Source organism: Paenibacillus sp. FSL M7-0896, assembly GCF_037975415.1.
GTDB lineage: Bacteria > Bacillota > Bacilli > Paenibacillales > Paenibacillaceae > Paenibacillus_AQ > Paenibacillus_AQ silagei.
In genome coordinates this window covers 519,042-634,384 of sequence record NZ_CP150250.1, presented here as the reverse complement: position 1 = coordinate 634,384, position 115,343 = coordinate 519,042, and the positions used below count along the sequence as shown (strand labels likewise).

The window sequence follows — 115,343 nt, the reverse complement described above, 5'->3', positions numbered from 1 at the left end:
ATCAGTGAAGTAATAATGGCGCACCCTGAGAGATACGGATGCTACGCATCCGATTGCGAAGTTGTGCTATCGAAGCTTATGCTCCAACGAACTCGTTCGAATCTGACGGACACTTAGATAATTCAATGAAGCAATATATGGCGCGCCCTGAGAGATTCGAACTCCCGGCCTTTTGATTCGTAGTCAAACGCTCTATCCAGCTGAGCTAAGGGCGCAAAATCTATATGGAGCGGACGACGGGAATCGAACCCGCGACCCTCGCCTTGGCAAGGCGATGCTCTACCGCTGAGCCACGTCCGCAAAAACATGGTGCGCGTGAAGGGACTTGAACCCCCACGTCGTGAAACGCCAGATCCTAAGTCTGGTGCGTCTGCCATTCCGCCACACGCGCACACGTTACAAGAAAATGGTGAGCCATGAAGGACTCGAACCTTCGACACCCTGATTAAAAGTCAGGTGCTCTACCAACTGAGCTAATGGCTCTCATAAGAGAAACAATCCAAAAAAGATGGCTGGGGATATAGGAATCGAACCTATGAATGACGGAGTCAAAGTCCGTTGCCTTACCGCTTGGCTAATCCCCAATATTATAATTAGCAAAATACTACGGAATCGGATGGATACTCTATACTTCGAGATATAGGATGCTCAATCCCTCATGTCTTAATACCAATTAAAATGGCGGAACAGGGCGGGATACTCTTCACTCCGTTACGAGATTGCGAAGTATTCCTTTCGATGCCTATGCTTCAACGAACCCAGGGAATTCTCATCCCTTAAGCCATTAAAAATGGCGGAACCGACGGGATTCGAACCCGCGATCTCCTGCGTGACAGGCAGGCATGTTAGGCCAACTACACCACGGTTCCAAATTGGTTGCGGGGGCAGGATTTGAACCTGCGGCCTTCGGGTTATGAGCCCGACGAGCTACCGGGCTGCTCCACCCCGCGTCATTGAATATTATCTATTCGGTTAAGATAGATGGTGGAGGCTGAGGGGTTCGAACCCCCGACCCTCTGCTTGTAAGGCAGATGCTCTCCCAGCTGAGCTAAGCCTCCATGTATCAGTTCCAAAAAAATGGTGACTCGTATGGGATTCGAACCCATGTTACCTCCGTGAAAGGGAGGTGTCTTAACCCCTTGACCAACGAGCCATGCTGTGTAAAAAGTATTGCTACGGAGAGAGAGGGATTCGAACCCTCGAGACGCTTGTGGCGCCTACACGATTTCCAATCGTGCTCCTTCGGCCAAACTCGGACACCTCTCCATATGGCTCCCCGAACAGGACTCGAACCTGTGACAACTCGATTAACAGTCGAGTGCTCTACCAACTGAGCTATCAGGGAATATGTAACCAATCAGGGCAAAAAAAATACCACAATGTGTGTGGATGGTCCGCTTGGCGGCGTCCTACTCTCCCAGGACCCTTCGGTCCAAGTACCATCGGCGCTGGAGGGCTTAACGGTCGTGTTCGGGATGGGTACGTGTGGAACCCCTCCGCTATCGCCACCAAACGGGCATTTACAGCGTAAATGCTTCAGGAATTTGATTCCTGAAAACTGAATCCGAAACGAATCTGCGTTTGCCCTTCTTACGGGGCCCCCGGAAAGTATTCGGAATCCGCTTCGTCAGCTTCATCTTCACTTTTTGGGGTAACTTTTGGATAAGCCCTCGACCGATTAGTATTGGTCAGCTCCATGCATTGCTGCACTTCCACCTCCAACCTATCTACCTCGTCGTCTTCAAGGGGTCTTACATACTGGGAAATCTCATCTTGAGGGGGGCTTCACGCTTAGATGCTTTCAGCGCTTATCCCGTCCGTACGTAGCTACTCAGCCATGCTCCTGGCGGAACAACTGATGCACCAGCGGTACGTCCATCCCGGTCCTCTCGTACTAAGGACAGCTCCTCTCAAATTTCCTGCGCCCACGACAGATAGGGACCGAACTGTCTCACGACGTTCTGAACCCAGCTCGCGTACCGCTTTAATGGGCGAACAGCCCAACCCTTGGGACCTACTTCAGCCCCAGGATGCGATGAGCCGACATCGAGGTGCCAAACCTCCCCGTCGATGTGGACTCTTGGGGGAGATAAGCCTGTTATCCCCAGGGTAGCTTTTATCCGTTGAGCGATGGCCCTTCCATGCGGTACCACCGGATCACTAAGTCCGACTTTCGTCCCTGCTCGACTTGTAGGTCTCGCAGTCAAGCTCCCTTATGCCTTTGCACTCTGCGAATGATTTCCAACCATTCTGAGGGAACCTTTGAACGCCTCCGTTACTCTTTAGGAGGCGACCGCCCCAGTCAAACTGCCCGCCTGACACGGTCCCCGTACCCGATAAGGGCACTAGGTTAGAACCTAGATACGATCAGGGTGGTATCCCAACGGCGCCTCCGCAGAAGCTTGCGCTCCTGCCTCCACGGCTCCCACCTATCCTGTACAGATCGTACCCAAATTCAATATCAAGCTGCAGTAAAGCTCCATGGGGTCTTTCCGTCTTGTCGCGGGTAACCTGCATCTTCACAGGTATTAAAATTTCACCGGATCTCTCGTTGAGACAGCGCCCAAGTCGTTACGCCATTCGTGCGGGTCAGAATTTACCTGACAAGGAATTTCGCTACCTTAGGACCGTTATAGTTACGGCCGCCGTTTACTGGGGCTTCGGTTCACAGCTTCGGATTGCTCCTAACCGCTCCCCTTAACCTTCCAGCACCGGGCAGGCGTCAGCCCGTATACTTCGCCTTACGGCTTCGCACAGACCTGTGTTTTTGCTAAACAGTCGCTTGGGCCTTTTCACTGCGGCCCCCTCGGGCTATTCACCCTACCGAGGCACCCCTTCTCCCGAAGTTACGGGGTCATTTTGCCGAGTTCCTTAACGAGAGTTCTTCCGCGCGCCTTAGAATTCTCTTCTCGCCTACCTGTGTCGGTTTGCGGTACGGGCACCTTCTCCTGGCTAGAGGCTTTTCTTGGCAGTGTGAGATCATGACCTTCGCTACTATAATTTTCGCTCCCCATCACAGCCCAGCCTTAACGATGTGCGGATTTGCCTGCACACCAGCCTCACTGCTTAGACGGACATCCATCAGTCCGCGTCACTACCCTCCTGCGTCACCCCATCGCTCATAGCGGATTACGGTGGTACAGTAATTTCAAACTGTTGTCCTTCGACTACGCCTGTCGGCCTCGCCTTAGGTCCCGACTTACCCTGAGCGGACGAGCCTTCCTCAGGAAACCTTGGGCTTTCGGCGGATCAGATTCTCACTGATCTTTTCGTTACTCATACCGGCATTCTCACTTGTGTAGTGTCCAGCGCTCCTTACGGTACACCTTCAACCCCTACACAACGCTCCCCTACCCCAGATGCAGAGCATCTAGCCATAGCTTCGGTGGTGTGTTTAGCCCCGTTACATTTTCGGCGCAGAGTCACTCGACCAGTGAGCTATTACGCACTCTTTCAATGGTGGCTGCTTCTAAGCCAACATCCTGGTTGTCTGTGCAACTCCACATCCTTTCCCACTTAACACACACTTGGGGACCTTAGCTGATGGTCTGGGCTGTTTCCCTTTTGACAATGGATCTTAGCACTCACTGTCTGACTCCCGGCAAGAAGTAAATGGCATTCGGAGTTTGACTGAGCTTGGTAACCCTTGCGGGCCCCGCACCCAATCAGTGCTCTACCTCCACCACTCCATTCACCGAGGCTAGCCCTAAAGCTATTTCGGGGAGAACCAGCTATCTCCGAGTTCGATTGGAATTTCTCCGCTACCCCCACCTCATCCCCGCATTTTTCAACATGCGTGGGTTCGGGCCTCCAGTGCGTGTTACCGCACCTTCACCCTGGACAGGGGTAGATCACACGGTTTCGGGTCTACGTCCACATACTTAAGTCGCCCTATTCAGACTCGCTTTCGCTGCGGCTCCGGCTTCTCACCTTAACCTTGCATGTTAAACGTAACTCGCCGGTTCATTCTACAAAAGGCACGCCATCACCCATAAAGAGGGCTCTGACTTTTTGTAAGCACACGGTTTCAGGTTCTATTTCACTCCCCTTCCGGGGTGCTTTTCACCTTTCCCTCACGGTACTGTTTCACTATCGGTCGCCAGGTAGTATTTAGCCTTAGCAGATGGTCCTGCTGGATTCATACGGGGTTTCACGTGCCCCGCACTACTCGGGATCCGTCTCGGAGAGAACACAGTTTAGGCTACAGGGCTTTTACCTCTATCGCGGGCCTTTCCAGACCTCTTCGCCTACTGAATTCCTTTGTAACTCCATGTGAGACGTCCCACAACCCCAAGAGGCAAGCCCCTTGGTTTAGGCTGTTCCGCGTTCGCTCGCCGCTACTGACGGAATCACTATTGTTTTCTCTTCCTCAGGGTACTTAGATGTTTCAGTTCCCCTGGTCTGCCTCTGCATTTCCTATGTATTCAGAAATGAGTAACTGCGAATTACCACAGCTGGGTTTCCCCATTCGGACACCCCCGGATCAAAGCTTGCTTACAGCTCCCCGAGGCAGTTTCGTTGTTCGCCACGTCCTTCGTCGGCTCCTGGCGCCTAGGCATCCTCCGTGTGCTCTTAGTAGCTTAACCAATGCGTTTCCCCTAAGGAAAATCGCTAGTATCGCCATTAATATGAAACTTGTTTACACAAGTTCAGCTTAAAGGAATGTTCTAAAACGCAAATTCGTTTCGGTATCCAGTTTTCAAGGATCAAGTTTCTTACTTGAGAGCTTAAACTCTCAAAACTGACCAACGAGTGAGTATTCGAACCCAAGGGTTCTATTGTGGAAGCGAAGCTTCCGATTTGAATGTCTTCATTGCAGAAGACGATTCTCCATAGAAAGGAGGTGATCCAGCCGCACCTTCCGATACGGCTACCTTGTTACGACTTCACCCCAATCATCTACCCCACCTTCGGCGGCTGGCTCCCTTGCGGGTTACCCCACCGACTTCGGGTGTTGTAAACTCTCGTGGTGTGACGGGCGGTGTGTACAAGACCCGGGAACGTATTCACCGCGGCATGCTGATCCGCGATTACTAGCAATTCCGACTTCATGCAGGCGAGTTGCAGCCTGCAATCCGAACTGAGACCGGCTTTGCTGGGATTGGCTCCACCTCGCGGCTTCGCTTCCCGTTGTACCGGCCATTGTAGTACGTGTGTAGCCCAGGTCATAAGGGGCATGATGATTTGACGTCATCCCCACCTTCCTCCGGTTTGTCACCGGCAGTCACTCTAGAGTGCCCAGCTCAACCTGCTGGCAACTAAAGTCAAGGGTTGCGCTCGTTGCGGGACTTAACCCAACATCTCACGACACGAGCTGACGACAACCATGCACCACCTGTCTCAACTTTCCCCGAAGGGCACCTGATGCATCTCTGCTTCGTTAGTTGGATGTCAAGACCTGGTAAGGTTCTTCGCGTTGCTTCGAATTAAACCACATACTCCACTGCTTGTGCGGGTCCCCGTCAATTCCTTTGAGTTTCAGTCTTGCGACCGTACTCCCCAGGCGGAGTGCTTACTGTGTTAACTTCGGCACCAAGGGTATCGAAACCCCTAACACCTAGCACTCATCGTTTACGGCGTGGACTACCAGGGTATCTAATCCTGTTTGCTCCCCACGCTTTCGCGCCTCAGCGTCAGTTACAGCCCAGAAAGTCGCCTTCGCCACTGGTGTTCCTCCACATATCTACGCATTTCACCGCTACACGTGGAATTCCACTTTCCTCTTCTGTACTCAAGTCACCCAGTTTCCAGTGCGACCTCAGGTTGAGCCCAAGGTTTAAACACCAGACTTAAATAACCGCCTGCGCGCGCTTTACGCCCAATAATTCCGGACAACGCTTGCCCCCTACGTATTACCGCGGCTGCTGGCACGTAGTTAGCCGGGGCTTTCTTCTCAGGTACCGTCACTCCGGTAGCAGTTACTCTACCGGACGTTCTTCCCTGGCAACAGAGCTTTACGATCCGAAAACCTTCATCACTCACGCGGCATTGCTCCGTCAGGCTTGCGCCCATTGCGGAAGATTCCCTACTGCTGCCTCCCGTAGGAGTCTGGGCCGTGTCTCAGTCCCAGTGTGGCCGTTCACCCTCTCAGGTCGGCTACGCATCGTCGCCTTGGTGGGCCGTTACCCCACCAACTAGCTAATGCGCCGCAGGCCCATCCCCAAGCAGCAGATTGCTCCGCCTTTCATTCTTCTCTCAGGAGAAAAAAGAAATTATCCGGTATTAGCTACCGTTTCCGGTAGTTATCCCAGGCTTGAGGGCAGGTTGCCTACGTGTTACTCACCCGTCCGCCGCTAAGTCTGAAAGGAAGCAAGCTTCCTTTCAAACTCCGCTCGACTTGCATGTATTAGGCATGCCGCCAGCGTTCGTCCTGAGCCAGGATCAAACTCTCCAAATTGGTATTTAGAAAGAGCGATTGCTCATTTTGAAACATCTGACGAGAATTTACATTCTCATTTTTGGATCTCGCCGAAGCGATCTCCGATACTCACTCGTTGTTCAGTTTTCAAAGATCAAGCTCGTTGTTAGCGACGATGTTGTCGTCACCAGCAACTCTTATAATATATCACATCCAGCCGATCAATGCAAGCTCTTTTTTTCAACTTCTTTTCGAGCCAGGACTTGATGTTTCGCGGCCAGAAATAGAATATATCACGTATAGAGATTCATTGCAAGCATTTTTTCAACCATAAGTTTAGAATGATATGCACCGCAAATGGACAGAATAACCGAATATCTAAACGTATGCTTGGAAGCCTCAAGCCTACATCATCTAACCTTCTAGGGGGATTGTTATGGACACTCATGAATTCGTGGAGAAGTTCCAGGAGAATCAGCGTAAAGCGCTAAAGAACAGAAAACGCAGTAAAGGAACTCCTGGAGCAAGACTGGCCAATAAACAGCATAGCTCTAACAAATAACAGTGACAAAACAAAGCAGGGATGTCTGCGCGGCCAGTTACGGCTCTGCGGACATCCCTTTTGCATTCTATTCTATAGAAGCAGTAGTAATTATTTGCTTAGTTTCGTTACGCCTACAGCCACTTTCTCGATTTGTGCTTTGCTAAGAGCTTTGTCAGCGGAGCTGATGGTTACAAAACGGTCTGCGAGCTTGAAGGTCAGCATTGGCGTATCCGAAGGAGTGTACCATTTCGCTTCTGTTCCATTGGAGAGCTTCACTGTAGTGCTGTCGTAACCATCGGAATAGTCACGCGGCGAGACATTTACACGCATTTTATTAAACAGGAAGCTTACGCCGTCATCGCCGCCCGCAACCTTCTGGAAGGCATCTCCGCTGACCATCTGTGTCGGGGCATAGGCTGTCTCAAAACCTTGGAAGTTCGCAAACGCCTTAGCAATCTGCTCCTTCTGCGCTGCACTGTACTGTACCGCCGTCAGCTTCACAGATGAACCATTATCAGGCGCTGTGGCCCCTGTTCCAGTCCCAAGGATAACTTCATTCGTGGAGGCATTGAATGTCACCGGCACCTTCAGTGCATCTGCCATCGCCCGGACCGGAAGATACGTCGTATCCTTATAAGTGATTGGCGCCATCGTTTTGCCGTTGTTATCGACTGGGGTATAGGCCGCTCCGTTCACTTTGAACCCGATTCCGTGATTAAGATAAGCGCTGATCTTCTGCATATTCGTTCCTGCGTAGACCCCTGCTGAACCTGTAACGGCCATTCCGAATACCATCGTTGCTATGATCATTTTTTTGCTTTTCATTGAATATCGTCTCCCTTAGTTGTGATGTTGTTGTGTGTGTTCCTTGCTATAGACTTATTAAACCATTAACTTGTTTCTAACTTGTATCCGGATTGTAAAGAAGTAATTCAAATGCTCACCCCATACACCTCTGTGTACAAAACATCTCTGAAATGGAGGAACTCCTTCATCGTCACCGGCTCCGGGTAGGTCATAATGCGCAGCGGAAGATCGGCTTGCCCCGTACGCAACGGCGGCTGCATATAGTCATAGGGATTCAGGTAAAAGCCCAGCCGCTCATAGAATCCGATTCTTCTCTGCTCCAGCTCCCCGTCCGGCGGCTCTACCTCAAGCAGCACCGGCTTGTCCGAACGCATAAGGTAGCTGCTCATCAGCTTGCGGCCGATCCCTCCGCTCCGGCGCTGGGGATTCACGGCAATATGCTCGATGAACCGCAGTTCGGGTAATTCCCATGCCGCCAGAAAAGCCAGTATCTGCCCCTCCGTATCCTTGCTGGTATACAGATGATAATTCGGCTGATCCAGCAAAGCCTGCTGCCCGCTGCGGGTTCTAAGCTCACTTACTGGAAAAGAGGCTTCCATGATAGCGAATATTTCATTGAATTCTGCTTCACTAATACTTCCTTCATTAATAAATGTCTCATCGATTACTGTATTCTCGTCCATTGCAATGGCCTGCTTTCTGCCGCTTCGCTGCGTGAAGGGCTCTAATGTATGGTTCCCTTATCCGGTTAAAAATACCTTCAGGGATTCTGTACGCATCAAGATGCTTCAAAATAAAGACTGTCACAGAACATTCTCCGCTTCCCTATGAGCCGATTAGCATCTGGTACTAGGAGAACGTGCTATACTGTAGTCAACAGATACATCATCACACTTATATAGGAGAGGTTCATTTGGATAATCAACGTTGGATCGCACCTGAATTCTACAATCTCACTTCGGAAATGGAGCAGCATCCTGAAGATAAGCTTGCAATTAAATGGTTACATGAAAATGGAAGCCTGGAGCAAATCACCTATGGTGCGCTCATGGCTCAGGCTAACCATCTCGCCGGCGGACTGGCCGGTCTCGGACTTACGCAAGGCGACCGGGTCCTGGTCATGGTCCCCCGCCGCATCATCGCCTATGCGATATATCTGGCCTGCCTGAAGCTGGGACTGGCTGTTATTCCTTCGTCTGAAATGCTGCGGGCGAAGGATCTCTCGTACCGGCTGCGCCATTCCGAAGCGCGGGCTGTTATTGTCTGGTCTGAGGTTACCGGAGAAGTGAACAAAATCTCCGACGATCTGCCCGCACTGGACTATCGCTTGTCCGTCTCCAGCGGTGAGGCTGAGGCTGAAGAAGGCTGGATTGACCTGGAAGGTCTAATGGAAGGACAAGCTGATTCTTACCCTACGGTTGCCAGCCGCCGCGATGATATCGCCATTCTGGCCTATACCTCCGGAACCACCGGCAATCCCAAAGCAGTAGTTCACACGCATGGCTGGGGATATGCCCATCTGCGGATCACTTCCTCCCTCTGGTTCGATATCCGTGAATCAGATACGGTCTGGGCTACAGCCGCACCGGGCTGGCAGAAGTGGATCTGGAGTCCATTCCTGACGGTACTCGGCAACGGGGCCACTGGCTTCGTCTATAACGGAGCCTTCCATCCGGAGCGCTACCTGCAGCTGCTGCAAGACGAGAAGATTCAGGTATTATGCTGCACTCCGACTGAATACCGCCTGATGGCGAAGACTGAGGGCCTGGCAGAATACGATCTGTCCAATCTGCGCTGCGCCGTATCCGCCGGTGAACCGTTGAATCAGGAAGTGATTCATACATTCCAGCAACACTTCAATATTACAATCCGTGACGGCTACGGACAAACAGAGAGCACACTCATCATCGCGGCACTGAAGGATGAACCGATCCGGGTTGGCTCCATGGGCAAATCGATTGCTCCCGGCATTGTCGAGGTGATCGACGAGAACGGACATCTGCTGCCGGCCGGAGTGGTCGGTGATATCGCCGTACATCTGAGCATGCCTGCATTGTTCCAGAACTACTATAAAGATCCCGAGCGCAAAGCGAACTGCTCACATGGAGAGTATTTCGTAACCGGCGACCGGGCGCGCAAGGATGAGGACGGCTATTTCTGGTTCGAGGGGCGCGGCGATGACATCATCATCAGCTCGGGCTACACGATCGGACCCTTTGAGGTCGAAGAGGCGCTAATGAAGCATACCCTCGTTAAGGAATGTGCCGTGGTCGCAAGCCCGGATGAGATACGCGGGTCGGTCGTTAAGGCTTTTATCGTACTCAAGGACGGCCATGCCGGAACACCGGAGCTGACCAAAGAGCTGCAAGCCCATGTCAAGGAGCAGACCGCTCCCTACAAGTATCCGCGCAAAATCGAATACATTACCGATCTGCCGAAGACCACTTCCGGGAAGATCCGCAGAATCGAGCTGCGTGAGCAGGAGAAGAAGGCTAACCAGTAGCAGCAGCTCTTCAGTCAAGGGAGTACTGCAAGCAGGTAGCTCTCCCCACCAGCTTAGAACCTTAAAATCCCCGTTCCTACAGTGATGCAGGACGGGGATTTTTGTGTTTTTGGACGCCTAAGCATGCAGTGCGTACCTTACTCGGACCAATATTCCGCCTCCGGGTTGAGCGCTGTGCCTACTTCGCCTTCTTTTACCAGATCGCAGTCCAGGTAGCCTTCCTCATCCAGAAAGTAGACCTCCTGCTTATAGAATTCGCACAGCGTCTCCAGGAACTTCTCCGGCGAATCGTACATTACCACCAAATCGCCGTAGTCGTGCAGCAGATCGCAGATCCGCTCCACCCCTTCTTCAGAGCGGTAATAGCAGATATAATCACTTCCATAGTTGGTCAGCAGCGGCAACACGGTTCCACCGCCGGTATATCCCTTCTCCTGCAGAATCCCTGACAGTATCTTCACTTCATGGCCGTATTCCCCGATATGAATCAGCCGGTAGCCCGGAATGAACTCCAGCAGACTGGGATCTTCCTCGGCGCCGCCTGTTCCAAGAACCGTATCATAGACCGCCCGCAGAAGCGCAGGAACTTCGGGTGTAAACTCTAATATCGCCTCACTGCCCCCTGCCGGAGCCTTCCCCAGACTGGCGGCGTACCCGGGACGCAGCTGCGTGGACAGCTTAAGGAATTCCTGAAATGTAACCGTAAGCATGTAATCATCCTTTCTCACAAAAATATAGCGGAGCGATAAGGAACGCCCCTATCTCTCCGCTTGGTGCTGCCATGCTAATTAACTATGTTATTTGAGATTGGTTACTTGGCAGCCGAAGCCCACATCTTCTCCAGCCACTGATCGAAATCCGCGCCCTTCTCGCCTTCATAGGCATCGTAGATATCAACCCGCATCTTCTTCAGCTTCTCTTTGAACTCTTCGTAAGAATGGTCCTTGGGCAGACTCTTCTTAATGCGCAGAATAATCTTGGATACCCCTTTGAACAGTTCAGCTTTGTTCTTCGATGGAACCTTGACCTCTTCGCCAAAAGCCACCAGCTTGTTATATGCAGCTTCTTGCACGGTATATACAGGATCGCTGATCATCAGGCGATTAAGGATATCGATAATTTGTTTGTGGTTGTAGCGGCCCAGCTCTTCTACCGCTTCAAGACGCGCTCTCCAGTCTGCGGAACGGCCGGCGGCTCTCTTCAGTTCGTCATAGTTCTCTGGCAGCTCTTGGATTACTTCTTCATTATTCAAGCGTTACAATCCCCTTCTTGGTTAAATCTGATATATAGAACGTTACCTAGTGCAATTCTACCGTACTGCGCTGCTTGATTTCAATCTTTTGTCCAAACATTCATGGAAAAAGACTTGGAATCACGGATTTTGACTAACGGTAGCCGTATGCGTATAGTATGTACCAAATCATCCGCCAGTAGATAAAGGAGGCCCACTATAGATGAAGGCCATTGCCTTAGAAGTGTCCGACTCGTCCGGGAGCTTAAAAGAAATAGATATTCCCCTGCCTGTTCCGGGTGAGCATGAGGTGCTGATTAAGATGTATGCGACCTCGGTTCATCCGGCAGATTGCAGAATACTGGATGAAACACGGATTGCCGGCGGGAAACACCCTGCTGTCTGTCCGTTCATTCCAGGCGTTGTTGTAGCCGGAATCATTGCGGACACCGGCGCAGCGGTGAGCCGCTTCAAGCCTGGCGACGAGGTATTCGGTCTGAAGCCTGCTGCCGAGAGCGGAGGTTACGCGGAATACACGTGTGCCAAGGAGGATCAGCTTGCACTTAAGCCCCCGGGCTTATCCTTCGCAGCAGCCGGGGTGTTACCCGCTGCCGGGCTTGCCGCCTGGCAGGCGCTGGCTGCCGCCAAGGTCTCCAGCCGGGACCGCATGCTGGTTCAGGACGGTACTGGCGGAATCGGCAGCTTCGCGGTACAGCTGGCCAAGCTCCGGGGCGCTACGGTGATTACTACCATCAGCGGCGGTGATGAGCTGGATGTTGCCTGGGGCCTCGGGGCCGATCAGGCGATTCACAGCGGCGGACAGGATTTTGCCGCGATTCTGGGCCAGAGCATCGATGTGGTGATTGATACCGCAGGAGGCAGTGTGCTAAACAGAAGCTTCGCAGTACTGGCTCCGGGCGGAAGGCTGATCTCCACTGCTGAACAGCCTGATCCGGCCTTGGCAGCACAGCAGGGAGTTACAGCAGCTTATCTGACTCCTGCTGCCAATTCCTACCAGCTGAGCGAGCTGGCCCGGCTGACGGCAGGGCGGAGGCTGGAGCCGCTGATCGGCGGTGCTTTTCCGCTTAGTGAAGAAGGGCTGCGCACTGCCCATGCGCTTAGCGCAAGCGGAAAGGCGCGGGGTGTTATTGCTATTGTAATCAAAGAATAGAGGGATAAAAGAGGAACATCCGGAGCATTAGCTGTAGCCGTGCGAGCGCATCTGACTATACTGTGCGCAACCTCATTTCCGTCGGCCACAGCATATGATAATTTCCTCATAGAAGCTGCACAACGAATAATCTCGAATCAGGTAAGGGGCTGATTGACATTACAATGATCATTGTATTCACAGTACTGTTGCTTGCTGCAATCATAGTAAGTGTCAGGATCTTGCGAATCCGCCGCCAGTTGCAGGACCAGACGATTATTGTCTCGGACCGTCTTGCCAACTTCTATGGCCGCTCTACACTGGGTCAGGGACAAATCCGGGGTAATGGCTGGCTTGTTCTGTTGAAGGACGATCTGATATGGGAAATGTATCTGCCCGCCAGAAGCCTGATCCTCCCGCTGAAATCTATCCTAAGTGTTGATACAGCCACTGCACATCTCGGCAAAACCGGGAAGGCCGGTCAGCCACTGTTAAGAATTACATACACAGACGGAGAACAGGAGGAATGCGCCGCTTGGAAAGTAGATCAAACTCAGCAGTGGGTTAGTTCGATCAACGAGAGACGCAAGCAGGTTCATTGAAGCACAAGCGGAGAACATCCGGCTCGAGAAAGGTGTACAGACAGTTCAGATTCTCTCAATTGAATTGAAAGTTATGTACCAGCACGACCAGCAGCACAGCCACCAGGATACCGGGCAGCAGGTTGGCTACCTTGATCTTGGTGATCCCGAGCAGGTTCAGCCCGATGCCGATAATCATCACCCCGCCTGTAGCGGTCATCTCTGCAATACAGTCGCTCAGCAGCACATCAGGCACAAACCGGGTAATCTGCGTAGCCAGTAAAGCGATGGCCCCTTGATACAGAACTACAGGAATGGCCGAGAACATCACTCCGATGCCCAGCGTAGAAGTCAGAATCATGGCAATGAAGCCATCCATAATGGATTTGGCGTAGAGGATCTCATGGTTGCCTTTGATGCCGCTGTCCAGTGCTCCTAGAATAGCCATGGCTCCTACAACAAACACCAGGCTTGCCGTGACAAAGCCCAGCGAGATACTTCCCCGGCCGCCCGCACCTACTCTGCGCTCCAGCCAATCGCCCGCACGGGTGAATTTGTCTTCAATGTTGATCCACTCCCCGGCTACAGCGCCGATCACCAGACTTAGGATGACGATGAGGAAATTCCCGCTTTTCAGACCCATCTGCACCCCCAGCAGCATTAGCGCCAGTCCAATCGCTTGCATCACAGTGTTCTTCATACTCTCCGGTATCCGCTCCAGCAGCTTGCCCAGCAGAGTTCCGGCAATTATTGCTATTCCATTCACGATTGCTCCGAGCAGTACCATTCCTCAGCAACTCTCCCGTCGATTCTTTTCTCTCTTAATCTGCATTATAAGGGCAGCCGTCCCTGTGGAGTCAAGATGATTCTCTACTGGCAGGAATGATAAGTTCCGTGACGCACCTGGCGAAAAATTGACAAATTTCGGTTATCGATGGTACGCTCACTAATATCGTTCTTTTATATAGAACAAATCCGGTGCGGATCTGTTCACAACTCAGATAAGGAGCGTCCCTATGACTGACCGGAAGATTCTTGATCAGGCAAGCTTAACCAAGGAAGTACACCTTATTCTTGCACTACTGAATTCCGGAAGTCCAGATGAGACGGCGCGGAAGCATCCGCAGTTGTTCACAGAGGTGAACTGGGACTTATTCGTGGAGCTGAACCGTCAGCACAGGGTGTATCCCTACCTATATTCCAGGCTGAGCAAGATGGAGGAGCAGGTGATCCCTTCTGACGTTCTGGAGCAGCTGAAGTGGCAATACCGCAGGAATACGGTACAGATGCTCCACCTTAGCGGCGAAATGAGCAATATCGCAGGTCAGCTGGCCGAGCTGAATATCCGCTGTCTGTTCCTCAAAGGGCCGGTGCTTGGGCAGGAGCTGTACGGAGACCTGTCGCAGCGCACCTCCCGGGATCTCGACTTTCTGGTGCCGATGGAACAGCTGGAGGATGCCGAAACCTTGCTGATCCGGCTGGGCTATGAGAAGGAAGACAAGTTCGAGAGCCTGCTTGGCGACTGGAAATGGCGGGAGCATCATTCAACGTTCGTGCATCCTGTCAGCAACGTCAACCTGGAGCTGCACTGGCGGTTAGGACCGGGGCCCGCCAAAGAGCCTGCGTTCGACGAGCTCTGGCGTCATTCGCGGACCAGCAGCACCTTCGGCCAGAATGTCCGCTATCTGGGGCCGGAGGATCTGTTCATGTTCCTGGCTGTACACGGTGCCAGACATGCCTGGTCCCGGCTGAGATGGCTGCAGGACATCAAGATGCTGCTAATGGGACAGCAGCCGCCCGATTCCGCTAAGCTAGTCCGCTTACTACAACACTATGATCACAACGCCATAGGAGGACAGACGCTGATTCTGGCCAGAGAGCTGCTGGAGACGCCGGTTGACCCGGCGCTGTCCCCGCTGATGGACAACCCCAAGGCCCGCAGGCTGGCACAGGACATTCTGTTCTATCTTCCGCGCATCGTGAATTTGAATACCCCTCCGCTCGAGCCGGAGGTGGAGCAGCATTTCAACCGGTACCTTCCAAGCATCCTATCCACCCGAAGCCGGATGCTCCGCTCCGCCAGCTTCCTCTATCCCTATGCAGCGGATGCCAAGACCCTGCCACTGCCGAAGCCGCTGCATTTCTTGTATTTCCCGCTGCGGCCTTTGCTGTGGAGCTGGCGGAAGGTGACGGGTTCGGAGAAGGAGAATTAGCGGAGGCCCACCAATGCATATAGAAAGGCACGTGCTGCTAGTTAATTGCAGCACGTGCCTTTTTACGGTTTCGGAGCCGGGTGGCGGTCAGCCAATGTAATCGGTTTTTCGATTACATTCGGGCTACAACCTCTGCGCCCATCCAATGTAATCGGTTTTTCGATTACATTCAGGCCACAACCTCTGCGCTCGCCCAATGGAATCGGTTTTTCGATTACATTCGGGCCACAACCTCTGCGCTCGCCCAATGGAATCGGTTTTTCGATTACATTCGGGCTACAACCTCTGCGCTCGCCCAATGTAATCGGTTTTTCGATTACATTCGCGCCACAACCCCTGCGCTCGCCCATTGTAATCGGTTTTTCGATTACATTCGCGCCACAACCTCTGCGCTCGCCCAATGTAATCGGTTTTTCGATTACATTCGCGCCACAACCTCTGCGCTCGCCCAATGTAATCGGTTTTTCGATTACATTTGGACCACACACCCACGCAGCACCGAATTGTGTTCGGTTTTTCGCCTACATTCGGGCTACAACCTCTGCGCCCATCCAATGTAATCGGTTTTTCGATTACATTCGGGCTACAACCTCTGCGCCCATCCAATGGAATCGGTTTTTCGATTACATTTGGACCACACTCCCACTCAGCACCGAATGTGTTCGGTTTTTCGCCTACATTCGCGTTTAAGGTATACCCTTACCCTGCCTCTTCCTGGCCCTTCAGCAATCGGCTGAACATGCCGCCCTTCTCCGAAGCCAGGCCGCTGTAGACACCCTGCTGGATGACCCGGCCCTGGTCGATGACCAGAATCTGATCGGCTCCACGGATCGTGGACAGGCGGTGGGCGATGACGATGACCGTTACGGAAGCCTTGATCCGCTCCAGCGCCTCTTGAATCCGCTGCTCGTTCTCGGTGTCGAGCGCACTAGTCGCCTCATCGAGTACCAGTATCGACGGCTTGCGGATAATGGCGCGCGCCAGCACCAGGCGCTGCCGCTCCCCGCCCGACAGGCGGACACCCCGGTCGCCGAGCAGTGTATCCAGTCCGTCCGGCAGCTTGCGGACGAAGTCCGCCGAGGAGGCGAACTCCAGCGCCTCCCACAGCTCCGCTTCCTCCGCATCCGGCTTGATCATCATTAGATTATCGCGGATGGTCGCGTTATACAGGAACGGATCCTGTGCCACATATCCGATGGACCTCCGGTAGGACAGCAGCCGCTCCCCTCTGACCGGCTGACCGTCGGCTAGAATCTCCCCGTTCTCCGGCTGCATCAGTCCCATGAGCAGATCGACGAGCGTGCTTTTGCCGGCGCCTGAACGTCCGACAATCGCCGTCATCTGCCGGGCGGGAATCCGCACATTGACGTTCTGGAGCGAATATTGCGGCTCGTCCGCATGATAACGGAAATCGACATTCCGGGCCTCCAGACCGTGCTCCAGCGTCATAGGCAGCACCCGTTCTCCGCCTTGATCCGCTTCATGCTCGACAGCAGCCAGACATTCTTTCTGCAGCGATTGCAGTTGTTTGAAGGATGGCACTACCGAGGCCAGCTGCTCCAGCAGCGACTGTAGCGTCGAGAAGGTCGGCCACAGCCGGGTGAAGACGAGAATGACCAGCAGCAGATTCGGCCCCTCCACTTGCATGAACCGGAAGGACACGAAGATAAACACAGCAATCAGCAGCGTGGAGGACAGCTTATACAGGAGCTGGGAGTTGGAACGCAGGCGCGTGTAGTCCAGTTGCTCCTGCTTAACCTCGCCAGTGAAGGCATGCAGCCATTCGAGACGGGACTGCTCCAGATTATTGCTTTTGATATCCTTAATTCCGTTCAACTGGTCGGTAATGCCGCCTAGATACGTCTTGCCCAGCTCTGTGCTGCGGCTACCCAGCCTCTTCGCCTTACGGATGAACCGCCGGGAGAAGATGGACAGCAGCGCCGCACAGACGAGAACCGCCAGTGTCATCTTGGGGGACAGCCAGAAGGCAAAGGCAATCTGCACCAGGGTGAACAACAGCGAAGTCAGGAACTGCAGGAAGCCGCTGATACCCGCCAGGACTCTGGCCAGCTCGGTGGTCATCATATTAATCAGATCAGAGGTGCGTTTTCTCAGAAAAAAAGACCACTGCGCCCGCAGCAATGCGCTATAGACCTCAACCCGCAGCTGCCTGCCATAGGTCTGCTGAATCTCGACATTGCGGATCGCCACGAATCTTGCGATCAGATTCTGGCAGAGCACAATCAGAACATAACTGCCCAGCACCAGCAGCAGCGCTGTGGACTGCGGCAGCTCACTGATGAATCCGAGCATGGGAAGATGATAGCCAGCCGTCGCGCCGCCCAGCTGAATGCCGGCCATGCCGAGCATGGGAACCAACAGCAGAATGGCAGAGCTCTCCAGCAGACCACTGATCACCATGCCAAACAGATTAAGATACAGCTTCACGCCCGACAACCGCTGAAGCTGCCGGACGTAGTAGATTATGGCTTGCATGGACCCACCTCGATTACTCGGCTTATAACACCTTCGCGAACTTCTCCACCACCACGAAGCCCTGCATCGCATCATCCCCGGAGACATAATGGGCTCCGCTGCGCAGCCAGGCGTGGGCAATCATTTGTCCCTGCTTATCGCGGGCGACCCCCATGTAGAGGGTGCTCTCAATGCCCCGCTTCTCCAGCATCTTCAGGGCGGCTACCGCCCGGACCATACAGGTGCTTTTCCAGGGAGTATAACGGCTCATCACCCGGATTGCCTTGGTAATCTGCTGGATGCGGCGAAGATCGGAAGGCTTGGATACTGCGGGACTCTCCAGGGATTTCACCCCAAGCTGAGGGGCTGTCCTCGCAAAGGGGAACAACAGCTGGATTCGGACCAGCATCAGCCGCCATAATGTCTCGGGAAGCAGCGCAAGCAACGCCTTGTCATGCACCAGCAGAAGACGGAGCCTCCGGAGGGTCATCATGGGCCGCTAACGATGGAGACCAGATCCTCATTCAGCAGATTCTGTACAAAATCAATCACATCCTGCTGTGCCACCTCTGCTGGCACCTCAAAGATCTCCTGCATCTTCCCGGCAATCTGCCGAATCGATACCGGTGAAGCCAGCGCTTCCCAGATCTCACCGCCAACTTCGCCGAGGTTGTAGTATTTGCCGTTCTTCACATTCAGCATGACCTTCTCGCCGTCCATATCACTTGCGATATTGCCTTCCCGTTGAACCAGTACCGAATCCGGCGACAGCACTTCTGTAGTATTCATATTCATAGGTTCATCTCCTTCACCTTGGGCATAATCGTCTCCATAATCATTTCCGTCTGCTGCGGTGCACTGAAGCCCTGCTCAGGGCGGGTCAGCCGGTACATCGGCAGCCGGTTCACGAACGAGGCCAGCAGCCCGAAGTGCCATTCTCTGACACCCATAGGGTCGACCAGCGCTTTTTGATAGGTATGATTGTATAAGGTATGAAGCCGGTCCAAGCCGCTTATCGCCTCTACGGCCACCGGCCCGTCCTGCACCACAGACAGTTCAAATATGCCGGCCAGCGGCAGCGGCTCACTCTGGAACCGGTCATGCACCGGTACGGCGAACTTGGTCTCCCGCTGAAACAGCGGACGGTACGCAGACGAATTCATTCCCAAATAGTCCAGGCTCTGCTGCCACAGCTTCTGCTGCGGATAACCTGGAACAGCTAATGGATGTCCATTATGCACCAACACGGGAATAACGTCGTCACTGACCAGGAGATGTCCCTGATCCATCAGATAGGAGGCAAGCGTGGATTTACCCGCACCTGAACGCCCCACCAGCGCATAAGCCTTATTGTCCAGCACAAGCGAGCTGCCGTGCAGGGCCAGTATGCCTTTTTGCATCAATACTACACCCATACAGCTGCCCAGAATGAACAAACGGATGCTATCCGGATCTGCGCCTGCTGCCGGAGAGACTGTAATCGTACTGCCGTTCTGTATAGAAAAAATAGCGGTGCCCTTCACCATGAACATCACTTCATGCTCCGCGATGCCCAGATTCGGCGTAATCTTCGGTATTGCTTCCCATCGCTCAAGCAGACGGCCTTCAATTACCGACAGGCTCCCTATCCTTCCGGGCTGATCCGTACGGGGAAGTTCTGGTAGCGCGAACTCACTGAGGATTTGCAGGCCAAAAGCCTTATAACCGGGGCATTGCACTGTGCCAGCCATACTGCTCACTCCATCTCAGTCAATTTCACCCGTTGTCTTGCGGATGACAAGTGGAAACGCTACTTCGGATAAAGGGATAGCCCTGATCCCCCTCCAGCAAGCTAAGAGGGATTAGGGCTGAGCGGTAATGCAGGAAGACTAGGAGTGACTAACGATTTCATCTGGATCGGCTTGGAACGCATCGGCAATGGATACCCCCGGGCCAGCCATCGTCATTTTCACATCCAACACTTCCAATGCAGGCTTGCTGTATTCCTTTTTCATCTTGTCACCCCCTTTCAAGAAACGTCCTTCAGGAGAGCCGCTTCAAAAAGCGGTAAAACACCAGTCCTCGTGTAAGAAGGCGGAAATCCGTGTTAAAGATTAATAATGGTTCGGGCTCACTACCCAGCCGGTCCAAGCATCCGGCGAGCCCGGGACGATTCAGATAAGACGAAGTACGGGGGTCTTGCAGCATCTCTCTCAGCTCCTGCTGAAACCTCTGCCACTCGGGCAGCATACGCGTAATGCCGTCCGCCCCCTGGATGCCGCGCCGGGTCTGGTTAAGCCTGACCTTATCCGGCAGCCGCCCTTCCATCGCCCGGCGGATGAGCGAGCGGTCCATTCCGTTCTGGACGTATTGCTCCTCAGGCACCGACATACAGAAGTTGATGACACGCAGGTCATTCGTTGCATCCCGGTCCCATACCCTGTACTTCAGCGACAGCTTGGTAGCCGCCGTTCCGTTCACATTCCAGACATGTGGCTGGCGGAAATGCTCTCTGCGGATATTGTACACGGTCTGGGAAGCAGGCGACTGGTCCAGCTCCTTCAGCCGCTCCTGCACCCCAGTCCGCCGGGCAAATTCAGGATGGATCAGCTCCGGCGGAGCCTCCTGCTTCCCGGCCATCAGCTGGCCCAGAGCGGGAAATACCTTGCGCCCCGCTATTTTCAGCATTCTTTTGCGGCTTACTCCCATCGAATGGCTGTACAGCTTATTCTCCCGGTAAAAGCGGAACCAGCGGAATTCACGCAGCAGCTTCGCCTGGTAATCCAGCGCCGGTCCCCAGGAGATACTCCAGTTGCCCCGCTGTCCGCTGAGCAGCACTCCGGCATTCTTCAGTCCGGCTTGTTCATATATGCCCCTCAGCCAATAGGAATTCTCTATGAATTTGTAGGGCATCTCCATAATATCGAGCCATTCGTCGATTTCGCCATAAGAGCTGCGGTCAGGAAAGTTGTAAAAGCTAGGCTCAATGTTCCCGACATAGTCGATGGTCTCCTGAATATATGGACGCTCATCGGTCACCCGCTGGCCCAGCTTGAACCCTGTAAAATGATCCAAAGGATACGAGCTGAAGGTGTGGAGCGGCTTGCCGGTACGGCGAAGCTCCTCCGCCGCAAAGCTCACCACCGCCCCTGAATCCAGCCCGCCGCTTAAGTTCGCACCAGCTTCAAGGTGGGTACGCAGCCGGTCCCGGACGGCCCGCCCGAACACCTCACGGAACGCTTCCTCATACTCGCCATTGCTGCGCAGCCGGAGTGGAGACGGCGTCTGGAAGGTGTAATACCTGGAGAAGGTAATCCCCTGCGGGCTGACTGTCATCGAATGCGCCGGGGGCAGCTGCTCCACACCCTGATAGACCGTGGAGAACATATCCGCGACATCCATCCGGCCCTGGCCCGCCAGATATTCCGAGATCCAGCCTTCATGCAGCGCGTGTTCTCCATCCATTAGCGTGAGCAAAGGATGAATCACGGTGCAGAAGGAGAACTGTCTGCCAGAGCGTTGGAAGTACAGCGTCCGGCTCCCCGAGAAATCCCTCGCTCCAAACAGCGTCTTCCTGCCGGCATCCCAGATCATGAAGGCAAAATCTCCGACCAGATGCACCGGAGCCTGATCCCCCCATTTCTCATAGGCCAGAAGAATCAGCAGGCTGTCCGGCATCGACTCCTGATCCTCCCGGACAACCTGAAGTTGTCCAAAGAGCTCGCTGCGGTTATCAATGATGGCATCCGCTACGATCGCCAGCTTCCGCTGCGGATCATAATAGGGAAGCACCTCGCCCCGGGACTGCGGGGTAATCCACTGTGCGTGGCACCCGAGGAACAGCCCCTCCGTATTCCAGCCCCGGGCATCATCCGCCGGATAACGCTGCAGCTCCTGCATCAGGCGCGGGCCGAGCTCCGGGTCCAGCGGCCCATGCTGCATAGAATAGATCCCGGCGATTGCACTCATGGGTTACCTCCAGCTGTCTATAATTTCGCTACCGTTTCAGTACTAGGTTCATTACAACAGGTTCTTAATAGTGAACACTTCTTATTACCTAAGATAACGTTCTTGCCATTAAATGTGAATAGTACCAGAGAGTACTTTTAGGTATCCTTTAGCGTATTGACTTTAGTTAAAATCTATGGTATTAAAACCCTGAAATATGACCTATGGTATATAATGGCTTATACTGAAAGTAACTGATTCACCAAATACTCTCTATAGGAGCTAGATTTTATGAACAATTATTCAATAGACCCCATCCTGATTCCCGTACCGGAGAGCTTCGAAAGCAGCCGCCTGCAAATCCGTGCAGCACGCTGGGGGGACGGCCCTGCTGTAAACGAAGCCGTTCGGCAAAGTGCCGCTGAATTAAGCCCTTGGATGCCCTGGGCCCAGCGTATCCCTTCTGTAGATGAATCGGAGGTGTCCATCCGGAAATCACGGCTGCAGTTCCTGGAACGCAGCGATATCCGGCTGCTGCTCTTCCATAAGAAGACAGGGCAGCTTATCGGGAGCAGCGGCCTGCACCGGATCGACTGGCAGGTGCGTAAATTTGAAATCGGATATTGGGTACACACCTCGTTCGCCGGTCAAGGTTACATCACGGAAGCGGTGAATGCCATTGCAGATTTCGCCATACAGGAGCTACAAGCTAACCGGCTGGAGATCCGCTGCGATTCCCGCAATACGCAGAGCGCACGCGTAGCCGAACGTACTGGCTTTACGTTGGAAGGTATTCTGCGCAATGACAAGACCGATGTACAGGGGAGCTTGAGAGACACAATGGTCTACTCAAAGGTTCGCGGGGTTGAATATTAAGGGGGATTTAGTATAGTTGGGGTTAAACTTTTACCAATACACCTAAGGAGAAACTACCTATGAATACTCTTCAATTTGTCTACAATTATAAAGATCATGAGCCGCTGCGGAACAGCTTTTTGGAGCTGGCAAAAGACACGTTCGAGCTGGAGCTGGAGCGCTGGTATGAGGAGGGCTGCTGGACGGATAAGTATGTCCCTTATTCTTATGCGGAGAGAGACCGGATCGTGGCGAATGTCTCGGTGAATCTCATAGAGCTAATTATTAATGGAGTGAAGTCCCCTGCTGTGCAGATCGGGACGGTGATGACTCATCCTGACTATAGAGGACGCGGCCTGTCTGCACGGTTGATGGACAAGGTACTGGAGGAGTATGGGCAAGCGTGTGAATTCATGTATCTTTTTGCCAATGAGTCAGTCTTGGAGTTCTATCCTAAGTTCGGCTTCCACCCGGTGGAAGAGCAGATCTTCTCCATGGCCTGCCCCGGGGGCACTGCCGGATCTGCGCCAATCCGCAAGTTGGATCTAGCCGACCCGCGTGATCTGAGCCTGGTCTCTTCTCTCGGAGCGCAGCGGGTGCCGGTATCTGAGCGTTTTGGCATCAGCGGCGCCCATGGCCTGCTAATGTTCTACTGCCTGAACGTGTTCAGCGATCAGCTCTACTACCTGGAGGACGAGAATCTCATTGCCATCTGCCAGCAGGAGAATGGGCAGCTTGAGCTCTTCGATCTGATTAGCACACAGCCCGTCTCCTGCCGCGACATCGCCCTGAAGCTTGCGGACAGCGATACGGAGACGATCGTCTTCCACTTCACCCCGGATGAACCCGGCCTGGAGCTGTCAGGCAGCAGACATTCAGAGGGCCTATTCGTCCGGACTCAGGGCGGGCAGCATTATCCTGCGAACGTCAAGCATCCGGCTACTTCCATCGCCTAGTGAAGCATCAGATTGCAATATGTGAGAACAGCTTAACTAAGTCGCTTGTTGAAGGTTTGCCATGCCCCGATGAAGGTACAAGTGGTATGCTTAATTGCAATCCGTACAACTAAATCGTCTGATGTGCCGCCATATCTCCGTTTAGCTGTATTTCGTACAACTAAAATGCCCTCTGCACCGGGTTCTCACCCATTCAGGCGGATTTAGTTGTACAGACTACATTTAAGAGAGGAATTCTTTCTTTTCCACTGTTTTTAAGTGTACAGAATACAACTATCACCGAATGTTCGCTTCGGCGAAAGAACGATAGTCCATACATTACCGCATCTTTAGAATGAATTCATTTCTTTCGATAGGTCACATAGGTCACAGCGTCATGAACTGCCCCTGCCGGGCCAGGTACGCTTCCTTCTCCTTATAGTCCGGCATGATACTGCCCAGGCGCCGCCAGAAGGAACGGTCATGATTCATATGCAGCAGATGACACAGCTCATGAATGATGACATAGTCAATCACTTCAGGCGGCGCCATGGCCAGGCGGTAATTGAACGTCAGCTTGCCGTCAAAGCTGCAGCTCCCCCACTTGGTCCGCGACTCCACAATCTCCATACTCTTCGGCTTCACTCTGAGCTGCGTCTGGTAGGGCTTGATGCGCTCTGCGATGATTTTCTTCAGACTGGCCGTATAGAATTTCTTCAGCGCAAGCTTCAGCTCCTCCGCATCCGCCTGCCGGTCCCCAATCAGCTCATGCAGCGCATATTCCTTCCCCAAGTACAAGAAGGCTTCTTCGTCGCCCTCATAAGCCTTAACCCTCGGCACCTGCCGGGCTGCCGCATTGCTGCGCAGCTTCTCCAGAATCTTCGGGCCTAGACTTGCTACCGCACCGAGGATCGCCTCTTCACTCGTTCCCTTGGGCGCCTTAACGGTAATGAGGTCCGAGCCGTCCACCATTACGGATAGCTTCTTGCGCTTGGCATACTGGACATGTAACGTAACCATCTGATCTTCTAGTTGAATCTGCATAGCCACCATCGTTTCTGTAATTTCTATTACACACTAATATACCGGATAACCGGATACAAACACCGCCAGATACAGCAGCCCCCCCGCAATAAATAGCGTAGTGAGCAGGATATCTTTCCACTTCTTATCCTCCGTCAACAGCACAGCCGCGAACGCCAGCGGAAACGCAACAGCGAAATAACGCGGAGCAGACAGCAGCCAAGTCGGGGCCACTACATAGACGAAATAGGCGATCACGTACGCCATGTAGGCGGGATTAAGCTTCTTCGTACTGCGGAGCATCATGAAGAGAACCAGGAAGATCGCGCACAAATTCGGCAGCCACAGCCCTAAGAACGACCGGTAATCGGCATCCTTGAAGGTATTCACCGCATATTCCATCTGATATCTCGCAGTATCGAAAAAGAAGTAGAACCGCTGCGACCAGTGCTCCCGCTGATAAATACTGAACTGGAACGCGTTGCCCGTCACATTGTAATTAATGTAGAGATAAGCCAGCAGACCGAACGAGACACTCACCAGGGAGAGAACAGCCAAGATCAGCTTATTCGTAAAAGCCTTCCGGTCCATTGACCTGTAGCCAGCGGCCAGCTCCCGGGCAAATTCCACGGCAATCGGCACGGCCAGCAGAATCCCCGGGGAACGGGTGAATCCGGCCAGCGCTGCACAGAGGCAGCCCAGCAGCCATCGCTTTTTGCGCACAAAATACAGTGCCATCAGGGAGAGCAGCAGGAACAGCGCCTCTGTCATGGGAAGGAAGAAAAAGAAGGCCGACGGGAAGATGAAGATGTACTTCACTACCCGCAGGGCATTCCTGCGCCCCATATCCAGCCGGGCCAGTTCATAAGCGAACAACGCCGCTGCAAGCGTGCAGAGATTGGCTACGGCAAATCCTGCAGCCATATAATTGCCTGTGAAGAACTGCGCCAGCTTGATCATAACGGGAAAGAACGGCAGAAATACAATATGAAATCTGGGATCTCCTTCCGTCACATACCACCGTTCGGCAATGCCCAGGTAAGACATCGCATCAATTCCGCGGATATGCCACATCTCAATGAAGCGGGAGAACAGGCTGCCGGAGCCTCCCTCCCGAAGCACCCAGAATACATAAGCCGCAAGGATTAGCAGCACCCGGCTAGCGATCACCCACAGCACAATCTTCCACCAGATCCGCTGCCGTTCCTCCGGGGAGTCGTCCGTATTCACCGTCCGCAGTGCGCTTGGGCTATTGATGTACCCGGTTATAGCGGGGATGGCCCGCAGGCCCGTCCAGATAAACAGGGCCAGACAGAGCAGGGAAGCCAAGGCCCCCGCCAGGGTCCAGGTATGTACCGACACTGCCCATACCCAGACAGCTATTATCATAACAAGGATAAAGAGTGCTGAAATTGCTGTATTGACCTTTTTCACCATAGCCTCCGGTTCCGCAAGCTTTGCGGTATTGATTAGTCTTTTTCTCATTTTCTTATAGAAATGCCTGTAGCACAATGATTAGTTTAGCACGATATGACAAGCGAAAAGGAACACCGCGTAAGATTCAGCAGTGTCCCTCTTCGGTACAGCACAGGTTAATCCTTAATCAGGATTTCGGAAGCAACGGGAAATGACAGGCTACCGGACGGCCCGGCAGGACCTCTTCCAGCAGCGGCTCCACTAAGCGGCATTTGTCCTGGACGAACGGGCAGCGGGTATGGAACCGGCAGCCGGAGGGCGGATTGGCCGGGGAGGGCACATCCCCCTCCAGCATAATCCGTTCCTGCTTGCGCCTTGGCGTCGGCTTGGGAATGGCCGAGAGCAGGGCGGCAGTATACGGATGCAGCGGGGCTGCGAACAACTCCTCTGTCTCTCCCACCTCCACCAGCTTGCCCAGATACATGACCCCAACGCGGTCAGAGATATGCCGGACTACATTAAGACCATGCGCAATGAACAGGAAGGTTAGCCCCAGCTCCTTCTGCAGCTTCATCAGCAGGTTAATGACCTGGGATTGCACTGACACATCAAGTGCGGACACGGCCTCATCAGCCACAATAAACTGCGGATTCAGTGCAATCGCTCGGGCGATGCCAATGCGCTGGCGTTGTCCGCCGGAGAATTCATGCGGGTAGCGGTTCCGGCGGCTGGCATCCAGACCCACCAGCTCCATCAGCTCGACCACCCGGGCATCGATCTCCTTGCCGGACATCTTCCAGTGAATGCGCAGCGGCTCGCCGATAATATCCTTGACGAGAAAGCGCGGATTGAGCGACCCGAACGGGTCCTGGAAAATAATCTGCATCTCTTCCCGCAGCTTCCGCATATCACGCGAACCCAGCGAATGGATATCCTGGCCCTTGAATAGCACCTGCCCCCCAGTTGCACTTTGCAGCCGGAGCAGTACCCGTCCGAAGGTGGATTTGCCGCAGCCGGATTCCCCGACCAGCCCGAATGTCTCGCCTTGGCGGATCGCCAGATTAACTCCATCTACCGCCTTCACCTGCCCGACGGTGCGGTTAAGCAGACCCTTGGTAATTGGAAAATACTTCTTAATATCCTTAACCTCCAACAGCACTTCCGAGGAAGCCACTACCTTACGGTCCGGCTTGGCTAATGTCTTATTCATCATGCGCGCTTCGCCTCCCTGCTGGTATCCGCTGAAACCGGCTGATCCTTGAACAGCCAGCAGGCGGACCGGTGATCATCAGAGATCATGAAATCCGGCGGCTCCTGGCTCCGGCAGATCTCCATCGCATGCGGACAGCGCGGGTGGAAGCGGCAGCCCGCAGGCAGCTGTCCTATCGGCGGAATCGTTCCGCTGATCGTATAGAGCTCGCCTCCCCGTCCGCCTTCAAATCCCGGAATCGACTGAAGCAGCCCTATCGTATACGGATGGCTGGGATGGTCGAAGATCTCTTCCACACCGCCCTCTTCCACGATAGCGCCCGCGTACATGACAGCAATGCGGTCCGCCATCTCGGCGGCAACCCCCATGTCGTGGGTAATCAGCAGGATGGACATGCCAAGCTCCGACTGAAGCTTGCGCAGCAGATCCAGAATCTGCGCTTGAACGGTAACATCCAGCGCAGTGGTCGGCTCATCGGCAATCAGAAGCTCGGGGTTGCAGGCCAGCGCAATCGCAATGACTACGCGCTGGCACATCCCGCCGGACAGCTCATGCGGGTATTGCTTCGCACGAATCTCCGGTGCGGGTATCCCCACTAATCGAATCAGATCAACCGCCAGCTTCAGCGCTTCTGCATCCTTCTTATTCTGATGCAGCCGCAGACTCTCAGCAATCTGCTCGCCTATGGTGAAGACCGGGTTGAGCGAAGACATCGGGTCCTGGAAGATCATAGCGATCTGGTTACCGCGGATTTCCCGCATCTCCTCCTGGCTCTTCGCCCCCAGATCCTGTCCATGGAAGTCAATCTGTCCATCCAGGATCATACCGCCCGCATAATCGATCAGGCGCATGATCGCCAGCGAGGTGACACTTTTGCCGCTGCCGGATTCGCCTACAATACAGACTGTCTGACCTTTATTCACCGTAAGGGAGATGCCGTCGGTTGCTTTGAGCAGTCCCTTCTCTGTCGCAAAGCCGGCGGTTAGTTTCCGGATTTCGAGTAGTTTTTGCGCCATTGTTCCAGCCTCCTCCGGGATTTGGTCACTTGCTGTCTGGGATCAAGGGCATCCCGGATGCCGTCGCCGATAAAGTTAACCGCCAGCACCACCATCAGGATGCAAAAGCCCGGATACACCGCCTGCATCGGATCAATCAGCATGAACTCCTGGGCGTTACTGAGCATCAGCCCCCAGCTCGTAGCCGGAGCCTGGATACCAAGACCCAGATAGGACAATGCGGATTCACTGAGAATCGCGCCGCCGACCATCAATGTGGCATTAACAATGATCGGGAAGCTCGCATTGCGGAGCAGATGCCGGAAGATGATTCCCCAGCTGGATACGCCGATGGCTTTGGCCGCCTCCACATACTGCATTTCCCGCAGCTGCAGGAAGGTTCCCCGGACCAGCCGGGCAATACTCATCCAGCTCGTGAACGCCAGAATCAGGATCATGAATTTAATCTGTGTTCCGAACAGCGCCATTACCAGGATATTTAGGAACAGAGACGGTACAGAGTTCATGACGTCAACAATCCGCATGAATACCGTATCCACGAATCCGCCGAAGTAACCCGAAATGGCTCCGACTATCGAGCCGACCAGCACGGATACAAAAGCAACAGAGAAACCAATAAGCAGCGAAATCCGCGCACTATACAGCAGTCTGCTTAGAATATCGCGGCCCAGCTCGTCGGTGCCGAGGGGATGCCCCTCCGCTCCCGGCTTCAGGTTGGCGAACATCAGATCAATCTTCTCCGGCCCATAGGAAGTCAGAAACGGTGCGAAGATCGCCAGCAGGACAAAGATAAGCAGGACGGCCAACCCGCCCATGGCAAAAGGATTGCGTGAAAACTTCTTCCACAGCACTCTCCACGGGCCGGGAGGTCTGTCCATATCCACCACCGGAATTTCCGGGTCGGTCCCGCCCGGCATCGGACTCATATCCGGCGTTCCCAGCGGCTTGGAGACCTTCCCTTTGATAAGCTCTGTATTATCTGCACTCATGCTGCCTTCCCCCCTTGCTTGCCGAGCTTCACCCGGGGATCAACTACGACATACAGTATATCTGCCAGCAGATTGCCAATGACGACCATCACAGCCGTGACGATAGTCACAGCCATCAGTGCCGAATATTCGCGTGCAGTGGCCATCTCTACGAACCAACGGCCCATTCCCGGCCAGTTGAATACATTCTCTGTTAGTGCGGCCCCTCCTACCAGGATCGGAAGATCAAGGCCTAGTATCGTAATAATTGGAATTAGTGCATTGCGCAGGGCATGGCGGAAGACGACCTTCCGTTCCTTGACGCCTTTGGCCCGTGCCGTCCGGATATAATCCTGATCCAGCACCTCCAGCATACTGGCCCGCGCATACTTCATATAAGAAGCCAGGAACCCAAGTGCCAGTACCGTTACCGGCAGCACCAGATGCATGAATAAATCAGCGATACTGTCTTCCTTGCCTCTTGTATGCATATCCGACAATGGGAACCAGTCCAGCTTGAGCGACAGCCACTGCTGCAATAGAATCCCGAACCAGAAGGTCGGCATGGCGAAGCCCAGATAAGAAATGAACGAAGCCGTCTGATCCGATAAACCATAGACTTTGGTACTATTGTAGATTCCCCAGGGGATTGCGATCAGCAGGGATACCAGCCAAGCCGCACCCATCAAGATTATGGTATTGCCGATACGCGGCCAGAGCAGGTCCGAGATCGCAATATGGTTCTTGAAGGTATACCCCAGATCCCCTTGCAGCAGGTCGCCGATCCAGTGGATGTACTGGATATGAATCGGCTGATCCAGACCCAGATTCTTGGCTTGCTGCTCGAAGATTTCGGGAGTCAAGCCCGGGGCCAGCATCACTTGTGTGGGTCCGCCCGGAGCCGCATGGATGAGAAGAAAGGTTAGTATGGTAATCAGAAAGATGACCAGTACCGATTGAAGCACTCTACGTATCAGGTATTCTGTCATTGGCTATCCTCCTAGAGATGGTAAGGCGATAGATTACGGAGGCCCCCCATTTATACAAAAGGGGGAGGTGAAAGAGAATTCTCTTTCACCTCCCGCAAGTCTATTCAGTTAGTCGGTACGTTACTCGGTTACCCACCATTTGATAGCGTGGAAGAACTGTCCGTAGCCCAGTGACGGCTCAGGAGCATCCTCCTCTGCCCAGTGCACTCTAGGTCCTGTTCCGATCGCCTGACCATACTGATACAGGAATACATAAGGAAGGTCGGTTGAAATTTCCTTACCTACTTCTTTGTAGATTTCTTTGCGCTTAGCCTGATCTACCGTAGAATATCCGTCTACCCACAGCTTATCCAGCTTCTCATTCTTATACCAGCCGCTGTTCTGTCCGGCAGGCGGGAAGTACTTGGAGGAGAAGATGCTCTCTGCATCCGGGTCTGGTGTATTCAGGGACCATGCCAGCAGCAGTGCCTGGAATTTACCCGGTGTAACGTTTTGGTCGATCCAGGCAGCGAAGTCAATCGCCTTCGGCTTCACTTCAATGCCGACATCCTTCAGGTTCTGCTGAATAACCGAGGCAACCTGCTCACGGCGGCTGTTGCCGGCATTATATTGAAGCTCGAAGGAGAACCGGTGTCCGTCTTTGGTAAGAATTCCATCCTTGCCGGCAACCCATCCGTCTTCAGCCAGGAGCTTCTTGGCCGTTTCGGCATTGTAATCATAGTTCACAGCGGCATCGCCCGGATCAGCCCAAGTGTCCGGCAGGAACGGAGCATTCATCAGGGCGCCTATGCCCTTCAGGATATTATCCACCATTCCCTGACGGTTCAGTGCATGGGCAATCGCCTGTCTGGTCTTCTGTCCGGCGAACAGACCGTAGTTATCCGGGAAGTTCTTGCCGTCGAAGTTGAACATTACATATTCATATTGCGCGCCCGGTTTCTGGATGATATCAATCTTGCCGTCAGCCTTAACTGCTTCAACCTGGGTTACAGGAATCGCGCTGATATGGTCAGTGTCACCCTTCATAATTGCCTGAACCTCAGTGTTCTGGTCAGCATAGATCTTATAGATCACCTGAGCGATATGAGGCTTCACAGTTCCCCAGTAGTTCGGATCAGCATCCATGGTATGACTCTCGCCTTGCTTCCAGGCTGTCCATTTCCAGGGTCCGCTTGTAACGGTCTTGGCCGGATCAGTACCATAGGGGTTCTTCTGCATTTCGGTCGGCTTCACATCCTTCAGGACATGGGCTGGAACAATCTCCTGGACCAGCGCATACAGGAACGGCGCATAGACTTGGGACATTGTGATCTTGACGGTGTGGTCATCCACCTTCTCAACGCTTTTCACCTTGTCAAAGGCACTGATCAGCGGAGAGCCTGTCTCTTTATTCTTGGCCGTTTCAATGGTATAGATTACATCATCTGCAACGACGGGCTGACCATCACTCCATTTGGCGGTATCCTTCAGCTTCACAGTATAGGTCAAACCATCTTCAGAGATCTCCGGCAGCGCGGCAGCCAGCGACCAATCCTCTGCCTGTACATTGCCTTCACGGTCGAGATTGTACAGCTTGGCGAAGACGAACTGGGCCACATCACCAGACGCGGTGTCATTAACTAAGAGCGGATTAATATTAACAATATCGGAGAATGAGCTTGTAACTAGTGTTCCGCCGTCAACCGGCGCGTCAGCTGCAGGTGCTTCCGTAGCATCAGGCGCCGCACTCTCTGCCGGTGCTGTAGTGGCTGCAGGCGCATTTGTTGAAGAACCCGCAGTGTTATTCGTACTGCAACCTGTAAATAGAACCCCTACCAACGATAAGACTAGTAAACCTGACCACCATTTTCTCTTTTTCGCCATTCCTTTACTCCTCCTTAGTTAAGTGCTTGTACCTGCTCTTCAAAACTTCTCGGGAGACTGGGATGCTCCGGATCGTTATCCGTCTAAGACCACTAATGACCGCCTACGCATTACATGTGACATAACATCACACCTAATATATATTGTAGAAATGCGTTGAATAGACCGCGGGTCAATTAAGGTCAGGGATAACATTCCCGGCGGGAAGCCTCACAACTTCCCTCATAAATTATGGTTTATATTACATGTGAATATATCTTACGTCAATATATTTATTTACCGCTGTACAATCTTACTTTTTTGCTCCCGAAACATTTACTTCCAATGTATCTTGAAATAACTGTAAAAATACCTTTTACCCATCATTATAATGAGTTTAATCGGGTTAGTTTTAATGACACTTTCTTATCATTTTCGCGATTTTACGACACTGTTCGTCATATTTTCGTATGTTTCAGCGCTAATTCCCCAGCCATCGGTTCCTTTTCAGGCACAAAAAAGAAGAATAACGGCTCCGGGCTCCCTCTGCCCTCGGCTCATTATCCTTCCTTGTATGCTGATGCTTTTTTTATTTTTTTGACAAAATCGTGACTGAACTACTCTACCGACTTCAGCGCTTCAATCATATGAATCCGCTTGAGCTTGATGTGCATGAAAGCCATTACGATGCCTGAGAATAGTATGGTCAGCAAGGCTGCATAAATGTAGCTCTGCCACTTGATGAGCGGAGCGAACATGGTGGCATCCAGCTCGGCAGTCGACAGGACGAACCGGTGCAGGATCACCCCCAGAGCACTGCCGGACAGGATGCCGAGCAGGGTCAACAGAATATTTTCCCGGTAAATATACAGAGTGACTTCCTTATCATAGAAGCCGAGCACCTTAATCGTAGACAATTCGCGGACCCGCTCAGACACATTGATATTAGTCAGGTTGTACAGGACCACGAAGGCCAGCGCGGCAGCAGAGACAATCAGCACCACAATGACGATATCCATACTGTCCATAGTTTCCTCGAAGGCCTCTCCCACACCGCTGGAAAAGCTGACCAAGGCCACCTGCCCATTCGCAGTCAGCTTCTCCCCGAAGGCGCTCTCCCACCCTTTGTCCTTGCCGCTGTAGTTCAATAATTGAGTATTATAGACCGGCTCCTTGCCGAACACCTCCGTGTAGTACGCCGGGGTCATGTATACATAATGCAGCACATAGTTCTCGGTGACCGCCGCTACCTTGATCTGGAATGGCTCATTGTTGCTGTCCAGAAGCGTCAACGTACCCCCGGGGGCAACATCATACAGCTTAGCCAGCTTCTCTGTAATGACCGCGCCCTCGTCACTCAGTACACGCGGCTTACCGGTTCTGCGGTCCTTAAGATTAACGAAAGACGCCAGTGCGGTTGTATCTGAGGGAACAAAGATCCGCACTTCCTGGTCGTTCACGCCTTTGGCCCGGGCGGTCATAGCCTCCTGCAGCACATTCAGCGTGCCTGTCACCGCAGTCTCCTGTTCAATCAGCTTCTTATAGGAAGCCTGATCTGCGGCGGCTGCATTATCATGCAGGGCTACCAGTGCACTGTATTTCATAATCCCGCCGAACTGCCGCTCGGCGATGCTGCCGATGGAATCCTTCAGTCCAAAGCCGGTCAGGATCAGCGCGGTACAGCCTGCCACCCCGATAACAGTCATGAACATCCGCTGCTTGTAGCGGAACAGATTGCGGGCTGTCACCTTTTGCACGAAGCTGAGCCGGGTCCACAGGAACTTGAAGCGCTCCAGTAGAATCCGCTGCCCGCTCTTGGGTGCCTTGGGCCGCATCAGCACAGACGCGTTGCTCCGCAGCTCCACCCGTGAAGCGACCATGGCCGTCATCGTTGTACAGATTAGCGCCACGACTATAGAAATAACGGCGTAAGAAGGGTAGAAGCTCTTGATCACATCCGGCAGGTTATAGAGAGAACTGTAAGCATTATAGATCAGGTCCGGGAAGAACGTGAAGCCGACCACCAGACTCGCGATGGATGCCGCTAGGCTGGCAAGTGTTCCGTACACCAGAAACTTGGTCATAATGTCCATAGCACCGTATCCGAGTGCCTTCAACGTCCCAATCTGGAGCCGCTGCTCCTCCACCATGCGGGTCATCGTGGTTAAGCTGACAAGCGCTGCAATCAGGAAAAAGAATACCGGGAAAGCCGACGCAATCGCGGACAGACGGTCCGCATTATCCTTGTATTCGGCGTATCCCGGGTTCATTGTGCGATCGGCCACATATACTTTAGGCAGCTCCGGCTGGCTCTGCGCCGCTGTCTGCTGTTGTTGCTGCGAGGCATCCGCTGCCTGCTGGCCCGCAGCCAGCTTGGCGGCCGCTTCCGCCTTCAGCTCCTCCAGACGCTGCGCCGGGTAATCCTTGAGCGCTTGCTCTGTCTCTGTGAGGTGGCGCTCAACCAACGTGTCATAGGCCGGAGTATAGGCCCTCTCCGCAGCCGTATCCTTGAAGCTGAGATAGGCCTCCGTATACACCGGGAGTGTGAAATCCCCTTCCGGGATGACGGCGAACGCATCGGCAGTCCCTTTGCCGATCCGGCTCGTTCCACGGTTCGCGGTCTCAATATATTGTGGGCTCTGCGCGAAGCCTACTACAGTATAGGTCTTGGTCCGGAAGCTCTGTTCAGGCGTCTCCCCGGCCTCGCCGCCGAAGATAATAGAATCGCCAAGCTTGAATTTCTCCTGTTCGCGCAGGTGTTCATCCAGTACAATCTCTCCAGAGGCTGCCGGGAGATGCCCGGCGGTGAGCTTGTAGCCGTTCAGTTCATTATTGTCCGCATACGAATAGACCTTGGCAATCAGCCCGCTGTCGCCAAGAAAGACATCGGAGCTGTATACAGGCTGAACTGTCTGCACCCCGGGTATCCCCCGAAGCTTCTCGATCCCTTGCTCTGACAGGCCGTAAGTGGACTGGACCCGCAGATCCATCAGCCGCAGATCCTTATAATACGTCGCTGCGGTGTCCAGCATATCCGGCCCGGCCGACTTGATCCCGGAGAAGAAGCTGACCCCCAGCATAATAATTGCAAAGATCGAGAGGAACCTCGCCTTGGTGCGGCCGATCTCCCGAAAAACATCCTTCCATAATGCCCGTTTCTTCATCATTCCCGGCTCCTTACCATTCGATATCTTCCACGGATACCGGCGCTGGATTCTTCACCATTTTCCGTACCTTGGCGTTGTTGATCTCAATGACCCGGTCGGCCATTGGAGCAATCGCTAGGTTATGCGTAATTACAATCACCGTAGTGCCGGTGTCGCGGCAGGTATCCTGCAGCAGCTTAAGCACCTGCTTGCCGGTATTGTAATCGAGCGCACCGGTCGGCTCATCACAGAGCAGCAGCTTCGGCTGCTTCGCCAGCGCTCTGGCGATAGCCACGCGCTGCTGCTCCCCGCCCGAGAGCTGGGCCGGGAAGTTATTCAGCCGCGCGCCAAGGCCCACATCCTCCAGCACCTTCCGGGCATCGAGGGCCCGGGGCGAGATCTGCGAAGCCAGCTCGACATTCTCCAGAGTGGTCAGATTAGGGACCAGATTATAGAACTGAAACACGAAACCCACGTCATTACGGCGGTAGCCGGTCAATTCCTTGGCGCTATAACGTGCGATGTCAGTACCGTCCACAATGACCTGGCCTTCGTCGGCGGAATCCATCCCGCCCAGTATGTTAAGCACCGTTGATTTTCCCGCCCCGCTGGGCCCTACAATTACAGCAAATTCACCCTTCTCGATCTCGAACTCAATGCCGTCGTTGGCAACAATCAGGGTCTCCCCCATCTTATAGCGCTTATATTCGCCCTTCACCGTTACGAATGCCATGCCGTCTCCTCCTGTCTTCTCCACAAACCGCTAATGCACCAGAACTGGCAGATACGATTTCAATTCCATGACTCAAGTGTAGCACATGAACCCCCTATGATGGCAAAAGTGGGGTCACAGCAAAAAACCTCCTGACGGAGGTTCCTGCTCAAGTGTGTTGTTACTCATTCTTATTTATGGGGTCGGCATTCCGCCGTTGGCATTCAGGGTCTCACCGCTGACATAGCTTGATTCCTGGCTGGCCAGGAACACATAGGCCGGAGCCATCTCAGCCGGTTGGCCGGGGCGTCCCAGCGGGGTCTTAGCTCCGAAGTCCTTCAGGACTTCCTCCGGCTGTCCCCCGCTGATCTGAAGCGGAGTCCATACCGGTCCAGGGGCAACCACGTTCACCCGGATTCCCTTAGGGGCCACCTGCTGGGCAAAAGCTTTGCTGAAGGTATTAATGGCACTCTTCGTGGTGGCATAGTCCAGCAGAATCTCTGAAGGCTCGTAGGCCTGAATCGATGAGGTATTAATAATTGTACTACCAGGCTTCATATGCTTCACCGCTGCCTTGCAGAGCCAGAACAGCGAGTAGACATTCGTCTTGAAGGTAGCATCGAACTGTTCTGTAGTCAGGTCGGCGATGTCCTTCACGAACTGCTGCTTACCGGCAATGTTAGCCAGGATATCAATCCCGCCCAGCTCTTCTACGGCCTTGGCAATCAGCTGCTCGCAGTACTTCTCGTCCTTCAGATCGCCCGGCAGGGCCACCGCCTTGCGTCCGGCTTCCTCGATGAGCTTAACGACTTCCTTCGCATCAGCTTCTTCCTCCGGCAGATAGGCCAGCACCACATCGGCGCCTTCACGGGCATAAGCAATCGCTACCGCCCGCCCGATTCCGCTGTCCGCTCCCGTAATGACGGCCTTCCGTCCGGTGAGCTTCCCGCTGCCCTTGTAGGTGCCCGCTCCGTCATCGGGACGCGGGTGCATTTTCGTCTCTAAGCCCGGACTGGGTTGCTGCTGCTCGAATTCAGGCGTAGCCTTTTCATATTGCTGCACAGGATCTTGAATCTTATATTGATTACTCATGATAATATTCCTCCTCTGTTCGCTTCTGATTGTGTAGGCTTCTGACTCTTTCTATGTAACCAGCTTCCCTTTTTCTTAAACGAATTATGTATGAGCGCTGTAACAAAACAATAGCCCCCTGCCAAAGAGCAAGGGGCCATAACTATAACATCAACGAATTAGAACTCTTCGTACACGGCCGGGTCCTGGTCCCACAGCGGTCCGGTGGACGGGAGCTCAGAAATCACCTTCATCTCAGCCTCCGACAGCTCGAAGCCGAAAATCTCCAGATTCTCCCGCTGATGCTCTTCCGACGCCGATCTTGGAATCGGAACCGCTCCCAGCTGCACATGCCAGCGTAGAACAATCTGTGAGACCGATTTGTCATGGGCTGTGGCGATCGCAATCAGCTGTTCATTCTTCAGCAGCTCCGTGCCGCGTCCTAGCGGACTCCAGGATTCTGTGACGATTCCGTGCTGCTCATGATATGCGCGCTGCTCCGCCTGTTGATAGAAGGGATGCAGTTCAATCTGGTTCATAGCCGGTACCACCCCCGTTTCCTTGATCAGGCGGTCCAGATGCTCCGGCAGGAAGTTGCTGACGCCGATCGAACGGATCAGCCCTTTGGCCCGCGCATCGATCAGTGCCTGCCACGCCTCCACATACAGGTTCACCTTGGGGTTCGGCCAGTGAATCAGATACAGGTCATAATAATCCAGTCCTGCACGGTACAGCGATTCTTGAACAGTCTCGACCGCTTCATCATACTTGTGATGGCGTCCGGGCAGCTTGGATGTAATGAACAGCTGGTCTCTGGGTACCCCGCTCTGCCGTACCGCTTCCCCGACAACGCCTTCATTCTCATAGTTGAATGCCGAATCAATCAGACGATACCCCAAATCCAGGGCAGTCCTCAGATTCTGCATGCCCTTTGTACCTTTGATCCAGGCCGTTCCGTAGCCAATCGCAGGCACCTTCATTCCATCGTTCAGCAGTACTTCCGGAATATGATTCGTCATGTTCATGCGCCTCCTGTATTTAAATAGTAACAGCCCCAGCCGGAATCTTAACCAGCACCTGATACTGCTTACCCGGTTTCAGTTCCTTCAGAACACCATCTTCCACAAGCTGTCCGTCCAGATATACCTCGATTGCCGCTACGCCGGACTCACGCTTCATCTCAATCTGCAGCTCAGCGCCTCTGAAGCTGCGCTTCACGGTGGCCTCCTGCCAGCCGGAAGGAAGCTGCGGCTTCACCTGCAGCCCTTCCCGGTTCCCTTGCAGCCCGAACAATCCGTCAATCAGACAGCGGTACACCCACGGAACGGTTCCGGTATTGAACAGATGGCTGGAGCGTCCGGCAGTCTGCGGGAATTGCTTATACGCGCCCCGGTAATAATTAGGAATGAACACCGGGAGCTGGCCCCGCCGGATGATATCCTCGATATCGGGCCCGGGGAGCATTTTACGCAGCAGACGGTACGCGTGGTCCTGCTCACCCACCGCATACAAGCCATAGATATAGAAGGCTGCGGCATGGTTATAGACTGCGCCGTTCTCGGCTGTCCCCGGATGCTTCTGGGTGACCCGGCCCACATCCTCGCGCATGGCGGTATAGGACGGGGCGAGCTTTTCCACTCCATACGGGGTCTCCAGCTGTTCATGGACCGACTTCATCAGCTTCGCCCGCTTCTCCTCATCGGCCGCACCGCTGAGCAGCGCCCAGCCCTGGGGATTAATGAAGATCCGGCCTTCCTTGTCGCTGCTGATTCCGAACACTACATTGTCATCAGTAATTCCCCGCGCATACCACTCGCCATCCCAGAAGTATTGATTGACGAGCGCATTGGTCTCCTTCGCCGCATGACGGAAGGTCTTGGCGATATCCGTACGGCCGCTCCGCTCACAAATATCCGCCCAGACCATACACGCATACGCGGTAGCGATGGTCAGCCAGCCGGACACGCCTTGCCCCCGGTACCCTACCATATTCATCGGGTCGCACCAGTCCCCCTGATTGATATAGTTCAGGCCGCGCTCATCCCGCTCATGCAGCAGCCACTGCACCGCCCGGTCGATATGCTCATGCACAGGTCCTGTCTCCAGGCCGCCCGCATACGATACTTCCTCATCCAGAATGCTGTAATCATCGGTCTCATCCAGATAGGTACTGAGGCAAATCGGCAGCCAGACACAATGGTCTGTATGCGGAACCTGATTGATATATTTCAGTTCAGCCGCTTCATGCAAAATAATGCCGTCCGGCATCGCTCCGCTGGCCTCCTGCTGGCTTAAGGCCGTCAGGAACGCTTCTCTTGCCGTCTGCGGCTTAAGATAGCTCATCCCCATATTATCCTGCAGATAATTCCGGGTCTGCGGGTCGGTCGTCAGGCGGTTGGTCTGCCCGTGATAGTACATCTGCCGGGGCAGCCAGTGGTTGACCAGATTGTCGAGGTCCGCATCCGGGGTGGAGATCTCAATGCTCCCTCTGCCTTCCGCAATGTACTGCGCATATTCCCGCTCGGCGCGCACGAATCCGTCCTCGCCTGCCGCATCGGTATCCAGGAACAGCTTCCGGCGGATCTCCGCGATTCTCTGCTCACTCCGGGCCGGGCCGAAGACGAAGCGGTATTCACGTTCTTCCCCCGCAGCCAGATCCAGACTGTATTGCAAAGCGGCGACCGGGGTCTCATAACGGGCTTCGCCTTGCGCCAGCCGTTCGCTCTTAAGCGCGGACGGCGAGCCGATTCCGCCTTCGCCCTCGAAGGCTTCCTGATTCACTTCCCAGGAGGCCGGGGCATGGTCGGCCAGCAGGAAGGTTTTGTCCTTCAGATGCTTGATTTTGGCGTAATCCTGATATTTCTGATAAGGTGTGACCGCTGTAGCCACGATTCCCTGCAAGGCTTCCTTATACTCGCCGGATTGATTCATCCATGACATGTAGCCGATGGTGAAGTAGGGATAGATGCTGATCCTCCGCCGCGCCGCAGACAGATTGGTCACCTTCACCCGCCACAGCTCCATCGGGTCATCCTTTGGCAGGCTTAGCGTCATCTCTATCGCGATTCCGTTCTTCTCGATGGTCCATACAATATTATGTTTACCCACCGCAAAAGTGTAATGATCCGGAGGGGTGCGGACAGGCTCATAAGGGGCAGAGAACAGCTCTCCGTTCTCCTCATCCTTGACATAGACGAAGCGGCCGGGGTGATGGGCATAATAAGGCTGCTCCGGCTGCATGAACGTCTTGGCCTCCAGATTCGGCGCATAGGAGTACTTGGCCGGCTCCGGCTGCATGAACTGGGCTACCGCATAGCCCCGGCAGTTCATATGAATCATCATCTGTTCATTCCACAGAAACCCCGAAGCTTTGGGGAGAACGGTGGGACTGGACAGCTCAAAGTATTCGTTATCTTCAGATGCTCTTATCATTCTCTTGCCTCTCTTTCCGGAATAAATATCCATCATTCTAGTAATCTTTATTCAAGAATACGCTCTCATAGGTTTGGGGGCAAGTCTGCGGGAAGAGATTCAATTTCATCGTTTTGGTTTTTATAGTAGAATAAACCCAAATAACTACCACTAGATGAGAGGTGCATCATATGAAGCAATCATACATAGCCAGGCTTGAATTATTCGTAACTAACGCCCAGCAGATCAAACAGGAATTCCCTTGGCAAAATGCCTCCGTGAACCGGCTGGCCGCCTTGCTCTACGCCGTGGAAGACAAGATGGCCAATGTGGAAGCGATCCGCCTGTACCATGAGATGGTCAAGGATAACACCCGGGGCTTCTCGTCCTTCCGGGGAACCTCAGCCATCTGTATTGCTGCGCTGCTCTCCCTGTCTCCCCAGCCGCAGCAGCAGCTTGCAAATACGCTGGCTGTATATGATTTGCTCAAGGAACGCAAATTCCGGGCCTCCGACTACCTGGTCATTGCCGCCTATCAGATCGCTGCCCATACTCCGTACGATCAATATGCCGCAGCCTTAGACCGCACACAAGCCTTCTATGAAGGAATGCGGTCCAAGCACCGTTTCCTGACCGGACGGGATGACTACATCTTCGCTGCCATGCTTGGACTCTCCGATATCCCTGTAGAGCAAGGGCTGGAGCAGCTGGAACAGCTCTATGTTACGCTGAAGCCCGAGTTCTTCTCCGGCAACAGTGTTCAGGCGCTGACACAGGTACTGGTGCTGGGCGGCGGGGATCTTGCAAGCCGGGTGCTTAGCCTGCGTGAAGCGTTCCGGGCACGGGATATCCGGATGGATAAAGAGTATACTCTCTCGTCCCTTGGCATCCTGTCCCTGATCCCCTACGAGCAGCAGCAGCTGGTAAGCGATGTCTCGGATACCTATGAGTTCCTGCGCCCGCAGAAGGGCTTCGGCGGCTGGTCGATCAACAAGCAGGAGCTGCTCCTGCTGTCTGCCGCACTCGTCTCCTATCAATATGTCGATGATGTCAGAAACGGCATCATTGAATCCACGCTGTCTACCAGCCTGACCAACATCATCATTGCCCAGCAGACAGCGATTGCTGTAGCTGCGGCCTCTGCTGCGGCGGCGGCAGCTTCGTCTTAGGAATTGACATACAAAAGGCTTCCGGAGCGTAGTTTGCTTCGGAAGCCTTTTTGATTGTAACTCTAAGCAGGGTCGTCACTGCGGTGAACATTTGGACTTACGGCCGCTGTTGTCTCCAAATTTCTTGATTTAGACCGCTGTTTGCGGTAGAAATCCGGAGACAAAGGCGGACGCTACCGCTCCTACAGTTCCAAATTTCCCCTCCGCTTCTTTTTGCTTTTTGTTAATTTGATTAGTTCAGAATTCCCAGCCCTACACTTCCTCCCCATCCCCGGGCACCCGGCGTTTACCAATTCCAAACGCATAGTACCCCGCCACAACAATAGCCAGGAACGACGCGCCGACGATCAGCGACAGATGGGTATCCGGGTTGAACCACATGCCGATGATGACCAGCGACAGGAAGATAATGATAATATAGTTACTGACCGGGAAAAAGCGGGACTTGAACGGATGGGCGGCCATCTCGCCCGCCCACCGCTCTCTGAATCTGAACTGGCTGAGGGCCAAGGCGAACCACGGAATCATTCCCGGAAGCACGCTGGCGCTGTAAATATAGAGAAACAGCTTGGAGTCCGGCATCAGATAGTTGAACAGCACGCCGACCAGCAGCAGGGAGATCGTTGTAATAATACTGTTGCGGGGCACTCCGCTGGCCGAGACTCTGCCGAAGAACTTCGGAGCCTGTCCGTTCTGGGCAAGGGTGTATAGCATTCTACCCGCACTGTAGATCCCGCTGTTGCAGCCCGACATGGCCGCTGTCAGCACCACGAAGTTGATAATGCCTGCCGCAGCGACAATCCCTACCTTGGCGAAGGTCAACACAAACGGACTGCCGATCTCGCCGATCTCATTCCACGGATAAATGGTCACAATGATGAAGATGGCCCCCACGTAGAAAATCAGAATGCGCCAGATGATATTCTTGATCGCTTTTCGCAGCGTATGCTTCGGATTCTCCGCTTCCCCTGCCGTAATCCCCACCAGCTCAATCCCCTGATAGGCGGCTGTAACAATGCAGAGCGCGAACAGGAAGCCCTTCAGTCCTCCGGCAAAAAAACCGCCATGGCTATACAGATTGGACAGTCCGAGCGGCTGCCCGCCATTCCCGAGACCGAAGAAAATCACCCCGGTGCCAATCACCAGCATGACCACAATGGCAACCACCTTGATCATCGCAAACCAGAATTCAAACTCCCCGTATAGCTTCACCGCCGCCAGATTGGCTGCTGCAATGATGCCCACACCAATTAGCGCCGGAATCCACTGCGGGATATCCGGGAACCAGTACCCGACATAGATTCCAATTGCCGTAACCTCGGCCATGCCGACCGTCACCCATAGGAACCAATAGCTCCAAGCGGTCAGGAAGCCGGCCAGCGGGCTGATATATTTGTGGGCAAAGGTGGCGAACGAACCAGTCACCGGCTCCACCACCAGCATCTCCCCCATAATCCGCATCACAAAAAACATAATGATGCCTGCCAACAGATACGCAAGCAGCACGGAAGGCCCCGCCCACTTAATCGTGCTTGCCGAGCCCATGAATAATCCCACGCCAATCGTGCCGCCCAGTGCGATCAGCTCGATATGCCGTGGCTTAAGTCCTCTGGTTAACTGTTTGGATTCCAACGAAATGCTCCCCCTCATATGTACACCTGTACACCTCACATGTACTCAACGCAATCTATCTTAATATGTAAGCATCATTGTATGCTGTGACATACATTAACGCAATGCAGAATTACTCCATTACAAAGTTCAAGCTTTTGTAAAAAGAAATTAAGCGTATCCCTATACATTTTGGTTCATAGTGTTATAATCACTTTGTTTATCACAAGACAACAGGAAACAGGTGATCAGATGTTTGAAATCAAATGGCTGTGGCAGAACCTGGAGGGCAACCGGGCGCGGTATATCGTGGCGCTCTGCCTCTCGGTCGTGGGCTCAAGTCTTACGATTGTGAACCCCTACATCAGCCAGCGCATTGTCGATACGTTCATTGCCGGTGACCACGCAGGAGCGAATCTTGCTACAGGACGCGGGCTGCTCATTGCGCTTTGCCTGGGCATGATCGGCTTCTCCCTGCTACGTACAGGGCTGGCATACTTCACGACCATGCAGTACGAAATTTCTTCACAGAATATGATGTACAATATCCGGATTTATCTGTACAACAAGATTCAGGGCCAGGACCGGGAATATTATGACCGCAACCGCACCGGGGACCTGATGACCAAAATGACGGGGGATCTGGATATGGTCCGCCACTCAATGGCCTGGATTTTCAAGACGATTATTGAATCGCTCACGATTTTCCTGGCAGCCGTCATTTATTTTCTCACGATTGATGTGAAGCTGACGCTGTGGATGCTGATCCTGTCACCGCCGATTTTTGTGGTGGCCTTTATCTTCGCCAAGAAAGTGCGCCCGATGTACATCGACCTGCGCGAGCGGCTGTCCCAGCTCAATACGACGACACAGGAGAATATCTCAGGGAACCGTGTGGTGAAGGCTTTTGCCCGTGAGGAGTTCGAGATTGCCAAGTTCACGGAGAAGAATGTCAACTACGCGGTGGCGAATAAAAAAGCAGCCCTCGTCTGGCTTGACTACTTCCCTTATCTGGAGACCTTCGCTCAAGGCTTCAACGTGGTGCTGATGCTGGCCGGCGGTTACTACGTGATGGAGGGGCGGATTACCTTCGGTGAGTTCACGGCGTTCTCCTCGCTGATCTGGGCCGTCTCGAACCCCATGCGCAATATCGGAATTATTATTAATGATATTCAGCGTTTCTTTGCCAGCTTATCCAAAATCGTCGATATCTATTACGCCCGTCCGGCAATTGCCAATGACCATAACCCGGTGGAGCGCCGCCGCTATGAGGGACGGATTGAATTCGACCATGTCCGGTTTAAATATGATAACGCTACCGTGCTTGATGATGTGAGCTTCACGATAGCCCCCGGCGAGACCATTGCGATCATGGGAGCCACCGGCTCCGGCAAAACCTCCCTCATCAATCTCATTCCACGCTTCTATGATGTGGCGGGCGGGCGAGTGCTGGTAGACGGCAGAGATGTCCGGGAGCTGGAGCTGGATGAGCTGCGGGGGAATATCGGGATGGCTACGCAGGATGTCCTGCTGTTCTCCGATACCATTGACGGCAACATCGCTTACGGCGATCCCGATCTGCCTGAGGAGGATGCGAAGGCTTACGCGGCTCTTGCCGCTGCCCATGATTTCATTGTCAAAATGCCTGAAGGCTACGATACCGTAGTGGGGGAACGCGGTGTCGGATTGTCCGGGGGTCAAAAGCAACGTATTGCGCTGGCCCGCGCCTTGGCGGTCCAACGTCCGATTCTGATCCTGGATGATACGACCTCTGCGGTCGATCTGGAGACGGAGGAGCATATTCAGCGCAGCCTGCGTGAGCTGGAGTATCCCTGCACGAAGATCATCATTGCGCAGCGGGTATCCACTACCGCCCAGGCTGACCGCATTCTGATTCTGGAGGGCGGGCGTTTGATTGAGGAAGGAACCCATGCCGAGCTGCTGGCGAAGCGGGGGTATTACTATGATGTATTCATGCTTCAGAACGAGGGTATTGGAAGGCAGGTGACCGAAAGTGGCCAGAAATAAATTCGATGTTGATGAGAATCTGGAATCGCCGTTCAATATCAAGCATTTCCGGCGGGCCATGGTCTATATCAGACGCAAGAAGAAGCCGATGCTTATCGCGTTCGCGCTTAGCGCATTGTCGGCGGCGATTGCCCTGTCGGCTCCGCTGATCATGCAGCATGTCGTGGATGTGACGATTCCGGCCAAAGACATGGGAGCGCTGGCGGGCTGGTCCCTGCTGATGCTGGCAACCATCGTGGTCAGTGTCATTCTGGCTACGATCCGCTCGCGAATTATGACGAGCGTCGGACAGGATATTATCTTCGATATCCGCACCGACCTGTTCAAGCATCTACAGGAGCTGCCGTTCAAATATTATGACGACCGGCCGCAGGGTAAAATCCTGATCCGGGTCGTGAACTACGTCAACGGGGTCTCCGATGTGTTGTCGAACGGAATTATCAACTTCATCCTGGAAATCGTGAACCTGATCTTCATCGCGGTGTTCATGTTCGCCGTGGATGTGCGGCTCTCGTTCATCATTCTGGCCGGACTGCCGGTATTCCTCGGCGTCATGCTGCTGATCAAGACCCGGCAGCGCCGGGCCTGGCAGGCGGTATCGAACAAAAGCTCCAACCTGAATGCCTATCTGCAGGAGAGCATCAGCGGCATCGGCGTCACCCAGATGTTCTCGCGGGAGACGCGCAATGAAGGTATCTTCACCCGTCTGGCCAGTAACTTCCGCACGGCCTGGATGAAGGCGCTGCGTTACAACATTCTGATTCCGTTCAGTGTCGATAACCTGTCTACCATTGTCACGGCTATGATCTTCCTGGTCGGCCTGCTGACTCTGGACCCGCAGAACATGACGCTAGGCGTCATTCTCGCCATGAGCAGCTACGCGGCCCGCTTCTGGCAGCCGATCTTGAATCTGTCGAACCTGTACAATAACTTCATCAATGCCGTAGCTTACCTGGAGCGGATCTTCGAGACGCTGGATGAGCCGGTAACGGTCAGCGATATCCCCGGTGCGAAGGCGCTCCCGCCGGTTCAGGGCCGGGTGACGTTCGATGATGTCACCTTCGCCTACGATCCGGGCCTGAATATCCTGGAGAACATCTCCTTCGATGTCGCAGCGGGAGAGAGCGTGGCTCTGGTCGGTCCGACCGGTGCGGGCAAGACCACCGTCGTCAACCTGATCTCGCGCTTCTATAACCTGACTGGCGGACGCATTCTGATCGACGGGCAGGATATCTCGCAGATCACGCTGAAATCGCTGCGCAGCCAGATGGGGATCATGCTGCAGGACAGCTTCATTTTCTCGGGAACTATTCTGGATAATATCCGCTACGGCAGACCGGATGCGACCGAGGAAGAGGTTATCGCTGCCGCGAAGGCAGTCTGCGCGGACGACTTCATCCGCGAATTCGATCAGGGCTACCAGACCGAGGTGAACGAACGCGGCTCCAAGCTCTCCCAAGGGCAGCGGCAGCTGATCTCGTTCGCCAGAACGCTGCTGGCCAACCCGCGGATTCTCATCCTGGATGAGGCCACCTCCTCCATCGATGCACAGACCGAGCGTCTGCTCCAGAAGGGGCTGAACGAGCTATTGAAGGGACGCACCTCGTTCATCATTGCGCACCGCCTGTCTACGGTGAAGAACTGCGACCGGATCATGTATGTCTCGAACAAGGGCATTGCCGAGAGCGGCTCGCATGACGATCTGATCGCCCGCCGCGGCCTGTACCACCGGCTGTATACGGCGCAGAAGATGGAAGCTTGATGTGCAGTGCAGGATAAGGATATATAGATTGTACTTGTAATTTTCCGTTTTGGGATTGCCGTGACTCCAGAGAATGTTTGGCCCTCCGGCCGCTGTTGTCCCCAGATTTCTTGAATCAATTTGAACCGCTCTTAGCGGTAGAAATCCGGTGACAGCTGATGCTTACGATGCGAGCTTTCCTGCGGAAAGCTTTCAGGCGGACGCTGACGCTCCTACAGTTCCAAAATTCTCCTCCGCCACTTTTCCCTGTCTGTTTATTTTAAGTTCAATTTTTATACACTCAAATAAGAAATCGCCAAAAACCGCAGCAAGGGTTCGTCCCTGTCTGCGGTTTTTGGCGTGCTTGGATGAACCATACAGCACATATTCAGTGAAGGATATGTCCGCATGCATGATCCGTTACCACCTAAGTCTGCTGGTTGCTGGCTTCATCAATTTGTGCAATTAAGCAGCACTCCTGCTGCGATCCATGCGGACTGGAGAGCCGCTATTCCTGTAAATTGCACCATTTTGCGGGCTAAGCGGACTCACATGCACTTAACTAGTCGCTCTTGCCGCATTTCCATCACCAACTGGCCTTATAGCGGCCTCTCAGTCCGCGGGCGAGTGGTAAAGCTGTCTTTTTCAAAAGATAAGAATTTATATGCTTCGCGCTATCATTATCCTTATCTTTCTCGCTGAAACGGTACCGTCCTTATAAAGGACGGCAATGCCGTTTCCACTTGCAAAATAAGGGCCTCATGGTCCGGTTGTAGAACCTTCATATACTCTTCCCTAAGCATGCTGTAGATCTCCAGATCAACAACACCCTTGCCGGACCAGAGGGCTGCTTGCCGCAGCATCCCTTCCTTGACATATCCGTTCTTCAGCAATACCTTCTTGGACGGCTCATTATTCAGCATCACTTCCGCTTGAATTCTGTTCACCTGAGCCTGCTGGAACAGGAATGCTGTCAGCAGCTCAACGGCTTTGGAGGCGAGGCCCTTCCCCCAGTGGGCTTCCGCGAGGAAGTAGCCAATGGTGACCATATTGACCCTCTGATTGAAGTCACAGGCTTCAATAATCCCGAGCAGGTGCGTATCGTCTGCTGGGGCGAAGATGCCCCACTTGATCCGCGATCTTTTGCCATAATCCCGTTCATAATGACCGATCATGCTCTTGACTGTAGTCTTATTGTGCTTGGGGATAATCCCGCAATATTCGAACACATGGTCATTGCTGTAAATCTCGAACAGCCCGTCCAGATGCTCCTCCTCAATCTTGCCCAGTACCAGCTCCTCTGACCTTAAGACAGGGAACTGGTCAAACACTATCTCCATCTTCACCCGGGGCACTCCCTTCTCTGATCCTTAAGCGCTTGGCCTAATGGGGACGTACAAATCAACCATGCACTTGCCCTGCGGGTCCTGCGCAGGATCATTCAGACAGAATTCCAGACATGGCCGGTCATCGGCTTCATAGCCGCTGCGAGGTAACCATACGCTGAACATAGTATCGTACGCAAGGACAAATCTATCTACCGTATCATAGTAGGAATACACCGCATACAGCCCGCCGGATAGAGTCTTGTATTCTACCTCCTTCCGGGGGGCTTCCCGTTCGAATCCCTCCGGGAGTGTAACACAAGCATCATAGCGGCAGGCAGACTCTTCCGTAAGTTCCCCGTCGTCCAGTGAGATTCCGATGAACTGCTGATTCGCCGGATGGAACCCTTGCTGAGCTGCCCAGCGGCTTAGCTTGTCCCATGTGTGATATGTGTCCAGATACCTTCCAATATGCCGGACATAAGCGACCTCAACTTCTGCAATTTCTCTAAGTTCTACCATACTGTCCCATGCCCTCCTTAACAGCGGATTACCTTCTGCTACATTGTAATCTGCCAGGGCGGCCGGCTCTGCCTGCTTATTGCTGAGGACTGATGGGAAATTGCTATGTTTCTGCCCGCTATTCCTGACACTGCTGGGCGTACAGCCGAAATGCCGTTTGAAATGAACGCCCAGCGCAGATACGGATTCGAACCCGCAATTCCCCGAGATTTCCAGAATGGTCAGGTTCGTCTCAGTCAGCAGCGCCCACGCCCGCTCAATGCGCTTCCTGGTTACGAAGGCCATGGGCGTCATGCCCGTGAAGGCTGTAAATATTCTGGTGAAATGATATTTGGAGAAATGGGAGACCTCCGCCAGCTGATCCAGCCGCAGCGGCTGGCTGCTGTGATTTTCTATGTAGGCAATAACCTGCTTGATCCTCTCCCCATACTGCTCCTTCATCGCTGAATCCTCCGTCTCCTTCGTGTTACAATACTGTACAAATATAAATGGATGAGGCGATAGTCAATGGTTACCACTCTCTACTTCGTACGACATGCCCACTCTACTTATTCTACCGATGAATTGAATAGACCTTTATCTGAGAAGGGGCGGGCAGACGCCTGGAGAGTTACCCGACTACTCCTCCATGAGAATATTAATATTCTAATCTCAAGTCCCTATCAACGGGCTATACAGACCATTCAGGGACTGGAGAAACCGCTTAAGACTAAGATTGTAATCGAAGATGATTTTAAAGAAAGAGTGTTGTCTGCAGAACCTGTAACCGACTTCGGGCAGGCAATGACCAAGGTATGGGAGGACTTTTCCTTCGCTTGGCCGGGAGGAGAATCCAATCGGGTTGCCCAGAATAGGGGCGTACAAGCACTCTATAAAGTTTTGCAGCAATATAAAGGAAATTCGATCGCTATCGGAACGCACGGTAATATGATGGTCCTGATCATGAATGCTCTGGATAAGCGTTATGATTATAGCTTCTGGAAGCAGTTAGAAATGCCCGACATCTATAAGCTAAGCTTCCGTGAGGACAAGCTTGTGGGCGTGCAACGTATTTGGCGCTAGTAAGGTGCGAAGGTAGCGTGCATAAATGCACTCTGTACAACTAAATCGTCTGATTTACAACCAAATATCCGTTTAGCTGCATTTCGTACAATTAAATTTTCATCTGTACCGGGATTCTCACCATTGGGGCAGATTTAGTTGTACAGACTACAGTTAGAAGAGGAAAAGTCTCCTTTTCACGCTTTTTAATTGTATAAAATACAGCTATCACTGAAAATCGGCTTCAATGTTACTCTTAGTTTCTAAATGCGCGGGTAAACTGGACAGACTGTTGTCACAACCCTGTGGTATAACCAGAGGAAAGGAGTGATTGTTATGGCAAGCTATGAATACTCGTCCCGTCAGGAGCTGATAGACACGATCCATAATCTGTACCTGCTCTTGGATGCCGAGTATGATGGAATTAACAATACATATAAGGATACGCGAATTTCCGAGGTGGACAAAACCCCAGCCGAGATCATCGCTTATCAGCTGGGTTGGCTGGAGTTGGTGCGGAGCTGGGAGAAGGATGAGCTGGCGGAACGAACAGTCCAGATGCCCGCTGCGGATTACAAGTGGAATCAGCTCGGCGGGTTGTATCAGTCCTTCTACAGTAAATATGCAGAGTATTCTTTGTCTGAGCTGCGTGAGCTCTTCCGGCAAGCCGAGCAGAAGTGGCTGGACTGGATTGGAACATTAACAGAGGAGGAGCTGTTCATCCAAGGCGCGCGTAAGTGGACCGGGACCAAGGAGAACTGGCCGATGGCCCGGTGGATTCACATTAATTCGGCGGCCCCGTTCAAGACCTTTCGGGGAAAGATCCGGAAGTGGAAAAAGCATTGTCCTGAAGGACTGGCAGAGTGACATAGTGCCAGAGTGGCAGTATGCCAAAGGGGTACAGCAGCTTAGCGTCCACTGCTTCGCAATCATTGCGTGCTGTCTGCCCTCCCGTCTGGCCCTGGCATCCCCCTTCTGACAGGGCCTTCCCGGTTCATTCCCCTGCTGCCCTCCTTGAAGTTGGTGCCGCCGCCGTTCATGCCGGGGAACCCGCCGGGCCGGGAATTGAAGTCTGCACTGGTAATATTCTGAGCCGTGACTGCTTCGCAGGAAGTGAGCAGCAGCGAACAGCTAAGCATACTAATCATTAAGGTGATGTAATATTTCTTAGTCCGCATGATTAGACCTCCTTGTCCCGGTCAGTAATACATATAAGTCTTGAACACCCAAGTAGGATAAGACAAGCAACAGCGGATACACAGGGTACAGATACCGGGACTTAATCTCCCAGAGCAGGTAGAACCCGATGAAGCCAAGAATCACCAGAAGGAGCGGGGTCTCCGCGAAGCGCTTAGCCCGCAGTCCCCGGATTAACCGGATCAGAATGAAGACGTACATCAGGAAATTCTGGACATATAAGGTCCACAGCAAGCCACTCCGATAGGCGGAATCGCCTTGAAACAACCTGCTTGCAGCTGTGGAATAGCTGTAATGGCCCATCACCATGCCGCCCCTTCCTCCGCCGGAGGAGGCTGCTTCATTTCCGATCCCGTAGCGTTCCATCTGATACGTCCCTTCCGTCCAGGTCCAGATCAGCTTTTTATAATACATTTCTGCAAGCCCGGTTAAGGTCGCACCGGAGAGCTTGCTGCAGATAGACGCCTTGAACAGTTCGACACTCTCCGCCTTATTATAGCCGGCTTCCTGTTGGTAGATATTATAGCTCTCCCGGTCATCCCAGAACCCGAGCGTCTCCAGATTAATCCCCATATTCAGCCACATGTACACTGGAGCAGAATTGCTGGACGGCGATTCGTCCACAATGCCTGTTGCCTGAAGCGCCGTATTCTGAATCCAGGCAGGAAGAACCCACAGCAGCAGCGTTACTCCAAGGGCGGCAATGAACTTCTTCGCGCCAATCGCCCGCAGGTTGAGGAGCAGACTGAGAACAATGGCAATCAGGAAGATCATACCTATACTGCGGAAGTAGTTGCCGAGTGTCAGCAGTACTGCCGCGAACAGCATATCCTTCATGGATCTTCTGCGGATGAACCTGACTCCGAAGTAGAGCGCGCTGGTGAGCAGAGCTGTGGCAATTCCATCATTATAGATGAAGTTGCTCATGAACAAAGCCGGAACATAGGTCGCAGCCACAATCAGAAGGCCATAGTTTTTTTTGCGGGCTTGAGGGCTAAGCTCTTGGCAGAGCAGATAGATAACCAGCGTGGTGACGAGCGAGAAGAGAATATTGAAGCTTTTGATCACCAGGTAATTGTCTGGGAACAGAAGCAGCAGCGTCTTCAGATACAGCACGATGGAGAAGTTAAAAGGGAACATGTACAGGTATCCCCCTGACTGAAAGGAGGAATAGTCCTTGTCATAGAGCATAGCCCAGGCCAGGGACAGCACCGTCTGTGAATCATCTGTAGGCATGCGGGTGAACAGGAAAATAATCACGAGCTGCAGGATACCCGACAACAGCAGAACGGCTGGAATAACTTTGGCCCGGCTATACCCTTCAAGCTTCTGGGAGAGTCTGTACAGTACGAAGCCCAGTCCCAGAACAACTGCAATCCATAGCAGGAACACAAGCGGCTGCTGCCCTTCCAGCACCGCCCGGTCACCATACACGGAATAATTATATTTCGCCCGGAACAAGAAGGATGAAGCGATGAACAGCCCAATGAACAAGGCAAGGATGAACGTTACGATTTGCTGGATTCTTTGTACCATGATACCCTCCTGATCGGCAGCGTCCGGCGAGTCTTTCGCATGTGCCTTAATCCATATACGGAGTATACATAGTGAATCTGAATGTAAGTTGAAAGGATGCTGCCTGAGCATAAAAAAGCCTCCGTGTCCTCTCCAGCCGCCGCATCCATAGATGCGCTCATGCCGGAAAAGCTTCCCGAAGGCTTGCTGCTTAAACTATTCTGTTCCTGTTGAATACGTACGGGTGAATCACTTGCCAGCTACAGCCCGAACCACACGAAAACCCTGGTCATTTCCCCGGCTGCTCGGCTCGAATTTGCCGCGGAAGGATACCTCTGTGTTGTTCACCCCGCCGATCCAGCCGCCGCCCTTCACCAGCCGGACCGAGCCGCTCTTGCTATTCGGATCAGATTCTCCATACCAGTTCCAGCACCATTCCCTTACATTCCCTGACATATCGTACAGTCCCAGCTCATTGGGCTGCTTGAGGCCCGTATTCCTCGGCTGGCTATGGTTGTTCTCAATCGCAGGCCAGTTCCAGTCTCCGGTCAGGAATTGATCGCCGGAATTCCTCCAGTACCAGGCAACCTCCTCCGGATTGCTGCTTCCGCTATACGGGCTGCTTGTGCTCATCTGGCCTCCGCCTGCTGCATATTCCCACTCGGCTTCTGTCGGCAGACGGTAACCGTCCGCCCCTTCATTCACCGTTACAGTCCATTTCATGAAATCCCGGTCACTTGTATTATTCGGATCGACCGTGTTCTTGTCTATATTATAATAGGGGGCCAGGCCTTCCTTCACACTCCGCTCATTGCAGTACTCCACGGCATCATACCAGGTTACGCTCTCTACCGGCAGCTTATCTCCTTTGAACTGCGAGGGGTTATTCTTCATCACTTCCAGCCATTCTTGCTGGGTGACCTCATATTTTCCGATGTAGAAGTCCGGGAGGGTCATCTCTGTCCCGTAATAATTGGATTTCGTATCCTTAAAAGTACCGCCTTCCACCCGCACTAAACGCTCATCAGCGGCAGGCTTCTCCTGCGAGCAGGCACTGGCTATAACCGCGATTGCCATGCACAGAATCAGAATCATTAATGGTTTTCTCATGAATACCTCTCCTTTGAGCAGATGGGCAAGGTACAGGACCTAAGCGTAGTTCGGTGCGCGAAAATGATAAGGCCGGCAGCTTGTCCACCCGGCCGGCCTTAGCCTGTCAACGATTAGCTGAGCTTACGGCGCTGCCGGAACAGCAAGTGCCGGTCAGCTTGTCCATTACCACACGGTTACGTTGGAGGAGCCGCTGCTCTGGTATCCTTCGGTAGCCAGTACCTGGTAAGACCAGCTGCTTCCCAGATTCATGCCTTTGCTCTTCCAGGCATTCACGTGGTTGTTGAACGTGATCTGAACATTGCTGCCGATCGGTCTTTTGGATTGTCTTACACTCCAGTACTGCGGGAATGTGGCATTCCCGTCAATCGAAGGAGCATCGTAACGCATTGTGGTGTAGATATCGTAGGTACCCCCGTCACTGTTCACAGTGCCTTTGAACTGGCCGGTAGGTCTGTAAGTTCCCCAGTTGTCTACCACGTAATATTCAATAAGGGCATTCCGGGTCCATCCGTATAAGGTCAGGTAGCCGTTGCCGGAAGGCGAGAAGACTCCCGCGTTATAATTCACCACCCGGTTCGGGGAACCATAGGTCCAGCCTTTACCTACAACAAAGTTCCCGGTATTGTACCAGTTCACACTGTAATTCCCGCCACTTCCGTTCACCGCATTCACGGTTCCTCCGCCATCAGTCCAGTTCTGCCAATAATCTGTTGCGCCTGCAGTCGCTGCGAACGCACTGAAGCTCAGTGCCGCTGTCATTAATACCGTCAGAAGTTTCTTTTTCATTGTAAATTAATACCTCCCGATTATAATGGTGTTTGCTTGCAGCTTGCTTCTCTCCGTAGAATATAACTTATCCTGATGGTTATCCCATATATTTACTTGTCCTCCTTTCGAGATGATTATATCTAGTAAGCGTTTACATTTCTCTCTGCAAACTAAAGATTAACCCCCAATTTTTATTGATATTATGAAGTTATTGGGTCTAATCGACGGGATCTTTGCTCTCGCGGGAAGCAAGTGGCGGAAATTCGGGAAATTTCGGCAGCGGCGGACTAACATTGGCTCATTCAGCCTACTTTTGCTGAAATCAGGTGCACTAATGCTCTTCATTTGCTCATTCAGCCCACTTTTGCCGAAATCAGGTGTACTAATGCCCTTCATTGGCTCATCCGGCCTACTTTTTCCAAAATCAGGTGCACTAATGCTCTTCATTGGCTCATCCACCCCACTTATGCTGAAATCAGGTGTACTAATGCTCTTCGTAACCTGAGAGTGGGCCTTTCAGTTCATCCTCCGGCCCACCAAAGGGATGGGTCCCTTTCTTCCACCTCGTCCCGCCTTCATATCCGCCCAACGCCAAAAAGCCGCCCCGGAACGGGACAGCTCTGACTGTTCAGCTATACTCACCTGTCACTATTCATCCATAGGGTAATCTATTCACCGTTGATCTTCACCCATTATCTATCTTTCCTCTAGCCCATCTTAATGACCGCCTTAACCACATCCTCCTTATTGTTGATCACGTAATCGAACGCTTGCTGCGTCTCCTCGAAGCCAAATTCGTGGGTGACGATGCCCTTGACGTCAATCTTGCCGTCCGCGATGGCTCCGATGGCCGCCGGATAGAGGTTGCGGTACCGGAAGACCGACTTGATGTCGGCTTCCTTGAACATAATCTGCATGAAGTCGAAGTCGATGATATCCTTGGCGGCGAGGCCGACGAGGACGATGGTTCCGCCTCTTTTGACCAGATAAGGGGTCTGCTTCACCGTATGCTCGCTGCCTGCCGTCTCGATGACCTTATCCACGCCCGCGCCGTCGGTCCAGGCCGCAATGACCTCCAGTACATCCTCCTGTCTGGCGTTAATCACCCGCGTAGCCCCTAGCCTCAGCGCCGCCTCCAACCGCTTCTCAATGATGTCCACCACTACAATCTCCGTAGCCCCGTATGCCTTGCTGGCCAGCAAAGTGACCAGCCCGATGCAGCCCGCTCCCAGAATCACCACACGGTCCCCCAGCTTAACGCCGCCCTGTGCCGCAGCATGGAGTCCCACCGCCAGCGGTTCCACCAGCGCCCCCTCCTTCGAAGACACATTATCCGGCAGCTTGAAGGCCATGTTCTCCGGAAAAGCCATATAATCCATCAGACAGCCATGATACGGCGGCGTAGCCAGGAACTGTACATCCGGACACAAATTATACTTGCCGCTCTTGCAGAACTCACATTGTCCGCAGGTCACACCAGGCTCCAGGGCCACCCGGTCCCCCACCTTCAGATGCTTCACGCCAGGGCCCAGCTCCACCACTTCCCCAGCACACTCATGCCCGAGAATGAAATCCCCGTCTACCACGAAGTCGCCGATCCGGCCATACTCCAGGTAATGCACATCCGAGCCGCAGATGCCGACAACCTCCAGCTTCACAATGACCTCGCCCGCTTGGGCTACAGGCATGCCGATTTCCTTCATTGCCATTTGCTTCAGATCTGTCATATAACAAGCTCTGTTCTTCATCTGTTTCTCCTCCTCAGGGACATTAGGTACTCTTAGTATAATAATATACTTTTATAAAACTATTTAAATAAGATTATAATCAGATTTAAAGTGAAGTCAACAAAAACTCCCCCAGAGAAGGACAGTGCCGCGATTGCAGCAACGTCCCTCTTCTGGAGGAGCGGGGAAAGCAGATATTGTATTTGGATAAAATCAACCCGGATCTAGATGCTGTCGATAAACTCCGTCACCAGCTCCAGAGCAGCGCCCACAGCGGTGGCTTCAAGCTTATATTTACAGACCCGCAGGTAGGAGCCGTCCTGTTCGAAGGTGTTCTTACTCGCTGCTAACGCCTGAAGATCATCGATGTATTCCTCCATGTAAGCCCCGGCATAGCCGCCGAGAATCACATCGCAATCGTACAGCATCCGCAGGTTATTCACTGTAATGACCAGATAGCCCACATACTCCTGCCAGATGGCCTGCTGCTCCTTCTGGCCTTCTCCCAAGAGCCTGAAGAATTCCACAATACTGCCCCCGGTGCTGTCCGAGAGGATTCTCGCGGAGCAGTAGGCATCGACGCAGCCCTTCTGCCCGCAGTAGCAGGTCCGGCCTCCAGGCAGAATTGTCATATGCCCGAACTCCCCGCTGCGGTGGTTCTGGCCTGCATAGATCTGATTACCTACTATAATGGCACCGCCCACGCTATTGTTAAGGGACAGATAGACCACATTGTGTATGTCCTGCTCTCCCCACAGTTCAGTGAGTCCCGCCGCATTCGCATCATTGCTCAGGACGCAGGGATAAGGGATGTATTCGGCGAACCGCCGGACACTGCCTCCCTTGAAATCTATGACTGTAGCATAGCTCACTGTCTGGCGGTCCCCGGATAGAATCGCGGGCAGCGCAATGCCTACACCGAGAATCTGGCTGCGGTCCAGCTGACAAGCCTCTATGAAATCCTCCACCAGCTTGCCTACTCCCCGGAAGTAAGTCTCCTCATTCGCAAATGGATAATGATTCCTGACATTCTTAATGATCCTGCCGCTCAAGTCAATGACGACAATTCCCACATGATTCAGGGTAACATCCAATCCGACAGCATAACCCGCCACCCTGTTGCAGGCCAACGACTTGGCCTTACGGCCTCCGGTGGATTCATACAGCCCGGTCTCCTCAATCAGCCCGCGTTCCTGCAGCTCCTTGAGATTCTGTGTCACGGTGGGAAGACTTAGACCTAGCGCCTGCGCAATCTCCTGAATGGAAGTGGATTCACGGTGATACAGGTACCGGTAAATGGCGTTCCGGTTCATCTTTTTAACTTCCATACTGTTCAAGCGATGTGTCGCCATTCGAATCCCCCTCACTTTTACAAATGTACTTTATAATTTTATACATATAATATGCAATCACACCCGTTATAGCAATCATTAGCCGCTTTAATTGTGAATAATTTCACGTAAGTGGTTTTATTGTATCAAGAATTAGAAGTCTCGTCATTAATCTTTTGGGACATCTCGATTCTTATTTATTCTTAATGCTACCGGATTCTACGAACATTTAGGCTTCCGTGTCTACGCCCGCTCCGAACAGGATGAGCAAGGCAAGCCTTGGCCCATCCTGCATATGCGGTTATAGCATGAACAGCCGGGATTCCCCCGCCGTCCAAATATTCAGCGCCTGTGTGCGGACTGCCGCATGGCTGCAATTCCTGTACTCCCGCAGACGCTCTGACGTTTCCGGGCTCCAGCGCAGCGCGCTTCCCGCTGCTTCCAGCAAGGACAGTCCGAGATACGGAGCTTCATAAGACGGCTCTGCCCGCAGCACATCCACAATCTCAAGCAGTGTCTCCGGTGTCCAGTATCCGGCGCTGTTCTCCAGGCTGACGGCAAGCCCGCGGTACAACTCGCTCAAGAGCTGCGGCTGACGGGTTACCTCCTGCGCGATCCGCTTCACATACACGGACGCTTCCTCAACGTTACTCCAATCAATCACGGCAATATATAATTTCAGAATCAGGCCCAGCAGAGTCTCATCGGCAGCCAGAATATCGATCATCTCCAGATACAAGGGGCTAAGCTGCACCCTTGTACTCTTGGGCAGACCTGTAAGCTGGTTGATGAGCACCTGCAAGCGTTGCCGGTGGGGCAGATCTCTGTCTGCCGCTGCATTCCATTCCTGTGTCATGGGCGTTGACGCCAGCTGCCGGCAGATCCCGGCCACAACCGCATTCACTTTGCCATCCCGGGCGGCTTCAATCAGTGTCATCATCGCGAACTCCCAGCTGGAGCTGTCCTTCAGACCCGCAACCGCCTGAGCCGCAGCCGCCGCAACGGTACCTTCATAACCGCTTGTCCACCACTTCATGGAACTATAAGCCTGGCTGCTGACGGATACATCCGGGTGATCGGCAATGGCTATGATTAAGTCCAGATAGCGCGGTCTGTAGGCAAGCGGAAGTGCATCGGGCTGTCGGGACAACAAGCTCACTGCGATATCACGCTCTGGAGAAGCCGCGATGGCGCGCAGCACCTCCCAGCTCCGTTCATCGTCCAGCAGCCCTCTGGCAGCATGCCCTACAGCAATCACCACATCCTTATGCACAGCAGGCTTCGCGAATTCATTCAACAGCAGCGAAAGACTGTCCTCACTTCTATAAGCACCAAGCAGGCGGATGGCTTCCTTGCGGACGGTGATCTTCAGCTTCTCCCGGCTCAGCAGCGCCTTCAGAGCCTGAGACAGCTGCTGCGGACTGACCCGGCGGATGCACCTTGGGATGGAGTACATCGCTACACGGGCCCGATCACCATCCAGATGCTCCAGCAGCACAGGCAGGGATTTCTCCGGCTCCTCCAGCAGAGACAAGGCATGAAGCGCTGCCTCCGCTACCGCCACCTCTTTGTCCTGTACCAGCTCATACAGCAGCTTCGGGTTCCTATCCGGCATACTCGCCATGACTCTAATCGCTCGCGAACGCTCAAATAGGCTGTACTTGGGACCTAAAGCGATTGTGCTTAACAGGGCACCATACGCCTCCTGCTGGCGCGGCAGCCAGCGGTAGAATCCGTCCGAAGCCGGTACAGGATACACCGTTTTGCCTGAGAGGAACTTGCCCTTGATCGCAGCGCCCGACAGGTAAGGGTCCAGCCATTCCTGACGCTTCAGATGCAGATGCAAGAATACCTCGTGGATGGTAATATACGATGGATCTGCATCCAGCAGCTCCTTCACCCGTTCATCCCGCGTCTGCAGCGCCTCCAGCCAGAGCCGGGTTGCCCGGATCGCGGTTCCCTCGGTTTTGGCCCGGGTGGCTTCCCGTAAGAGCTGCTGTAGCTTGACGATGCCATAGCCTCTTTTACCAAATGAAGTTGCCAGGCTCAGCACCAGGTTGTAATTCTCACGCTTCCCCGCCTGTGCGGCGTAGGAATAGATACTGTCAAAGATGATCTCTTCCACGCCCCGCGGCATATTCTTCGCAAGGGACGGCAAAGAGATCTGCCCGTCCTGCTTCGCCAGCTTCTGGAGCGTGTTCAGCGCGAACTTGAACAGCTCCCCGCCCGGCTCTGCCGCCTGATGGCGCAGAATCGAGAAGGCCAATTGCTGCACAGAGTACCTAGTACCGTAGGAGGTGTCTCTGGCATCAATCACACTGTCCACCAGCACAGTAAGCGCAGGGACATGAGCAGCCTCGTACACAGACGCCGGACTCTCTGACAGCTCCTTGAACACCGCGCTCCGCACAGGGTCCTGATCATTACGGATGCGGCCTAAGGTCAGCAGTGTGACATCCATTCCCTGCCTTGCAAGAACCGTGCTGCGGATTAGCTGCATCAGCGCCGTAGCGCGTTCATCTGCATTCGATACCCGGGTGGCCTGCTCAAGCTGCTCACGGACCTGAAGAATGGAGCGGGCAGCAGTAATGCGCAGGGTCCACTCCCGGTTTTCCTTGATCTCACGCAGGCCCAGTATCCGGGCGGCCTCCCGGTCACGCAGCTCATGCGGCAATACATATAGCAGCCCCTCCGGGAAAATCCACTCCCCGCGCTTCTCCTCCTCATACACAGCATCGAAAATCTCCTGGCGCTTAGATGGCGCAAGATGCTCCAGCAGCCGCGCCACATGGTGCGGCTGGTCCGCCAGCAGCTTGGCAAGCTGCGACCACTCGTCCATGGAGAGGAGCTTCGCCCGCTTGAGCACAGCTTCAGGCACACCGTAAGTCATAAGCTCACCACGCGTCTGCGTCCGCATCAGCAGCTCATAAACCGCGCCTGGTCTCAGGCGCATCAGTGTGCCGAGATTCGCCTTAAGCGCAGGCGGCAGCATGTCTGCCGGTCCATGGTTCACCGCATAAGCCAGCACCAGGTCAGGCTTGTGATTGCATAGATGCTCCAGCGCGGAGGAGAACCGTGACCAGACCGTCCCCTTGGCCCTAAGCGGAGCTGCTTCCAGCTCTCTGGTGAAATACTCCGCGACCACCTCCAGGTGGCGGCCGGCCAGCTTTTTCCAATCCTTAATGGCGTACCCCAGCTCAACAATCCGGGCGCGGACGGTTACCTCTGAGCAGGCCTGCAGCACAATCGCCGCCTCTTCCGGGCCCCACCGGGCCTGTACCACTGGCAATAGCCGTTCCGCCAGCTCCTGGCGGTTCATCAGGGCTACCGTGCGCAGCAGCTTGCGGCGGCAGTCCTGTGACAGCTGCGGAAGTTCGCGTTCGATTTCCTCCGCCGAGGCTATTTTGGCTGCCAGCCCTGCCGCCATATTCCGGATGCTGGCCATGGGGTGCTTCAGCCCCGCCAGAATCACAGAAGCATCCAGCGTGGCGATCGCCCCCATCAGGGCCAGACGCGCTTCATAAGCCCCGCCCTCAAGTAGGGCGGTAAGTAACTGTGAATATTCCGGGGACCCCAGGTGATCGCGGCCTAGTCCTGTGATTGCTTTGATTCTATCGGAATACCCCAGTGCATCCAGCTCCCCCAGTAAGCGCTCTTTAGTAAGTGGGCCTCGTCTCCTAATCATAAGTCCTCCTCCTGAATCTGTTCTGAGTTATTCCTTATTTTACAAAAAGCGAGCTTCCGCCCGCAACAAGTGGAAACGGCTTTGCCGTCCTTTTGAAGGACGGTAACGTTTCAGCGAGAAATATAAGGATAAGTTATTGAGTGAAACGTATAAATTCTTATATTTCAAACAAAAGGGTAACCCCGAATCCGGTGCTTCCACCATCTTCAGGATTACCCTCTATACTGCTCACTCTATCAGTCTACTCTTTGTCTTGCTTCGCCTGGACGAACACATACGTGTTCTCGTCCGACAAGGCCGCTTCATACCGGAAGTCAAACCCGTTGAAGCCCTGAATCTCCTCGACGCTGGTAATCTGCTGCTCCGCCATGAACCGGACCATCTCACCCCTGGCCATCTTGACCAGCGTCGCCCGCTCCACCACCTTGCCGCCGATCTCCTGCCCGAATACAACGCTAACCATCCGGACATGGCTGCCCAAGTACGGAGAGATGCATTTGCTGTATTCCTTGGAGGCCAGATTCACAATCGTGTCAGTCTCTGCGAACAACTGGTCCGCTAATCTTCTGTTCCAGAACTCATAGAGGGTACTGAAGCCTGGCCCGCCCAGCTTGGCCTGCATTTCCAGCCTGTAAGGGACCACCCCGTCGAACGGCCGGACGATGCCATAGAACCCGGACAGTATCCGCAAATGCTGCTGCAGATAGTCCAGCTCCTCCGTCTGAAAAATCCCCGGCGCCATGTATTGGTACTGGATGCCCTCATAGGCGAAGATCGCCGGGGTCAGATTCCGGGTTAGATCCATCTCTTCAATCCGCTGCATATTCAGCGCAGCAATAGCGTCATTGCATTTCCACAGCGCCTTGGCTTCTGCGTAACTGAGCTTACGAAGCAGGGCCAGGAGCGTCTGTGACTCGTTTAAGAACTGCGGAGCCTGGCGGGATTCCAGGAAATCCGTGTCCGTCTTCATCTTTTTGGCAGGTGAAATGATGATTCTCATGATACGCTCTTTTCTACCCCTACGGGAAAATAAATGTACCTCTATAGTATCATATTATCTCCACGCCGGCCCCCGCCTGCTATTCCCCAATCACCCGAATCACCGTATCAAAAGCTTCCAGCTCCACAACCTGCGGACCATAGTCCGTCTCGATGGTGGTCTGCTGCGGCTGGCCGCTATTGTTGATCACAACCAGGCGCTTGCTCTGCGGATAATACGCGCACTCGGTGTAGAGATTATCCGGGAGATAGCGGGTCTCCTCCAGCTCATTGCCGGCATAGCGGATCAGATTCAGCAGCAGGCGGGTATTCTCCCAGCTGAAGGCAAAGGATGGCAGATAGATGCCCTTCCCTCTCCCGAAGCTATTCACAGTCAGGGCCAGCTTGCCCTCTGCTTCATGGATCACCGCAGCAGCCCCGTCCGTCAGATAGACCCCGTTCTTCGGCGTGAGACTGACGCCATCCGGCACCAGACCCTGCACCGGCTGAGCCTCATAAGCCCATTTACCATGCGCTACCCTGGCGCCGGTGTCCTCATCCACCCCGAGAACATGCGCCATCCGGAAGTAATGATCGTAGCCGTTCACGGCGGAAGGCTGATTCACTCCAATGAGCGCACCGCCCTTATATACCCATTCCGTCAAGGCGTCCACTACCTGGTTGTCCTTCCAGTGGTCCCCACCGCTCCATGCTGAACCGGCGCTGCCTGCATTGATCACCACATCCACACCCTGCAAAGCCCCCTGGCGGACATCCCCGAAGTCGATGAAGCGCACCTCCACCGGCAAGCCGGACAAGGCCTCATTAATATGAATCAGGTCATGCATATACGTCTCATGGAAGTGGCCCGACAGGGTCCATGACCGCAGCTTGCCCCACGAGTGCAGAACAGCTACCTTAGTCTTGATGTGATAAGGCTGCCCCTGCCGGTGCAGCTCCTTGATCTCCCTGAATTCATCCGCAATCTTCTCCATGTACGCACAGAAATCCGGGTAAGGCTCGACTAGATGCAGATAGCCGCCCAGGCCAATCCGGTCGACCGGCTCACGCAGGAGGGCGCGCCGGATGTTAATCCAGTATTGCTTCGCATCGAGTGTGGGATTGCCCCCTTCCATGAAGGTAGGTGCGCCGCCCAGGCCAACCGGGAACAGATACGGATGCAGCCGGATCTCATGCGTCTCCACCTTCACCCCTGAGCAGAGCCTGGCTTCATAACCCGAGAACACGCATTTGATCATCCCGTCGAAGCCGAACTCCCCGAAGCGGTCATTGTAGGGCTCAGCGCCCACCCAGCTGTCATCGTAGAACACATAGGCCAGCTTGCCGTGCTTATGGACAATGTCAATTAACTGCTTGCCGAACCCGATGACGAAATCGTTGATAAAAGCCATATAGTCGAGCTTACGCTGCTCCGCCGGAATATGACTGACACGGTATTTGCCGCCGTTCACGAAATCCTCTGCGCTCAGCGAATAGCCGTATTGCTCCGCGAACAGATCCAGGCCCCGCGCACTCACCGTGAAGTCGTAGGACCCCCAGTCCGAGAACAGATGGCGGTTCTGCCCGCTGCTGCCCCAGATCCAGGCAAAATTATAGAACAGGGAGGTGAACCGGACCACTGTCGTTGCCTGATGCTCCCGGCACCAGTCCTCCATCCAGTCCAGCAGGTACTGCCGGGTCCCCTTATACATCGGATCGATCTGCATCAGATGCTCTTTGTCCCAGTGATTCGTCGTGTGATTGTACATGGAGATCTCTTCCCAGATCCGGTAGGCCATGAAGCTGACGGTATATTTATGCCAAGGCGTAATGCCGGTTAACACCACATTGCCGGACTCCCGGTCGTAATTCCACTGTTCCCCCGGCACCTCCTTCCCGGTTGTCCGGTCGTACACCTGCCAGTACTTGAATGCCTCACGGGAATCATTCACCCTGAATTGCTCTGCGAAGAAATCCTCCAGCAGATAGATGGATATGTAATCCTGCACAGCCACCTTCGGACTCGTAATCAGGAAGGTCTGCTGCAGCTTGTCCGGGTTCCTCGCCGCCCAGCCGTTATGGTCGCGGATGATGCACAGGGTCGAATAGATGCCGTAACCGGCATTAATAATCTCTTCTGACAACTGCGTACCGTCACTGTCACGAATGACATCGGCCCCCCAGCGTTCGGCAAGCTTCAGCGTCAGTGCTTCATAACCGGCTTCCCCCGGCAGGGTAAAAGCTCCTGTGGAGCCTGTAGATAATTTCGGCAACGGGAATTCCTCCTATTTCAGCAGATCCGACAGGAACGCAAGCGCGAGGCCCTGGCCCCAGCCCTGAGTCCAGTCCTTGGGAATATGGCGGTACCCTTCACGGTCCTTCATGACGGCCGTACCGCCCGATACATTCAGTACACGTCCGTCTTCAGTGATGTTCTCCAGAATGCCCTTCAGGGCCTTTTGCACATATTTGGTATGCAGCGGATTGCCGTTATTCACCATGGCCGCAGCGATCCCGCAGGATGCCGACACCTCTTCATAGGACTCCTCATCGTCCAGCAGCGTACGCCACAGGCCGTCCTCCGTCTGTACCAGCTTCAACGCCGCCAGCTGATCCCGGAGCGAGCACTCCACATCCATACACTGCGGGTACAGGTACCACTCCTTAAGCAGCGGCTTCACCTGCGACATCGTATAGGCTCCCCAGGCGTTTGCCCGGCCCCAGTACAGCCCGGACATATGGTCCTGCTTCACATGGTTATAGCCGTGGAACCAGAGGCCGGTGCTGGGGTCCTGTAAATATTTGATGTGCCAGTAATACTGGTTAAGCGCGTCCTGGATCAGCTCCTGATCCTCCAGCTTGCTGCCCACACGCAGCAGGAAGAACGCCGCCATGAACAGCGTATCCGCCCAAGCCTGCTCCGGGAAGTCATTGGACACTGAGACCGTATGCTGCAGCACCTGATCCCCGAACCGCAGCGCGCTCCCCCGGATATAGCCGATTTTACTCATGACAATATCCCAGTACTTCTGGTCCCCGGTCTCTTCGTACAACGTGATTAGCATATGGCCCATGGCACAGGTGTTGACCGTCCAGTCTGGCAGCCCCAGCTCAATATATTCATCTACCCACTTCACCAGCTGGTTCAGATACTCCTGGTTCCCCGTGGTCTGGTAGGCTCTGGACACCCCATAATAGGCAACGCCGCAAGGCCACTCCCATGTTAAATCCATCGCCAGTGTCTTCCTTGCCACTTTATCGATTACACTTAAGATTTCTTCCCGGTTATATTTAACTTGAAGCATGTTTATTCCCCTCTCCTGTTCCCTGCGTCTCTGAAGGCAGCTATTATCCGTCCATCCGCTTGGAAGCGCTTTACAGAATCTATTGTAAGCAGTAAAATGTTCTACATCTAAGCACATTCACATCAAAACTGCGCAATTTCGACCCTTTATTCTTCATTCCTATTCTAACGCAAGAAGGACAGGAGCTGCTGAAGATGCCCAGAAAAAAGAAACCCGTCATTGAGTACCGCCACTACAGCGTGCCGATCCATTTCCCTGTCCTGCTGCTCAGCGGCGAACGCTGGAGGATCTCTGACATCAAGAGCGAGCACCTGCATTTCCACAACCACCTGGAGATCGGGATCTGCTATTCAGATAGCGGGATTATGGAGATTAAGGGCGAGAACGTGCCTTTTGCCGCCGGGGATGTGACCTTCCTGCCGCGGTATCTGCCCCATACGACGTACAGTTCTCCGGGTGAGGCCAGTCTGTGGTCCTATCTGTTTTTCTCGCCGGAGGATCTGTTCCAGCATTCCTTCAAGAGTGCCTACGCTGGCTTCGAGCCGAATCTCTGGGCAGTGCAGGGTGCGAACTGTATTCTGAGCAGGGAAAAGCACCTCCTCGTCTATACGCTGGCTACCTCCATCGTCCTCGAATTACAGCAGCAGAAGCCTTACTATCAGGAGAGTGCATACGGCTTATTGCTGTCCCTGTACATTGAGCTGCTCCGCATTCATTCTACGAACGAAGCCTTGAGCGGCCAGGAGGCCGGGCATTCGCTCCTCGGTGACTTCGCTATCGCCCCCGCGCTGGAGTATATTACCCGCAACTATATGGCGCCGATGACCATCGATGACCTGGCCGGGCTGTGCCACTTGAGCACCACCCATTTCCGCCGCAAATTCCATGATACGATGGGCACCGCCCCCCTGGATTTCCTGAGCAGCACCCGGATTGAGGAAGCCTGCAAGCAGCTTAAGAGCACCGAGGATTCAATTCTGGAGATCTCGGAGAAGGTCGGCTTCCACTCCATCTCCAGCTTCAACCGCTGCTTCTCCAAGCTGATGGGCGTCCCGCCCAAGGAATGGCGCAAGGGTGCGCAGTCGGAGGCGCAATCGGCGAAAGCAAGTATTCTGGAGTTCACGGGGTGGGTGTGAGCCCTATACTGAACGTAACTAGGAGGTCTTTCCCATGAAAAACACAGATCAAAGGCAGGATTCGACAGAGCCGGTGTCAGCAAATGAAGAGGAGCTTACCCGCCTGCAAAAGAGTCTGCCTGAGCACCCGCTGTCCAAGTCCCTGCGGTTCCAGTTCATCGAAGACCACCGCTCCGAGTTCCCTGTAGAGAAGATGTGCAAGGTGCTTGAAGTCTCACGAAGCGGATTCTACAAATGGAGAAACGCCGAGGTCAGCAACCAGGCGAAGCGCAAGGCCCTGCTGCTGACGCGGATCACCGAACTTTTCGAAGCTAACCATGGCCAATTCGGCAGTCCCAGAATCACCCTTCTCTTAAGAGAAGAAGGCTACATTATCAGCGAACGGACCGTAGGCAAGTTCATGAAGGAGCTTGGTTTACGCTCGTCCTACTCCCTGCGGACGAATAAACCTATGGAAGACTGACGGTGAGGAAGAATTAAAGCTCTAATGGTCTGCCGCAGCCTAAATGTTATTTTCTTGCCAGTGCTACTCTTCTTATACTTTCTTTAGTCCAGGGAGTAGCCAGGGGGTGATCCATGATTTCATCGTGGGTCATCCAATGTACGGCTTCGACTTCATCAGGACTCCGGGTGGTTGCTGTACCACTCTCGTATTCACATAGGAACACCATATTGATGACATTGCGTCCGTCCTCTGTCACGAAGGAGGAGCTATACACAAAAGTAACCGCATCCTTGATCACGATGCCAACCTCCTCATCGCATTCGCGCTTCACCGTCCGTTCGAGGATTTCGAGCGTATTGCCCTCAATATCCACTTTTCCCCCTACAAGAGCCAGAGTCCCTCCTGCATGCTCTTCTTTGGTACTTCGGGTAATCACAAGCCACTTATCTTCCTTACAGATTGCTGCTTCTACATTAACAATGAACATACCGCCATGCCCCTCTCCTGAAAATTCTGTTATAGCCAATTATAGCAAGAACCAGACCTCATATAGCAAATACAAGGCTTCCAATCGCCCGGGTAATCAGCAAGTGGACAAACGTATCTTAATTTATCGCTTTCTGGCGATTGTACGCAAACAGGTGGAAAAACAGCAACTAATTCTAGTGATTGTGCCAATTCCGCTGAATTGTGATTCAATAAGTAACATTTATCCAACTACTGTCCCTTCAGGACTCGTCCGCTCTACAGCAAGTGTATAAAATCCAACTGCTTCCGCGCAGCACCCCGCCCCTCCCAGCTCGAGATTTCCTATAATTGGCTACATGCCTAATGCCAAAATTCAATCGCCAAGTGGAAACGTATTTGCCGTCCTTTTAAAGGTCGATACCGTTTCAGCGAGAAGTAGAAGGACAGTTCATAGCGTAAAACATATAAATCCTTATATTGCAAAAAAGCGGATTCAGCTCAATGACTGAATCCGCTTTTTCTAGTTTACATAGTATAGTTTATACCGTTAATCAATCAGCTTCGACTTCTGGAGCAGACGCTGGATCAGCACCGCCACTTCTGCGCGGGTAACGTTGGCTTTGGCCTCCAGCTTATTGCCGCTGCGGCCGGTGATTAAGCCGGCGGATGCTGCGAGCGCCAGACTGTCCTTCGCCCAGGCGCCAACGCGGCCTGCATCTGTGAAGGCTGCAAGCACACCAGCGGTGTCCACTGTGCCGGTCTGTTCTGCGAGACCGGTCAGCTTCATCGCCTTAGCGATGATGTTCATGGCCTGCTCGCGTGTGATCCGGTCTCCGGGCCGGAAGCTTCCATCCTCGAAGCCGGTAATCAGCCCCGCCCCGGACGCTGTCCCAACTGCTGCTGCATACCAGCTATTCGCCGGAACATCTGCGAATTTCGCAGCTCCCTCTCCAAGCTTCAGGCCCAGACCGCGTACGATGATTGCTGCGAACTCTGCACGGGTGATGTCGGCGTTCGGGTTGAACGTGAATTCGTTCACCCCGTTAATGACCAGACGGGAGCCCATGTCATTCACAGCATTCTTCGCCCAATGCTTCTCCACATCCGCGAATGTCAGCGGATGCCAGACCACAGAATAGGTGCTGTTCGTCAGACTGTTGATCTCTGCGTAGTATTTACCATCCTTCTGGATGATTCTGGTCGGTACATGACGCACCGTTCCATCCGGATCGACAACGATACCAGTTGTAAGCCGGTTCGGGTTAACCCCCTGCGGAAGCGCTACTGTCCGCGATACATAAGCATTGAACCTGTTCAACTCTACTGTCGAGTTCCCGGAAGAAGCGGTAACTGTGAAATCCAGGACTGGCGCTGCAAGAGTCAGGCCGCCTCTGACTGCCGCAGCGGTAACCACCTGATTCATGGCAGCCGAAGCATCTCCAATGGTAATCCTCAGCGTAATATCCTCCAGCTTAACCCCGTTACCTAATCTTGCGGCCAATGCGCCGATGTTAATCTCGGATGCAGGCAACGTATAGCTTCCCTTGCTGGTCTGAAGCACCAGGGTGGCCGCCACATTCTCCATATTCTTGATCATCTGGCCGCTCAATTCGCCGACAATCACATTCGAATCCAGCATCATCGGGATAGTTACTACAGCGCCGTTCCCCTCGGCATCCAGCTTCGCCTGCAATCTGGCCGGATCTACCGCGATGGTCGTCGTTCTAAGGTTACCGGAGATCGTGGTCGTTGCTTTGCCCGCGTTCTCCTCCTTGCCGTTCACAAGGACAATCACATCGGTAACCGTACTGGCCGCATTCCCGGAAGGGGTCCCGCTGTTCGGGTTACTTCCGCTGCCCGGGCTGACCGGATCGGGAGTTGGCGTTACCGGAGTAGTCAGCGCAACTACTGCAATGACGCTGCCGTATTTTACCACCATGCCTTCCGCATCTACCTCAGCAATGCCAATCGTATCCCCATTGGCTGCCGGAATCAGCCCTTCACTGCCTACAAGCGTGTATCCGGTCAGAAGGTCTCCCACATTCGGCACGATGATGCTGCCAGAACCAAAGTTCTTATACAGCAGCTTATGTCCTTCAGCCGGTGCAGGGGTAACCTTGATTTGTGTATAGCCGTTACTCTCTGCACCACCCGGATCACTGGCACTCACACCCAAGTCCCCGGCAGGGATCAAGACATTCGTTGTAAAAGTCAGCGTAGTTGCCGGTCCCGCCGGAACCGATCCGCTGGCCGCCACCCGTACCTTCACCGTATGCTCGCCGCTCAGGTCCGGCAAGTTGGTTCCGTCATAACGTACAAAGGGTCCTTCATTCAAGGAGAATTCCATGCTAGTGTTCAGGCCCATAATCGTATTGTTCAGATCATCCGCTACCACTTCTGGAGCCGCTGGGATCACGGCATCTGAGTCATGCACGGTCACCTGAGCAATAGCAGAAGCAAAGTCCGTTGACGTAGCCTTCAACCGCACATAATACGTGCCCGGTGCAAGACCGGTAAGCGAAGTGTCTGTAACTTCTGTCCAAGCCTCAGTGTCCACAATCTGGTATTCCATCTGGACGGTCAGATTCTGCAGTGTTCCGTCATTGGCTCCGTTATAGGTCACATCCGTGACACTCACTCCGACTGGAGCGGCCTGACGCGCGGGAACACTCAACATTTGCGCATCACTATCGGTGGTAGTCACCCCGTCGCCCGTCTTCACGATAATCAGGGTGGTTCCCAGCCAGCTGCTGTCTAGCAGTAGCGTTCCATCTGTGGCGGCCGTTACAGCCGTACCATTTAAGGTGTATACCCCTTCTGGAATCAGACCTGTCAATCGCTCAGCGGTGTAATCAATCACCGCCGCAGGCGTCACTTCCGCCTCAGATGCAAAGGAGGTCACTGTCACTTCCACCGCAGCTGAGCTGAACGCCGTTGCTGTCGCCTTCGTGCGGACTTCATAGACGCCTGGTGCAAGGCCTGTGACGGTGGTGCCTGTAACATCTGTCCATGCGCCTGCTGTACCTTTTCTGTATTCCATGGCTGTTGTCACATTCGTGAGCGTGCCATCCTTCGCTTGAATCGCCGTTTCGTCTGTTGAAGCTACATCCGCAGGTGCTGCCGGACGGGCAGGAATAGTCAAGCTCTGCGCCGCACTATCTATGGTTGTGGATGCATTCCCCTGCTTCACTAGGCTCAGGGGGCTGCCCATCCAGCCGTTATCCAGTGCCAGCTTGCCGTCTGCATCTGCTGTTACGGTCAACGAACCATTCAGTGTATACGTACCGTTCGCAGTCAGACCGCTCAGCTGCTCAGCCTCGTAGTCAATGACCGCTGTTGGAGTGGCTTCCAGTGTGGGTACGTAGGCATTCACCGTTACAACTTGTGCTTCCGAGGCAAAAGCTGTCACCGTACCCTTCGTACGGATAGAGTACGTATCCGGGACCAACCCGCTTACGCTAGTGCCTGTGACATCTGTCCATGCGCCTGCTGAACCTTTTTTATACTCCATGGCTGTAGTCACATTCGTGAGCGTACCGTTCTTCGCGTTAATCGCCTTCTCATCCGTTGCCGCAACTCCGGCAGGCGCTGCCGGACGGGCAGGAATAGTCAAGTTCTGCGCCACACTATCTATGGTTGTCGATGCATTCCCCTGCTTCACTAGGCTCAGGGAGCTGCCCAGCCAAGAGCTATCCAGCGCCAGCTTGCCGTCTGCATCTGCTGTTACGGTCAACGAACCATTCAGTGTATACGTACCGTTCGCAGTCAGACCGCTCAGCTGCTCAGCTTCGTAGTCAATGACCGCTGTTGGAGTGGCTTCCGGTATCGCTACATACGCTACCACATTCACGATGTGTGCTACCGAGGCAAAAGCCTTCAAAGTCGCCTTGGTCTGGACGTAGTACGTACCCGGAGCCAGCCCCGTCACTGTTGTTCCCGTCACATCCGTCCACACGCCTGCGGCACCTTGCTTGTACTCCATGGCCGGAGTCACATTCGTAAGCGTACCGTTCTTCGCGTTAATCGCCGTCTCATCCGTTGCCGTAACTCCAGCAGGTGCTGCCGGACGAACAGGAATGCTCACGGTCTGCGCCGCACTGTCAATGGTCGTGGACGCATTTCCCTGCTTCACAAGGCTCAGAGTGGTTCCCAGCCAAGAGCTATCCAGTGCCAGCTTGCCCGCCGCATCCGCGTATATCGATAACGTGCCATTCACCGTATAGAGACCATTCGCCAGCAGACCGCTTAGCTGCTCGGCTTCATAGTCAATCACCGCTGCCGGGATTGTCTCTACCATTGGCACATACGCATTCACCGTAACACTATACGCTTCCGAGGCAAAAGACGACGCCGTCCATTTCACACGGACCTCGTACGTACCCGGAGCAAGCCCCGTCACCGTTGTACCGGTCACATCAGTCCATACTCCCCCGGTACTTAGCTTGTACTCCATCGCTGAATTTACATTCTCAAGTGTACCGTTGTTCACCTCTATTCCCATTTCATCCGTTGCCGTCACACCTGTTGGTGTCGCCGGACGGGATGGAATGCTCAGCATCTGCGCCGCACTATCTACCGTTGTCGAAGCATTCCCCTGCTTCACAATACTCAGGGACTCTCCCAGCCAGCTCTGCTCCAGCACCAGCGTGCCAGCCGCACTCGCCGTTACCGCCGTACCGTTCACGGTATACGTGCCATTCGCCGTCAGACCGCTCAGTTGCTCGGTTCCATAATCGATCACCGCTTCCGGGGTTGGATCTGCTAATGGCACATAAGCATTCACCGTTACACTATGCGCTTCCGATACAAAAGACGCCGCCGTCAACTTCACACGGACCTCGTACGTCCCCGGAGCCAGTCCCGTCACTGCTGTACCGGTCACATCTGTCCATACTCCCCCGGTACTTAGCTTGTACTCCATCGCTGAAGTTACATTCTCAAGCTTACCGTTGTTCGCCTCTATCGCCAGTTCATCCGTTGCCGTCACACCTGTAGGTGCCGCTGGACGGGAGGGAATGCTCAGCATTTGCGCTGCACTATCTACGGTTGTCGAAGCATTCCCCTGCTTCACAATACTCAGGGACTCTCCCAGCCAGCTTTGCTCCAGCGCAAGCGTACCAGCTGCGCTCGCCGTTACCGCTGTACCGTTCACGGTATACGTACCATTCGCCGTCAGACCGCTCAGCTGCTCGGCTTCATAATCGATCACCGCTGCCGGAGTCGGCTCCAGCGCTGGCTTGAACAGCGATACAGTTGCCGTCTGCGGCGAACCGCTAACCGTGTATCCGCTTGGCGAATTCACAGCCACGGACACATCGCCCTCGCCGGTGACTGAAGTAAGCGCTAGGCTCCAAGCGGTTCCCGACCCGCTTAAGGACCCTTTTACCGCAGAGCCTGTAACATCTGTAATCGTGATATCATCTGCCGTCAGTCCGGCAATCGCAGCATCGAAGGTCAGATCAATCTTCGTTGAAGTTGTGGTTCCTGGCACACCGTCCGCTACAGCCGATTGCAGCACAACCGGAGTTAAGGCCTCCCTGTTAAACAGCTTGCCGGTTACTCTGAAATGACTGGCGTCTGTATTATCTGTTGTGATGAAAACGATCTTGTCGCCGAAGGCCGGATATACGGCAAACTTCGGATAATATTCCACATTGAACATCCAGGTGTCTTCATTGTATCCCTGGAATACAGCAGGTGCGGAATCCACCGGCTGATCCGTTGTATACAGCAGGGTCCCGTCATTGTCATAGTAATTCAAGTAAGCGTACTGGGTTCCAGACCATTCTGTACCGTAATTGTAGGCATCATCGATGGCTTTATTGGACAAAGGGTCCGTACTAACCGTTACGAATCCCGGCATCGCGCCTTTCTTGTAGACTGCGGCAGCTGCCTCGCCCAGCGAACCATTTACGTTGAATCCGCCTTGGCTTACACCCGCATTGTCATATAAGGAGACACTGGTGATTCCGGTTTGCCAGCTGTATTGACTGAACATGAAATTCCCGTTGCTCAGCGTAGACAGATACAGCTGTTTCTCATTCGTTCTCGCCCCAATATTAATGGTGGTTATGGAGGTTCCGTTGTTATTGAATAACTGCAGATAGATATTATCATTCGAGGGTCCTGAATTATACGCAGCCATATACACGCCATCACCAGCGGCTACGTAGGACATGCTCGCATTAGCATCTACCAGCAGGGTTTCGCTTGACACTGGTACGCCCGCAGCAGTGAAGACACGGGTAACCGTGCTTTTATTATCATTTCGTTGCCAGGAAAAAGCGATATCGCCGTTAGACAGCTCCGCCGCAGAGATAAAGCGCGTGAGCTGCGGCAGACTGGCCGCACTGAAGGTGTTCAGCCGGGTCTGGCCGGTCACCTTCTGGCCGTTCTTATCCAGCACCATGAAATAGGCATTCGGCGTACTCTCAGTAACTGTGCCCAGTTGCAGGTTGTATTCGCTGGAGTCGCTTTTACTGTACATAATCAGCAGATTGCCGTTATTGAGCGCAAGCATGCTCACATACGTCATTTTGTAATAGGTGTCCATCAGGCTGCCCAGGTTAACGTCCGTTATAAGCGTTCCTGTGCTGTTAAAGACCCTTAAGAAATTAGAGGCTGTGTAAGAATTCCCCTGATAGACGAATGAATTCAGCAGAACCGCCGTACTTCCATCCTGTAGACCCTTCGCATCTGCCAGATTCTTGCCCGCCGAATACGTAACCGGAGGCTCAATTACAAAATCAGCCGCTTCATTAAATGACGGTACCGCCGCATAAGCACGGAGTGACATCATGGGCAGCAGTCCGATCACCAATACCACAGCCAGCCCGATTTTGCCCATTTTCTTAAACATCGCTTTCCTCCTTGTCGAATGAACATTTCCATAATATTGATAACGCTTCCGTAAACCTCTGAACATGCTGCACACACTCTGCACATGCCCGGCATTAGCAAGCATTAGTTTTCCATAATGGTTTATCGACATTTTTCGCGCTAAAGTTAACAAATTCGACAAATAAATATCAGTCATATCGTCAATAAGTGCGCTTTAAGTCCTTGTATAATTTAAAAAGACGAAAATGCGCGCAAAAAAGCCCGCTCTGTCGATTGGACAGAACGGGCTGAAAAATATCCTCTACATTTCTTCCACATACCGCTTGGCTTCGCCAAGGGGCATATCCGTATGCTGACGGACGAGCTTGATGGCAAGAATGAGCTTGCCGTCCTTTTTTAACTGCCGGACATGCTCCTGGACCTCTTCGGGCAAGACCCTCAGCGTAGTGCTTGCTGCCTCCCGGCGCTTCAGTTCCGCAGCTACCCGCTGCTCCATATCCGGTGTCAACGTCTCGTCTACGGTCGCAGCAGGCACCGGCCAGCGCTCTGGCTTACTCCCCCGGATCACTGCAAGCAAGGTGCCTACAATCGAGTAGAGCACCAGATACTGAGCGCACCGGTACAGGTATAACCATACTGTACTTAGCGTAACCATCTCCCCGCCTGGCTTCAGAATGGAGAGGTTCTCCGAAATGACGTACTGGCCTGGCGCATAATTATTGACATCCTGGTCCAGCTGCAATTGACCTATAGGAGAGATGATCCATTCCAGCGGCTTGTTGGTTATGGGGTTCCCGGCCGTGTCGATCATCATGCCCAAGAACGAGAAGAGGGCGACGGCAAAGACCAAATAAGTGGACCAATTCAACCTTTTGACTAACACCACCATAATGAACACAACCAGCAAAGTCAGACTTCTTATGTAATCGTTATGTAGGAATAATTGAAAAACTACCGGCAGCCCCCATCCGAACAGCAGCACCATCACAGCCGCAAACCCAAAGAAAAACAATAAAATCTTAACGTTCTTCTTCACTTCCTGCATTCTCCTTTCCTGCCTCCTATCCTATATTTACCCAGAATGAAGTATTTTGAGGTTATTCTGTTTATAGTACAATTATAGCTGTCAGCCAACACGTTATAATATGCAGCCTATTATCAACCCAGGTGAAGGAGGATTTACTTACTATGAATGAATTATTAAATATGAAGGAATTGTTCACGCAGATCATCAAGCAGGACGTCAAACCTTTTTTCTCCGAACGGGGTTATCGCACAAAGGATCTGAATTTCTACAAAACAGAAGGCCAACTCAGCTATAAAATCAATATCCAGAAATTCAAGTACAATACACACAAGGAACTCAGCTTCTATGTGAATTACAGCCTTAATTCCGAAGAGCTTGCGCAATATAGGCCTGCTTCGTCTCTGGGCTTGCCTCACTTCTATGTCCGGATCAGGAACATCGTCCCCGCCGCCCCGGAACGCTACTTCCTGACTCCGGAGGTAGATGTGGACAAGTTCACGGCAGACCTGCTGCTCCACTTGGATCAGGGGCTCCAATTCATGTATACCCTAACCGATGCCAGGGCCATTATTGAATACTATATGCCGAAGATAGCACTGCATTTAAGTGAGGAGACCTTCGGGTTCCTGCTGGATACAGGGGATACAGAGACTGCGGAGCAATATCTGAAGCAGCTCCAAGCGAAATACGGCGCCGAGAAGCGCTGGGCGATCTTGGAGAAGAAGTATGCAGCGGTCTGGGAGAAATACGGGAGCTCTTCCTAGCGCACCCGGTCCAATTGTAGTCGCTTTTTCGATTACATTTCGCCTACCCAGCGCACCCGGTCCAATTGTGGTCGCTTTTCCGACTACATTTCGCCTACCCAGCGCACACGGTCCAATTGTAGTCGCTTTTCCGACTACATTTCGCCTACCCAGCGCACATGGTCCAAATGTAGTCGCTTTTCCGACTACATTTCGCCTACCCAGCGCACACGGTGCAATTGTAGTCGCTTTTCCGACTACATTTCGCCTACCCAGCGCACACGGTCCAAATGTAGTCGCTTTTCCAACTACATTTCGCCTACCCAGCGCACACGGTCCAATTGTAGTCGCTTTTCCGACTACACTTCGCGTACCCAGCGCACACGGTCCAATTGTGGTCGGTTTTTCGACTACATTTCGCCTACCCAGCGCACCCGGTCCAAATGTAGTCGCTTTTCCGACTACACTTCGCGTACCCAGCGCACACGGTCCAATTGTAGTCGGTTTTCTGTGAAATTACATTTGGTACAACCTGCGATAAACTCTCGCTACTCATTTTCATGCTGGCGTTGTGCCTTGAAAGGCAGGTTTGTTGGCATTGGGCCGTGCGCACTCGTACCAGCCCTACACAAAAAGGGCTTCCCGCTCTCGTAAGGAGACATCGGGATAGCCCTTTTTCAATATACATGTGTACAGGTTAGGATAAGTTCTCCGTCAACAGCGTGAAGCCTTCAATCACCGCATCCTCATCAATCTCAATCATGATGCAGCGCTTGCCCTGGTAATTCACCTGCCGCACATATCTCAGGTCCTGCGGGCTGATCGTGATGGATGCAACCTTCGTATCGATCTTGATCGACTTGGAGGTGAACTTCGGGATGACGCTGCTGGCCTTCAGCTCATAGTGCTTATTATCCACGATGGTCTCAAACGCGCGCTCCACCTTCTCCGCCGTCACATCCTCCACGCCGCTGGCCTTCAGCACACGCTCCACATCGCGGTAATCAAGTCTCGGCGGCTCTTCCTCTTCCGCGTTGTCCTCAATCACTTGATGAATCTCCTCGTACACCTGAGCAATGGTCGCCACATCGATCTGCTCGCCCGCCACTTCCTTCACAATGTCCTCAAAAATAGACCGTTCCTCCAGCGCCGTCACCGACCGCTCCGCATTCAGCACCTGCTCGATGAACTGCGGGTTCGGATTATTCGCGCTTCCCGTGCAGTACAGCACCCGGTTGATATCCGAATAGTTGTCGGTCACACTCGGGTAGAAGAAGCCCTGCTCCGGCGTGCTCAGCTTGATGATGGGATCCACCATGATATTGTATTTGAACTCCCGCTCCACATAATCGAACAAAAGCGTCTTACGCTGCTGCTCCGTGGAATTCACGCTGCACAGAATGAACGGATGCGCGAATACCTCGTCCTTCCCGGTCTCCTCGGCCTCATCATTACGCGCCTTGGTCGGCCGGAAGTATTGTCCCCGTACGAAGGTGATGACCGCATCCTTCTCATACTTGGCATCCACCAGCATTTTGTCCACCAGCATAAGCATCAGGTCCTGCCATTCCTCCGGGTCACCGGTTATCAGCCCCTGGTGCAGCATCACCTGCGACGGCTCCTCTGCTTCCTCCAGGAACTTCAGCTCGAACAGCTTCTGGTCCAGCTCGCCCGTCAGCAGCTTCCGGAAGTTACTCATATACAGCTCCTGCTTCTCGCGTTCCAGCATGGCGAACGGCTGGCGTTCGAAGTGGTAGATTTCATTCGTTTCTTTCATAATATAGACATTCAGAATATCGTACAGATTCAGCTGATCATGGTCCATCTTGAACTGCTTGCGTATATGTGCGGCTTCTTTCTTGATCATGGTATGTGACACAGCTCCTATGAAATGAATTGGTTGTATCAGTATAAACGATAGGCATTAACCTTCGCTAGTTCAGTATTCCATCCAGTGATCGTAGTTATATGGCTGTAACCATATCCAAATACCGCCGCAGCCCCGCCTCAGTGCCAGGGTCCCTTAGCCAGGCCCCCAAGCTCCAAGTCATATAACGCAGGCCGAGATACCATGAAGCAGCTCTATAGCTCTGCCCGAACGTATCCGCAGGAAGCTCCCATCCCAGCGAAGCCAGCACTTCACGGTATTCTCCAGCTTGAGACCGGTCAAACCGCATAGGGATGTCGAGGAACAGGGAACCGTACCGCGCTTCTTCCCAGTCAATGAACATAACGTCATCATTATTGTGTACCAGTACATTTCCGGGATTCAGATCATTATGTATAAGCGTGTGAGTGGTCTCATCCTTCCAGACGGCTTCGAGCTCGTCCACGATTTTCCCCGATACGGCATCGATTTCAGAAATATACGTCCCGAAGGTCTCCACGAACCGTTCATTGTGCTTGGCCTCTTCCCATGCGGGTCGCCATACTCCATGAATTATAGTCTCTATGTATGTACGGCTAACCCTAGGGAGCCAGGATAACTCCTCCTGCAATCCGCGATTACGGTTATGAATATAAGCCAGCGCCTGCATTTCCTTGTGCTGAAGCATCCCAATATCCAGATTCTGATAATTCGTCTTATAATCTACGTCCTGAATACATAGGAGCACCCGATGGTCCGAATCCAGATTACCCGCTCTATTAAAAGGGACATTAGCCCCCTGATCCAATAACCGGTTCATTACCCGCCGTTCAATTCCATTCGCCATTTTGGTAATCACAGAGCTGTACTCTTGTCTGCCTTCACTCTCCAAGAGAATCCTGTGCCGGAATAAATCCACCGCCTGATAGCCCGAATGCAATCGGGTGCTCTCGATATCAAGGACCTTTGCCTTATCAGACAGGAATTGCCGCACAGTCTCCTCAATTAAATCCATCCCCCCGCCAATCTCAAATCTCATGATTTCCCTCCGCCTCTCCCCGCTTGATCGCATACATCCGCTTGTCGGCTTGGCGCAAAAGAGCATCCGGAGCCGTTCCGTCCTGCGGATACAAGCTGATGCCGATGCTCATATCGATCTTCAGCTCTTCGCCTTCATAATCCAGCGTGGCCTGTGCAGCCGCCGCCAGCAGCCGGTGCTCCAGCTCTGCGGCGGTCAGCCCGTCCCCGCCCACGGGGCAGAACAGCACGAATTCGTCTCCGCCGAAGCGGGCCGCCAGCCCGTCCGGCTGAACCAGCTGATGGATCATGCCCGCTACCTTGCATAACATCTGGTCCCCGGCCTCATGACCCCAGCGGTCGTTCACCTGCTTGAACCGGTCAAGATCAAGTAGGAGGATGGCTACTTCCCCGCCGCTGCGCTCTGCTTCTGCAAGAGTCTCCTCCAGCTTATCATAGAATTGCCTGCGGTTCGGCAGCCCTGTGAGCGGATCATGGTAGGCCATGAAGGCAATCTGCCGCACATGCTGATTGCGCAGCCGGATGTCCCGGATGAGCAGTACCGCATGGATCTCATGATCCACGGTCACGTAATCTCCGTTAATCATCACCTCGACCGGACTCTCCCCGTTATGCAGAACCATTTCCAGCTCACTGATATCGTCCTGTACCTTAAGCTTCGCCACGATCTCTGCACCGCCCAGATCGGTAAGATTAGCCTTCCCCAGGGTCAGACGGCCAAACATCTTACCGGCACTCGGATTCGCTTCCTTAATGCTGCCTGACAACGAGACGAGCAGCGCAGCCTGTGAATTGATCTGGAACATCTTCTTGTAGCGCTGTCCCGCATGATTAAGGAACTCATACCGCTGCATGGACAGCCGAAGAACGAAGCACCAGATCAGTCCTCCGTAGATATACGTATAAGGCGGCAGCATTTCATTGAAGCGGAAATAGCCGAACACCGCTACCCAGAGGAATGTCACCCAGGAGCCATACTCCAGCAGCTTGAAGATACCGCCATGCTCCTGATAATCAGGATCGGCGGCACTCCACTTGCGCCTACTTCGCAGCATGACGATCGGAACGAAGCTCAGCACTAAGCTGGCTGTCAGTGTCCCGTAGTACGCCGCATTGGCCACCGGCCATTTCCAAACTCCGCTTACGGTGAACAGCTGCACAGAAGTATAGGAGCGTTGACCAATGAGTCCCGCCGGAATAGCCAGCGTTAATATGTGGAACAGATAGGGGTACCACGGCCGGGACATCCGCTTATGCAAGCCGATTAACCGGGCAATCAGATGGAAGCCCAGCCCTGGAATAAGGATACCGACATTGGCGAACCAGACCGCAGCCAGCAGCGGACTATATTCCATGGGCAGCATATACCGGAAGTACTCCTCCAGGAACATCAGGAAATAGCACAGAATTGTAGCGCTTACCAGACGATGTTCGATCCGCCGCGGGTTGCGCAGCAGCACATCCATTCCCATGTAGAAAAAGAAGAGCATCGGCAGCCAATAAAATACGACAGGTATCCATACATGGGTCGGGCTCATTTCTCTTCTCCTCTACAGTCTGTCACGGACATAGTTAATCTTAATTTTAATATATTACCGGGCGGAGACGCCGTCAATGAACAAGTTCTGTGGTATGGCTTAAGGCGGCGTATTGGCTGTGGAACAGCAGATCATAAGCTTCATTCCGGCCACGCAGGTTAGCATGGGTATCGCAGGCTGCCACCTTCCCGGCTTGCAGAACCAGCACCTTGTCACAGTCTTGAATTGTAGAAAGACGGTGCGCAATCGAGATCATGGTAGTTCCGGCAGACAGACGGTTCAGCTCATTCCTAATGCCGCTCTCATTCTCAGGGTCCAGGGCGCTTGTACTTTCATCGAAAATAATAATGTCCCGCTTCTGCAGCAGCGCCCGCGCAATCGACAGCCGCTGCTTCTGGCCCCCGGAGAGCTTCACCCCCTTCTCCCCGACAACCGTATCCAGCCCTTGCTCGAGCGATGCAATGAAGTCATAGATATTGGCGCTGCGGCAGCAGGCAATCAGCTCTGCTTCCGTTGCCCCGTCCCTCGCCAGCAGCAGGTTCTCCCGGATCGTCATATTGAACAGAACAGGCTCCTGCGCCACAATGCTTACCTTGGCCGCCACACTCCCGCTGTTCACCGCATGCAGATCCGTGCCGCCGATGCGGATGCTCCCGCCCTGGGGCTTCATCTGTCCCGTCAGCAGCTTGGCAAGGGTAGATTTGCCGCTGCCGCTCTGCCCTACGATGGCTAGATGTTCCCCCTTCCCCACCGAGAACGAAATCCCGTCCAGTGCGAAGGCCTTCGTCCCCTCATAGCGGAACTGCAAATTCTGAACCTCAATCTTTTGTCCGCTAATGCGTTTGTAAGGCCGCTGGTCCGCCTCTGCCTGCAAGAGTCCGATTACTTTACTGATATTCACCGAATCATTCTTGTAATTCATCAGGCCATTGCTGATCGTCTCGATGAACCCGAAGAACTGCCCGTAGAAGCTGATGAACACCAGCAGGACTCCGACCTCCGAGTAGCCCTTAATCACGAAGAGTCCGCCAATGAAATAGATGAACAGCTGGGTAATGAAGTTCTTGGTGAAGAACGAATACGTAACGCCCAGGTGCTGATAGAGCTGGCTGCGGAACCACACCGGACGAATAGCCGCATAATGCCCGTTCAATTCCTCTAGCTGGGCCTCCTCCAGGTTATTGGTCTTCATATCTTTCCAGTTCTGCAGACTCGCATGTAAAAAAGATTCGTATCTGTTCTGCAGCCTCCAGAGCTCCTCCCCCGCCTTCCTCGTCTTCTCGCCCAGGAGATTCACGGTCAGCAGGGAGACCGGAACGAAGACGAAGCTAAGGAGGGCGATCCGCCAGTCATAGCTTACAAGGATCACAGCCAGCGCAGCAGCATACAGGACAGCGTAGCTGAAATCTAACAGATGAACCGTGAAGAACCGCCCGGCTACGGCTGAATCCTGCTCGATCCGGCTTTTCAGATCACCAATGCTGTACCCGCTATACTCCTCATAATCCAGGCTGTGCACTCTATTCAGCAGTTTGCGCTTAAGCCTGAGGTCATACTTCAGAAGCAGCTGGTTGGAGTAGCGCTTGCTGACCGCAATCCCGGACGTCGTAAGCACGAATACTCCCAGATAACCCGCGACAACCGGCCATAGCCCACTCAGGTGCTTCTCCACCAGCACGCGGTTGACGAGCAGAGAGTACAGGAATAACGGAAGCAGTCCGCAGACCAGATTCCACAGCTTGAACAGCACGAGCGCCAGCAGCGGCTTACGGACACCTTCAATTCCCTGAGTCAGCGCCTTATAGGCGGCCCATCTTGTCATGGTCATACTGCTTCGCCTCCTGCACGCTGTTCGCTGAATAGATCTATATACGTTTTGTTGCTTCTGATCAGCACGTCGTGAGTATCGTAGCCTGTGACCCGGCCATCCTCCAGCACCGCAATCCGGTCACAGCCTCTAAGTGTGGACAGCCGATGGGCAATGATGATCAGCGTCCGGTCTTGCGCAAGCTCACCGGTCATCTGCCGGATCAGCGCCTCATTCTTGCTGTCGAGGGACGAAGTCGCTTCATCGAACACCAGAATTTTTGGGTTCTTGACCAGGATTCGTGCAATAGCCAGACGCTGCTTTTGGCCGCCCGATAATTCCTGCCCGGAAGTCCCCAGCACTGTGTCCAGCCCCTCCGGGAGATTCTGGACCAGCTCATGCAGCGCAGCTCTCTTAAGTGCTTCGAGTAACAGGCTGTCCCGATCACGGTTATTCGTAAAAGAGAGATTATACCGCAGCGTGTTATCGTACAGAACCGTCTCCTGATGAACCACGCCCACCTGACTCCGCAAGCTGTGCAGGTTATATTCGTTCACATTGCGGCCATCGATCAGCAGCTCGCCGCCGTCAACGGGATAGAGGCTACAGAGCAGGCTTCCTAGCGTTGTTTTCCCGGCTCCGCTCCTTCCGGCAATGCCCACGGTGCTCCCTCCCTCCACACGGAGATTGAACCCGTCCAGCACCCGCCTCTCTTCCGTATATCCGAAGCTGACATTACGAAATTCAATCGTCCCCTCCTTAATCAGTGTGGGCAGAAGCGCTTCTCTATAGTCCTCCTCCTGCTCATTCAGGAGCTGCGCAACACGCTGTAAGGACACCGACTGCCCCCAGGTATCGGTAATCTTGCCGCTCATCGAGCTGAAGTAAGTCACCGCCATATTGAAATAGCTGGCGGCAGCCACAAAAACACCAAGCTGCATCTGCCCCTTCACAATGAGCCGGGCGCATATGATGAACAGCAGCAGCTGTGCGGCAAGTGTGATGAATGCATTCACCCGCTCGGTGGATACCTCAATTCTTCCATTATCCACATTCTTGTGATGGATAGAGACTGTCCGCCTGAGAAAGGTACGGGTTACCAGCCTCCCGGCATTCAGCAGCTTGATCTCCCGCATATTGGCCACAATTTCAAATAAGTACGAGGACAGCCTGCCCTGCTCTGCCGCCAGATCCCGGTTGATCCGGAGCGCTCTCTGCTTGAAATATCTCGAGGCCATGAACACCACAGGAACCAGCACAACCGTGAACACGCCCAGTAGGACATGATAATAGAACATGAAGCCCACGGCGAACACAATATGCAGCAGATTGGAATACCCCCACAGTCCGCTCCAGAAGAGGAGATTCATAATGTCCTTGGCATCGCGGTTCATCCGGCTGATCAGGTCGCCGCTGTACATCCCGGAGAGATCCTTCCCCTTCTGATGCAGAATCTTGCGGAATAGCGCCCGCCGGATATCGAACACGAACCCCGTCATCAGCTGGGAGGAGATCAGATTATTAAGCGTTGCTACAATGAACTGATTGAACAGGAGAATGCCGGCATAGATCAGGCACAGCTTCAGGAAGGCCTTCAGATCCTGGTCATAAAAAGCGATATTAATCAGCCGTCCGCCCAGGAACGGATATATCAGATTCACCAGGGTCATTACCGTAGTTACCAGGAAACCGCATACAAATACCAGCTTGTGCATCCGTATGAACGTCATCACCCATCGTCTTGCAGTCACTGCCCCACCACCTTCCATATATTCACAGAGAGTATTGTAGCACGGACGTTCGCATATAGGGAGTGACCAACCTCTCCATTCATTCAATTATGGAAAGTTAACTTTACATTTAGATCGTCATGCGATACACTCTCCATGTAAAGTTAACTTTCCATGAAGAGAGTGATTCCATGAACAACCGTTTGGAAGAATTACGCAAGCAGCGCGGAATCAGGCAGGAGGAATTAGCAGCGGCGCTTGAGGTGTCCAGGCAGACGATTGGTTCACTGGAGAACGGCCGCTATAATCCGTCCATCCTGCTGGCGTTCAAGATTGCCCGTTATTTCGGGCTGAGCATTGAGGAGATTTTTATTTATGAGGAGGAAGAGAATTGATGAAGAAATCCGTCGCGGCTTATCTTCTGGTTATTGCAGGTGTAGTCCTGCTGGCAGGCAGTCTGTACTTCATTAGAACAGTTCAAGAGCCGGAGGGGGTGCTGCGGACACTGCCCTTTATCTGTATCGGACTGGGCTCCGGCCTGTTCGGCAGCGGGATGGGGGAACTCATCGGACAGCGCGCATTGAAGAATAGCCCCGCCATCGCCAAGCAGATGGAGATCAACAAGAACGATGAACGCAATATCGCCATTGCAACCCGGGCGAAGGCGAAGGCCTATGATATGATGGTTTTTGTATTCGGGGCTTTAATGCTCGCCTTTGCCTTGATGGAGGCTGACCTCACCGTGGTGCTGTTACTGGTATTCGCCTACCTGTTCACGATTGGATACGGCATCTATTACCGGTTCAAGTATGATCGGGAGATGTAATTGGCAGCGGTTCCGTCTGCCGCTAGTCCGCTCAAGCCAGTAACGCCTGGGCCACCTGATCCAGAATGCAGTTGATGCCTGTCGGTCCATAACAGCCGATCCAGGTAGCAGCATCTACCGGATATATAAGCTGCCGCTTGTCTGCACCTAGCATGCCCCTCACACTGTGCTCTGTCATCGATATTCCCTCCTGCATCCTCTCATTACTAAGCAAAAAGTAGTAGTTGGCATGCACGGCCGGCAGCCTGTCCACGGAAATATGGTAGGCTGTGTCGGAGGCGGGTTCCGCCACAAATCGCGGAGCAGGCAGACCAAGGTCGTGGTACAGCACAGCGCCTGTGCGGTGAGAAGCCGTATGAACCCGGACGATGGACTCCCGCGGACGGATCAGAGCCACACTCTTACCCGCGAGTACCGGAGCCAGCTCTGCGGACAGCAATGCCGTACGGCGCAGGTAATCGGCAATAATCCGTTCCGCCTCCGCCTGCTTGCCTGTCAGTTCGCCGAACAGCCTCAGAATCGTCTGCCAGCTCTCATTGCGCTTGAACATGATCGTTGGCGCCACTTGGCTTAAGCGTTCATAGTGCGGAGCATGCACCTCGGTGCAGATAATTAGATCCGGGCGCAGCCGTTCAACAGCCAGCAGGTCCGGGTACTCATAGGTTCCGAGCATTTCCGTTTGCAATAATCTCTCCCGGAAATAAGCGGGGAAATTCAGCGACCCGCTTCCGAAGCCTACGCTTCCTGCGGGGGACATCCCCAGGGCATGTAAATGGTCCGCATATTGGACATCGAGTACGGCGATCTGCTGCGGAGCAGCGGTGACACGATATTCGCCGCGCAGATGGTGGATCAACGGACCCTGTGGTGACCCGTGCGGGAAGGCCACGCTCTCTGACCGTCCCGAAGGAGCGGAGAGCACAGCGGGAGCTGAAGCGGCAGTGCGCCTGAAGAGCTGCGGGGGGACTCCATAATGCTTCTTGAACGCCCTGCTGAAATAATACATGTCGCGGTAGCCTGTCCGCTCAGCGATCTCGCCGATGGAAGCATCCGTATAACGCAGCATCCGCTCTGCGCTCTCCATCCGCAGCCGGATTACGTATTCCATCGGGCCGAGCCGCTTCTCCTGCTTGAACCGCCGCTGGAGCTGCCGCACGCCGCATCCGGCCAGCGCGGCCAGCTCTTTAAGCCCCAGCTCCTGACGATAGTGCCCCTCGATATAGGCAGCAACAACCTCCACCATATCGGGCTCTACCCCGCCCTGACCGCGTTCATGCTCCATAATAAGCTCGTAGAGCATACCTTGCAGCAGCGCATTGGCATGGAAGCGTTCCAGCCCTTCTCCCCGGCTCCATTTGGCGGCAATTCTCTCCGCCGCCATATGCAGCTCCGCCGGGGACCCGGAATGGTGAATGAACGAAGTGCGCAGCGGGTGATCGCGCTGCGGGAAGAGCACATGTGCTGCTCCCGCCATAGGAATGGCCTTGTAGCTAATAGCTGTATAATGAATGTTGTCTGATTCCGCACTCAGAGTGTAGGCTGATCCCTTGACGGCATGACAAGCAAAAGAGGCCTGGACATGGCAGCCTTCACCATTCATCACAAGCCCTCCCTGCCCGCCGATGGCCAGCAGCAGCTGACTTGCCGCCAGTCCCGTTTCGCTAAGCACACCGCCGGGCGGCACAGTACCGCTGCGCACATCAAGTGTCTTGACCGCTGTATCACTCCATAGACTTGCCTGTTCTTGTTGCGGCATTTCTCTCATCTCCTGACAACAGTATCCTTTGCTTAACGGATAGACCTGCTGTCATTTTAATTGAGATTCATTCTCATTGTCAATTTTCGGACACTTTCTGCAATATTCCCCGGACATCCGGTAGTAAAAGCAACAGGTAATGCGCTTGCTCTTCGCAACCGGACCCTCGTCATTCCCCTCGGTGAACCGGGTGAATGGATTGCGTCTTGCGCCGAACAATGCACCGGGAGCCGTCCGGGTCAGATACACAAAATCCTCTTGCATCCGCAGCCTTTCTTCGCCGGATGAGTCTGCTCCAAGCGCATACAGCGGGGCAATACGCACCATTATATTCTCCCACAGCACGGCCATGGAGACGGGGCCCACTGCGGCAATCGTCTGCAGCAGCGGCGCAAGCCGTGCCGCAAAATTCTCCTCAATAACAGCTTCACGCCACACTCCCCTATCCTCCGGTGGGGAGGCTGACTGAAGCCCGTCCAGTGCCAGGAAAGGGAATGTCGTCTCTTCTGTAGAAGACGGATGATAGAGGAAGCTTCTGTCCAGCGGGAAGAAGACTTCACGATTATGAACGGTCATGGCGGTCAGTATTGGCGCGATCCACAGATAGCCGATCCGCTTGGCCAGCATGGAAGCCGCAACCTGCAGGTCCGGCGCACCGATATAATCCTTAAGCCAGCTAACATACTCGCGGCACACCGCTTCATCCTGCAGCTCACGCAGAGCGATGGTGCGAACGCTGTCCGCAGGCGGCTCCCCCAGCCTCATCCGGTAATCCTCCGCCAGTTCCCTCCAGGGGGCCGACGACAGATAGTGGTCCATCTCAGTGAGCTCCAAGCAGCGCTTCCGAGGCCTGATCTACAATAATATTAATCGCAAGAGGACCATAGTACGCGATCCAGAGCGTTGAATTCACATCATAGGCACGGTTATTCTTGACTGCATCAAGGGATTTCCAGATCGGACTGCTGGCCAGAGCCTCTGCCTCTTTGGCGAACAGATCATCCGAGAGCAGGAAATAGTGATCTGCCCCGATATCAGAGACAGTCTCCATCGATATTTCAACTGAGGTATCATCCTTGATCGCCTGAACGAACGCTGGAGCCTTTAATCCCAGATCCTCATACAGAATGCTTCCTGTCCGGTGCTCGGGACCATGTACCCGAATTCCTTCCGGTCTTGGACGAATCAGCGCCACCGTCTCGTCGCCCAGCTTCGCCGACAGCTGCTCACGCAGCCCGGTGATTTTGTCCTCGTAGGCCTTCTTCACCACTTCAGCCTCTGCCTGCTTCCCTGTTATTGTACCGATGGTAGCCAGCGTATCCCGCCAATCCTCATAGAAGTCCAGGACGATGGTAGGCGCGATTTTGCTAACACTCTCATAGGCCTCCTCCTGAAAATCAGTCATCAAGATCAGATCCGGGTTCAGCGCCACAATTGCTTCCAGATTGGGCTCATCGCGTGTACCCAGGACCTTCACCCCGTCCATTTGAGCACTCAGATATTCCGGGAACTCGTCCTTGGTTCCGGCAACTACGCTGCCTGTCGGTTTCTCTCCAAGCGCGATCAGCTGATCGGCGAATTTCACGTCAAGCACAGCGATCACCTTCGGCTTCTCCGTAAGCGTATATTCGCCCTTGATATGTTTGAAGGTAACCGGGTAGGCTGCTGTAGCCTGTGCCTCCGGTGTTGCCTGCGTCTGTGCTTCAGGCGATGGAGACGGCTCCGCTGATGCAGACGGCTGTGCGGCTGTACCTGCATTCGTGCCTCCCCCAGAACCGCAAGCTGTAAGTACCAGTACCAGCGCCAGCATCCATACCATGAATAATCCTGATTGCCCAGCGGCGAATTTCTTCCTGCCGGCCCCTTGTTTCTGTGTTGCTCTGTTCACGCTGACTCCCCCTGTTATGTATTATGTGATAATGATTTTCATTATCATAATTGTTACAGCGAGTATAGCCGATCTGTAGCCTCTGTTTCCATGTACTTTTGCGACATTGCAGCCGGATAAATGCGACATGGTGTTTAAGCTATATAAATTGAACTAATGATTTTTTTGTTTTGGGATGGCCGTGACTCCAGAGAAGTTTTGGACTTCCGCACTGTTGTGTTTGAATTTCTTGATTAAAACTGCTACGCACGGTGGAAATCCAAACACAGCCTATGCTTACGATGCGAGCTTTCCTGCGGAAAGCTTTCAGGCGGACGCTACCGCTCCTACAGTTCCAAAATTCCCCTCCGCCACTTTTCCCTTAACTTAAATTTTCAAGTTTAATCTATATAGCAGGTGATATAGACGGAAACATTAGGAAATCACCCTACCGGGTGAAGGATGCTGATGCCTTCTCTCACCAGCCGCTTGTATAGAGAATTGCTGCACTTCTTGCAGGATTCCTCCTTACCTATTACTGGCTGAAGTACAATGTTGCATTATTTGCACAAATTTCGGTGTTTAGAGCAGATTAGCGCTGAATTTGTTGCATTTCTTGCAGGATTTCAGCATAGACCGCATCTATGGGGCAGTATTGTTGCACTTCCTGCAGGATTTCTCTATAAATGTTACTGGCTGTGGAGCATAGCAGCACCCAATGTATTCGGATTTCCGTATACATTGGGCAACTTACCTTCGTGGTAGCATATTGTGTTCGGTTTTTCATATACATTCCATCTGCTCCTCATTCAGATGTTTCAAAGACTACTTAGTTTCATAAACAGCAGCAAGCCCGCATCCTGTTGTCAGATGCGGGCTTGCTTTTATGAACAGTTGCTACCTATTTATGAACAGCTGCTACCTATTAATGAAGTTAAGCCCAGTATTGCTGGGCAATCTTTTGCCCCTGTCTGATCTTCGCCCATTGCTCCGCTTCCGTCAATTCGTTGCCGCCGTCGCAGGACGCGAAGCCGCATTGGTGGGAGAGCAGTAATCTCTCCTTCGGAATGATCGTGGACGCTTCATCCAGCATGCGGAGGACACGGGTCTCATCGTCAAGCGTACTGGTTTTGGAAGACAGCAAGCCAAGTACAATTTCCGTCTCCGGTCTATCCTTGAACACAGCAAGTGCCTCCAGCGAGCCAGCGCGTTCGTCGTCCCACTCCAGGAAGAAGCGGTCGTACTTCAGCTGCTTCAGGAACAGGTTGGCAATCTTCACATAAGAGCCGCCGCCCATATTCCGGGAATCATAATTACCGCGGCAGTTATGGGTCCACATGAGCAACCCCAGGCTATGTCCGTAATCAATAATGGTGTTGTTAATATCGATGAACTCTGTGGCGAGACTCTGTACTTCCTCATGGTTGATTGCCTCACCGGTAAATGGCGAATTCGGATTATCGTCCGCGAACAGCTCCCAGAGGCAGTCGTCGAATTGCAGAATCTTACCGCCAGCGGCTGCGAATTCCCCTACGAAATCCTTATACGCCGTCACCAGACCCGCCTTCAGCTCATCACGGTTCTGGTACACTGCACCCTCGCCGCCAAGGTTATCCGACCAGGACAGCTCTCCGAAGATATGAGACGGCGAAGGCACGCACAGCTTCGTCTCCCGGTCTCCGGCATGCTCCTGAAGCTGGCGGTACGCCTGAAGGAAGTGGTGATTCTTCCCGCCGAGTTCACCTGTGATGCGCAGACCGATGTCTTTTCGCGTCTCGTATTTGGAGGTGCCGTCAATGTCTCTGAAGAAATACCCGTGAGGCGCAATATAGCGCTGAATCCCCTGGAAGCCCCACACGAAGTCCAGATGCCACATCGACTTGGAGTACTCCCCATCCGTCAGAATTGTCAGCCCATTCTCGCTCGCTTGCTCGACTACCGACTGTATCGCCTTCGCTTCACACTGCTCATAGCCCTGGAAATCCTCGTAAAAAGGATACTGGATATCGTCCCGGTGTTCGATTTGCTGCTTATATTCTAATAGCTCCGCCGGACGTAGCAGGCTGCCTACGATCTGAAATCTATCACACATGATTAGCCCTCCTCTAGTTCCACTGTTCTGTCTTTGTGTATAAATTCTAGCATGGAGTACGATCAGAGACGTAACACTTATAACTGATATCTGGCTATAGGGAGAAGTTATACGCTCACTCTGCTGCCGTAATACAATCGTAAGGTTTCGCTTAGAGAATCGTAAGCTCTGCCGCTTATGCTGTTCCATGTAAACCACTAAAAAGATATGGAGCGTGATAAGCATGGTTAACAGCAAAGCAGGCAAACGGTTCATGCTGGCGGCAGTATTGGTACTCTCTCTGGCGGTGTCCGGCATCGCCGGCGCAGCGGCAGGCATCAAGACGATGAAAAAAGATGGCATGGAGCTGATGAACCTAAGACAGGCCGCCATGATGTACGGCTACAGCATTGAATGGAACAGCAAAGACCGCTCCGTATCGCTGATGTACATGGACAAGATGATGGATGACGACAAGATGATGGATGATGGCAAGATGATGGATGACGGCAAGATGATGGACGATGGCATGATGATGGACGACGGCAAGATGATGGACGACGGCAAGATGATGGATGATGACAAGATGATGGATGACGGCAAGATGATGGACGACGGCAAGATGATGGACGACGGCAAGATGATGGACAACAGCATGAAGCCGGCAGCCAAGATGATCAAGGTAATGATTGGGTCGAAAAAAATGATGGTCGACGGTAAAACGGTCAATCTGAGCATGGCTCCGGCTCTGTATGACGGCAGCACTTATGTGGCGGATACGGTAGTGACCATGTACATGAAGCCTGCCAAGGCCATGAAATAAGACGGGATGAGCGATGTCCTCACCCTGTGATATGATGGAATCAAATGGATTTTTCCGGATATGGGGTGGGTTAGGATGAATGAACGAGTGCTGGTCGCGGATGATGATCCGAATATTACCGATGTCTGCCGCAGGTATCTGGAACGGGAGGGGTATCTGGTCACCACCGCCAAGGACGGCTTGGAAGCGCTAGAGCTATGGCGCAGCCAGTCTCCAAGCCTGATTGTGCTTGATCTCATGATGCCGCATAAGAATGGCTGGGAAGTGTGCAGCGAGATCCGGCAGACCGAAGATCTCCCGATCATCATGCTGACGGCGCGCGGCGAGGAACAGGATCGTCTGATGGGACTGACGATGGGAGCGGATGATTATCTGACCAAGCCCTTCAGTCCAAGGGAGCTCGTACTGCGAGTGCAGGCGATTCTGCGCAGAATGAGATATGTCCAGGTATCGCCGGCTACCGCCGCTGAGCACACGATCAAGTACGAAGGACTGACTATCGATGTCGGGAAGCGTACCGTGGAGATCAGCGGGCAGGCGATTGAATTGACGGTGACCGAATTCGAAATGCTCTATCTGCTGGCGAGCCATCCGGGGCAGGTGTTCTCCCGGACGCAGATGCTGAGCAAGATCTGGGATTTCAGCTATGAAGGAGATACGACTACCGTTACGGTGCATATAAGGAGATTACGGGAGAAGATCGAACAGACCCCCTCTGACCCGAAATACATCAAGACGGTCTGGGGAATCGGCTATAAGTTTGCGGGTGATGGCATCTAATGAAACTGCGTACGTATTTATTGTTGTCCAGCTTCACAGGCATTGGCGTATTGCTCATCTGTTTATTTGTCAGCTATTCCAAAATGCTGCTGACCATCGATCAGCTATATTATCTGTCCGGCATCACAGCCGGGATCGGCCTGCTCTCCTTCATCCTGCAGCATCTGCTGACGCGGCCGGTGGAGAAGTCCATTGCCCGGATTACGGAGCAGACGGTACGGATTGCCGAGGGGGATTTCCACACCGAAGTCCCCACGATCGGCCCGCACGAGTTCAAGCTGTTAGCCCGGCAATTCAATGAGATGAGCAGTAAGTTAAAAGAGAGCTTCGACCATCTCCACCAGTCCGAGTCTGCCCGGCGGGAGCTGATTGCGAATGTCTCCCACGATCTGCGGACCCCTCTTGCCTCCATTCAGTCGTTCGTGGAGGCGCTGGAGGATGATGTGATCAAGGACGAAGAGACCTTCCAGCGGTATCTGAATACGATCCGGCTGGAGACGAAGCGGCTGGCGGGGCTGATCCAGGACCTCTTTGAGCTATCCAGTCTGGAGGCGAGCGGCGGAACCTTCGACCCGCAGCCCTGCCATGCAGATGAGCTGCTGATCAGCACGCTGGAGAGCTTCTCCTTCCATCTGGCGGAGAAGCGGCTGAAGGTCGAGATTGAGCTGCCGGATAAGCTGCCCGCGGCCCTGATGATGCCCACGCAGATCAAGCGGGTACTGTCCAATCTTGTGCAGAATGCCATTCAACATTCTCCTGAAGAAGGCCATATCGTCCTGTCCGCCGCCGAGGAAGGCCCGTTCCTGCGGATCGCCGTAAGCGATGAGGGGCAGGGAATTGAAGCGGCGGAGACCGCACGGATCTTCGAACGGTTCTACCGGATAGATAAATCGCGCAGTAAGAATAGCGGAGGCGCCGGACTGGGTCTTGCCATCGCACAATCCATTGTGGAGCTGCATGGCGGCAAGATTGGTGTAGAGAGCAATAAGGGTTCAGGAAGCTGCTTCTGGTTCACGGTTCCCATCTACACCAGCCGGTAAGCCTTAGCGTTAGAGAAGCAGTACTCATATAGGTGGTGACAGAGATGGCTGGTGATTTTGTATTCCTGTTCGGCGTTTTCGGCGCAGGGGTATTATCGTTTTTTGCACCCTGTATTCTGCCGCTGCTTCCGGTCTATGTCTCGTATCTGTCCGGAAGCCTGGCGGGCAATGTGAATCAGGGCGGGGTGGACACAGGCTCCTTGCGGTTCCGTTCGGTATTCATGCTGCGGACCCTAATCTTCGTGCTTGGACTGTCTGTGGTCTTCATCACCCTGGGCTTCGGCTCCGGTATTCTTGGCAATGTCATTTCAAGCTCCAGGTTCATTGCCGTCTGCGGAGCGATTGTCATCTTATTCGGAATCTACCAGACCGGACTGATCAAGATCTCCTGGCTGGAACGGGAAAAAAAGCTGTCCAGTCCCCGCGCTGCACGCGGCGGCTATATCGGGGCCTTCCTGCTCGGCCTGACGTTCAGCTTCGGGTGGACGCCGTGCATCGGCCCGGTACTCGCGGGCATTCTCAGTATCGCTGCCGGGGAAGGCTCCCCTGCTTACGGAGGATTCCTCATGCTGCTGTATACGCTGGGTCTGGCGATTCCTTTTCTCGTACTATCCGTCTTCTCGGACTATCTGGTGCAGCGGATTCGCCGCTTGTACCGGTTCATGGGAGGGATCAAGATCGCCTCCGGCTGTATGCTGATCGCCATGGGGCTACTGCTAATGACAGACCAGCTGAATACGATTGTGAGCTGGATTCAATAACCGGTGGAGGAATCTGGTATGAAAAAGATATGGAAGTGGATGGGATATATGCTGGTGATTGGCGGCCTGCTGTCGATCCTGGCTGCATGCGGTGCGAAGTCCGATACAGCATCTGGTAAGACGGACTCCCCGGCAACCATGAACAAGGGGAAGCCAGCACCCGCATTCGCATTAAATGATCTGAAGGGCGACCCTATGAAGCTGGAGGATCTGAAAGGCAAGAACGTGTATGTGAAATACTGGGCCTCCTGGTGCTCCATCTGTCTTGCCGGTTTGGAGGAACTGAATACGCTGGCCGGACAGGAGAAGGATTTCCAGGTGGTATCGATTGTAACTCCCGGCTACAAGGGCGAGAAATCCGCCAAGGAGTTCACGGACTGGTTCAACAAGCAGTCGTATGACAATCTGACCGTGCTGCTCGATGAGGATGGGACATGGGCCAAGGAGTTTCAGGTACGGGCGTATCCCAGTTCTTTTTATATCGATGAAGAAGGGTTGCTGGTGAAGTCCCTCCCGGGTCATGCCTCCAACGAGCAGATTAAGGACACCTTCGCGGGAATGAGCTCCGCCTCAGCAGCCGCTCCAGTTCCAGCGGTCAAGACCGCAAGTATAGCTGACAAGGATCTGCGTGACCTGTATCTGGCGGGCGGCTGCTTCTGGGGCGTGGAAGCGTATATGGCCCGCATTCAGGGCGTTCAGGACGTCACCTCAGGCTATGCCAACGGGAAAGGTGAGAACCCGACCTACGAGGATGTCATTCGCGGGGACCGGGGGTTCGCGGAGACTGTGCATGTGAAGTATGATCCGAAGCAGGTCACCCTGAAGCAGCTCCTGGAAGCTTATTTCAAGGTCGTTGATCCGACCAGCCTCAACAAGCAAGGTAATGACCGGGGCGTTCAATACCGGACAGGAATCTACTATTCGTCCCCGGAGGATACAGCTGTTATCCAGCAGGCCGTAGCCCAGGAGCAGACCAAATATGACAAGAAGATCGTAACGGAAGTCCTTCCTCTGGAGAACTACTATCTGGCGGAGGAATATCATCAGGACTACTTAGAGAAGAACCCGAACGGGTATTGCCACATTGACTTAAGCATCCTGGATGAGCAAGAGCCGGTTATCGATCCGGCCCAATACCCGCGCCCTTCCGACGCAGAACTGAAGGAGCGATTAACCGCCGACCAATACGCGGTAGCCGTCAAGAATGACACGGAGCGTGCCTTCAGCAACGAGTATTGGGATAACTATGAGCCTGGCCTGTATGTCGATATCGCCACGGGTCAGCCCCTCTTCTCCAGCAAGGATAAATACGATTCCGGCTGCGGCTGGCCCAGCTTCACGAAGCCGATCGCCCCGCAGGTCGTCACCTATGATACGGATACCAGCTTCGGCATGGAACGCACCGAGGTCCGCAGCCAAGCCGGCGACATTCACCTGGGCCATGTCTTCGACGACGGTCCCGCTGACCGCGGCGGCAAGCGCTACTGCATCAACAGCGCCTCTATCCGCTTCATCCCTCTAGACCAGATGGAGGGTGAGCATTACGGGTATTTGACGGGGCTGGTGGAGTAGATCCGGCAAATATAGACTTTTCCCGTGTGAATTCTAATTGAAAGCCTATCTGTTAAATGCTAATATTAATGGCTGATTAGTTGTACCGATACTAGTAACTTATGATGATAAAGGAGCGGGCAACATGCGCAGAAGAGCTATTCTGATCATTCTAATCAGCTTGATTGGTTGCTCGCTCATTCCCCTATCAATCTTCCTGGACAGCGATCGCAGCACACAGGGAATTCAGGTCCGGGAAGGCGTTATGGATCTTTCTTCGTGGAACCCCGCAGTGGATAAGCGTATTAAACTGGATGGAGAGTGGGAGTTCTACTGGAATCAGTTGCTTACTTCCGACGATTTCAAGGCAGTTAACCCACCCAAACCGATGATCCGGATGTCGGTCCCCTCCCCCTGGAACGGCAGCCTGGTCGAAGGGAAGCCTATTCCGGCTTTTGGCTACGCCACTTACCGTATGGTACTGAAGAATGCCCCCGCGAACACTGTTTATGCTATAAAAAAGACCAATATCCGCTTCTCCAGCGCCATATTTGTCAATGGTCATAAGCTGTTTGAAGATGGCACGCCCGCAAGCTCCTCCTCCTCTTACGTGCCTGGAAATAAACCGCAGATGGGCTTTTTTTCCGCGGCTGGTGAGGCGGAGATTCTCATTCAAGTGGCGAATTTCGATTATGTCAACGGCGGAATCCCGGTTTCGCTGTACTTTGGCGAGCAATCGGCGATGATGGAGCATCAGCAGAAGAGCACAGCAAGAGAGTTCAGTATGCTGGCCATCCTCAGCACGCTCGCCATGGTTTGCCTGATCTGCTATCTGGTCGCAGCCTTTTACCGCAAGCGGGACATCACCCTTCTGCTGTATTCCCTTATCTGCTTTCTCTATACTCTATATTATGGCCTGGTCGGCGAACGGCCGCTTCTCTTGTTCATGCCTGATGTTCCCTTTGAGGTTATATACAAAGTCAAGGATGTCATCTCCATCGTCTGCTTCATTCTGCTGACCTTCTTGTTCAACCAGATGTCACGCAGCCTGGTTTCCTTAAGACAGGCGCGGCTGGTAGCCTTGGTTCTTGGCGGCTTCGTCGTACTGTCGATCCTCCTGCCGATCCGTACATACACAGAATTCTCCACTTTTATCGGAGTTTGCTATGAAGCGCTTCTGTTTGTCCTGCTCTGGAGGGCGGCTTGGTTTCACATCCGCGGCACTGCCGCCAATGCCCTGAAGTCGCTGCTGCTTTTCCTGGTAACACTCACCCTCATCCTGTATTCAGTCGATGCCCTATTGCTTGGCATGTCCATCAAAGAGGACCTTGTTCTTGCGCAATTTTATATGGTGGTATTCAATCTGGTGGTCATTTTCCTGATCATCCTCTGGTTCTTTGAAGCTTACACTACCATGGACAAAATGCGAATCCGGCTGCTGGATATGGACAAGCTCAAGGATGACTTCCTGTCCACCACCTCCCATGAGCTGAAAACACCGCTCAATGCAATCGTCAGCATCACGGATACACTGCTGAAGGGAGCAGAGGGTCCGCTGACGGAGAATCAGAACCGCAATCTGGCCATCGTAATGGGAAGCGGAAGAAGATTAACGCTGCTGGTGAATGAACTGCTGGATTATTCCAAAATGAAGCACGGCGACTTCAAGCTGTACCCCAGCAGCGTGGATCTGCGGACGGTTGCAGACTCAGTTCTGCGCGTTCACTGGTTTCTGCTCGGCGGAAAAGCGATTACCTTTGAGAACCGGATTCCGGCGGATTTCCCGCCTGTGCGGGCAGACAGCAACCGCTTGATTCAAATCCTGCATAACTTGCTTGGCAACGCGGTGCAGTATTCCGACAACGGGCTGGTGAGTATTGAGGCTGAGCTACAACGCGGGTGGGCTAAGATCAGTGTCCGGGATACCGGATGGGGCATTCCCGTTCATATGCTGGAGCGGATCTTTGAGGATTTCGAGCAGGCGGAGCGCCCGGCAGCCCCCCCTCCTGGCGGCACCGGCCTGGGGCTCAGCATCACACGGAAGCTGGTCGAGCTGCACGGTGGAACCATTCACGCAGTCTCAAGCCCCGGGCAGGGATCAGAGTTCAACTTCACATTTCCTCTGGCAGATCATGATGAGCAGCAGCAGGAGAGCTCCGAGCATCCATGGGAGAAGGAGCTGCCGCAGGCAAGGGCAGGAATGCTTCAGCCTGTGTACCCCCAGGTCATAGCCGGCAGACTTAATCAATGGATTCTCGTGGTAGACGATGATTATGCCAATCTCCAGGCCATGGTCAGTCTGCTATCGCTTGCAGGCTACTCCATGGTTGCCGTACACCGCGGCCAGCTTGCTCTGGATGAACTCATCCGCAGGCCAGAGTTTCTCCTGGTGCTGCTGGATATTGCTATGCCGGACATGACGGGCTATGAGGTACTGAAGCAGATAAGGGCCAAGTATTCCCTCTTCGAGCTGCCGGTGCTCATGCTGACGGCCCGTAACAAGGCTGTAGAGATCCAGCTGGCGATGGAGAACGGAGCCAACGATTATGTGGAGAAGCCCTTTGAAGCCGAGGAGCTGCTCGCCCGCATTCGCAGTCTGATTCAACTGAAGACCGCTGTGAAAGAAGCACGGGATAACGAGATTGCCTTTTTGCGTGCACAGATCAATCCGCACTTCCTCTATAATGCGCTGAATGCCATCGCAGAATTATGTGTGGACGAGCCAGATCAGGCGGAGGAGCTGACGCTCAAGCTATCGCATTATTTACGGGCCAGCTTTGATTTCAAGCAGCTTGCTTCGCTGACGACCCTTGAGAAGGAGCTGAATCTGGTTAAAGCTTATGTCTATATTGAACAGGTGCGCTTCGGAGACCGGCTGCAGGTAGACTATGAGATTAAGGTGGATACCGGGATTCTCATCCCGCCGCTGATGCTTCAGCCGCTGGTCGAGAATGCAATCCGGCATGGGCTAATGGCCGGTTATCGCGGCGGCCTGGTCAGATTGTCTGCTGGCCGGCTGGAGAATGGCGAGATCCGGTTGGCTATTGAGGACAACGGGCAGGGGATGAGCCCTGAACTGCTCGAAGATTTGCAGAGGGCCGTTATGGATAAAAAAGGAGTAGGGCTATGGAATATCAGACAGCGCTTCAGGCTATTGTATGGCCGGGAGCTACAGATTGAGAGCAGTCTGGGGAAAGGCACCAAGATTTGGTTTGACCTTCCAGCTGAGTCTTCTATGCATTAAGGAGGTGAACATATGCTGCGGGTAATTATTGTCGATGATGAACAGCCTTCACTGAAACGGCTGAGCCGGATCCTGTCAGAGAGCGGTGAGGTCGTGGTCTGCCAGACCTTCCAGAATCCGCTCATGGCCTATGAATATGCCAGGGAGAACCCTGTGGATATTGCTTTTCTGGACATTTCTATGCCGGAGGTAAACGGGATGAAGTTGTCCCGGCAGCTTCACGAGCTGTATCGGGCCATGGACATAGTATTCGTCACCGGCTATGAGGAATATGCCCTTCAGGCATTCGACATTAACGCGACAGACTACCTCCTGAAGCCGGTATCAGCTGAACGCGTGAGGCAAGCCCTGGATAAAATCCTGAGGCGGCCGATACGCAGGCAGGCGGAGCCTATGCTTGAGGTGCACATGTTTGACGGGTTTAAGCTGGTGCATCCCGGTCCGGACAGGAAGTCCCTTAAGCTGAGGAGTCCCAAGACAGAGGAGTTATTCGCTTTTCTACTATATAAGCGCTCTGTCAGCCGTGACGAAATCATGGACACCCTGTGGAGCGGGCTAGCTTCCGACAAGGCAAGCAACAACCTGAATAGCAATCTATATTATATTCGCAAGGCTATCAGTGAAAGCGGGCTTAAGGTCTGCCTGCTGGCAGGCCGGAATGAGGTACAGATCGTGGAGAATTCCCTGTCCTGTGACCTGTACACGTTCGAGCACGCGCTGAGGGAAATCAGACTGGGCCGCGACGGGCGCAAGGAACTATTGAAACAGGCGGCAGCTTGGTATACCGGACCTTTCCTTAAGGGCAAAACCTATGAGTGGGCCGGCACCAAGACACGCCGTCTGGAGCAGGATTATATAGAACTCCTGGAATTGGCCGCCCGTCTCTATCTTGAGCGGCATGAGGTGGAGCAGGCTTTGCAGGCATATGATCAAATCCTCCTGATCGATGCCCTGCGCGAGGATATCACCGTACAGGTCATGGGGCTGTTGATCGGACTGGGACGGACAAGCGAGGCCATCCGGCGGTACCGCAAGCTGGAGGAGGTCCTGCTGCAGGAGCTCGGAACGCAGCCGGGCGCCCCCAGCCGTGAGATGATGCACAGATTGATCAAGTAAACAGACAAAAGCCGATTGCCCGTAAACAGGCAATCGGCTTATTTTGATTAAGATTATGCTAGCGGATGATCTCGATCCGTTTGTCTTGCGGGAACCACATGACATATGCTCCCAGGGTTTCCGAGACGTAACGCAGCGGCACCATGATTCTGCCGTCGATTGCTTGTGCAGGTACGTCCATCCCTTCGATTAGTTCTCCCAAAGTCATGGTCAGCACTTTACCGTCAAGCGTAATGGTAGCGGTCTTGGTTGCATGATCCCACTTAACTTCAGCACCCAAGGCTTCCGCTACGGCCCGGACGGGGACCAGAGATCTTTGTTCCCGGATCACCGGCGGTACGTCGTTAACCTTATCGATCGCTCCGATAGAATACGCCTTGCTGTCAATCTTGAATGTAATCTTGGTAATGGAATCGGCCTTAACAATGCTGTACAAGCTGAAGCTGTCGGTATAGAACTCGAAGCTGTTCGTTTCCGGGAGATAGACCCCTCCAAGCTTGATCGTCTTATACGTGCCATCTGCCTGAGGTACGAACCGGATTGCTGTCAGATTGGTGGTATCCCCGGTCAAGCCTAACTCCTTCAAGTTAACTGTGACTTTGACCGGTTCAGCGAAGCTCTTGATTCTCGTGCTTGTGCCATTGGAATAATTCAGCTGGGCGATCAGGTCGAGAACCTTCCCGCCGAGCGGCTGCAAACCAGCCTGATCCAGCTTGGTTCCTGCCAGCACTTTATCGGTTGTGGACTTCTCTGTCAGAAGGGCTCCTAACTCCAGGGAAGCATCCAATCCTTGTCTGAGCTCCTGTACGTTCAAACCATTCTTGCCAAAATCAATCACTGCCAATGTGGATTCAAGAATAACCGGCTTTGCAGCCTTCATGATTGCTTGAACCTCAGACGCGGCAGCCTTCACCGTACCTTGTCCCGTTTGAACGGTGTTAAGCCCATCTGTAATTTTGGTTGACGGCTGTACTACAGGCTGCGTAGTTGACGGTTGCGCCACAGTTGGCGTAGTTGGTGTAGTGGACGGCGGTGTATAGGAATCATCCGTCTTCTTGATTACTGATGCCAGGAAGGCATTATAGGCCGCTGTTAACTTCTCATTGGCTTGGTTAATCTCAGCTTGCGTTGCTGCCGTACGGATGACCTCTTCCGCCGCCGTAATTGCAGCCTGCAGAATGGCCTTTGATCCTGCCGGATACTGGCCTACGCCGCTGCCCTCTGTGCTTTCATTCAAGAGGGTTTTCGCTGCGTTAATTTTAGTTTGAACCTCTCCGCTATCTCCAGCTTTTATGACTGCCGCTTGAAAAGCTGCTACTGCCGTTTCCAGCGCTGCTTTCGTTGCGTCAATTTGGGCTTGCGTTGCCGGATGATCAAACACTTCCTTCGCTGCTGCAATCGCAGCTTCCAACGCGTTGACAGCTTCAGACGGGTATTCGCCCACGCCTTCGCCTACAACGCTGTCTTTCAGCAGCGTTCCTGCTTCGGTCACTACTGCGTCAGCCTCTTCGCTGTCGCCTTCTTTATTCACCGCATCTTTAAATGTGGTGATTGCTGCTTCCAACGTTTCTTTCGCTTCATCGATCTGCGCTTGTGTTGCCGGGTGTTCAAACACTTCCTTCGCTGCTGCAATCGCAGCTTCCAACGCGTTGACAGCTTCAGACGGGTATTCGCCCACGCCTTCGCCTACAACGCTATCTTTCAGCAGCGTTCCTGCTTCCGTCAATACTGCGCCAGCTTCTTCGCTGTCGCCTCCTTTATGCACCGCATCTTTAAATGTGGTGATGGCTGCTTCCAGCGCCGCTTTCGCTGCGTCGATTTGGGCTTGCGTTGCCGGATGATCAAAAACTTCCTTCGCTGCTGCAATCGCAGCTTCCAACGCGTTGACAGCTTCAGACGGGTATTCGCCCACGCCTTCGCCTACAATGCTGTCTTTCAGCAGCGTTCCTGCTTCGGTCACTACTGCGCCAGCCTCTTCGCTGTCGCCTTCTTTATTCACCGCAGCTTTAAATGTGGTGATGGCTGCTTCCAACGTTTCTTTCGCTTCATCGATCTGCGCTTGTGTTGCCGGGTGTTCAAACACTTCCTTCGCTGCTGCAATCGCAGCTTCCAACGCGTTGACAGCTTCAGCCGGGTATTGGCCTACACCCTCGCCTACAACGCTATCTTTCAGCAGCGTTCCTGCTTCCGTCAATACTGCGTCAGCCTCTTCGCTGTCACCAGCCTGCATCTGCGCCTTCTCAAACACATCGGCCGCATCCACAAGGGCTTGATACGCAGCATCCAGCTTCACTTGCGAAGATGGTTTATCGAGCACTAGCACCGCTGCATCGAATGCAGCTTGCAATGCTGCCATCGCTTCAGCCGGATATTGCCCGACTCCGTTGCCTGCTTCGCTGACCTCCAAAAGCTGGCCTATCTCTTGAATTTTCCCGAGAGCTTTCGAGTTATCGCCAGTTGGAATGATTCCAGCTATGAACAAATCTGCTGCGTCTCCCAATACCTCATAGGCATGATCAATCTCTTCTTGGGTAGCTGGTGCGCTGATCACATTCGACGCTGCAGTAACCGCTGCCTGCAAAAGCGCTTTTGAACCTGCCGGATATTCACCTGCGTCATCGCCCTCACTTACACTACTCAGCAGGGTTGTCAACTCGGCAATGGCTGCTTGAAGTTTTGTACTATCCCCTTCGCGGACCATGGAGTTCTGAAACTCTTCAACTGCATTGGCAAGTACTTGCATCGCTTGCGAAATTTCTTCTTGAGTAGACGGCCCTCCCAATACTACGTTTGCCGCCTCAATGGCTGTCATGAACAACGCTTTGACTTCAGGCCAATATTGTCCTGCGCCGTGGCCCTCCGGGCTAGTATTATAAAGCGCCGTTGCCTCCGATACCGCTGTTAGAAGCGGCATATAATCGCCTTCCTGAATCTTGGCATTTTCGAAATTTTCGATCGCTTGCACTATAGCTTGATAGGCAGCATCGATCTGTTGTTGTGTCCCGGAGGAATCAATCAGAGTCTCAGCATCTGCAATAGCCTTTTCCAAAGCGTCGAAGGCTTCTGACGGATACTCTCCGACATGATCGCCCTCTACACTATTTTGCAAAAGGTCTTGCGCATCATGAATTTTGTCCTGAAGGAACGTGCTCTCCCCGGGCTCAATTCTTAATAATTTAAAATCCTCCAACGCAGCAGTTAAGTTAGCTAACGCTTGATCAACTTCTGTTTGCGTAGATGACAGGTTGGTTAACGTATCCCACGCAGCATCTATGGCACCTTGAAGAATGGCCTTCGAACCTGACGGATATTGTCCAACTTCGGTACCTTCAACACTGTTGTTCAAAAATGACTGGGCGACTGCGATGGCACTCTGGAGTGCTTGTTTGTTAGGTCCGGTATTCTGGGAATCCAGGAAAGTCTGGATCGCATTCACCAAAACTTCGTAAGCTTCATTAATTTGCGCTTGAGTTCCCGGGTTATTTATCGGGTCAGTCACCCACTGTTCTGCGGCAGTGATGGCACTGCGCAAATCGTTGAATGCCGAAGAAGGGTATTGTCCTGAGTCATTTCCTTCTTCTTTAGTAACCGTAAGGATCCAGGCATCATGGATTTTTCCCTCAAGCGCCGTGGTATCTCCCCGCTTAATTTTAGTATTATTAAAAGTTGTGATTGCGGTATTCAATGCTTGATAGGCAGCATCCAGTTCAGCTTCTGTGGCAGCATTGTTCACCCCCTGCTTAGCCGCATATATGGCAGCTTCCAACGAGTCTTTTGCCTCAGCAGGATATTGGCCTATGCTTGTCCCCACGTCGGCAACATCCCATAACAGCTGTGCTTCATTAATTTTCGCCTGCAGCAGTTCTTTTTTATCCGGCTCCGGGATTTTGGCATCAATGAGTTCTTGCATCGCTTTGGATAGAGCTTGATAAGCCTCATCAATTTTCTTTTGTGTCGTCGTTAAAAAAATCGTATCCTGTGCCATTGAAATAGCATTTACTAAGGCTGAGTGAACTGCTTCCGGATATTGTCCAGGTTCATCGCCTACCTTACTCTCAAGGTAAAGTTCCCAGGCTTCATCAATTTTCACCTGAAGCGGTGCAGGATCACCTGCTTTGATTTGTGCGGCACGGTATGCCTGTATCGCATAATATAACCTTTGGTAGGCATCATCAATTTCATCTTGAGGAGGTGCCGGGTTGTTTAGAACCCCCTCTACTGACACAATGCCCGTAAAGAATACATCCCTTGCTTGCTTCGGATAATCTCCAACACTTTCACCTGATGAAGTATTCCAATAGAGAATTATCGCTTCATCATATTTATCCATAAGGTCCGCTTTACTCGCTCCCTTGATGGCATCCGCCTTAAATGACGTTATGGAACCCGCCAAATCCTGATAGGCAGCATCAATTTGTGCCTGGGTTGTAGCTGTATCCTTTGCATGGGATGCTGCTTCGATGGCTGTATTCAACGCATCCATCACTTCTCCCGGATATTCCCCAAAGCCGTTGCCAGCTACTGAAAAAGCATATAAATCCTTCGCTTCATTAATCTTAGCAATCAAACTAGCTTTATCGAGCTCAGGCTCTCCCGATCCATTGTCCGGGGCTTCAGCCAGCTTAACCGTCAAAGCCCCCTCCAACGAGTTCATATCAATATTCTCGGGATATTGCAGGAATCCCCCGGCTCCATCTAACATTGTGAAGAAATAAATCATTTCATAGGCATTGGACTCTCTCATCATACTGGAGACCTGATCGGTAATGTCTACAGAAAATACTGAACTATTGTCGCTTTCTCTCGCCAGATTTACGATGTCACCCGGTAACATACCAGAGGCATTCTTATAAAATGTTCTGATCTGTACCTTGTTAACCCCATCATCCAAAGCCGTTGCACTTATGATGAGATGATTAAGATCGCTTGTATCCAGCAGTGTGTGGGATATTTTTGGCTGAGAAGGCTGCGGATTACCCGCACCAGAATTCACCACAGTAATAGTATGAACAGTATAAAAATTATCCGGCAACCCCGCTTTGATTGTAATCGTTCCAGCGGGCGCTCCTTGATCAATAATCAGTCTATTGCCCTCAAACCGCTTGCCGACCGGATTATCGTCTACAATGGATAATTGAACAGAATCCGGACTATAAGACGCCTCCCCGTAATAAAAGGTAACACGTATGTCTGCCTCATACGATTCATGTGTAACATCAACAGTATCCTCCAGGAATATCAACCCGGAAGGCAGTTGCTTCGCTAAATTTGCATCCTCTTTGAATACCGGATCAGCAGCATGGATTATGCCCCCCGGTATAACCATGATAAACACTAACAACAAAGCGATAATCCGTTTAAATCTCAATGCCTTTTCCCCCATTATTTTCATTTTTTCCGCATTAATTTATTCTACACGACAGCGCTAAACGTAGAATAAACAAGAAAACCGCCACGGACGGGTGGCGGCACGAAATAATGGATTGTGTTATGAATGCTCGTACGCTGGCGACCTTCACTAAAAAACAAACTCCCTGCCGATCCCCTCCTCATCCACATACGTGATTCTATGAGCCTCTCTCCAGTCCTTCCAATTCAAGATGCTGTCGACCTCTACACGAAATAACTCCGGATAGGGGAGGCTCATCGGGCTGGAGAAGTCGTAGAAGACAAGCTCATATGGAGCTGCCCAGTAACAACCGTCCACCACGACCAGCTCTTTTTGCTCAAAATAAATAATCTCTGCCCAGCAAAAGCCATGCCCTTCGTATGCTGCTTCCGGCACATAGTGCCTGGTTTCCCGGCCCGATAAATCAATAATCGAGTATCCCTGATAATCAAGCCCGCAGAGCAAATATTCCTTCCCCTGAGCTTCTACCCAGCTGAATATAAAAGGATCGTAGTTTCTGAATAGGGTATCAATGTGGTTCTCATTCAGATCCGTAACAATTCCTTTGGTGTATATCCATCTTGTAATGCCTTCTTCATGATAATAATGATGGATGTCAAGCTTGTACCTCCCTGAAGGAGAATAGCTCGTTTCCGTTTCATCTGGAACATAAAATTCATCTTGGAAGTAGTACAGCTCTTCAGCTCTTTGACTAAGGAACCGGGCATCCTGGACAATATTTCTCATAGCAATCCGCCTCTCTCTTCACAAAGAAATAGACCGGCCCCTACCCCCTCAACCCCATCGAAACCGCACCGTTAATGCCCGGCTTATACACATCCGGCTGAATGCCGACCAGCACGGACAATACCGTCTCGTCACCAAGCTCCACATCGTCAAGCGCAACCTCCAGGGTCATTGGCCATGGAGAGGACTGCTTGGCCAGCAGCCGGCCATTGACATAGATTTCGGTATCCCCGCTAAGCGCATGGAAATATAGATACGGGCTGCTACTCTTCTCACGCTCTGTGAGGGTAATGGAGCTGCGGTAAATCACATAGCCGTCTGCTCCCTGGAGCAGCTGCTGCGGCCCGAAGCTGACGTCGACCTTCTCCCAGGAGTTCATGTCCGTAGGATGAATCTCCACATTGGGGTCCGGACGCTCCGGAGAGAGCTCCTGTGTCAGCAGCCAGCTGTTGATATAACGCTCGTGTACAGACAATACATAGGGAGGCTCGTCCACCGCTTCTACCGGGATGACCTGCACCAGAGGCTGCAAGCCTTCCCCCTGAAGCGTCAGTTCAATATCGGTATGCCCCGCATCGCTGCCAACACTTCCGACAATCAGCTGGAGGCAGCCATTGAACAGGCAACGCTCCATAAGATGGTCCAGCTCGTGGGAGTTGGGATTGCCGTTGCCCGCTCCCAGAATAATGCCGCTGCCGGTCAGCGAGAAGGATACCCGCTGCCCCGCCGTCTCCACAAACCGCCCTGCGGCGTCGATGGCGTAGACATTGACAACTACCGCGTCCCGCCCGTCGCCAAGCAGGACTGGCTTGCTCGTCTCCACGCGCAGCGCGCAAGCTGCCCCGGGCGTTATTTTCTCATCTACAGCGACCCGCTTGCCCTGACGATACCCCTCCAGCCTTAGCGTTCCCGGCTCATAAGGAATTTCCCATTGGCATTGCTCATAGAGTTCGACAGCCTGTCTATACCGCAGCTCCCCGTTGACATACAGCTCCACTTCATCGCAGTTGGTATGCGTCATGACGGTCACCGGCTGCCCTTCCTTCCCTGGCCAGTTCCAGCCGCCTGTGATATGCGCAACCGGCTCGTCCAGCCAGAACGCCTGGTACAGGTAATAGGAATCCTTGGGGAATCCGCAGGTATCCAGGATGCCGAAGTGGGTGCTGACGCTGGGCCATTCATAAGGCGTCGGCTCGCCGCGGTAATCGAAGCCTGTCCAGACAAAGGTGCCCATCATATAGTCGCGGGTATTAATGGCTTGCCACGACTCCCTTGCGGTGTTGCCCCAATTCGCCCGTTCCCGGTCATAGCTGTCAAAAAACTGCAGCGCGGTATCGCTGACGTAAGTCCCTCTTGTGGCAAAAGCACTGACCGTCTCGGACCCGATCATCGGCTGGCCCGGATGCTTCTCATGGAAGCGGTCGTAGCCGCCATGCATATAGTTGAATCCGGCAATATCCATCACGTCGACCGTTCCGCCGTCTTCCATAACGCCGCCGTTCATGGCCCCGAGAACCGGACGGGTATCGTCCAGACGCAGGATCGCCTGCTTCATCCGCTTGAACATTTTGCGTCCGACCGGTGTGCCCTGCAGCGGTTCTTCATTGAACAGGCTATAGAATACAACAGACGGATGATTACGGTCGCGCGTCACCATATTCTCCACCTGGCGCAGCCCTTCCGGCGAGCTGTCAAAGTTGCGGTTCTCGTCCATCACCAGCATGCCGAGACGGTCGCAGGCCTCCAGCAGCTCCGGCGCAGGATTGTGATGGGCACAGCGGTAAGCGTTGCTTCCCATAGCCTTCAGCCGTGCAATCCGGTATTCATGCAGCGCGTCCGGCAACGCTACGCCAACTCCGGCGTGGTCCTGATGGTTGCAGGTGCCTTTGATCTTGAGCGGGCGTTCATTAAGATAGAATCCGGTATCGGGGCAGATCCGGATGCTGCGGTAACCATAAGAAGTCGTGACCGTGTCCCGCTCTTCTCCGTCCACCAGCAGGGTGGAATGCAGCTTGTACAGGTGCGGAGCATCCACATCCCACAGCAGCGGCGAGCTAACAGGCAGCTCCTGCTTCAGAACGGCGGCTTCCCCCGCTTCCACGCGGCCTGCGGTCCGTTCCTCCGCCACCACTGCTCCGTCGGCACGCACTACCCGGGACAGGAGTTCAACCTCCGCTGCCGTCTCCCGCTCATTCGTAATCCTCGTCTCCACGTTCGTCAGCCACTTGTCCGCATCTTGCTTCACCGGATTGACCCAGATGCCGCGGTCTGCGATGGACAGCGGATCTTTCTTCGTAAGCCACACATGGCGGTAGATGCCCGCGCCTTCATACCACCAGCCCTCGGACACCGAGGCATCGACCTTCACCACCAGCAAATTGGGGCGGTCGCCATAGAAGACGTTGTCCGTGATATCCACCACGAAGCTGGTATAGCCGCAGAAGTTCCGCCCCAGCACGCTGCCGTTCAAATAAATCGTCGCATAGGTGGCGATGCCGTCGAACTCCAGCAGCAATTGTCTGCCGTTATCGGACGGCTCCAGCTTGAACTTCTTGCGGTACCAGCCGATGCCGCGCGGCTTATAGCCGAAGTCCGGCACCCCGCCCTCGCGGTCGAACGGCTGGCGGTAAGACCAGTCATGCGGCAGCCCTACCGTCTCCCACTCATTATCGTTCCATTCGATGCTGGCCGCTCCCATGATGCCGCCTGCTTTGGCGTTGCCGTATACCGCTTTGTGGCTGTTCTCCACCGGGATAGCTATATCTCCGTGATGGAACAGCCAATCCTTGTCCATGCTTAACCGTTCTCTCATTTAGGTCAAAACCTTTCTGCGTTGTAATACTTCTATTGTAGAAAAGCGGAACGAAAGACGTTAGTACAAAGGGAGGGAACCAATCGCACAAAATGAACATTAATTCATTTTCGATTGTTCTTTTGGACGGCAGCATTCATAGTAGATCATAAATACCCATACGGCTACCGGCTTCCCGGACCCGTAAAGATCTGCCGCAGAAGGTGACAACGCTATGATATCCAAACGAAGAAACAGCATTATGGTCAAAATGATTGTGTTCTATACCATTCCCTTTATTCTACTCTCCGTCCTGCTCGTGTGGAACAGCACCCATACTACGCGCAACATCCAGGACAGCTTCATCACCAATATGTCCCATGCCTTCGACCAATCCTATCGGGATATTGAAGGCCGCATCCAGGTGGCATCGGATCTGACCTCCATGGTCAGCCGGAACAACAAAATGCTCGAATTCATCAATGACCCCTATCTGGGGGATCAATCGGAATTTCTGAAGGAATATCTGGACACCGTCACGCCCATTATCAAATATGCGACCGCTTTCTCAGAGAGTGACGACTATTCCATCCGTGTCTATATGGGGAATGACGCCATCCCGGAGTCGTGGCCTTATTTCTTTCATCTGAGCAACTATTCTTCTCATCCGAAGCTACAGCAATTTGTGCAAAAGGATTCGGAGACCCGGCTGTGGCTGCTGCCGGATGACCGTGAGCTGGGCCCCGCCAGCTTACACGATGAGCGCAGGAAGTATACGCTGCTTACCAAGCTGTATTCGCCTGCCCGCGGCATGCTGGGACTGGCCGTGGTTACGCTGGCCGAGGACAGCCTATTCAGCATCGAGGAGGAGCCCGCCAATCTGTCGAACGCCCAATTCCTCTATGCCGGCGGCCATATTGGACTATCTACCGCAGAGCTGGACGAAGCAGAGGAAGAAGCCATCCTGCAGCAGCATATCGGCGATAAGAGAGCTTATTTTATCCAGGGAGAATATTTATATTTGCATCGTAACCTCGATTCCATCGGCCAGAGCCTCGTGTATAAGGTATCACTGGAGCAGCTCAATGCCTCTGTCCGCAAAAATGTCTGGAATCAGATCCTGCTGATCGTGTTCAGTATTCTGCTGCTGATGATCACTTGTTATTTCATGTTCAAAATGATTTTTCTGCGGCTCAACAAAATTGTGTCGGTCATGCGCCAGGTCATTACCGGCAACAATTCGATCCGCATTCCAGATAACAGGCCGGATGAGCTGGGACAGCTCGCGCATGATTTCAACGATCTCATCGAGCGCAATAACGAGCTGATCCACCGGGTGGTCATGAAGGAGCGGCTGCGCAAGGAAGCCCAGATCAAGGCGCTGCAATATCAGATCAACCCGCATTTCATATACAACACCCTAGACATCTTCCGGATGCAGCTGATTAAGGCCAGGATCTTCGATACGGCGGACCGGCTGGCGGATTTCGGGCAGATCCTGCGCTACAACCTGAGCGACAATACCCTGCATACGACGCTGAACGAGGAGATCGGCTTAATCCGCAAGTACGTCAGTCTGCAATCGCTGAGCAGCAGCAAGGAGATCAGGCTGGACATTGAGGTCCAGGAATCGTTAAAAACCTTTCCGGTGATCAAGTTCCTGCTCCAGCCGATCGTGGAGAACAGTATTAAATACGGACAAACCGCCCGGCGGGAGCTGCTGCATATCCAGGTGCGGGCCTACGCCATTCAGCAGCAGGTCATCATCGATATCACCGATAACGGCTGGGGGATGGAGGAAGGACAGATTGCCGGCCTGAATGAACAGTTTCGCGCCCCGCTCCATTACGAGGACCCTGCGGCCGAGCCGCCCCGCCGCTCCATCGGCCTGCACAATATCAACTCCAGACTGCGCCTGTATTACGGCGACGCCTACCCCATTACCATGGAGGGCAAGAGCAATGACTATACGAAGGTTCAGATTAGAATTCCTTATGAATGAGAGGGCTCAAGGATGTACAAGCTGTTGATCGTGGATGATGAGAAAATGGTACGCGAAGGCCTTCAGGATATTATCGAGTACCTGAAGGTGCCTCAGATCGGCCCGCTGCTGACCGCACGCGATGGCGCGGATGCGCTGGAGGTGATCGCGCGGGAAGAACCGCCGATCGTGCTGACAGATCTCAACATGCCCGGCATGGGCGGGCTGGAGATGCTCCGTACGCTCCGCGAACGGCACCAGCGCCATAAGATCATCGTCATCAGCGGATACGATGATTTCCATCTGGTGAAGGAGAGCTTCAAGCTGGGCGTGCGTGACTATCTGCTGAAGCCGGTCCATTCCGGCGACCTTGCAGAGGTGCTGAACAAGACGGTGCACGAGCTTCAGCACGAGCAGCAGCAGGACCTTGAAGGCCACTCAGAGCAAAAACTAGCCCTGCTGGAGAAGGCCAGCCGGGGCATGAATCAGGTTCTGCACACTGCCCCGGATGATCATGATGCCATCCAGGCCGTACTGGGTGAGCTGGGCTGCCGCTTCCCTCATCCTGTCACTGCGGCGGCCATCGTCTCCGTGAGCCAACCGGCTCCGCACGAGCCTTCCGCCGGCGGCAACTGGGAACACATTCTGCTGGCTGCCGATTGGGAGCAGCCCCATCTCAGTCTGCTCCCCTTCTATAACCGCCATAATGACCTGGTCCTCTGGCTCAATTATGATGACCAGATGTATGACGACGGCGGCATACGCAAGCTGCTGCAGCCGTTCCTGGCGGACGGCTCCGCCGCGGTTGCCGTCGGTGCTGCGGTCCACTGCGCACCCGGCGCGGTTCAGCCCGCAGCAGCCGGTGCTACGGAGTCCGGTAGCCGCACGAGCGGCTTGGCCTTTGCCTACCAGAGCGCACTGGATACGCTTCAGTACAAGCTGACCGCCTCCCGGCACAGCCTTATTGTGTACGAGGATACTCTGAACAAGGAAGATACCCGGATCAAGCCGGAGCATCTGAGAACGCTGGTGGAGCTGATCGATATGGGGCGCCGGGAGCAGGTGCTCCCGCTGATCCAGCATTATTTTAACGAAGAAGCCCTGAAGAGCAGCAGCATGAGCAGCATTCGCCATAATTACGAGATCATCCTGCACACGATCGGCTGGCTGCCCGGCCAGAAGCGCGACCTCTCTACCTTCGAACGAAGCGAGGCCCTGCGGCTGTACCTCAAGTCCTGCATCCTGCACATGATCGAAGCCCGCGCAAGTCTGGCGCACAGCGGCGATGTGGTGGAGATTGCCAAGACCTATGTGCAGGAGCAGCTGCTGAACGGCATCAACATGGCTTTTATCGCCAATTATTGTAATATGAGCTATAACTATTTCAGTAAAATGTTCAAGGACAGCACCGGGGTCAACTTCCAGGATTATGTCACGATGAAGCGGATGGAATACGCCAGACAGGCCCTCAGCGGACTCAATGTCAAAATCCATACAGTATCCGAGCAGCTCGGCTACAGCAACCCTAAGAACTTCTCCCGTGTCTTCAAAAGCTATTTCGGGGTTAGTCCGAAGGAATATCAGAAGCATTCCCGGTGAACTCAACCTAAGCGGAGCTTCCTCCGCCCCACTCTGTCTCACTCTGCCTCATGATCGCAGGCTCCCCGCTTCGCTCACGCGAAAGGAGGGGCTTTTTGTCTGTTCAGGATGAATAATGATACCTTTTCATAACCTCCAATCCTGTTATCGCTTTCTTAATCCGCTTACAATTGATGAAGCACAAGAGAAAAGAGGTTGCCAGATGACAGATTCAGAGGCTACGCTCGCGGCGCGCAAATCCCCGGGCACAGGCAGGAACTTCCGGAACAAGGATCAGCTGTCGCTTCAGACCATGATTCTTCCCGGTATTATATTCATTCTCGTCTTTACATTTATTCCGCTCTACGGTGTACTGATTGCCTTCAAGGAATATAACATCGTCACCGGAATTCGGGGCATCTTTACGGCAGAATGGGTCGGATTGGACAATTTCAAGGAGTTCGTGAACGATATCAACTTCTGGAATATGCTGCGCAATACGCTTGGCATCAATATCCTGGGGCTGCTCATCAACTTCCCCCTGACCATCCTGTTCGCACTGATGCTCAACGAGCTGACTTCCCAGCATTTCAAGAAGCTGACGCAGACGGTCACTTATCTGCCTCACTTTATCTCCTGGAGCATCTTCGGCGGATTGATTATCAACATTCTGTCGCCGAGCAGCGGTGTCGTTAACTATGTGCTGCTGCAGCTTGGGATCATTTCCGAGCCGATCCATTTCCTTGGGGAACAGGACTACTTCTGGCTGCTTGCCGTGCTCACGAATCTCGTGAAGGAGCTGGGCTGGGGGGCCATACTCTATCTCGCCGCCATTGCGGGCATCGATCAGGAAATGTACGAAGCGGCCTACATGGACGGAGCCACACGCTTCCAGCGTATCTGGCACATCACGCTGCCGTCCATTACCGGCACGATTGTCATTTTGCTCGTATTCTCCATTAGTAATATCCTGAACAGCGGCTTCGACCAGTTCTTCGTGCTTCAGAATCCTCTGAATATTGATAGCAGCGAGGTCATTGACACTTATGTCTACAAGGTGGGGCTCAGGGAGTTCCGTATGGAATACGCTACGGCTGTGGGTCTGATGAAGACGGTCATTGCGCTCGTCCTGCTCTATCTTGCCAACCTCACGGCCAAAAAAATAACAAAAAGAGGAATCTTCTAGGGGGTACGCTCGTGGTTAAGGATCGCTCATGGCGGGAACATCTGTTCAATGCATGCAATGTTCTGATTATGCTCATTCTGATTGTATTTACGCTCTATCCGTTCTGGTATTCAGTGATCGGCTCCTTCAACGAAGGCGCAGACTATGCCAGAGGAGGCGTGTACCTGTTCACCCGGCAGTTCACCTGGGACAACTACAGCGCTTTGTTCAGCGACAGCGCTCTGATCCGGGCCTTCGGGGTTACCGTGGCCCGGACGGTGATCGGTACGTTCACCCATATTGTGTTTACAGCTATGTTCGCTTACGCCTTCTCCCGCCAGAACCTTAAATACCGGAAATTCTACTCCATGCTGGGACTCAGCAGTATGTACCTCAGCGGCGGAATGATTCCGTTCTTCATTCTGATCAACTCGCTGGGACTGTACAATCACTTCCTGGTGTTCATTATTCCGGCCCTGTTCAGCTTCTGGAACGTGATTCTGTTCCGCTCCTATTTCGCCGAGCTGCCGGAAGCACTGATCGAATCCGCCAAAATCGACGGGGCCGGGGAATACACCATCTTTTTCAAGTTTATTCTGCCTTTATCCAAGCCCGTGATCGCCGCGGTCTCGCTCTTCACGGCTGTCGGCCACTGGAATGCTTATTATGACGCCATGATCTATACGTTCGGCGATCATCTGCAGACGGTCCAGCTCTATATCCTGAAACTGGTTCAAAGCACGGAAGCCGCTCTACTGCTGGCTAATATGTCGGGCACCGTCGGCACGGCGCACAGTACCGTCACGACAACGACCCTGCAATTAGCCGCCATGGTCGCCGCATCGCTCCCGATTGTGCTGATTTATCCTTTTGTACAGAAATATTTCATCAAGGGCATGCTCATAGGCTCTGTCAAAGGATAAATCCGCTTAAGGTTGGATGAACATATAGCTTACGATGATAACTTGGGGGTAAAAAAATGAAGAAAACAGCAACGGCCTTATTATCCATCTGTCTCAGTCTGACACTCGTCTTAACCGGCTGCTCTAAAGCGGGCAACGCCAATAACGAAACCACCCCGTCGCCTACAGCGACTGCCGGCAGCGGGGACACAGGCACAAATACAGCAACAGCCTCAGATCCCGGCTGGAAATCCAACACGGCGCCTGCCACCTTGTCCTGGTATGTAGGCGTACCGGGGTACTCCAAGAAATGGGATGCGCAGAACAACTATGTAGACAAGCTTATTACCGGGGAGACCGGCGTCAGCGTAGATTATGTACTCGCAGGGAATGATGTGAACTCCGAATTTAACGTGATGATGGCAACCGGCAATCTGCCCGACATTATCACACTGGACCGCTGGAACAGCAACTCGCTGATCCAGACGCTGATGAGCAGCGGCACGGTGGCTCCCCTTAACAAGCTGATGGAGGAGTATGATCCGTACCTGACCACCATTCTGCCGCCATCCATGGTAGACTGGTACACCCAGCCGGACGGCAATCTCTACTCCATTCCGAACTACTATGTATCTCCGGAGATGCTGGATCAGTATCCCGGGGTGAAGAAGTTCTACAATGAACGCTCCAACGGCCAGATTCTGGTCCGCCAGGACATCATGAACGATCTTGGCATTACTATGGAAGACCTGCAGCAGGAGGATTCCCTGATTGCAGCGCTGAAGAAGGTGAAGGCTGCCGGGGTGAAATATAACGGTATGGATATCATTCCGGTCTATCTGGACGATAAGGATAAGTATATCAACGACTCCCTGGG

At 53.4% G+C, this 115,343-nt stretch carries 80 protein-coding genes, 11 tRNA genes, 3 rRNA genes and 1 pseudogene (1 of these 95 only partly in view); 29 read left to right on the top strand and 66 right to left on the bottom strand.

All coding sequences use genetic code 11. From position 1 onward, the window contains the following. Nucleotides 1–138 precede the first annotated feature (138 nt). The 14 genes from MKY12_RS02660 to MKY12_RS02595 all read right to left on the bottom strand — a co-directional run bounded on the left by MKY12_RS02660 (nt 139) and on the right by MKY12_RS02595 (nt 6,397). Nucleotides 139–215 (bottom strand) — tRNA-Arg (locus tag MKY12_RS02660). A 10-nt stretch (nt 216–225) separates the two neighbouring features. Then, nucleotides 226–300, bottom strand: a tRNA-Gly gene (locus tag MKY12_RS02655). 7 nt (nt 301–307) lie between these two features. Next, nucleotides 308–391, bottom strand: a tRNA-Leu gene (locus MKY12_RS02650). A gap of 16 nt (nt 392–407) precedes the next feature. Next, nucleotides 408–483 (bottom strand) — tRNA-Lys (locus MKY12_RS02645). 26 nt (nt 484–509) lie between these two features. Further along, a tRNA-Gln gene (locus MKY12_RS02640) sits at nt 510–584 on the bottom strand. A gap of 207 nt (nt 585–791) precedes the next feature. Further along, a tRNA-Asp gene (locus MKY12_RS02635) sits at nt 792–869 on the bottom strand. A gap of 4 nt (nt 870–873) precedes the next feature. Beyond that, a tRNA-Met gene (locus tag MKY12_RS02630) sits at nt 874–950 on the bottom strand. A gap of 32 nt (nt 951–982) precedes the next feature. Beyond that, a tRNA-Val gene (locus MKY12_RS02625) sits at nt 983–1,058 on the bottom strand. Nucleotides 1,059–1,078: 20 nt separating this feature from the next. Continuing rightward, nucleotides 1,079–1,153 (bottom strand) — tRNA-Glu (locus MKY12_RS02620). 23 nt (nt 1,154–1,176) lie between these two features. After that, a tRNA-Ser gene (locus tag MKY12_RS02615) sits at nt 1,177–1,266 on the bottom strand. A 3-nt stretch (nt 1,267–1,269) separates the two neighbouring features. Beyond that, nucleotides 1,270–1,345: transfer RNA gene (locus MKY12_RS02610), tRNA-Asn, on the bottom strand. A gap of 51 nt (nt 1,346–1,396) precedes the next feature. After that, nucleotides 1,397–1,513: ribosomal RNA gene (gene rrf, locus MKY12_RS02605) — 5S ribosomal RNA — on the bottom strand. A 145-nt stretch (nt 1,514–1,658) separates the two neighbouring features. Then, nucleotides 1,659–4,586, bottom strand: a 23S ribosomal RNA gene (locus MKY12_RS02600). Nucleotides 4,587–4,836: 250 nt separating this feature from the next. Next, nucleotides 4,837–6,397: ribosomal RNA gene (locus MKY12_RS02595) — 16S ribosomal RNA — on the bottom strand. The 16S, 23S and 5S rRNA genes sit together here with 11 tRNA genes alongside, the layout of an rRNA operon. A gap of 397 nt (nt 6,398–6,794) precedes the next feature. Between MKY12_RS02595 and MKY12_RS02590 the strand changes: the two genes are divergently transcribed. Beyond that, nucleotides 6,795–6,920 (top strand): DUF4023 family protein, encoded by a 126-nt coding sequence (locus MKY12_RS02590; protein WP_339312814.1) that lies wholly within the window; start codon nt 6,795–6,797, stop codon nt 6,918–6,920. 90 nt (nt 6,921–7,010) lie between these two features. Here MKY12_RS02590 and MKY12_RS02585 read toward each other — a convergent pair whose 3' ends face one another. Together MKY12_RS02585 and MKY12_RS02580 are read right to left on the bottom strand one after the other, a co-directional pair. Then, the gene (locus MKY12_RS02585) at nt 7,011–7,727 is read right to left on the bottom strand and encodes a hypothetical protein (RefSeq protein ID WP_036730598.1); all 717 of its coding nucleotides are present in this window, start codon (nt 7,725–7,727) and stop codon (nt 7,011–7,013) included. 107 nt (nt 7,728–7,834) lie between these two features. Further along, on the bottom strand, nt 7,835–8,392 hold the full coding sequence (locus MKY12_RS02580) for a GNAT family N-acetyltransferase (RefSeq protein WP_209875231.1): 558 nt from the start codon (nt 8,390–8,392) through the stop codon (nt 7,835–7,837). A 281-nt stretch (nt 8,393–8,673) separates the two neighbouring features. On the opposite strand from MKY12_RS02580, the gene MKY12_RS02575 reads away from it, so the two are divergent. After that, complete coding sequence (locus tag MKY12_RS02575; RefSeq protein ID WP_339314754.1) at nt 8,674–10,212, top strand: AMP-binding protein; 1,539 nt, start codon at nt 8,674–8,676, stop codon at nt 10,210–10,212. A 137-nt stretch (nt 10,213–10,349) separates the two neighbouring features. Here MKY12_RS02575 and MKY12_RS02570 read toward each other — a convergent pair whose 3' ends face one another. Both MKY12_RS02570 and MKY12_RS02565 read right to left on the bottom strand, forming a co-directional pair. Continuing rightward, nucleotides 10,350–10,940: a hypothetical protein gene (locus tag MKY12_RS02570; protein WP_339312812.1), complete on the bottom strand. Its 591-nt coding sequence runs from the start codon at nt 10,938–10,940 to the stop codon at nt 10,350–10,352. Nucleotides 10,941–11,023: 83 nt separating this feature from the next. Next, nucleotides 11,024–11,464, bottom strand: a complete 441-nt coding sequence (locus MKY12_RS02565) for a HEAT repeat domain-containing protein (protein ID WP_209875235.1) — start codon at nt 11,462–11,464, stop codon at nt 11,024–11,026. Between the two features lie 202 nt (nt 11,465–11,666). On the opposite strand from MKY12_RS02565, the gene MKY12_RS02560 reads away from it, so the two are divergent. Together MKY12_RS02560 and MKY12_RS02555 are read left to right on the top strand one after the other, a co-directional pair. Next, nucleotides 11,667–12,614, top strand: coding sequence for an NADP-dependent oxidoreductase (locus MKY12_RS02560; protein ID WP_339312810.1), 948 nt, complete (start codon nt 11,667–11,669; stop codon nt 12,612–12,614). Between the two features lie 164 nt (nt 12,615–12,778). After that, entirely contained in the window at nt 12,779–13,195 is a 417-nt protein-coding gene (locus MKY12_RS02555) for a hypothetical protein (RefSeq protein ID WP_339253665.1), read from the top strand. 55 nt (nt 13,196–13,250) lie between these two features. On the opposite strand, the gene MKY12_RS02550 is transcribed toward MKY12_RS02555, so the two are convergent. Then, complete coding sequence (locus MKY12_RS02550) at nt 13,251–13,961, bottom strand: DUF554 domain-containing protein (RefSeq protein ID WP_339312808.1); 711 nt, start codon at nt 13,959–13,961, stop codon at nt 13,251–13,253. 229 nt (nt 13,962–14,190) lie between these two features. On the opposite strand from MKY12_RS02550, the gene MKY12_RS02545 reads away from it, so the two are divergent. Beyond that, a complete protein-coding gene (locus MKY12_RS02545) occupies nt 14,191–15,387 on the top strand; it encodes a nucleotidyltransferase family protein (protein WP_339312806.1) in 1,197 nt (398 codons plus the stop codon). A 62-nt stretch (nt 15,388–15,449) separates the two neighbouring features. Here the strand turns inward: MKY12_RS02545 and MKY12_RS02540 are convergent, their stop codons facing one another. The 7 genes from MKY12_RS02540 to MKY12_RS02510 form a co-directional block, all read right to left on the bottom strand. After that, nucleotides 15,450–15,839, bottom strand: a complete 390-nt coding sequence (locus tag MKY12_RS02540) for a hypothetical protein (protein ID WP_339312804.1) — start codon at nt 15,837–15,839, stop codon at nt 15,450–15,452. A 247-nt stretch (nt 15,840–16,086) separates the two neighbouring features. After that, entirely contained in the window at nt 16,087–17,883 is a 1,797-nt protein-coding gene (locus MKY12_RS02535) for an ABC transporter ATP-binding protein (protein WP_339312803.1), read from the bottom strand. Between the two features lie 22 nt (nt 17,884–17,905). Beyond that, a complete protein-coding gene (locus tag MKY12_RS02530; protein ID WP_339312802.1) occupies nt 17,906–18,355 on the bottom strand; it encodes a lasso peptide biosynthesis B2 protein in 450 nt (149 codons plus the stop codon). Next, the gene (locus MKY12_RS02525) at nt 18,352–18,657 is read right to left on the bottom strand and encodes a lasso peptide biosynthesis PqqD family chaperone (RefSeq protein ID WP_036730627.1); all 306 of its coding nucleotides are present in this window, start codon (nt 18,655–18,657) and stop codon (nt 18,352–18,354) included. Before MKY12_RS02525 ends, MKY12_RS02530 begins: the two co-directional genes overlap by 4 nt. Beyond that, entirely contained in the window at nt 18,654–19,592 is a 939-nt protein-coding gene (locus MKY12_RS02520; protein WP_339312801.1) for an aldolase, read from the bottom strand. The genes MKY12_RS02525 and MKY12_RS02520 overlap by 4 nt, the downstream gene beginning before the upstream one ends. Before the next feature lie 138 nt (nt 19,593–19,730). Then, the gene (locus MKY12_RS02515) at nt 19,731–19,856 is read right to left on the bottom strand and encodes a paeninodin family lasso peptide (RefSeq protein ID WP_036694602.1); all 126 of its coding nucleotides are present in this window, start codon (nt 19,854–19,856) and stop codon (nt 19,731–19,733) included. A 28-nt stretch (nt 19,857–19,884) separates the two neighbouring features. Continuing rightward, complete coding sequence (locus MKY12_RS02510) at nt 19,885–21,810, bottom strand: asparagine synthase-related protein (protein ID WP_339312800.1); 1,926 nt, start codon at nt 21,808–21,810, stop codon at nt 19,885–19,887. A gap of 270 nt (nt 21,811–22,080) precedes the next feature. Between MKY12_RS02510 and MKY12_RS02505 the strand changes: the two genes are divergently transcribed. After that, nucleotides 22,081–22,665 carry a GNAT family N-acetyltransferase gene (locus MKY12_RS02505; protein ID WP_036730637.1) on the top strand — a complete coding sequence of 195 codons (585 nt, stop codon included), beginning with the start codon at nt 22,081–22,083 and terminating at the stop codon, nt 22,663–22,665. A gap of 59 nt (nt 22,666–22,724) precedes the next feature. Next, on the top strand, nt 22,725–23,600 hold the full coding sequence (locus MKY12_RS02500; protein ID WP_339253650.1) for a GNAT family N-acetyltransferase: 876 nt from the start codon (nt 22,725–22,727) through the stop codon (nt 23,598–23,600). Nucleotides 23,601–23,966: 366 nt separating this feature from the next. Here the strand turns inward: MKY12_RS02500 and MKY12_RS02495 are convergent, their stop codons facing one another. The 12 genes from MKY12_RS02495 to MKY12_RS02440 all read right to left on the bottom strand — a co-directional run bounded on the left by MKY12_RS02495 (nt 23,967) and on the right by MKY12_RS02440 (nt 40,404). Then, nucleotides 23,967–24,623, bottom strand: a complete 657-nt coding sequence (locus tag MKY12_RS02495; RefSeq protein WP_339312799.1) for a SprT family zinc-dependent metalloprotease — start codon at nt 24,621–24,623, stop codon at nt 23,967–23,969. 33 nt (nt 24,624–24,656) lie between these two features. Further along, entirely contained in the window at nt 24,657–25,991 is a 1,335-nt protein-coding gene (locus tag MKY12_RS02490; RefSeq protein WP_143803819.1) for a hypothetical protein, read from the bottom strand. A gap of 214 nt (nt 25,992–26,205) precedes the next feature. Next, nucleotides 26,206–27,231 (bottom strand): ABC transporter ATP-binding protein, encoded by a 1,026-nt coding sequence (locus tag MKY12_RS02485; protein ID WP_339312797.1) that lies wholly within the window; start codon nt 27,229–27,231, stop codon nt 26,206–26,208. Then, nucleotides 27,228–28,244, bottom strand: coding sequence for an ABC transporter ATP-binding protein (locus MKY12_RS02480; protein ID WP_339312796.1), 1,017 nt, complete (start codon nt 28,242–28,244; stop codon nt 27,228–27,230). Before MKY12_RS02480 ends, MKY12_RS02485 begins: the two co-directional genes overlap by 4 nt. Further along, complete coding sequence (locus MKY12_RS02475; RefSeq protein WP_339314752.1) at nt 28,211–29,170, bottom strand: ABC transporter permease; 960 nt, start codon at nt 29,168–29,170, stop codon at nt 28,211–28,213. Before MKY12_RS02475 ends, MKY12_RS02480 begins: the two co-directional genes overlap by 34 nt. A 59-nt stretch (nt 29,171–29,229) precedes the next feature. Next, nucleotides 29,230–30,201, bottom strand: coding sequence for an ABC transporter permease (locus tag MKY12_RS02470; protein WP_036730648.1), 972 nt, complete (start codon nt 30,199–30,201; stop codon nt 29,230–29,232). A gap of 120 nt (nt 30,202–30,321) precedes the next feature. Continuing rightward, nucleotides 30,322–32,064: an ABC transporter substrate-binding protein gene (locus MKY12_RS02465; RefSeq protein ID WP_339312794.1), complete on the bottom strand. Its 1,743-nt coding sequence runs from the start codon at nt 32,062–32,064 to the stop codon at nt 30,322–30,324. Nucleotides 32,065–32,660: 596 nt separating this feature from the next. Beyond that, entirely contained in the window at nt 32,661–35,207 is a 2,547-nt protein-coding gene (locus MKY12_RS02460) for an ABC transporter permease (RefSeq protein ID WP_339314750.1), read from the bottom strand. A 13-nt stretch (nt 35,208–35,220) separates the two neighbouring features. Then, nucleotides 35,221–35,922: an ABC transporter ATP-binding protein gene (locus MKY12_RS02455; protein ID WP_036730659.1), complete on the bottom strand. Its 702-nt coding sequence runs from the start codon at nt 35,920–35,922 to the stop codon at nt 35,221–35,223. Nucleotides 35,923–36,096: 174 nt separating this feature from the next. Beyond that, nucleotides 36,097–36,993 (bottom strand): SDR family oxidoreductase, encoded by an 897-nt coding sequence (locus tag MKY12_RS02450; protein ID WP_036730661.1) that lies wholly within the window; start codon nt 36,991–36,993, stop codon nt 36,097–36,099. Between the two features lie 158 nt (nt 36,994–37,151). Next, on the bottom strand, nt 37,152–37,991 hold the full coding sequence (locus tag MKY12_RS02445; protein WP_339312793.1) for an aldo/keto reductase: 840 nt from the start codon (nt 37,989–37,991) through the stop codon (nt 37,152–37,154). A gap of 19 nt (nt 37,992–38,010) precedes the next feature. Then, entirely contained in the window at nt 38,011–40,404 is a 2,394-nt protein-coding gene (locus MKY12_RS02440; protein ID WP_339312792.1) for an NdvB protein, read from the bottom strand. Between the two features lie 170 nt (nt 40,405–40,574). On the opposite strand from MKY12_RS02440, the gene MKY12_RS02435 reads away from it, so the two are divergent. Further along, entirely contained in the window at nt 40,575–41,552 is a 978-nt protein-coding gene (locus MKY12_RS02435; protein ID WP_339253634.1) for a DUF4003 family protein, read from the top strand. A 252-nt stretch (nt 41,553–41,804) separates the two neighbouring features. On the opposite strand, the gene MKY12_RS02430 is transcribed toward MKY12_RS02435, so the two are convergent. Further along, nucleotides 41,805–43,184: an amino acid permease gene (locus MKY12_RS02430; RefSeq protein ID WP_339253632.1), complete on the bottom strand. Its 1,380-nt coding sequence runs from the start codon at nt 43,182–43,184 to the stop codon at nt 41,805–41,807. Nucleotides 43,185–43,415: 231 nt separating this feature from the next. Between MKY12_RS02430 and MKY12_RS02425 the strand changes: the two genes are divergently transcribed. Continuing rightward, nucleotides 43,416–45,191 carry an ABC transporter ATP-binding protein gene (locus tag MKY12_RS02425; RefSeq protein ID WP_036730671.1) on the top strand — a complete coding sequence of 592 codons (1,776 nt, stop codon included), beginning with the start codon at nt 43,416–43,418 and terminating at the stop codon, nt 45,189–45,191. After that, the gene (locus tag MKY12_RS02420) at nt 45,178–46,953 is read left to right on the top strand and encodes an ABC transporter ATP-binding protein (RefSeq protein WP_339312790.1); all 1,776 of its coding nucleotides are present in this window, start codon (nt 45,178–45,180) and stop codon (nt 46,951–46,953) included. The genes MKY12_RS02425 and MKY12_RS02420 overlap by 14 nt, the downstream gene beginning before the upstream one ends. Before the next feature lie 761 nt (nt 46,954–47,714). On the opposite strand, the pseudogene MKY12_RS02415 reads toward MKY12_RS02420, so the two are convergent. Both MKY12_RS02415 and MKY12_RS02410 read right to left on the bottom strand, forming a co-directional pair. Continuing rightward, a pseudogene (locus MKY12_RS02415) lies at nt 47,715–48,278 on the bottom strand (GNAT family protein); the annotation flags it as partial. Nucleotides 48,279–48,302: 24 nt separating this feature from the next. Then, nucleotides 48,303–49,220 carry an AraC family transcriptional regulator gene (locus tag MKY12_RS02410; RefSeq protein WP_339253627.1) on the bottom strand — a complete coding sequence of 306 codons (918 nt, stop codon included), beginning with the start codon at nt 49,218–49,220 and terminating at the stop codon, nt 48,303–48,305. A gap of 66 nt (nt 49,221–49,286) precedes the next feature. Here MKY12_RS02410 and MKY12_RS02405 point away from each other — a divergent pair, with 66 nt between their 5' ends. Together MKY12_RS02405 and MKY12_RS02400 are read left to right on the top strand one after the other, a co-directional pair. Beyond that, nucleotides 49,287–49,841, top strand: a complete 555-nt coding sequence (locus tag MKY12_RS02405; protein ID WP_339253625.1) for a histidine phosphatase family protein — start codon at nt 49,287–49,289, stop codon at nt 49,839–49,841. Between the two features lie 315 nt (nt 49,842–50,156). Further along, entirely contained in the window at nt 50,157–50,687 is a 531-nt protein-coding gene (locus tag MKY12_RS02400) for a ClbS/DfsB family four-helix bundle protein (protein ID WP_339253623.1), read from the top strand. Nucleotides 50,688–50,749: 62 nt separating this feature from the next. Here MKY12_RS02400 and MKY12_RS02395 read toward each other — a convergent pair whose 3' ends face one another. The 10 genes from MKY12_RS02395 to MKY12_RS02350 form a co-directional block, all read right to left on the bottom strand. Next, entirely contained in the window at nt 50,750–50,998 is a 249-nt protein-coding gene (locus MKY12_RS02395) for a hypothetical protein (protein WP_339253621.1), read from the bottom strand. Then, complete coding sequence (locus tag MKY12_RS02390; protein WP_339253619.1) at nt 50,988–52,553, bottom strand: glycosyltransferase family 39 protein; 1,566 nt, start codon at nt 52,551–52,553, stop codon at nt 50,988–50,990. The genes MKY12_RS02395 and MKY12_RS02390 overlap by 11 nt, the downstream gene beginning before the upstream one ends. Before the next feature lie 228 nt (nt 52,554–52,781). Next, nucleotides 52,782–53,642, bottom strand: coding sequence for an SUMF1/EgtB/PvdO family nonheme iron enzyme (locus MKY12_RS02385; RefSeq protein WP_339253617.1), 861 nt, complete (start codon nt 53,640–53,642; stop codon nt 52,782–52,784). A 165-nt stretch (nt 53,643–53,807) separates the two neighbouring features. Beyond that, a complete protein-coding gene (locus MKY12_RS02380; RefSeq protein ID WP_339253615.1) occupies nt 53,808–54,431 on the bottom strand; it encodes a glycoside hydrolase family 11 protein in 624 nt (207 codons plus the stop codon). 689 nt (nt 54,432–55,120) lie between these two features. Continuing rightward, the gene (locus tag MKY12_RS02375; RefSeq protein WP_339312788.1) at nt 55,121–56,161 is read right to left on the bottom strand and encodes an NAD(P)-dependent alcohol dehydrogenase; all 1,041 of its coding nucleotides are present in this window, start codon (nt 56,159–56,161) and stop codon (nt 55,121–55,123) included. Nucleotides 56,162–56,364: 203 nt separating this feature from the next. Continuing rightward, nucleotides 56,365–57,492, bottom strand: coding sequence for an ROK family transcriptional regulator (locus MKY12_RS02370; protein WP_339312787.1), 1,128 nt, complete (start codon nt 57,490–57,492; stop codon nt 56,365–56,367). Between the two features lie 280 nt (nt 57,493–57,772). After that, entirely contained in the window at nt 57,773–61,156 is a 3,384-nt protein-coding gene (locus MKY12_RS02365; RefSeq protein ID WP_339312786.1) for a HEAT repeat domain-containing protein, read from the bottom strand. A 241-nt stretch (nt 61,157–61,397) separates the two neighbouring features. Then, on the bottom strand, nt 61,398–62,156 hold the full coding sequence (yaaA, locus tag MKY12_RS02360) for a peroxide stress protein YaaA (protein ID WP_339312785.1): 759 nt from the start codon (nt 62,154–62,156) through the stop codon (nt 61,398–61,400). A gap of 79 nt (nt 62,157–62,235) precedes the next feature. After that, nucleotides 62,236–64,407 (bottom strand): 1,3-beta-galactosyl-N-acetylhexosamine phosphorylase, encoded by a 2,172-nt coding sequence (gnpA, locus tag MKY12_RS02355; protein ID WP_339312783.1) that lies wholly within the window; start codon nt 64,405–64,407, stop codon nt 62,236–62,238. A gap of 12 nt (nt 64,408–64,419) precedes the next feature. Next, complete coding sequence (locus tag MKY12_RS02350; protein WP_036730724.1) at nt 64,420–65,439, bottom strand: glycoside hydrolase family 88 protein; 1,020 nt, start codon at nt 65,437–65,439, stop codon at nt 64,420–64,422. 194 nt (nt 65,440–65,633) lie between these two features. On the opposite strand from MKY12_RS02350, the gene MKY12_RS02345 reads away from it, so the two are divergent. After that, nucleotides 65,634–66,575 (top strand): AraC family transcriptional regulator, encoded by a 942-nt coding sequence (locus tag MKY12_RS02345; RefSeq protein ID WP_339312781.1) that lies wholly within the window; start codon nt 65,634–65,636, stop codon nt 66,573–66,575. Nucleotides 66,576–66,609: 34 nt separating this feature from the next. Further along, nucleotides 66,610–67,038, top strand: coding sequence for an IS3 family transposase (locus tag MKY12_RS02340; protein ID WP_209875309.1), 429 nt, complete (start codon nt 66,610–66,612; stop codon nt 67,036–67,038). Nucleotides 67,039–67,084: 46 nt separating this feature from the next. On the opposite strand, the gene MKY12_RS02335 is transcribed toward MKY12_RS02340, so the two are convergent. From MKY12_RS02335 to MKY12_RS02325, 3 genes are all read right to left on the bottom strand, one after another. Then, nucleotides 67,085–67,507, bottom strand: coding sequence for an NUDIX domain-containing protein (locus MKY12_RS02335; protein WP_339312779.1), 423 nt, complete (start codon nt 67,505–67,507; stop codon nt 67,085–67,087). A gap of 528 nt (nt 67,508–68,035) precedes the next feature. Beyond that, the gene (locus MKY12_RS02330) at nt 68,036–74,347 is read right to left on the bottom strand and encodes an S-layer homology domain-containing protein (protein ID WP_339312777.1); all 6,312 of its coding nucleotides are present in this window, start codon (nt 74,345–74,347) and stop codon (nt 68,036–68,038) included. 282 nt (nt 74,348–74,629) lie between these two features. Next, nucleotides 74,630–75,364 (bottom strand): hypothetical protein, encoded by a 735-nt coding sequence (locus MKY12_RS02325; protein WP_339253595.1) that lies wholly within the window; start codon nt 75,362–75,364, stop codon nt 74,630–74,632. Between the two features lie 152 nt (nt 75,365–75,516). Here MKY12_RS02325 and MKY12_RS02320 point away from each other — a divergent pair, with 152 nt between their 5' ends. Continuing rightward, the gene (locus tag MKY12_RS02320) at nt 75,517–76,119 is read left to right on the top strand and encodes a DUF4304 domain-containing protein (RefSeq protein WP_209991962.1); all 603 of its coding nucleotides are present in this window, start codon (nt 75,517–75,519) and stop codon (nt 76,117–76,119) included. A 676-nt stretch (nt 76,120–76,795) separates the two neighbouring features. Here MKY12_RS02320 and MKY12_RS02315 read toward each other — a convergent pair. The 5 genes from MKY12_RS02315 to MKY12_RS02295 all read right to left on the bottom strand — a co-directional run bounded on the left by MKY12_RS02315 (nt 76,796) and on the right by MKY12_RS02295 (nt 84,099). Beyond that, the gene (locus tag MKY12_RS02315) at nt 76,796–77,965 is read right to left on the bottom strand and encodes a DUF4317 domain-containing protein (RefSeq protein ID WP_036730773.1); all 1,170 of its coding nucleotides are present in this window, start codon (nt 77,963–77,965) and stop codon (nt 76,796–76,798) included. A gap of 97 nt (nt 77,966–78,062) precedes the next feature. Further along, complete coding sequence (locus MKY12_RS02310; RefSeq protein ID WP_339312776.1) at nt 78,063–79,004, bottom strand: phosphotransferase; 942 nt, start codon at nt 79,002–79,004, stop codon at nt 78,063–78,065. After that, nucleotides 78,994–80,541: a GGDEF domain-containing protein gene (locus tag MKY12_RS02305; RefSeq protein ID WP_339312774.1), complete on the bottom strand. Its 1,548-nt coding sequence runs from the start codon at nt 80,539–80,541 to the stop codon at nt 78,994–78,996. Before MKY12_RS02305 ends, MKY12_RS02310 begins: the two co-directional genes overlap by 11 nt. A 73-nt stretch (nt 80,542–80,614) precedes the next feature. Next, the gene (locus MKY12_RS02300; RefSeq protein ID WP_339312772.1) at nt 80,615–82,369 is read right to left on the bottom strand and encodes an ABC transporter ATP-binding protein; all 1,755 of its coding nucleotides are present in this window, start codon (nt 82,367–82,369) and stop codon (nt 80,615–80,617) included. After that, a complete protein-coding gene (locus MKY12_RS02295; protein ID WP_339312771.1) occupies nt 82,366–84,099 on the bottom strand; it encodes an ABC transporter ATP-binding protein in 1,734 nt (577 codons plus the stop codon). Before MKY12_RS02295 ends, MKY12_RS02300 begins: the two co-directional genes overlap by 4 nt. A 170-nt stretch (nt 84,100–84,269) precedes the next feature. Between MKY12_RS02295 and MKY12_RS02290 the strand changes: the two genes are divergently transcribed. Together MKY12_RS02290 and MKY12_RS02285 are read left to right on the top strand one after the other, a co-directional pair. Continuing rightward, nucleotides 84,270–84,473, top strand: a complete 204-nt coding sequence (locus tag MKY12_RS02290; protein ID WP_036730779.1) for a helix-turn-helix transcriptional regulator — start codon at nt 84,270–84,272, stop codon at nt 84,471–84,473. Then, complete coding sequence (locus MKY12_RS02285; RefSeq protein ID WP_339312769.1) at nt 84,473–84,904, top strand: hypothetical protein; 432 nt, start codon at nt 84,473–84,475, stop codon at nt 84,902–84,904. The genes MKY12_RS02290 and MKY12_RS02285 overlap by 1 nt, the downstream gene beginning before the upstream one ends. A gap of 31 nt (nt 84,905–84,935) precedes the next feature. Here the strand turns inward: MKY12_RS02285 and MKY12_RS02280 are convergent, their stop codons facing one another. The 4 genes from MKY12_RS02280 to MKY12_RS02265 all read right to left on the bottom strand — a co-directional run bounded on the left by MKY12_RS02280 (nt 84,936) and on the right by MKY12_RS02265 (nt 90,619). After that, nucleotides 84,936–86,660, bottom strand: a complete 1,725-nt coding sequence (locus MKY12_RS02280) for a helix-turn-helix domain-containing protein (protein WP_339312767.1) — start codon at nt 86,658–86,660, stop codon at nt 84,936–84,938. A gap of 51 nt (nt 86,661–86,711) precedes the next feature. Then, entirely contained in the window at nt 86,712–87,479 is a 768-nt protein-coding gene (locus MKY12_RS02275; RefSeq protein ID WP_339312766.1) for a (2Fe-2S)-binding protein, read from the bottom strand. Between the two features lies 1 nt (nt 87,480). After that, the gene (locus tag MKY12_RS02270) at nt 87,481–88,548 is read right to left on the bottom strand and encodes an iron-siderophore ABC transporter substrate-binding protein (protein ID WP_209875348.1); all 1,068 of its coding nucleotides are present in this window, start codon (nt 88,546–88,548) and stop codon (nt 87,481–87,483) included. Between the two features lie 913 nt (nt 88,549–89,461). Next, a complete protein-coding gene (locus MKY12_RS02265; RefSeq protein ID WP_339312764.1) occupies nt 89,462–90,619 on the bottom strand; it encodes a 5-methyltetrahydropteroyltriglutamate--homocysteine methyltransferase in 1,158 nt (385 codons plus the stop codon). Nucleotides 90,620–90,842: 223 nt separating this feature from the next. On the opposite strand from MKY12_RS02265, the gene MKY12_RS02260 reads away from it, so the two are divergent. From MKY12_RS02260 to MKY12_RS02230, 7 genes are all read left to right on the top strand, one after another. Beyond that, the gene (locus MKY12_RS02260) at nt 90,843–91,421 is read left to right on the top strand and encodes a hypothetical protein (RefSeq protein ID WP_339312762.1); all 579 of its coding nucleotides are present in this window, start codon (nt 90,843–90,845) and stop codon (nt 91,419–91,421) included. 75 nt (nt 91,422–91,496) lie between these two features. After that, nucleotides 91,497–92,201 carry a response regulator transcription factor gene (locus tag MKY12_RS02255; RefSeq protein WP_036730789.1) on the top strand — a complete coding sequence of 235 codons (705 nt, stop codon included), beginning with the start codon at nt 91,497–91,499 and terminating at the stop codon, nt 92,199–92,201. Then, nucleotides 92,201–93,241: an ATP-binding protein gene (locus MKY12_RS02250; RefSeq protein ID WP_339312761.1), complete on the top strand. Its 1,041-nt coding sequence runs from the start codon at nt 92,201–92,203 to the stop codon at nt 93,239–93,241. Before MKY12_RS02255 ends, MKY12_RS02250 begins: the two co-directional genes overlap by 1 nt. 44 nt (nt 93,242–93,285) lie before the next feature. Beyond that, nucleotides 93,286–94,002 (top strand): cytochrome c biogenesis protein CcdA, encoded by a 717-nt coding sequence (locus MKY12_RS02245; protein ID WP_339312759.1) that lies wholly within the window; start codon nt 93,286–93,288, stop codon nt 94,000–94,002. Between the two features lie 18 nt (nt 94,003–94,020). Then, nucleotides 94,021–95,574 (top strand): bifunctional peptide-methionine (S)-S-oxide reductase MsrA/peptide-methionine (R)-S-oxide reductase MsrB, encoded by a 1,554-nt coding sequence (msrAB, locus tag MKY12_RS02240; protein ID WP_339312757.1) that lies wholly within the window; start codon nt 94,021–94,023, stop codon nt 95,572–95,574. A gap of 124 nt (nt 95,575–95,698) precedes the next feature. After that, the gene (locus MKY12_RS02235; protein ID WP_339312755.1) at nt 95,699–98,797 is read left to right on the top strand and encodes an ATP-binding protein; all 3,099 of its coding nucleotides are present in this window, start codon (nt 95,699–95,701) and stop codon (nt 98,795–98,797) included. A 12-nt stretch (nt 98,798–98,809) separates the two neighbouring features. Then, complete coding sequence (locus MKY12_RS02230) at nt 98,810–99,913, top strand: response regulator (RefSeq protein ID WP_339312754.1); 1,104 nt, start codon at nt 98,810–98,812, stop codon at nt 99,911–99,913. Between the two features lie 58 nt (nt 99,914–99,971). Here the strand turns inward: MKY12_RS02230 and MKY12_RS02225 are convergent, their stop codons facing one another. From MKY12_RS02225 to galA, 3 genes are all read right to left on the bottom strand, one after another. After that, the gene (locus MKY12_RS02225) at nt 99,972–105,296 is read right to left on the bottom strand and encodes a stalk domain-containing protein (protein ID WP_339312753.1); all 5,325 of its coding nucleotides are present in this window, start codon (nt 105,294–105,296) and stop codon (nt 99,972–99,974) included. A 135-nt stretch (nt 105,297–105,431) separates the two neighbouring features. Beyond that, nucleotides 105,432–106,049: a hypothetical protein gene (locus MKY12_RS02220; RefSeq protein WP_339312751.1), complete on the bottom strand. Its 618-nt coding sequence runs from the start codon at nt 106,047–106,049 to the stop codon at nt 105,432–105,434. A gap of 40 nt (nt 106,050–106,089) precedes the next feature. Then, nucleotides 106,090–108,861: a beta-galactosidase GalA gene (gene galA, locus MKY12_RS02215; RefSeq protein ID WP_339312749.1), complete on the bottom strand. Its 2,772-nt coding sequence runs from the start codon at nt 108,859–108,861 to the stop codon at nt 106,090–106,092. 214 nt (nt 108,862–109,075) lie between these two features. On the opposite strand from galA, the gene MKY12_RS02210 reads away from it, so the two are divergent. The 5 genes from MKY12_RS02210 to MKY12_RS02190 form a co-directional block, all read left to right on the top strand. Continuing rightward, nucleotides 109,076–110,842 carry a histidine kinase gene (locus MKY12_RS02210; RefSeq protein WP_339312747.1) on the top strand — a complete coding sequence of 589 codons (1,767 nt, stop codon included), beginning with the start codon at nt 109,076–109,078 and terminating at the stop codon, nt 110,840–110,842. A 12-nt stretch (nt 110,843–110,854) separates the two neighbouring features. Beyond that, complete coding sequence (locus MKY12_RS02205; protein ID WP_339312745.1) at nt 110,855–112,420, top strand: response regulator; 1,566 nt, start codon at nt 110,855–110,857, stop codon at nt 112,418–112,420. A 202-nt stretch (nt 112,421–112,622) separates the two neighbouring features. Beyond that, nucleotides 112,623–113,585 (top strand): ABC transporter permease subunit, encoded by a 963-nt coding sequence (locus MKY12_RS02200; RefSeq protein ID WP_339312744.1) that lies wholly within the window; start codon nt 112,623–112,625, stop codon nt 113,583–113,585. A gap of 11 nt (nt 113,586–113,596) precedes the next feature. After that, nucleotides 113,597–114,487 carry a carbohydrate ABC transporter permease gene (locus MKY12_RS02195; protein WP_339312743.1) on the top strand — a complete coding sequence of 297 codons (891 nt, stop codon included), beginning with the start codon at nt 113,597–113,599 and terminating at the stop codon, nt 114,485–114,487. Nucleotides 114,488–114,543: 56 nt separating this feature from the next. After that, nucleotides 114,544–115,343: the 5' portion of a hypothetical protein gene (locus MKY12_RS02190; RefSeq protein ID WP_339312741.1), read on the top strand. The gene runs 958 nt beyond the window's last position; 800 of the gene's 1,758 nt are visible here — the first part of the coding sequence; it begins with the start codon at nt 114,544–114,546; the stop codon falls past the right edge of the window.

Excerpts from the sequence above, each read along its gene's own strand:
- MKY12_RS02590 (WP_339312814.1), top strand. The coding sequence starts at position 6,795 with ATGGACACTCATGAATTCGTGGAGAAGTTCCAGGAGAATCAGCGTAAA.
- MKY12_RS02585 (WP_036730598.1), bottom strand. The coding sequence starts at position 7,727 with ATGAAAAGCAAAAAAATGATCATAGCAACGATGGTATTCGGAATGGCC.
- MKY12_RS02580 (WP_209875231.1), bottom strand. The coding sequence starts at position 8,392 with ATGGACGAGAATACAGTAATCGATGAGACATTTATTAATGAAGGAAGT.
- MKY12_RS02575 (WP_339314754.1), top strand. The coding sequence starts at position 8,674 with ATGGAGCAGCATCCTGAAGATAAGCTTGCAATTAAATGGTTACATGAA.
- MKY12_RS02560 (WP_339312810.1), top strand. The coding sequence starts at position 11,667 with ATGAAGGCCATTGCCTTAGAAGTGTCCGACTCGTCCGGGAGCTTAAAA.
- MKY12_RS02555 (WP_339253665.1), top strand. The coding sequence starts at position 12,779 with ATGATCATTGTATTCACAGTACTGTTGCTTGCTGCAATCATAGTAAGT.
- MKY12_RS02550 (WP_339312808.1), bottom strand. The coding sequence starts at position 13,961 with ATGGTACTGCTCGGAGCAATCGTGAATGGAATAGCAATAATTGCCGGA.
- MKY12_RS02545 (WP_339312806.1), top strand. The coding sequence starts at position 14,191 with ATGACTGACCGGAAGATTCTTGATCAGGCAAGCTTAACCAAGGAAGTA.
- MKY12_RS02535 (WP_339312803.1), bottom strand. The coding sequence starts at position 17,883 with ATGCAAGCCATAATCTACTACGTCCGGCAGCTTCAGCGGTTGTCGGGC.
- MKY12_RS02530 (WP_339312802.1), bottom strand. The coding sequence starts at position 18,355 with ATGATGACCCTCCGGAGGCTCCGTCTTCTGCTGGTGCATGACAAGGCG.
- MKY12_RS02525 (WP_036730627.1), bottom strand. The coding sequence starts at position 18,657 with ATGAATATGAATACTACAGAAGTGCTGTCGCCGGATTCGGTACTGGTT.
- MKY12_RS02520 (WP_339312801.1), bottom strand. The coding sequence starts at position 19,592 with ATGGCTGGCACAGTGCAATGCCCCGGTTATAAGGCTTTTGGCCTGCAA.
- MKY12_RS02515 (WP_036694602.1), bottom strand. The coding sequence starts at position 19,856 with ATGAAAAAGGAATACAGCAAGCCTGCATTGGAAGTGTTGGATGTGAAA.
- MKY12_RS02510 (WP_339312800.1), bottom strand. The coding sequence starts at position 21,810 with ATGAGTGCAATCGCCGGGATCTATTCTATGCAGCATGGGCCGCTGGAC.
- MKY12_RS02505 (WP_036730637.1), top strand. The coding sequence starts at position 22,081 with ATGAACAATTATTCAATAGACCCCATCCTGATTCCCGTACCGGAGAGC.
- MKY12_RS02500 (WP_339253650.1), top strand. The coding sequence starts at position 22,725 with ATGAATACTCTTCAATTTGTCTACAATTATAAAGATCATGAGCCGCTG.
- MKY12_RS02495 (WP_339312799.1), bottom strand. The coding sequence starts at position 24,623 with ATGCAGATTCAACTAGAAGATCAGATGGTTACGTTACATGTCCAGTAT.
- MKY12_RS02490 (WP_143803819.1), bottom strand. The coding sequence starts at position 25,991 with ATGATAATAGCTGTCTGGGTATGGGCAGTGTCGGTACATACCTGGACC.
- MKY12_RS02485 (WP_339312797.1), bottom strand. The coding sequence starts at position 27,231 with ATGATGAATAAGACATTAGCCAAGCCGGACCGTAAGGTAGTGGCTTCC.
- MKY12_RS02480 (WP_339312796.1), bottom strand. The coding sequence starts at position 28,244 with ATGGCGCAAAAACTACTCGAAATCCGGAAACTAACCGCCGGCTTTGCG.
- MKY12_RS02475 (WP_339314752.1), bottom strand. The coding sequence starts at position 29,170 with ATGAGTCCGATGCCGGGCGGGACCGACCCGGAAATTCCGGTGGTGGAT.
- MKY12_RS02470 (WP_036730648.1), bottom strand. The coding sequence starts at position 30,201 with ATGACAGAATACCTGATACGTAGAGTGCTTCAATCGGTACTGGTCATC.
- MKY12_RS02465 (WP_339312794.1), bottom strand. The coding sequence starts at position 32,064 with ATGGCGAAAAAGAGAAAATGGTGGTCAGGTTTACTAGTCTTATCGTTG.
- MKY12_RS02460 (WP_339314750.1), bottom strand. The coding sequence starts at position 35,207 with ATGAAGAAACGGGCATTATGGAAGGATGTTTTTCGGGAGATCGGCCGC.
- MKY12_RS02455 (WP_036730659.1), bottom strand. The coding sequence starts at position 35,922 with ATGGCATTCGTAACGGTGAAGGGCGAATATAAGCGCTATAAGATGGGG.
- MKY12_RS02450 (WP_036730661.1), bottom strand. The coding sequence starts at position 36,993 with ATGAGTAATCAATATAAGATTCAAGATCCTGTGCAGCAATATGAAAAG.
- MKY12_RS02445 (WP_339312793.1), bottom strand. The coding sequence starts at position 37,991 with ATGACGAATCATATTCCGGAAGTACTGCTGAACGATGGAATGAAGGTG.
- MKY12_RS02440 (WP_339312792.1), bottom strand. The coding sequence starts at position 40,404 with ATGATAAGAGCATCTGAAGATAACGAATACTTTGAGCTGTCCAGTCCC.
- MKY12_RS02435 (WP_339253634.1), top strand. The coding sequence starts at position 40,575 with ATGAAGCAATCATACATAGCCAGGCTTGAATTATTCGTAACTAACGCC.
- MKY12_RS02425 (WP_036730671.1), top strand. The coding sequence starts at position 43,416 with ATGTTTGAAATCAAATGGCTGTGGCAGAACCTGGAGGGCAACCGGGCG.
- MKY12_RS02410 (WP_339253627.1), bottom strand. The coding sequence starts at position 49,220 with ATGAAGGAGCAGTATGGGGAGAGGATCAAGCAGGTTATTGCCTACATA.
- MKY12_RS02405 (WP_339253625.1), top strand. The coding sequence starts at position 49,287 with ATGGTTACCACTCTCTACTTCGTACGACATGCCCACTCTACTTATTCT.
- MKY12_RS02400 (WP_339253623.1), top strand. The coding sequence starts at position 50,157 with ATGGCAAGCTATGAATACTCGTCCCGTCAGGAGCTGATAGACACGATC.
- MKY12_RS02395 (WP_339253621.1), bottom strand. The coding sequence starts at position 50,998 with ATGCGGACTAAGAAATATTACATCACCTTAATGATTAGTATGCTTAGC.
- MKY12_RS02390 (WP_339253619.1), bottom strand. The coding sequence starts at position 52,553 with ATGGTACAAAGAATCCAGCAAATCGTAACGTTCATCCTTGCCTTGTTC.
- MKY12_RS02385 (WP_339253617.1), bottom strand. The coding sequence starts at position 53,642 with ATGAGAAAACCATTAATGATTCTGATTCTGTGCATGGCAATCGCGGTT.
- MKY12_RS02380 (WP_339253615.1), bottom strand. The coding sequence starts at position 54,431 with ATGAAAAAGAAACTTCTGACGGTATTAATGACAGCGGCACTGAGCTTC.
- MKY12_RS02375 (WP_339312788.1), bottom strand. The coding sequence starts at position 56,161 with ATGAAGAACAGAGCTTGTTATATGACAGATCTGAAGCAAATGGCAATG.
- MKY12_RS02370 (WP_339312787.1), bottom strand. The coding sequence starts at position 57,492 with ATGGCGACACATCGCTTGAACAGTATGGAAGTTAAAAAGATGAACCGG.
- MKY12_RS02365 (WP_339312786.1), bottom strand. The coding sequence starts at position 61,156 with ATGATTAGGAGACGAGGCCCACTTACTAAAGAGCGCTTACTGGGGGAG.
- yaaA (WP_339312785.1), bottom strand. The coding sequence starts at position 62,156 with ATGAGAATCATCATTTCACCTGCCAAAAAGATGAAGACGGACACGGAT.
- MKY12_RS02350 (WP_036730724.1), bottom strand. The coding sequence starts at position 65,439 with ATGCTTCAAGTTAAATATAACCGGGAAGAAATCTTAAGTGTAATCGAT.
- MKY12_RS02345 (WP_339312781.1), top strand. The coding sequence starts at position 65,634 with ATGCCCAGAAAAAAGAAACCCGTCATTGAGTACCGCCACTACAGCGTG.
- MKY12_RS02340 (WP_209875309.1), top strand. The coding sequence starts at position 66,610 with ATGAAAAACACAGATCAAAGGCAGGATTCGACAGAGCCGGTGTCAGCA.
- MKY12_RS02335 (WP_339312779.1), bottom strand. The coding sequence starts at position 67,507 with ATGTTCATTGTTAATGTAGAAGCAGCAATCTGTAAGGAAGATAAGTGG.
- MKY12_RS02330 (WP_339312777.1), bottom strand. The coding sequence starts at position 74,347 with ATGTTTAAGAAAATGGGCAAAATCGGGCTGGCTGTGGTATTGGTGATC.
- MKY12_RS02320 (WP_209991962.1), top strand. The coding sequence starts at position 75,517 with ATGAATGAATTATTAAATATGAAGGAATTGTTCACGCAGATCATCAAG.
- MKY12_RS02315 (WP_036730773.1), bottom strand. The coding sequence starts at position 77,965 with ATGATCAAGAAAGAAGCCGCACATATACGCAAGCAGTTCAAGATGGAC.
- MKY12_RS02310 (WP_339312776.1), bottom strand. The coding sequence starts at position 79,004 with ATGAGATTTGAGATTGGCGGGGGGATGGATTTAATTGAGGAGACTGTG.
- MKY12_RS02305 (WP_339312774.1), bottom strand. The coding sequence starts at position 80,541 with ATGAGCCCGACCCATGTATGGATACCTGTCGTATTTTATTGGCTGCCG.
- MKY12_RS02300 (WP_339312772.1), bottom strand. The coding sequence starts at position 82,369 with ATGACCATGACAAGATGGGCCGCCTATAAGGCGCTGACTCAGGGAATT.
- MKY12_RS02290 (WP_036730779.1), top strand. The coding sequence starts at position 84,270 with ATGAACAACCGTTTGGAAGAATTACGCAAGCAGCGCGGAATCAGGCAG.
- MKY12_RS02285 (WP_339312769.1), top strand. The coding sequence starts at position 84,473 with ATGAAGAAATCCGTCGCGGCTTATCTTCTGGTTATTGCAGGTGTAGTC.
- MKY12_RS02280 (WP_339312767.1), bottom strand. The coding sequence starts at position 86,660 with ATGCCGCAACAAGAACAGGCAAGTCTATGGAGTGATACAGCGGTCAAG.
- MKY12_RS02275 (WP_339312766.1), bottom strand. The coding sequence starts at position 87,479 with ATGGACCACTATCTGTCGTCGGCCCCCTGGAGGGAACTGGCGGAGGAT.
- MKY12_RS02265 (WP_339312764.1), bottom strand. The coding sequence starts at position 90,619 with ATGTGTGATAGATTTCAGATCGTAGGCAGCCTGCTACGTCCGGCGGAG.
- MKY12_RS02260 (WP_339312762.1), top strand. The coding sequence starts at position 90,843 with ATGGTTAACAGCAAAGCAGGCAAACGGTTCATGCTGGCGGCAGTATTG.
- MKY12_RS02255 (WP_036730789.1), top strand. The coding sequence starts at position 91,497 with ATGAATGAACGAGTGCTGGTCGCGGATGATGATCCGAATATTACCGAT.
- MKY12_RS02250 (WP_339312761.1), top strand. The coding sequence starts at position 92,201 with ATGAAACTGCGTACGTATTTATTGTTGTCCAGCTTCACAGGCATTGGC.
- MKY12_RS02245 (WP_339312759.1), top strand. The coding sequence starts at position 93,286 with ATGGCTGGTGATTTTGTATTCCTGTTCGGCGTTTTCGGCGCAGGGGTA.
- msrAB (WP_339312757.1), top strand. The coding sequence starts at position 94,021 with ATGAAAAAGATATGGAAGTGGATGGGATATATGCTGGTGATTGGCGGC.
- MKY12_RS02235 (WP_339312755.1), top strand. The coding sequence starts at position 95,699 with ATGCGCAGAAGAGCTATTCTGATCATTCTAATCAGCTTGATTGGTTGC.
- MKY12_RS02230 (WP_339312754.1), top strand. The coding sequence starts at position 98,810 with ATGCTGCGGGTAATTATTGTCGATGATGAACAGCCTTCACTGAAACGG.
- MKY12_RS02225 (WP_339312753.1), bottom strand. The coding sequence starts at position 105,296 with ATGGGGGAAAAGGCATTGAGATTTAAACGGATTATCGCTTTGTTGTTA.
- MKY12_RS02220 (WP_339312751.1), bottom strand. The coding sequence starts at position 106,049 with ATGAGAAATATTGTCCAGGATGCCCGGTTCCTTAGTCAAAGAGCTGAA.
- galA (WP_339312749.1), bottom strand. The coding sequence starts at position 108,861 with ATGAGAGAACGGTTAAGCATGGACAAGGATTGGCTGTTCCATCACGGA.
- MKY12_RS02210 (WP_339312747.1), top strand. The coding sequence starts at position 109,076 with ATGATATCCAAACGAAGAAACAGCATTATGGTCAAAATGATTGTGTTC.
- MKY12_RS02205 (WP_339312745.1), top strand. The coding sequence starts at position 110,855 with ATGTACAAGCTGTTGATCGTGGATGATGAGAAAATGGTACGCGAAGGC.
- MKY12_RS02200 (WP_339312744.1), top strand. The coding sequence starts at position 112,623 with ATGACAGATTCAGAGGCTACGCTCGCGGCGCGCAAATCCCCGGGCACA.